The organism is Paraliobacillus zengyii (assembly GCF_003268595.1).
In the GTDB taxonomy this organism is placed as follows: Bacteria; Bacillota; Bacilli; order Bacillales; family Amphibacillaceae; genus Paraliobacillus_A; species Paraliobacillus_A zengyii.
Window position 1 is genome coordinate 1,704,165 of record NZ_CP029797.1, and the last position, 115,343, is coordinate 1,819,507.

The 115,343-nt window shown below is 35.0% G+C and carries 114 protein-coding genes (2 of these 114 cut by a window edge); 109 read left to right on the forward strand and 5 right to left on the reverse strand.

What is annotated here, in order from left to right; genetic code table 11:
• The 100 genes from xerC to glnA all read left to right on the forward strand — a co-directional run.
• Positions 1 to 360, forward strand: the 3' end of a protein-coding gene (gene xerC, locus DM447_RS08630) for a tyrosine recombinase XerC (RefSeq protein WP_112182701.1). It extends 561 nt beyond the left edge of the window; the window shows 360 of its 921 coding nt (coding positions 562-921); its start codon lies beyond the left edge, outside the window; the stop codon is at positions 358 to 360.
• Between the two features lie 13 nt (positions 361 to 373).
• Complete coding sequence (hslV, locus tag DM447_RS08635) at positions 374 to 919, forward strand: ATP-dependent protease subunit HslV (protein WP_112180834.1); 546 nt, start codon at positions 374 to 376, stop codon at positions 917 to 919.
• Between the two features lie 18 nt (positions 920 to 937).
• Complete coding sequence (gene hslU / locus DM447_RS08640) at positions 938 to 2,338, forward strand: ATP-dependent protease ATPase subunit HslU (protein WP_112180835.1); 1,401 nt, start codon at positions 938 to 940, stop codon at positions 2,336 to 2,338.
• 93 nt (positions 2,339 to 2,431) lie between these two features.
• Positions 2,432 to 3,211 (forward strand): GTP-sensing pleiotropic transcriptional regulator CodY, encoded by a 780-nt coding sequence (codY, locus tag DM447_RS08645; protein WP_112180836.1) that lies wholly within the window; start codon positions 2,432 to 2,434, stop codon positions 3,209 to 3,211.
• A 437-nt stretch (positions 3,212 to 3,648) separates the two neighbouring features.
• A complete protein-coding gene (gene flgB, locus DM447_RS08650) occupies positions 3,649 to 4,041 on the forward strand; it encodes a flagellar basal body rod protein FlgB (protein WP_112180837.1) in 393 nt (130 codons plus the stop codon).
• Positions 4,041 to 4,496 carry a flagellar basal body rod protein FlgC gene (gene flgC / locus DM447_RS08655; protein WP_112180838.1) on the forward strand — a complete coding sequence of 152 codons (456 nt, stop codon included), beginning with the start codon at positions 4,041 to 4,043 and terminating at the stop codon, positions 4,494 to 4,496. The genes flgB and flgC overlap by 1 nt, the downstream gene beginning before the upstream one ends.
• A 23-nt stretch (positions 4,497 to 4,519) precedes the next feature.
• Entirely contained in the window at positions 4,520 to 4,825 is a 306-nt protein-coding gene (gene fliE / locus DM447_RS08660) for a flagellar hook-basal body complex protein FliE (protein ID WP_112180839.1), read from the forward strand.
• A 36-nt stretch (positions 4,826 to 4,861) separates the two neighbouring features.
• Entirely contained in the window at positions 4,862 to 6,475 is a 1,614-nt protein-coding gene (fliF, locus tag DM447_RS08665; RefSeq protein ID WP_112180840.1) for a flagellar basal-body MS-ring/collar protein FliF, read from the forward strand.
• A gap of 12 nt (positions 6,476 to 6,487) precedes the next feature.
• Positions 6,488 to 7,498: a flagellar motor switch protein FliG gene (gene fliG / locus DM447_RS08670; protein ID WP_112180841.1), complete on the forward strand. Its 1,011-nt coding sequence runs from the start codon at positions 6,488 to 6,490 to the stop codon at positions 7,496 to 7,498.
• The gene (gene fliH / locus DM447_RS08675; protein WP_157967303.1) at positions 7,491 to 8,243 is read left to right on the forward strand and encodes a flagellar assembly protein FliH; all 753 of its coding nucleotides are present in this window, start codon (positions 7,491 to 7,493) and stop codon (positions 8,241 to 8,243) included. Before fliG ends, fliH begins: the two co-directional genes overlap by 8 nt.
• Entirely contained in the window at positions 8,233 to 9,549 is a 1,317-nt protein-coding gene (gene fliI / locus DM447_RS08680) for a flagellar protein export ATPase FliI (RefSeq protein ID WP_112180843.1), read from the forward strand. The genes fliH and fliI overlap by 11 nt, the downstream gene beginning before the upstream one ends.
• Positions 9,546 to 9,992: a flagellar export protein FliJ gene (fliJ, locus tag DM447_RS08685; protein ID WP_112180844.1), complete on the forward strand. Its 447-nt coding sequence runs from the start codon at positions 9,546 to 9,548 to the stop codon at positions 9,990 to 9,992. The genes fliI and fliJ overlap by 4 nt, the downstream gene beginning before the upstream one ends.
• 5 nt (positions 9,993 to 9,997) lie before the next feature.
• The gene (locus tag DM447_RS08690; protein ID WP_112180845.1) at positions 9,998 to 10,603 is read left to right on the forward strand and encodes a MotE family protein; all 606 of its coding nucleotides are present in this window, start codon (positions 9,998 to 10,000) and stop codon (positions 10,601 to 10,603) included.
• A gap of 36 nt (positions 10,604 to 10,639) precedes the next feature.
• Positions 10,640 to 12,193: a flagellar hook-length control protein FliK gene (locus tag DM447_RS08695; RefSeq protein WP_112180846.1), complete on the forward strand. Its 1,554-nt coding sequence runs from the start codon at positions 10,640 to 10,642 to the stop codon at positions 12,191 to 12,193.
• Between the two features lie 10 nt (positions 12,194 to 12,203).
• Positions 12,204 to 12,653, forward strand: a complete 450-nt coding sequence (flgD, locus tag DM447_RS08700) for a flagellar hook assembly protein FlgD (protein ID WP_112180847.1) — start codon at positions 12,204 to 12,206, stop codon at positions 12,651 to 12,653.
• A 14-nt stretch (positions 12,654 to 12,667) separates the two neighbouring features.
• Positions 12,668 to 13,036, forward strand: coding sequence for a TIGR02530 family flagellar biosynthesis protein (locus DM447_RS08705; protein WP_112180848.1), 369 nt, complete (start codon positions 12,668 to 12,670; stop codon positions 13,034 to 13,036).
• 77 nt (positions 13,037 to 13,113) lie between these two features.
• Positions 13,114 to 14,025, forward strand: a complete 912-nt coding sequence (flgG, locus tag DM447_RS08710; RefSeq protein WP_112180849.1) for a flagellar basal body rod protein FlgG — start codon at positions 13,114 to 13,116, stop codon at positions 14,023 to 14,025.
• 10 nt (positions 14,026 to 14,035) lie between these two features.
• Positions 14,036 to 14,293 carry a flagellar FlbD family protein gene (locus DM447_RS08715; RefSeq protein ID WP_332871722.1) on the forward strand — a complete coding sequence of 86 codons (258 nt, stop codon included), beginning with the start codon at positions 14,036 to 14,038 and terminating at the stop codon, positions 14,291 to 14,293.
• The gene (locus tag DM447_RS08720) at positions 14,283 to 14,699 is read left to right on the forward strand and encodes a flagellar basal body-associated FliL family protein (protein WP_112180850.1); all 417 of its coding nucleotides are present in this window, start codon (positions 14,283 to 14,285) and stop codon (positions 14,697 to 14,699) included. Before DM447_RS08715 ends, DM447_RS08720 begins: the two co-directional genes overlap by 11 nt.
• A gap of 29 nt (positions 14,700 to 14,728) precedes the next feature.
• Entirely contained in the window at positions 14,729 to 15,730 is a 1,002-nt protein-coding gene (gene fliM, locus DM447_RS08725) for a flagellar motor switch protein FliM (RefSeq protein ID WP_112180851.1), read from the forward strand.
• Entirely contained in the window at positions 15,720 to 16,886 is a 1,167-nt protein-coding gene (gene fliY, locus DM447_RS08730) for a flagellar motor switch phosphatase FliY (RefSeq protein ID WP_112180852.1), read from the forward strand. The genes fliM and fliY overlap by 11 nt, the downstream gene beginning before the upstream one ends.
• Positions 16,887 to 16,907: 21 nt before the next feature.
• A complete protein-coding gene (locus DM447_RS08735; protein ID WP_112180853.1) occupies positions 16,908 to 17,270 on the forward strand; it encodes a response regulator in 363 nt (120 codons plus the stop codon).
• On the forward strand, positions 17,270 to 17,968 hold the full coding sequence (locus DM447_RS08740) for a flagellar biosynthetic protein FliO (RefSeq protein ID WP_112180854.1): 699 nt from the start codon (positions 17,270 to 17,272) through the stop codon (positions 17,966 to 17,968). Before DM447_RS08735 ends, DM447_RS08740 begins: the two co-directional genes overlap by 1 nt.
• Positions 17,961 to 18,626, forward strand: a complete 666-nt coding sequence (gene fliP, locus DM447_RS08745) for a flagellar type III secretion system pore protein FliP (protein ID WP_112180855.1) — start codon at positions 17,961 to 17,963, stop codon at positions 18,624 to 18,626. Before DM447_RS08740 ends, fliP begins: the two co-directional genes overlap by 8 nt.
• Positions 18,627 to 18,654: 28 nt before the next feature.
• Positions 18,655 to 18,924: a flagellar biosynthesis protein FliQ gene (gene fliQ / locus DM447_RS08750; protein ID WP_112180856.1), complete on the forward strand. Its 270-nt coding sequence runs from the start codon at positions 18,655 to 18,657 to the stop codon at positions 18,922 to 18,924.
• Between the two features lie 4 nt (positions 18,925 to 18,928).
• Entirely contained in the window at positions 18,929 to 19,708 is a 780-nt protein-coding gene (gene fliR, locus DM447_RS08755; protein WP_112180857.1) for a flagellar biosynthetic protein FliR, read from the forward strand.
• Positions 19,709 to 19,711: 3 nt separating this feature from the next.
• Positions 19,712 to 20,791 (forward strand): flagellar biosynthesis protein FlhB, encoded by a 1,080-nt coding sequence (flhB, locus tag DM447_RS08760; RefSeq protein ID WP_112180858.1) that lies wholly within the window; start codon positions 19,712 to 19,714, stop codon positions 20,789 to 20,791.
• Between the two features lie 25 nt (positions 20,792 to 20,816).
• Positions 20,817 to 22,850 carry a flagellar biosynthesis protein FlhA gene (flhA, locus tag DM447_RS08765; protein ID WP_112180859.1) on the forward strand — a complete coding sequence of 678 codons (2,034 nt, stop codon included), beginning with the start codon at positions 20,817 to 20,819 and terminating at the stop codon, positions 22,848 to 22,850.
• A complete protein-coding gene (gene flhF, locus DM447_RS08770) occupies positions 22,847 to 23,959 on the forward strand; it encodes a flagellar biosynthesis GTPase FlhF (protein WP_112180860.1) in 1,113 nt (370 codons plus the stop codon). Before flhA ends, flhF begins: the two co-directional genes overlap by 4 nt.
• A complete protein-coding gene (locus tag DM447_RS08775; RefSeq protein WP_338418774.1) occupies positions 23,940 to 24,815 on the forward strand; it encodes a MinD/ParA family protein in 876 nt (291 codons plus the stop codon). The genes flhF and DM447_RS08775 overlap by 20 nt, the downstream gene beginning before the upstream one ends.
• Positions 24,816 to 24,821: 6 nt before the next feature.
• Positions 24,822 to 25,892 (forward strand): protein-glutamate methylesterase/protein-glutamine glutaminase, encoded by a 1,071-nt coding sequence (locus tag DM447_RS08780; protein ID WP_112180861.1) that lies wholly within the window; start codon positions 24,822 to 24,824, stop codon positions 25,890 to 25,892.
• A gap of 1 nt (position 25,893) precedes the next feature.
• Complete coding sequence (locus tag DM447_RS08785) at positions 25,894 to 27,915, forward strand: chemotaxis protein CheA (protein WP_112180862.1); 2,022 nt, start codon at positions 25,894 to 25,896, stop codon at positions 27,913 to 27,915.
• Positions 27,916 to 27,931: 16 nt separating this feature from the next.
• Positions 27,932 to 28,405, forward strand: a complete 474-nt coding sequence (locus DM447_RS08790; RefSeq protein ID WP_112180863.1) for a chemotaxis protein CheW — start codon at positions 27,932 to 27,934, stop codon at positions 28,403 to 28,405.
• An 11-nt stretch (positions 28,406 to 28,416) separates the two neighbouring features.
• A complete protein-coding gene (locus DM447_RS08795) occupies positions 28,417 to 29,049 on the forward strand; it encodes a chemotaxis protein CheC (RefSeq protein WP_112180864.1) in 633 nt (210 codons plus the stop codon).
• On the forward strand, positions 29,049 to 29,549 hold the full coding sequence (locus tag DM447_RS08800; RefSeq protein WP_112180865.1) for a chemotaxis protein CheD: 501 nt from the start codon (positions 29,049 to 29,051) through the stop codon (positions 29,547 to 29,549). Before DM447_RS08795 ends, DM447_RS08800 begins: the two co-directional genes overlap by 1 nt.
• A 43-nt stretch (positions 29,550 to 29,592) precedes the next feature.
• Positions 29,593 to 30,351 carry a FliA/WhiG family RNA polymerase sigma factor gene (locus tag DM447_RS08805; RefSeq protein ID WP_112180866.1) on the forward strand — a complete coding sequence of 253 codons (759 nt, stop codon included), beginning with the start codon at positions 29,593 to 29,595 and terminating at the stop codon, positions 30,349 to 30,351.
• Positions 30,352 to 30,396: 45 nt separating this feature from the next.
• Positions 30,397 to 31,767, forward strand: a complete 1,371-nt coding sequence (locus DM447_RS08810; protein WP_112180867.1) for a flagellar assembly protein A — start codon at positions 30,397 to 30,399, stop codon at positions 31,765 to 31,767.
• A 22-nt stretch (positions 31,768 to 31,789) separates the two neighbouring features.
• The gene (locus DM447_RS08815) at positions 31,790 to 32,098 is read left to right on the forward strand and encodes a hypothetical protein (RefSeq protein WP_112180868.1); all 309 of its coding nucleotides are present in this window, start codon (positions 31,790 to 31,792) and stop codon (positions 32,096 to 32,098) included.
• A gap of 10 nt (positions 32,099 to 32,108) precedes the next feature.
• Positions 32,109 to 32,615, forward strand: coding sequence for a DUF6115 domain-containing protein (locus tag DM447_RS08820; RefSeq protein WP_112180869.1), 507 nt, complete (start codon positions 32,109 to 32,111; stop codon positions 32,613 to 32,615).
• Positions 32,616 to 32,772: 157 nt separating this feature from the next.
• The gene (rpsB, locus tag DM447_RS08825; protein WP_112180870.1) at positions 32,773 to 33,540 is read left to right on the forward strand and encodes a 30S ribosomal protein S2; all 768 of its coding nucleotides are present in this window, start codon (positions 32,773 to 32,775) and stop codon (positions 33,538 to 33,540) included.
• A gap of 135 nt (positions 33,541 to 33,675) precedes the next feature.
• Positions 33,676 to 34,563 carry a translation elongation factor Ts gene (gene tsf / locus DM447_RS08830; protein WP_112180871.1) on the forward strand — a complete coding sequence of 296 codons (888 nt, stop codon included), beginning with the start codon at positions 33,676 to 33,678 and terminating at the stop codon, positions 34,561 to 34,563.
• Between the two features lie 138 nt (positions 34,564 to 34,701).
• On the forward strand, positions 34,702 to 35,424 hold the full coding sequence (pyrH, locus tag DM447_RS08835) for a UMP kinase (protein ID WP_112180872.1): 723 nt from the start codon (positions 34,702 to 34,704) through the stop codon (positions 35,422 to 35,424).
• A 3-nt stretch (positions 35,425 to 35,427) separates the two neighbouring features.
• Positions 35,428 to 35,985: a ribosome recycling factor gene (gene frr, locus DM447_RS08840; RefSeq protein WP_112180873.1), complete on the forward strand. Its 558-nt coding sequence runs from the start codon at positions 35,428 to 35,430 to the stop codon at positions 35,983 to 35,985.
• A gap of 230 nt (positions 35,986 to 36,215) precedes the next feature.
• On the forward strand, positions 36,216 to 36,998 hold the full coding sequence (locus tag DM447_RS08845) for an undecaprenyl pyrophosphate synthase (RefSeq protein WP_112180874.1): 783 nt from the start codon (positions 36,216 to 36,218) through the stop codon (positions 36,996 to 36,998).
• Between the two features lie 86 nt (positions 36,999 to 37,084).
• Entirely contained in the window at positions 37,085 to 37,849 is a 765-nt protein-coding gene (locus DM447_RS08850) for a phosphatidate cytidylyltransferase (RefSeq protein WP_112180875.1), read from the forward strand.
• 21 nt (positions 37,850 to 37,870) lie between these two features.
• The gene (gene dxr / locus DM447_RS08855; RefSeq protein WP_112180876.1) at positions 37,871 to 39,016 is read left to right on the forward strand and encodes a 1-deoxy-D-xylulose-5-phosphate reductoisomerase; all 1,146 of its coding nucleotides are present in this window, start codon (positions 37,871 to 37,873) and stop codon (positions 39,014 to 39,016) included.
• Positions 39,017 to 39,058: 42 nt separating this feature from the next.
• Entirely contained in the window at positions 39,059 to 40,318 is a 1,260-nt protein-coding gene (rseP, locus tag DM447_RS08860; protein WP_112180877.1) for an RIP metalloprotease RseP, read from the forward strand.
• 32 nt (positions 40,319 to 40,350) lie between these two features.
• A complete protein-coding gene (locus DM447_RS08865) occupies positions 40,351 to 42,054 on the forward strand; it encodes a proline--tRNA ligase (protein ID WP_112180878.1) in 1,704 nt (567 codons plus the stop codon).
• Between the two features lie 100 nt (positions 42,055 to 42,154).
• The gene (locus tag DM447_RS08870; protein WP_112180879.1) at positions 42,155 to 46,444 is read left to right on the forward strand and encodes a PolC-type DNA polymerase III; all 4,290 of its coding nucleotides are present in this window, start codon (positions 42,155 to 42,157) and stop codon (positions 46,442 to 46,444) included.
• Positions 46,445 to 47,678: 1,234 nt separating this feature from the next.
• The gene (gene rimP, locus DM447_RS08875) at positions 47,679 to 48,152 is read left to right on the forward strand and encodes a ribosome maturation factor RimP (protein ID WP_112180880.1); all 474 of its coding nucleotides are present in this window, start codon (positions 47,679 to 47,681) and stop codon (positions 48,150 to 48,152) included.
• 13 nt (positions 48,153 to 48,165) lie between these two features.
• Entirely contained in the window at positions 48,166 to 49,281 is a 1,116-nt protein-coding gene (gene nusA / locus DM447_RS08880) for a transcription termination factor NusA (RefSeq protein WP_112180881.1), read from the forward strand.
• Positions 49,282 to 49,297: 16 nt separating this feature from the next.
• Entirely contained in the window at positions 49,298 to 49,579 is a 282-nt protein-coding gene (rnpM, locus tag DM447_RS08885; RefSeq protein ID WP_112180882.1) for an RNase P modulator RnpM, read from the forward strand.
• Positions 49,572 to 49,892: a YlxQ family RNA-binding protein gene (locus DM447_RS08890; protein ID WP_112180883.1), complete on the forward strand. Its 321-nt coding sequence runs from the start codon at positions 49,572 to 49,574 to the stop codon at positions 49,890 to 49,892. The genes rnpM and DM447_RS08890 overlap by 8 nt, the downstream gene beginning before the upstream one ends.
• 4 nt (positions 49,893 to 49,896) lie before the next feature.
• Positions 49,897 to 51,915: a translation initiation factor IF-2 gene (infB, locus tag DM447_RS08895; protein ID WP_112180884.1), complete on the forward strand. Its 2,019-nt coding sequence runs from the start codon at positions 49,897 to 49,899 to the stop codon at positions 51,913 to 51,915.
• Entirely contained in the window at positions 51,912 to 52,190 is a 279-nt protein-coding gene (locus DM447_RS08900; RefSeq protein ID WP_112180885.1) for a DUF503 domain-containing protein, read from the forward strand. The genes infB and DM447_RS08900 overlap by 4 nt, the downstream gene beginning before the upstream one ends.
• Before the next feature lie 40 nt (positions 52,191 to 52,230).
• Positions 52,231 to 52,581: a 30S ribosome-binding factor RbfA gene (gene rbfA / locus DM447_RS08905; protein WP_112180886.1), complete on the forward strand. Its 351-nt coding sequence runs from the start codon at positions 52,231 to 52,233 to the stop codon at positions 52,579 to 52,581.
• A 103-nt stretch (positions 52,582 to 52,684) separates the two neighbouring features.
• A complete protein-coding gene (truB, locus tag DM447_RS08910) occupies positions 52,685 to 53,605 on the forward strand; it encodes a tRNA pseudouridine(55) synthase TruB (RefSeq protein ID WP_112180887.1) in 921 nt (306 codons plus the stop codon).
• Entirely contained in the window at positions 53,602 to 54,567 is a 966-nt protein-coding gene (locus DM447_RS08915) for a bifunctional riboflavin kinase/FAD synthetase (RefSeq protein WP_369974616.1), read from the forward strand. Before truB ends, DM447_RS08915 begins: the two co-directional genes overlap by 4 nt.
• A 122-nt stretch (positions 54,568 to 54,689) precedes the next feature.
• Positions 54,690 to 54,959, forward strand: a complete 270-nt coding sequence (gene rpsO / locus DM447_RS08920; protein ID WP_112180888.1) for a 30S ribosomal protein S15 — start codon at positions 54,690 to 54,692, stop codon at positions 54,957 to 54,959.
• A 300-nt stretch (positions 54,960 to 55,259) separates the two neighbouring features.
• Entirely contained in the window at positions 55,260 to 57,377 is a 2,118-nt protein-coding gene (gene pnp, locus DM447_RS08925) for a polyribonucleotide nucleotidyltransferase (protein ID WP_112180889.1), read from the forward strand.
• A 227-nt stretch (positions 57,378 to 57,604) separates the two neighbouring features.
• On the forward strand, positions 57,605 to 58,816 hold the full coding sequence (locus DM447_RS08930) for a M16 family metallopeptidase (protein WP_112180890.1): 1,212 nt from the start codon (positions 57,605 to 57,607) through the stop codon (positions 58,814 to 58,816).
• 61 nt (positions 58,817 to 58,877) lie between these two features.
• Positions 58,878 to 59,123 carry a YlmC/YmxH family sporulation protein gene (locus DM447_RS08935; protein WP_112180891.1) on the forward strand — a complete coding sequence of 82 codons (246 nt, stop codon included), beginning with the start codon at positions 58,878 to 58,880 and terminating at the stop codon, positions 59,121 to 59,123.
• Between the two features lie 214 nt (positions 59,124 to 59,337).
• Positions 59,338 to 60,246, forward strand: a complete 909-nt coding sequence (gene dpaA, locus DM447_RS08940; RefSeq protein ID WP_112180892.1) for a dipicolinic acid synthetase subunit A — start codon at positions 59,338 to 59,340, stop codon at positions 60,244 to 60,246.
• Positions 60,240 to 60,833, forward strand: coding sequence for a dipicolinate synthase subunit B (locus DM447_RS08945; RefSeq protein WP_112180893.1), 594 nt, complete (start codon positions 60,240 to 60,242; stop codon positions 60,831 to 60,833). Before dpaA ends, DM447_RS08945 begins: the two co-directional genes overlap by 7 nt.
• Before the next feature lie 94 nt (positions 60,834 to 60,927).
• On the forward strand, positions 60,928 to 61,974 hold the full coding sequence (gene asd, locus DM447_RS08950; RefSeq protein ID WP_112180894.1) for an aspartate-semialdehyde dehydrogenase: 1,047 nt from the start codon (positions 60,928 to 60,930) through the stop codon (positions 61,972 to 61,974).
• Positions 61,975 to 61,989: 15 nt separating this feature from the next.
• Complete coding sequence (gene dapG, locus DM447_RS08955; RefSeq protein ID WP_112180895.1) at positions 61,990 to 63,210, forward strand: aspartate kinase; 1,221 nt, start codon at positions 61,990 to 61,992, stop codon at positions 63,208 to 63,210.
• A gap of 48 nt (positions 63,211 to 63,258) precedes the next feature.
• Positions 63,259 to 64,128, forward strand: a complete 870-nt coding sequence (dapA, locus tag DM447_RS08960) for a 4-hydroxy-tetrahydrodipicolinate synthase (RefSeq protein WP_112180896.1) — start codon at positions 63,259 to 63,261, stop codon at positions 64,126 to 64,128.
• Between the two features lie 144 nt (positions 64,129 to 64,272).
• The gene (locus DM447_RS08965) at positions 64,273 to 64,989 is read left to right on the forward strand and encodes a ClpP family protease (protein ID WP_112180897.1); all 717 of its coding nucleotides are present in this window, start codon (positions 64,273 to 64,275) and stop codon (positions 64,987 to 64,989) included.
• Entirely contained in the window at positions 64,986 to 65,195 is a 210-nt protein-coding gene (locus DM447_RS08970) for a YlzJ-like family protein (RefSeq protein ID WP_112180898.1), read from the forward strand. The genes DM447_RS08965 and DM447_RS08970 overlap by 4 nt, the downstream gene beginning before the upstream one ends.
• 198 nt (positions 65,196 to 65,393) lie before the next feature.
• A complete protein-coding gene (locus DM447_RS08975) occupies positions 65,394 to 67,700 on the forward strand; it encodes an FtsK/SpoIIIE family DNA translocase (protein WP_112180899.1) in 2,307 nt (768 codons plus the stop codon).
• A 385-nt stretch (positions 67,701 to 68,085) separates the two neighbouring features.
• Positions 68,086 to 69,213: a BMP family lipoprotein gene (locus DM447_RS08980; RefSeq protein ID WP_112180900.1), complete on the forward strand. Its 1,128-nt coding sequence runs from the start codon at positions 68,086 to 68,088 to the stop codon at positions 69,211 to 69,213.
• A 216-nt stretch (positions 69,214 to 69,429) separates the two neighbouring features.
• On the forward strand, positions 69,430 to 70,938 hold the full coding sequence (locus tag DM447_RS08985) for an ABC transporter ATP-binding protein (protein WP_112182705.1): 1,509 nt from the start codon (positions 69,430 to 69,432) through the stop codon (positions 70,936 to 70,938).
• Complete coding sequence (locus tag DM447_RS08990) at positions 70,938 to 71,984, forward strand: ABC transporter permease (protein ID WP_112180901.1); 1,047 nt, start codon at positions 70,938 to 70,940, stop codon at positions 71,982 to 71,984. The genes DM447_RS08985 and DM447_RS08990 overlap by 1 nt, the downstream gene beginning before the upstream one ends.
• On the forward strand, positions 71,985 to 72,938 hold the full coding sequence (locus tag DM447_RS08995; RefSeq protein ID WP_112180902.1) for an ABC transporter permease: 954 nt from the start codon (positions 71,985 to 71,987) through the stop codon (positions 72,936 to 72,938).
• 176 nt (positions 72,939 to 73,114) lie between these two features.
• Positions 73,115 to 74,401 (forward strand): EF-P 5-aminopentanol modification-associated protein YfmF, encoded by a 1,287-nt coding sequence (gene yfmF, locus DM447_RS09000; RefSeq protein ID WP_112180903.1) that lies wholly within the window; start codon positions 73,115 to 73,117, stop codon positions 74,399 to 74,401.
• Positions 74,394 to 75,680, forward strand: coding sequence for an EF-P 5-aminopentanol modification-associated protein YfmH (gene yfmH, locus DM447_RS09005; protein WP_112180904.1), 1,287 nt, complete (start codon positions 74,394 to 74,396; stop codon positions 75,678 to 75,680). The genes yfmF and yfmH overlap by 8 nt, the downstream gene beginning before the upstream one ends.
• Positions 75,681 to 75,686: 6 nt before the next feature.
• Positions 75,687 to 76,406: an elongation factor P 5-aminopentanone reductase gene (gene ymfI / locus DM447_RS09010; protein WP_112180905.1), complete on the forward strand. Its 720-nt coding sequence runs from the start codon at positions 75,687 to 75,689 to the stop codon at positions 76,404 to 76,406.
• A gap of 69 nt (positions 76,407 to 76,475) precedes the next feature.
• Complete coding sequence (locus DM447_RS09015; RefSeq protein ID WP_112180906.1) at positions 76,476 to 76,736, forward strand: DUF3243 domain-containing protein; 261 nt, start codon at positions 76,476 to 76,478, stop codon at positions 76,734 to 76,736.
• A gap of 232 nt (positions 76,737 to 76,968) precedes the next feature.
• On the forward strand, positions 76,969 to 77,868 hold the full coding sequence (locus DM447_RS09020) for a helix-turn-helix domain-containing protein (protein ID WP_112180907.1): 900 nt from the start codon (positions 76,969 to 76,971) through the stop codon (positions 77,866 to 77,868).
• A gap of 80 nt (positions 77,869 to 77,948) precedes the next feature.
• The gene (gene pgsA / locus DM447_RS09025) at positions 77,949 to 78,527 is read left to right on the forward strand and encodes a CDP-diacylglycerol--glycerol-3-phosphate 3-phosphatidyltransferase (RefSeq protein ID WP_112180908.1); all 579 of its coding nucleotides are present in this window, start codon (positions 77,949 to 77,951) and stop codon (positions 78,525 to 78,527) included.
• Positions 78,527 to 79,774: a competence/damage-inducible protein A gene (locus tag DM447_RS09030; RefSeq protein ID WP_112180909.1), complete on the forward strand. Its 1,248-nt coding sequence runs from the start codon at positions 78,527 to 78,529 to the stop codon at positions 79,772 to 79,774. The genes pgsA and DM447_RS09030 overlap by 1 nt, the downstream gene beginning before the upstream one ends.
• A gap of 210 nt (positions 79,775 to 79,984) precedes the next feature.
• Positions 79,985 to 81,067, forward strand: coding sequence for a recombinase RecA (recA, locus tag DM447_RS09035; RefSeq protein ID WP_112180910.1), 1,083 nt, complete (start codon positions 79,985 to 79,987; stop codon positions 81,065 to 81,067).
• A gap of 318 nt (positions 81,068 to 81,385) precedes the next feature.
• Positions 81,386 to 82,948, forward strand: a complete 1,563-nt coding sequence (rny, locus tag DM447_RS09040) for a ribonuclease Y (RefSeq protein WP_198663115.1) — start codon at positions 81,386 to 81,388, stop codon at positions 82,946 to 82,948.
• 174 nt (positions 82,949 to 83,122) lie between these two features.
• Positions 83,123 to 83,920 carry a TIGR00282 family metallophosphoesterase gene (locus DM447_RS09045; protein ID WP_112180912.1) on the forward strand — a complete coding sequence of 266 codons (798 nt, stop codon included), beginning with the start codon at positions 83,123 to 83,125 and terminating at the stop codon, positions 83,918 to 83,920.
• 104 nt (positions 83,921 to 84,024) lie between these two features.
• Entirely contained in the window at positions 84,025 to 84,285 is a 261-nt protein-coding gene (locus DM447_RS09050) for a stage V sporulation protein S (RefSeq protein WP_112180913.1), read from the forward strand.
• Positions 84,286 to 84,368: 83 nt separating this feature from the next.
• Positions 84,369 to 85,295: a dipeptidase gene (locus DM447_RS09055; RefSeq protein WP_112180914.1), complete on the forward strand. Its 927-nt coding sequence runs from the start codon at positions 84,369 to 84,371 to the stop codon at positions 85,293 to 85,295.
• A 120-nt stretch (positions 85,296 to 85,415) separates the two neighbouring features.
• Positions 85,416 to 86,993 carry a tRNA (N6-isopentenyl adenosine(37)-C2)-methylthiotransferase MiaB gene (gene miaB / locus DM447_RS09060; RefSeq protein WP_112180915.1) on the forward strand — a complete coding sequence of 526 codons (1,578 nt, stop codon included), beginning with the start codon at positions 85,416 to 85,418 and terminating at the stop codon, positions 86,991 to 86,993.
• Position 86,994: 1 nt separating this feature from the next.
• Positions 86,995 to 87,372: a YlbF/YmcA family competence regulator gene (locus DM447_RS09065; RefSeq protein WP_112180916.1), complete on the forward strand. Its 378-nt coding sequence runs from the start codon at positions 86,995 to 86,997 to the stop codon at positions 87,370 to 87,372.
• A gap of 272 nt (positions 87,373 to 87,644) precedes the next feature.
• Complete coding sequence (cotE, locus tag DM447_RS09070) at positions 87,645 to 88,202, forward strand: outer spore coat protein CotE (RefSeq protein ID WP_112180917.1); 558 nt, start codon at positions 87,645 to 87,647, stop codon at positions 88,200 to 88,202.
• Positions 88,203 to 88,329: 127 nt separating this feature from the next.
• A complete protein-coding gene (gene mutS / locus DM447_RS09075) occupies positions 88,330 to 90,918 on the forward strand; it encodes a DNA mismatch repair protein MutS (protein WP_112180918.1) in 2,589 nt (862 codons plus the stop codon).
• A 2-nt stretch (positions 90,919 to 90,920) separates the two neighbouring features.
• Complete coding sequence (gene mutL, locus DM447_RS09080) at positions 90,921 to 92,765, forward strand: DNA mismatch repair endonuclease MutL (RefSeq protein WP_112180919.1); 1,845 nt, start codon at positions 90,921 to 90,923, stop codon at positions 92,763 to 92,765.
• A 66-nt stretch (positions 92,766 to 92,831) separates the two neighbouring features.
• Positions 92,832 to 93,281, forward strand: a complete 450-nt coding sequence (locus DM447_RS09085) for a Dps family protein (protein ID WP_112180920.1) — start codon at positions 92,832 to 92,834, stop codon at positions 93,279 to 93,281.
• 106 nt (positions 93,282 to 93,387) lie between these two features.
• Complete coding sequence (miaA, locus tag DM447_RS09090) at positions 93,388 to 94,323, forward strand: tRNA (adenosine(37)-N6)-dimethylallyltransferase MiaA (RefSeq protein WP_112180921.1); 936 nt, start codon at positions 93,388 to 93,390, stop codon at positions 94,321 to 94,323.
• Positions 94,324 to 94,361: 38 nt separating this feature from the next.
• The gene (gene hfq / locus DM447_RS09095; protein ID WP_112180922.1) at positions 94,362 to 94,586 is read left to right on the forward strand and encodes an RNA chaperone Hfq; all 225 of its coding nucleotides are present in this window, start codon (positions 94,362 to 94,364) and stop codon (positions 94,584 to 94,586) included.
• Positions 94,587 to 95,075: 489 nt separating this feature from the next.
• Complete coding sequence (locus DM447_RS09100) at positions 95,076 to 96,044, forward strand: DUF2268 domain-containing putative Zn-dependent protease (protein ID WP_112180923.1); 969 nt, start codon at positions 95,076 to 95,078, stop codon at positions 96,042 to 96,044.
• A 195-nt stretch (positions 96,045 to 96,239) separates the two neighbouring features.
• Entirely contained in the window at positions 96,240 to 97,151 is a 912-nt protein-coding gene (gene spoVK / locus DM447_RS09105) for a stage V sporulation protein K (protein WP_112180924.1), read from the forward strand.
• Between the two features lie 35 nt (positions 97,152 to 97,186).
• Positions 97,187 to 98,410, forward strand: coding sequence for a GTPase HflX (gene hflX / locus DM447_RS09110; RefSeq protein ID WP_112180925.1), 1,224 nt, complete (start codon positions 97,187 to 97,189; stop codon positions 98,408 to 98,410).
• Positions 98,411 to 98,431: 21 nt separating this feature from the next.
• Positions 98,432 to 99,670, forward strand: a complete 1,239-nt coding sequence (locus DM447_RS09115; protein ID WP_112180926.1) for a methionine gamma-lyase family protein — start codon at positions 98,432 to 98,434, stop codon at positions 99,668 to 99,670.
• A gap of 173 nt (positions 99,671 to 99,843) precedes the next feature.
• The gene (locus tag DM447_RS09120) at positions 99,844 to 100,236 is read left to right on the forward strand and encodes a MerR family transcriptional regulator (protein WP_112180927.1); all 393 of its coding nucleotides are present in this window, start codon (positions 99,844 to 99,846) and stop codon (positions 100,234 to 100,236) included.
• Between the two features lie 26 nt (positions 100,237 to 100,262).
• Positions 100,263 to 101,597: a type I glutamate--ammonia ligase gene (gene glnA / locus DM447_RS09125; RefSeq protein WP_112180928.1), complete on the forward strand. Its 1,335-nt coding sequence runs from the start codon at positions 100,263 to 100,265 to the stop codon at positions 101,595 to 101,597.
• 881 nt (positions 101,598 to 102,478) lie between these two features.
• Here glnA and ymzB read toward each other — a convergent pair.
• Complete coding sequence (ymzB, locus tag DM447_RS09130) at positions 102,479 to 102,835, reverse strand: protein YmzB (protein WP_112180929.1); 357 nt, start codon at positions 102,833 to 102,835, stop codon at positions 102,479 to 102,481.
• Between the two features lie 195 nt (positions 102,836 to 103,030).
• On the opposite strand from ymzB, the gene DM447_RS09135 reads away from it, so the two are divergent.
• Positions 103,031 to 103,750: a 3-ketoacyl-ACP reductase gene (locus tag DM447_RS09135; protein ID WP_112180930.1), complete on the forward strand. Its 720-nt coding sequence runs from the start codon at positions 103,031 to 103,033 to the stop codon at positions 103,748 to 103,750.
• Positions 103,751 to 103,871: 121 nt separating this feature from the next.
• On the forward strand, positions 103,872 to 105,545 hold the full coding sequence (locus DM447_RS09140) for a ribonuclease J (protein WP_112180931.1): 1,674 nt from the start codon (positions 103,872 to 103,874) through the stop codon (positions 105,543 to 105,545).
• A gap of 65 nt (positions 105,546 to 105,610) precedes the next feature.
• Here the strand turns inward: DM447_RS09140 and DM447_RS09145 are convergent, their stop codons facing one another.
• Positions 105,611 to 107,146 (reverse strand): C40 family peptidase, encoded by a 1,536-nt coding sequence (locus DM447_RS09145; protein WP_112180932.1) that lies wholly within the window; start codon positions 107,144 to 107,146, stop codon positions 105,611 to 105,613.
• Positions 107,147 to 107,349: 203 nt separating this feature from the next.
• Here DM447_RS09145 and DM447_RS09150 point away from each other — a divergent pair, with 203 nt between their 5' ends.
• Positions 107,350 to 107,601 carry a hypothetical protein gene (locus DM447_RS09150; protein ID WP_112180933.1) on the forward strand — a complete coding sequence of 84 codons (252 nt, stop codon included), beginning with the start codon at positions 107,350 to 107,352 and terminating at the stop codon, positions 107,599 to 107,601.
• 58 nt (positions 107,602 to 107,659) lie between these two features.
• On the opposite strand, the gene DM447_RS09155 is transcribed toward DM447_RS09150, so the two are convergent.
• Positions 107,660 to 108,325, reverse strand: coding sequence for a restriction endonuclease (locus DM447_RS09155; RefSeq protein WP_157967306.1), 666 nt, complete (start codon positions 108,323 to 108,325; stop codon positions 107,660 to 107,662).
• Between the two features lie 147 nt (positions 108,326 to 108,472).
• Between DM447_RS09155 and DM447_RS09160 the strand changes: the two genes are divergently transcribed.
• Positions 108,473 to 109,291, forward strand: coding sequence for a YitT family protein (locus tag DM447_RS09160; protein ID WP_112180935.1), 819 nt, complete (start codon positions 108,473 to 108,475; stop codon positions 109,289 to 109,291).
• 132 nt (positions 109,292 to 109,423) lie between these two features.
• On the opposite strand, the gene DM447_RS09165 is transcribed toward DM447_RS09160, so the two are convergent.
• Positions 109,424 to 109,780 (reverse strand): hypothetical protein, encoded by a 357-nt coding sequence (locus tag DM447_RS09165; protein WP_198663108.1) that lies wholly within the window; start codon positions 109,778 to 109,780, stop codon positions 109,424 to 109,426.
• 282 nt (positions 109,781 to 110,062) lie between these two features.
• On the opposite strand from DM447_RS09165, the gene DM447_RS09170 reads away from it, so the two are divergent.
• The 4 genes from DM447_RS09170 to DM447_RS09185 all read left to right on the forward strand — a co-directional run bounded on the left by DM447_RS09170 (position 110,063) and on the right by DM447_RS09185 (position 112,971).
• On the forward strand, positions 110,063 to 111,283 hold the full coding sequence (locus DM447_RS09170; RefSeq protein WP_112180936.1) for a Bcr/CflA family efflux MFS transporter: 1,221 nt from the start codon (positions 110,063 to 110,065) through the stop codon (positions 111,281 to 111,283).
• Positions 111,284 to 111,354: 71 nt separating this feature from the next.
• Positions 111,355 to 111,567 carry a hypothetical protein gene (locus DM447_RS09175; RefSeq protein WP_112180937.1) on the forward strand — a complete coding sequence of 71 codons (213 nt, stop codon included), beginning with the start codon at positions 111,355 to 111,357 and terminating at the stop codon, positions 111,565 to 111,567.
• An 88-nt stretch (positions 111,568 to 111,655) separates the two neighbouring features.
• Entirely contained in the window at positions 111,656 to 111,886 is a 231-nt protein-coding gene (locus DM447_RS09180) for a hypothetical protein (protein ID WP_112180938.1), read from the forward strand.
• An 83-nt stretch (positions 111,887 to 111,969) separates the two neighbouring features.
• Positions 111,970 to 112,971 (forward strand): LLM class flavin-dependent oxidoreductase, encoded by a 1,002-nt coding sequence (locus tag DM447_RS09185; protein ID WP_112180939.1) that lies wholly within the window; start codon positions 111,970 to 111,972, stop codon positions 112,969 to 112,971.
• 97 nt (positions 112,972 to 113,068) lie between these two features.
• Here DM447_RS09185 and DM447_RS09190 read toward each other — a convergent pair whose 3' ends face one another.
• Complete coding sequence (locus DM447_RS09190; protein WP_241964578.1) at positions 113,069 to 114,559, reverse strand: NarK family nitrate/nitrite MFS transporter; 1,491 nt, start codon at positions 114,557 to 114,559, stop codon at positions 113,069 to 113,071.
• A gap of 390 nt (positions 114,560 to 114,949) precedes the next feature.
• Here DM447_RS09190 and DM447_RS09195 point away from each other — a divergent pair, with 390 nt between their 5' ends.
• Positions 114,950 to 115,343, forward strand: the 5' end (the start) of a protein-coding gene (locus tag DM447_RS09195; RefSeq protein ID WP_112180940.1) for a squalene/phytoene synthase family protein. It continues 425 nt past the right edge of the window; the window shows 394 of its 819 coding nt (coding positions 1-394); its start codon is at positions 114,950 to 114,952; its stop codon lies beyond the right edge, outside the window.

Consider the following 115,343-nt stretch of genomic DNA (forward strand, 5'->3'; position numbering starts at 1 on the left):
ACAGCTTTACAACGTTATATAAATGATGGTCGAGAAATTCTGTTGAAAAAATCGAGTTCTTTTCCAACTAATACGATCTTTTTGAATGCCAAAGGTACACCACTTACGACGCGTGGGGTTCGATTGATTTTTAATAATTTAGTGAAGGATACAGCGTTAACAATTAACCTTCACCCGCATACGCTTCGGCACACTTTTGCTACCCATATGCTAAATGCAGGTGCTGATCTAAGAAGTGTGCAAGAATTATTAGGACATGAACATCTTTCGTCTACACAAATCTATACGCATGTAACGAAGGATCGACTGCGCCATATTTATATGGATAGTCACCCTCGTGCTATTAATAGAGACAAATGAAAGAGGTGGAATGATGAGTTCAGAATTTCATGCGACAACCATTTTTGCTATTCAACATAACGGCGAGTGTGCAATGAGTGGCGATGGTCAAGTAACAATGGGAAATGCAGTAGTAATGAAACATAAGGCCCGTAAAGTTCGTAAATTAGCTAAGGGTCAAGTTTTAGCTGGTTTTGCTGGCTCAGTTGCAGATGCGTTTACACTTTTTGAAAAGTTTGAAGCTAAACTTGAGGCGTTTAACGGAAATCTTCAACGTTCTTCGGTTGAATTAGCAAAGGAATGGCGAAGCGATAAAGTTTTACGTAAGCTAGAAGCGATGCTGATTGTAATGAACAAAGAAACATTATTACTCGTTTCAGGAACTGGTGAAGTAATCGAACCGGATGATGGCGTGTTAGCCATTGGTTCAGGTGGTAATTACGCGCTTGCTGCTGGTAGAGCGTTGAAATATCACAGTTCAGAATTATCCGCTAAAGATATTGCGCAAGCAGCTTTAGAAATAGCGGGAGATATTTGTGTGTATACAAATGATCAAATTACATTAGAAGTAATTGAGTAAAGTAGGGAGGCAATGTATATGGGAATGGATATGTCCCCGAAACAAATAGTTACGGAGTTGGATAAGTTCATTATTGGTCAAAAACAAGCGAAAAAATCGGTTGCTATTGCACTCAGAAATCGTTATCGTAGAATGCAATTAGATGATAAGATACGCGATGAGATTGTTCCGAAAAACATTATAATGATTGGTCCTACTGGTGTTGGTAAAACAGAAATTGCTAGAAGGTTGGCTAAACTAGTAGGTGCTCCTTTTGTAAAAGTAGAAGCGACAAAGTTCACAGAAGTTGGCTATGTTGGACGTGATGTGGAATCAATGGTGCGTGATCTTGTAGAAATGGCCATTCGAATGGTTAAAGAAGAGAAAATGGAACAAGTGCAAGATAAGGCGAAAGAGTTGGCTACTCAACGTTTAATTAAATTACTTGTACCTGTTGCGAAAAAACAACAGAATAATTTTAAAAATCCATTTGAAATGCTTTTCCAAGGTCAAGACACACAAGAAGAACAAACAGATGAAACCGATGAGAAAGATCAAGAAATCGAAACGAAACGCGAACGTATTGCCCGACAGTTAAACTTAGGTGAACTGGAAGACGTTATTGTTTCTGTTGAAGTGGAAGAGCAAACTCCTTCCATGTTTGATATGATGCAAGGTTCGGGTATGGAACAAATGGGAATGAATATGCAAGATGCATTTGGTCAACTAATGCCTAAGAAAAAGAAAAAAAGAAAATTATCGGTTAAAGATGCAAGAAACATTTTAACTCAACAAGAAGCAAATAAATTAATTGACATGGATGAAGTTACACAAATCGCAACGAATAAAGTAGAACAATCAGGTATTATATTCATTGATGAGATTGATAAAGTTGCTGCTAAAAATGACCAACAAGCAAATGTATCTAGAGAAGGCGTCCAACGTGATATTTTGCCAATTATTGAGGGTTCAACGGTAGTAACAAAATACGGAGCAGTAAAAACTGACCATATCTTATTTATTGCAGCTGGTGCTTTTCATATGGCTAAACCTTCTGATTTAATTCCTGAATTGCAAGGTCGATTTCCAATTCGTGTTGAATTAGAAAAACTGTCGATAGAAGATTTTAAGCGAATCTTAGTCGAACCTTCTAATGCGCTATTAAAACAATATCAAGCTTTATTAAAAACAGAAGGTATTGAGGTACTGTTCACAGATGAGGCGATTACGCGTTTAGCTGAAGTAGCATTTCAAGTTAATCAAGAAACCGATAACATTGGTGCTAGAAGACTGCATACTATTCTAGAAAAGTTATTAGAAGAATTATCGTATGAAGCATCAGATGTAACAATGCCGACAATTGAGATTACAGAAAGCTATGTTGATGATAAATTAAGCTCTATTGCTAAAAACAAAGATTTAAGTCAATATATATTATAAACTTGAAAATGTGTAATCCGATTAAAGGATATTATTTTCAGTTATCTTACAGTTCATATAACAGGATAACCAAAATTAGAGTGGAGGAACATCATGGAACTATTAGAAAGAGCACGAAAAATTAATTCTATTCTGCAAAAAACAACGAGTAAATCAGTGAATTTTAATGATATGGCAGGGGCATTACGTGATATTATTACGGCTAATATTTTTGTTGTTAGTAGAAGAGGAAAGTTATTAGGTTTTGCGATTAATCAACAAATTGAAAATGCTCGAATGAAATCAATGTTAGAGGAAAGACAGTTCCCTGAAGAATATACAGATAGCCTATTTAATATTAATGAGACGACTTCAAATATTGATATTGACAGTGCTTATACAGCATTTCCAGTTGAGAATCGTGAACTATTTAAAAGTGGTTTAACAACAATTGTCCCAATTATTGGTGGTGGAGATAGACTTGGTACACTAATATTAAGTCGTTTAACTAATAGCTTTAATGACGATGACTTACTACTAGCTGAGTATGGTGCCACAGTTGTTGGTATGGAAATCTTACATGAAAAAACAGAAGAAATTGAAACGGAAGCGCGTAGTAAAGCTGTTGTACAGATGGCAATTAGCTCCTTATCATACAGTGAATTAGAGGCAATTGAACATATATTTGAAGAATTAGATGGTACAGAGGGATTGCTAGTAGCAAGTAAGATCGCTGATCGAGTCGGAATTACTAGATCTGTAATTGTTAACGCATTACGCAAGCTAGAAAGTGCTGGTGTCATTGAATCTCGTTCATTAGGAATGAAGGGAACATATATTAAAGTTCTAAATAACAAATTCTTAATAGAACTACAAAAAATTAGATCGAATTAAAAAAGTAGCATTCTGATAAACTTCAGAATGCTACTTTTTTTATGAAAATATGCTAAAAAAGAAAATGAAACTATGTACCTAGTTTTAAATTATACTTTAGCATTATTTCAAGCATAGCAACGTATATCACAAAAAATGCATTACTTTTAATCCGAATATGAGCGTTTTTGTTGAAATTTGACCTAATTTGTTATTCCAATTTTTCAAAGGATATGCAATAATATAAACATAAATAACTGTTTTTCGACACAAATCGATAATATTACATTATTCTTATGGAAAAGTGGTTCTTTAGTCGCTATTGTCAAATTACGGCTAGCACTAAAGTCAGTTTGTGAAAAAAGAGCATAGACAGTTAGTCATATTTAAATTACAATATTCGATATCAAAGAACTTTTTTCGACGGTTCATTCATTAATTAGGGGGGTATAACTTCTATGTCACTTTTCGGTGGTGCTATTTCAAGTTTGCAAAATGGATTAGATTATGCAACAACTAAAAATCAAACAATTGCTAATAACATTGCAAATGTGGATACGCCTAATTATAAGGCTAAGGATGTTGTCTTCAAAAATGTACTTAATCAAGAGATGGATAGTGGATTTCAAGCGAAAAGAACTAACGAAAGACACTTGACATTTGGTAGTAGCGAAAGCTCATCTCGTATTGTTTCAAATAATAGTACCGAATACAATCACAATGGTAATAATGTAGATATTGATAAAGAAATGACAGAGCTAGCCAACAATCAAATTTATTATCAAGCTTTAGTTGAACGTATGAATGGTAAACTTAATAGTTTGCAAACTGTAATTAGAGGAGGGGCATAATGAGTATATTTAACTCGATTAATACAAGTGGTAGTGCATTAACTGCTCAACGATTAAGGATGGACACAATCTCCTCTAATATTGCAAATGCTGATACAACTAGGGCAACAATTAATGAAGATGGAGAATATGAAGCATATAGAAGAAAAACAGTTTCATTTGAAGCAAAGGATAATAGCTTTTCATCTTATTTAAACCGTGCTTCGAATTCCAACCAAGGGGCCGGATCTGGTGTTCGTGTTGACGAAATTACGGAAGATGATGAACCTTTCATAGAAGTTTATAATCCTACCCACCCAGATGCTGGTGAAGATGGATATGTTTCCATGCCAAATGTGGATCCATTAGAAGAAATGGTTGACTTAATGAGTGCAACACGTTCTTACGAAGCAAATGTAACATCCATAAATGCAACGAAAAGCATGTTGATGAAAGCGTTAGAAATTGGTAAGTAATTAAAGACCGGGGGAATAAATAAATGGCGATAAACATTCAAGCACTTCAAACACCTACCTTATTAAATCAAGAAACCACAGCTTCTAAACTTTCTGTTGGTGAAGCGCAAAATCAATTCTCAAATCAACTCAAAACCGCGATAGAACAATTAAATGCATCTCAAATTGAATCTGACATAAAGACAGAGGCGCTTGCAAATGGTGAAATAGATGATTTACATGATGTAATGATTACTGCACAAAAAGCTAGTGTCACATTAAACGCAGCTGTAGAAGTCCGTAGTAAAGCGCTTGATGCTTATAATGAAATTATGCGGATGCAAATATAAGAAACAATTGGCTGACTTGTTGTATGGAGGCAAATGATGAAACAGAACTTAATAACATATAAAAATAAAATCATAGAATTTTGGCAAAGTAAATCCAAGAAACAAAAAGGATTTGGACTTTCATTAATCTTTTTATTTCTTCTAATTGTAGTTGGTGGAAGCTTCTTTGCAACAAGGACTACAATGGTGCCATTGTATAGTAATCTATCAATTCAAGAGGTTGGGCAGATAAAAGCAGAGTTAGACACTAGAGGTGTGAAATATGAAGTGGAAGGTGCTGGAACGGTAATTAATGTGCCAAGTGAAGAAGCAGATACATTACTTGTTGATCTTGCGGCACAAGGTATACCAAACAGTGGAAATATTGATTATTCTTTTTTTAGTGAAAATACTTCTTGGGGAATGACAGATGGTGAATTTAATGTAATGAAACTTGATGCCTTGCAAACAGAATTGGCAAATTTAATGACTGGAATTTCAGGTATTGAAAATGCTACTGTCATGCTTAATATACCAGAGGATCAAGTTTTTGTGAGTGATGCAGTACAGCAGGCATCTGCATCAATTGTTCTGACAACCACACCTGGGTACCAGTTTGAGGAAAGTCAAATTAATTCACTTTATTTACTTGTTTCTAAAACGGTACCAAACCTCTCTACAGACAATATCGTCATTATGGATCAAAACTTTAATTACTATGATCAAAATAGTTCTACTACCGTAGCAAGTGGCGATGCTTATACCACACAGCAGACAATCAAAAAGGATATTGAACGAGATATTCAAAGACGTGTGCAGCAAATGCTAGGTACGATGGTTGGAGCAGATAAAGTTGTAGCATCTGTTACAGCAGATATAGATTTCACACAAGAAAATCGAATAGAAGAACTAGTAGAACCAGTAGAAGTAGATGGAGAAGAAGTAGAAGGTTTACCAGTTAGTGTTGAAACGATTACAGAGACATATACAGGAAATGGTGCAGCAGCTGCCGGTGAGGTTGGAGTGGGCGATGAAGATATAGCAAACTATGTTGCGGAAGATGGTGCTGACTATGGTGAATATGAAAAAGTTCAGGAATCTATTAATTATGAATTTAATCGAATACAACGTGAAATTATAGAAAGTCCATATAAAATTAGAGATTTAGGTATTCAAATAGCAGTAGATAATACAAAAGAAACAGTTGACGCAAATGGTGAACTAGAGCTTTTAACAGCACAAGAACAAGCCAATGTTGAAGAGAGTATCGCGTCGATACTAGATTCTATTATTTCTACTTCTATTGACGGAACGTATGGAGAAATTAACCCAGAAGATAAAACATCTATAGTATTTCAAGAATTCAATGGTATTCAAACAGCAAATACGCCTGTTGGAACCGGAATCCCCACATGGATTTATATAGTTGGAGGAACCTTACTTGTTCTAGTAATTGGCCTTATTATTATGTTGATAAGAAAACGAAGAGAACCAGAAGAAGAAATGGGATATAGTGAAGATGTAGTGTCACAAGAGACATTTGAAGTTCCTGATATGGAAACAGCAGCAGATACCGAATCATCAATCAGAAGAAAACAGCTTGAAAAAATGGCAAATGACAAACCAGAAGAATTTGCTAAGTTATTACGTAGCTGGATTTCTGAGGATTAGGGGGAAAGCTTCATGGCAAGAAAACAAACATTGACTGGTAAACAAAAAGCTGCGATTCTATTAATCTCATTAGGACCAGATGTTTCAGCACAATTATATAAACATTTAACAGAAGAGGAAATTGAAAAACTAACCTTAGAAATTTCCTCTGTTAAAAAGGTGGAAACGGAACAAAAAGAAGAAGTCTTAGATCAATTTCATCAGATAGCATTAGCGCAAGATTATATTGCGCAAGGTGGTATAAATTATGCAAAGACTGTTTTGGAAAAAGCCTTAGGAGCTGATGAGGCAGGTAATATTATCAATCGGTTAACATCATCTTTACAAGTTAAACCTTTTGACTTTGCTAGAAAAGCAGATCCTGGCCAAATTTTAAATTTTATACAAAATGAACACCCACAAACTATTGCTTTAGTTTTATCCTATTTGGAAAAAGAACAGGCTGGTCAAATATTATCAGAGTTGCCTCAAGAGATGCAGGCTGATATTGCGAAAAGAATTGCAATAATGGATTCAACATCTCCTGAGATAATTTATGAAGTAGAGCAAGTGTTAGAACGGAAATTGTCTGCAACAGTAACGCAAGATTACACACAAACAGGTGGGATTCAGGCAGTAGTAGAAGTTTTAAATGGCGTGGATAGAAGTACAGAAAGAACGATACTAGATGCATTAGAAATACAAGATCCAGAGTTAGCAGAAGAAATCAAGAAACGAATGTTCGTATTTGAAGATATTGTTACATTAGATAATCGTGCTATTCAGCGGATTATACGCGAAGTTGAAAATGATGATCTTCGTCTATCACTGAAAGTAGCAAGTGATGAAGTGAAAGAAGTTGTCTTTAGTAATATGTCGAATCGTATGGCTGAAACGTTCAAAGAAGAAATGGAATTTATGGGCCCTGTTCGTTTACGGGATGTCGAAGAATCACAAACACGAATTGTTTCTGCAATTCGTCGTTTAGAAGAAGTAGGTGAAATCGTTATTGCACGTGGTGGAGGAGATGATATTATTGTCTAACCAATTGGATCGAAAAATCACACCAAGTAAAGTAATCGGTATTAAACCACTAGAAGTTCGACAAGATTTTACAGAACAAGATTTACTAGATCAGAAAGCAATTCTTGAAATACAATTAGAACAAGCGAAGCAACAGTTGCAGCAAACAAGGGAACAAGCGGATCAATTACTTGCTGATACAAAGATGACAATAAAAGATAAAGAGAAAGAATGGCAAGAAGAGAAACTGAAGTGGATTGAAGAAGCAAAACAACATGGACATAATGAGGGTTTTCACGAAGGTAAAGAAGATAGTTTAAATGAATATCAAACATTACTCGATCAGGCTAGTGAAATTGTTCAACTAGCTAAAAAAGAAAAACAAACAATTTTAGCCCAATCGGAACCAACGATATTACGGTTAGGGATAGCAGCAGCGTCGAAGATCATACAACATGAATTAGTCGAAAGTGATGCTTATATCGAAATCACAAAAAAAGTTTTAAAAGAAGTTTTAGATCAGCCATCAATTCGTGTTTTTTCAAATCCAAGAGATTATCAAACACTGCAAAAGTATGAAGATGAACTTCGTTTAATAATTGATGCAAAAGCGGACCTACTATTCTATCCAGATGAATCATTATCCGAAGGCGCTTGTATTATTGAAACACCTTTTGGAAAAATAGATGCAAGTGTTGACAGTCAATTAGAAACTTTGCGTCATGCATTGTTAGACTTAGCGGAGGAGATAAATCGTGAATCTTGATACGTATGTAGAATCAATTGAAAATTCGGATTTATACAAACGATTTGGAAAGATTCAACGTGTTGTTGGACTAATGATTGAATCAAAAGGTCCGGCAGTTAGTATAGGGAATGTTTGTTATATTCATACTTCTGCAAAAACAAAGATTTATGCTGAAGTTGTAGGTTTTCATGATGAAAATGTACTTTTAATGCCCTATGCATCTATCAATGAAATTAGTCCTGGAAGTCTTGTTGAAGCGACTGATAAGCCACTTACGATAAAAGTTGGTCGAGGTTTAATTGGGAAAGTTGTAAACTCAATGGGACAGCCGTTAGATGATTCAACGTTACCGAAAGGTTTAATGTCCTATTTAACCGAGAGAACACCGCCAAATCCTCTATCTCGTCCAAGAATATTAGAACCAATTCAACTGGGTGTCAAAACAATTGATTCATTGTTAACAGTTGGAAAAGGGCAACGTGTCGGGATTTTTGCGGGGAGTGGTGTTGGTAAAAGTACACTACTAGGAATGATTGCCCGAAATAGTGATGCGGATATTAATGTTATTGCAATGATAGGGGAACGTGGCAGAGAAGTTAGAGAGTTTATTGAAAAAGACCTTGGTGAAGAAGGCCTAAAGAAATCAATTGTAGTTGTAGCAACATCAGATCAGCCTGCGCTAATGCGGATAAAAGGTGCATATACAGCAACGGCTATAAGTGAATATTTTCGTGATCAAGGTTTAAACGTAAATTTAATGATGGATTCTGTTACACGAGTTGCGATGGCACAACGGGAAGTTGGTCTAGCTACTGGAGAACCACCAACAACTAAAGGTTATCCACCTTCTGTGTTTTCTATTTTACCAAAATTATTGGAGAGAACAGGAACCAGTGATAAAGGAACGATTACAGCTTTTTATACTGTATTAGTAGATGGAGATGATCTAAACGATCCTATTGCAGATACGACAAGAGGAATACTAGATGGTCACTTTGTCTTAGATAGAAAGTTAGCAGAGCAAGGACAATTTCCAGCTTTAAATGTATTAAAATCCATTAGTCGTGTAATGCCACAGATAACATCAGAGAAAGATCAAAAAATAGCGCAAGAGGTCCGTAAGATTTTATCAACATTTGAAGAGAATTATGAATTAATACAAATAGGTGCATATAAACGTGGAACAAGTAGGGAAGTAGATCAAGCCATTCAGTTACATCCAAAGATTATTTCTTTTTTGAAACAGGGAATGGAGGAATCTTGGTCAAGGGATGAAGCAATGACGTTACTTGAGACTAGTTTATATGGAGGTAAAAAAGCATGACAAATATAAAAGCTTTTCAAAAAATACTGTCACATCAAGAGCGCTTAAAGAACGAGGCACAAATTAATTACCAAGAAGCAATGAATAATTTCGAGACTGTTGCAACAAAGTTATATCAGTTATTGCAGAAAAAAGAAGAAGTCGAAAAACAATATGCTTATTATCTAAAATCTAGTGGTACAGTCACTACATTAGCGACACATTATGCTTATATCGATGAAATAAAGAAAAAAATACAGCAAGTGGAATTAGAAGTAAGCAAGAAGCGCGTAATAATGGAAAAAAAACAAGTGTTATTAACACAATCACATATTGAAGTGAAAAAGTTCGAAATAATAATTGAGAAAAAAAACGAAAAAGAAAAATTGCGTGAAATATATACTGAGAATCAACAAATGGACGAAACGTCATTGAGACAGTTTTTAGCTAATGAAGATAGGTGATTAAAATGGTAGAAAAGACAAAACAAGAAAAAAAGGCAAAGAGCCCTGGCTTCATGCAATGGGTATTAGTAATTGGTATACCTTTAATATTTGCTATCATACTTGCTTTTATTATCTTTTCATTTATGGGTATTGATGTTATTGCTAAAACAAAAGACGCAGCTAATCAGATCCCCTTTCTTTCTTCGGTTGTCACAACAGATGAAGAACAAGAAGTCGAACGAGAAGAAGAAAAGGTTGAGACACAACTTTCTGAAAAAGATGCAGAAATTGAAACACTGCAAACAGAAGTCTCCAATCATGAACAAACAATTGATGAGTTAAATCAAGAAATTGTTAAACTTACGAACCAAACGGAAGATACTTCTGATGAAGAGGTAGAAACGGAAGGTGAAGTGCAAGAGAATGAGGAAGAGAGCGAAAATTTGGATAAGCTGACAAAGTCTTATGAAGAAATGGACCCCGAAAGCGCTGCTCCCATCTTGTCAAATGTTGAACGCGATTTAGCTACAGCGATCTTACAACAAATGAAGGATGAAGAAAGAGGGGAAGTACTTAGTGCAATGGATGCAGAAGTTGCTGCAGAACTTACACAACTATTACTAGAATAGTTTACGTTGAAATTATTTGAAGGGGGGTGAAAAAGTTTGAATGTAACGGGACTTTTAAATCAGCAAACAACCCAGTTAGGAAATACTTCTACGAAAAAAGGTAATGAAGGACAATCAGTCTTCGGTAGTCTATTAGAATCAATAGGTAGTAAAGTGAATAACAGTTTGATTGGTGGTCAGTCAAAATCAAGCACTAGAGAACAGCTAGAATCTTCTGAAGAGGCTAATTCAATTGAAACATTATTTTCATCGTATTTAGCGGGTGATAACGCTAGTTTAGAGCCATTACTAGAGCAGTTGAAGATTAAAAGTGATGAACTAACTACTTCAACTGATGAATCAATTCGTATTGCCGAATTAGCTGAGCAATTGATGTTATTAGAAAACGATACAGATATATCTAATCAGATGAAAAGTTTATGGGATCAACTTGAACCAGCTTTTGAGCAACTATCTACTGATCTAGCAGAAAGTACTTCTGAAGAAGATGTGTTGGAATTAGTAGAGCAATGGATTGCTGTTTCAGAGGAAGCGCCTGAGCAAAGTAGCAACTTCCTTAAACAACAAAATAACACTGAACTAGCAACATGGCTTGAAAATATAGTCTCTTCCAAAGCTATAGCAGAGGAGAATACCAAAACTAATCAGGCTAGCGTACAAATGGCGTCATTAGAACAATTATTTCAAAATAACACTTTACAAAATGTCGATGTTAATCAACAAAGTATAGAGAAGATAGCAAACTTATGGAAACAAGTAGAACAAGTAGCCGCACAAGTATCTTCTGGTAAGTTTGATCAAGAATCGAGTGTAAAAGTTCTGAAATTATTAGAACAATGGACATCTTTAGAGAAAAGCACACCGCTAGAAACAGCGAATTTGTTACAAGAGAAAAAAGGGACGAATGAAGGTCAGTTATGGTCTCGCTTATTAGGAACATACCAAAAAAGAACTGAAGGTCAGATGCAGGCTAAATACCAGTCTAGTGCAATGGTAACAACGACGGACGTTTCAAAGTGGATGAAGAATGCTGTTACAAGTCTATCATCTGAAACAAAGGCTACAGTAAATGCTGAAACTTTAGCAACAGGTCAACAAATTTCTAAGTTAGAACAATTTGTTGTACATGTAAAGCAGTCAACACAAACAAACCAAAAATCTACTTCTGATAATTTAATGGAAGAATTTCAAAAAGTTATTAAATCAAGTAAATTTATGTCAGGTCCAAATGGATCTAACGAGTTATTATTGAAATTAAAACCTAATCATCTAGGAGATATTTCAGTTAAATTAACCCAAATAAATGGGGAAATGATGGTGAAAATCACTGCCACAACACAAGCAGCTAAAGATGCGTTAGAAACAAATATTCAACAATTACGCCATATGTTTTCACCAAATCAAGTAGTGATTGAAAAACAAGATGCGCAAATGTTCCAGCAAACACAAGAAGAGTCCAATTCCTCATTTGATGAACAGATGTCAGAGTCGTCTCAACAAGAAGATGCTGAAGGAAAAGAGCAGAATGATGGAGAGCAGGATCAAAGTAGTATAAGTTTTGAAGAAGTATTAATGAATGAGAGAGTGTAGGTGAATTAATTTGACGACAATTGATAGTTCTTATTATTTGAGTAACCAATCTCGTGGCACGACTAGCTCTGCATTAGGTAAGGATGAATTCATGCGGATATTAATGGCACAATTACAAAACCAAGATCCTCTGAATCCAATGGAAGATAAAGAGTTCATTTCACAAATGGCTACTTTTACTTCATTAGAACAGATGATGGAAATGAATACATCGATTAGTAGTTTAGTTCAAAACCAAACAGTTTCACCAGTAATTCAATATAGTCATTTAATTGGTAAAGAAGTTTCATACTATAAACTTGATGAAGAGTCTGGTGAAGTGATTGAACCGAAGGAAACGGTTAAAAGTAACGTTATCGCTGTAAGTGAAAAAGAAGGTTATGCAGTTTTAGAATTAGAAAATGAAAGTAAGATCTATACGGATGAAGTTCTTAAGTTAAGCCAACCTTCAACGGATTAAGGAAGGTGAAAAATATGGATCATCGTATCCAACAAGTACATCAAGGGGCATTGCTTCCGAAAAACAGAAATAATATGCAGAAAAAGCAGGTTGGTACTTCTTTTCAAGATGTCTTATCTAGTGCACAAACATTAAAGATTAGCAAACATGCGCAAGCTAGATTAACTGAAAGAAATATTAAGATTGATGATGCGAAATGGCAACAAATTTCGGATAAAATTGTGGAAGCAAAACAAAAAGGAATAACAGATTCTTTAGTTGTTACAGATGAAGCAACCTTATTAGTTAGTACGAAAAACAACACGGTTGTGACAGCAATGGATCGAGCAGAAGCACAAAGTCGCATTTTCACAAATATTAATGGAACAATTGTTGTAGATTAGGCTGGTCCCGTTAAGGGAAGCCATTCAAGCTGTTGACTGATTGATACAGCTAATTAAACTAAAAGGGGAATGGTAATATGTTACGTTCAATGTATTCTGGTATATCAGGAATGAAAAATTTCCAAACAAAATTAGACACGATCGGTAATAATATAGCAAATGTTAACACATCGGGATTTAAAAAAGGACGTGTTACGTTTCAAGATATGATGAGTCAAACGTTGTCAAATGCACAAGGTTCAATAGAAGGTGTCCGTGGTGGGCTAAACGCCGCACAAGTTGGTCTTGGTTCTCAACTAGGTTCGATTGATAACATTCAAACGCAAGGAAATAGACAAACAACGGATCGTACATTAGATTTAGCGCTTGAAGGCGATGGTATGTTTGTATTAGGTAGTAATTTAGAAAATGGCGCAGCTGGTGATATTGATATGGAAGCATCAGATATTAACTTCACGCGTTCTGGTAATTTCTACTTAGATAATGAAGGGTATATAGTAAATCCAGATGGTTTATATTTATTGGGGGCTGGGAACCAAGCTGATGGCGATGATTTTGTCTTATCAGAAGAGCTAAGCCAAATTCAAATTCCTGCTAATGCAGCCAGCTTTAGTATTGCAGACAACGGAACAGTTAATTATGTTGATGGTGATGGCAACACACAAGTTGCTGGACAAATTAGATTAGCATCTTTCTCAAATCCTGGTGGTCTAGAGAGAAGTGGATCTAACTTGTATCGATTAACAGCTAATGCAGGGGCATTTGAGGATGCTGGCGATGATGACGGTTTTAATACATTAAACGATTTAGTTACCCCTGGTGCAAATGGTTCTGCTTCGGTAGTCTCGGGCGCTTTAGAAATGTCAAACGTTGATTTAGCAGAAGAATTCACCGAAATGATAACGGCGCAACGTGCATTTCAGTCAAATACCAAAATAATTACAACGTCAGATGAAATCTTACAAGAGTTAGTTAACTTGAAACGATAAGTAAGGAGGTGTGGAGCAAGTTTTCTTAACTTGCTCCAACCATAATATGATAGAAATCACGAAATTTAACGGGGATAGTTTTACCTTAAATGCTTTAATGATTGAACAAATTCAATCATTTCCTGATACTACTATTACTCTATCAAATGGGAAAATTATAGTAGTTAAAGAGACAGAGAATGAAGTAGTTACTTTGGTAAATAACTATTTTCAAATGATTGGCATACAAGGATGGATAAAAGAGGCTGGTGAACAAAATGAACTCTAAATTATTTAAAATAATGATAAGTTCAATAGCTGTCATTTTGATTGTTGGAGTCGGTGCACTAATTTATATTTTAAACAGTTCAGATAGTGAAAATGAAGAATTAAGTATCGAGAAAATGGTGGAATACTCCTATACAACAGATGAAATGAGCACAGATTTAAAAGATGGTAGTTTTGTTCGAATGCAATTCGATATTATTACAGATAGTAAAAAGGCGCGAACAGAAATTGAAAATAGGTCTTTTCAATTTAAGAACATCTTTATAAAAGAATCCGTTAACCTAACAGAAGCAGATGTGCAAGCAGGATTAACTGAATTAGAAACAAAGCTAAAAGATCAAATGAATGAGCTAATGGATGAGGGAAATATTATCGATGTATATATCATTAGTAAAGTCATACAGTGATAAAAGCTCCTTCCTAGGAGGTGAATGTTGTGGCCAATGAAGTTATGTCGCAAAATGAAATTGATGCATTATTATCCGCACTTTCATCCGGTGAGATGGATGCCAATCAATTAAAACAAGAAGAACAAGAGAAAAAAGTGCGTGTTTATGATTTTAAACGAGCATTACGATTCTCAAAAGACCAGATTCGAAGCATTTCTCGAATTCATGAGAACTTTGCACGATTATTAACAACATATTTTTCTGCACAGTTACGCACATATGTGCACATATCTGTTGCGTCTGTTGATCAAATCCCATATGAAGAATTTATTCGCTCGATCCCCACGATAACGATATTAAATATATATAGTATGCAACCATTACACGGTCGAATTATTTTTGAATTCAACCCGAATATTGCATACGCCATGTTAGATCGAATGTTAGGTGGTAAAGGAAAGAGTGTAAACAAAGTAGATAGTCTAACGGAAATTGAATCAACACTTATGACGCAACTATTTGAAAAAGGTTTAGATAATCTACAAGAAGCTTGGTCATCCGTGATAGATATTGATCCGATATTAGAGGAGTTTGAAGTAAATCCTCAATTCTTACAGCTTGTTTCTCCCAATGAAACAGTAGTAGTCGTTTCATTAAATACTACAATTGGTGAGAGTACTGGCATGATCAATATATGTATTCCTCATGTGGTTTTAGAACCTATTATTCCGAAATTATCTGTTCATTATTGGATGCAAACGGAGAAGCCAAAGGAAAGAAAACCAGAAGAATATGAAAACTTAACAAAGAATCTTGAAACAGCAGAATTAGATATGAGAGTTCTACTAGGAGAAACATCAATTACAATAGAAGATTTATTGAATTTGCAACAAGGTGATGTACTCCACTTGGACCAATCAATTGAAGATGAATTAGTGATGCAAATTGATCAAGAGGATTTATATTATGTACAACCAGGAAAGAGAAAGAATAAATTGGCCGTCCAAATTATGAAAGAAATAAAAGGGGGCGATTCAGATGATGAATGACGGTATGTTATCACAGGATGAGATTGATGCATTATTAAACAGTACAGATGATGATCAGCCTGAGACAAATAATGATAATGATGAGCAGGAAGAACAAGACATAGAAAATCTATTATCTGACATTGAAATTGATGCACTAGGAGAAATAGGTAATATTTCATTTGGTAGTTCGGCAACTACACTCTCAACATTGTTAAATCAAAAGGTCGATATTACAACACCAACTATTTCTACAATAAGTCGCAGTCGATTAGAAGAAGAATTTCCAAATCCTAATGTAGGTGTAGAAGTAAAATATACAGAAGGTTTCGAAGGCGCTAATCTATTTGTGTTAGATTCTAATGATGCAGCAATTATTGCGGATTTAATGTTGGGTGGCGATGGTAAAACCGATACTCAAGAATTAAATGACATCTCGTTAAGTGCTGTACAAGAAGCAATGAATCAAATGATGGGAACTGCTGCGACTAGTATGTCAACGATATTTAGTAAAAGAGTCGATATCTCCCCGCCAGCTATTATGCTGTTAGATGTGAATGACGAGAATAAAGCTGATTATATGCCAGAAGATAATATCTTTGTAAAAGTGTCATTTCAATTGAAAATTGGAGAGCTAATTGATTCAAATATTATGCAATTATTACCTTTATCATTTGCTAAAGATATGGTTGATGGTTTGTTGAATGGTGGTTCAGCTGATCCAATAGAAGAACAACCTGTAACAACTGAAACAGCTCCTGTACAAAAAGAACAAGAGCCTGCACAAGCGCAAAATCACAAGCCAACTTCCCAACCAGCAGAACCTAAAAATTTAGGGGAATTATCACAGGAAAATGCTTCTATTCAAAATGCATCTTTTTCTGCTTTTGAAAATGTCGATCTTCCGCAAAATGAAAAACGTAACTTAGGTATGTTGATGGATATTCCATTACAAGTTACCGTTGAATTAGGTAGGACTAAACGAACCGTAAAAGATATCTTAGAATTATCATCTGGCTCCATTATTGAATTAGATAAACTAGCAGGTGAACCAGTAGATATTCACGTAAACAATAAATTAATCGCACAGGGTGAAGTAGTAGTAATAGATGAGAACTTCGGTGTGCGTGTCACAGATATCGTAAGTCAATCAGATCGATTAAGGAAATTAAAGTAATTAACTAGGGGGATTTATATAATGGCTCAGAAAATATTAATAGTAGACGATGCAGCTTTCATGCGAATGATGATCAAAGATATCTTAAGTAAGAATGGTTTTGAAGTAGTAGGTGAGGCGCAAGATGGTGTACAGGCTGTTGAAAAATACAAGGAGCTTACGCCAGATCTAGTTACAATGGATATTACAATGCCTGAAAAAGACGGAATTGCAGCACTAAAAGAAATTAAAGAAATTAACCCTGATGCGGTTGTTCTTATGTGTTCGGCTATGGGACAGCAAGCAATGGTTATTGATGCAATTCAAGCAGGTGCAAAAGACTTTATTGTAAAACCATTTCAGGCAGATCGCGTCATTGAGGCCATTCAAAAAGCATTGAGCTGATGAAAAATATGCGAAAAATAAACTTCGTATGCTTACTGATCGCATTATTTACTTGGGCTAGTATTCCTAGCACAATGGAGGCGGCATCCAATGATGGATATGTAGACGACTTATTTAAAAATGAGGCTCCTAGTGATGAGACGGATTCACCTGAAGAAGAAAACGAAAATAGTGAATCAAACCCAAGTAGTGAGACATCTTTAAGTGAGAACTCAGTTGATAATCCAATCATTACTTTCTTAAAAATTGTTTTGTCATTAATTTTGATTTTAGGATTAATGTATTTGTTACTAAAATTATTTAATAAAAAAACCAAGCTATATAAACACGCGAATACTTTAGAAAATATTGGTGGTGTTCCACTTGGTTCTAACAAATCGATTCAAATGATTCGTATTGGTGACAGCATATTCGTGGTTGGTGTCGCAGATAACATTGAACTGCTAACTGAGATTACAGATGAAGAAACTAAAAAACAGTTATTGGAAAGTCAAACTGAACAAGCAAGTTCAAATCAAATTGCTAATGTAATTGGAAAAACGATTTCACGTGTCTCATCGAAGAAACAACAAGTTACATCAACTAAATCTCCTGCTGAATTTTCATCATTATTTAAAAATGAATTAAATGGTTTAGCAGATAAAAGAAAAAAAATAACAGAGCAATACAAACGTAAGGAAGAAGATAAACATGAATGAATTTGTTGATATATTTTCTAGTTCAGACCCGTCAAATGTTGCTACATCAGTGCAATTACTGTTATTGTTAACTGTTTTTTCATTAGCACCTAGTATTATTATATTACTAACATGCTTTACCAGAATTATTATAGTTTTATCTTTTACTAGAACTTCACTCGCAACACAGCAGATGCCTCCTAATCAAGTATTGATTGGGATAGCACTCTTTTTAACCTTCTTTATTATGGCACCAACGTTTCAACAAGTGAATGAAGATGCACTGACACCGTTATTTAATGAAGAAATAACATTGGATGAAGCCTATACAAATGCTAGTATTCCAATGAAGGAATTTATGTCTAAGCATACACGCCAAAAAGATTTGGCTTTATTTATGAATTATAGTGGATTGGAAAATCCTGAATCATTAGAAGACATTCCGTTAACAACATTAGTCCCCGCCTTCGCAATAAGTGAATTAAAGACAGCCTTTCAAATGGGCTTTATGATTTTTGTTCCATTTTTGGTTATTGATATGGCTGTTGCAAGTGTCTTAATGTCAATGGGAATGATGATGTTACCACCAGTAATGATTTCATTACCATTTAAAATTTTATTATTTGTGTTAGTTGATGGCTGGTATCTGATCACACAATCACTATTACAAGGGTTTTAGCAATACGAAATAAGAGGTGAAAGAGAAAATGAGTGGAGAATTCGTTATTAATTTAGCTGAGCAAGGGATATTTACAGTACTCATTGTAACAGGTCCTCTTTTAGTACTAGCCCTTGTAGTAGGATTATTAGTTAGTATTTTTCAAGCAACAACGCAGATTCAAGAGCAAACCCTAGCATTTGTACCTAAAATTGTCGCTGTTTTTTTAGGCTTAATTTTCTTCGGACCATGGATGCTTGTTCGGATTGTGGAATTTACGAGTAATATATTTCAAAATTTAAATCAGTTTGTAGGGTAGAGGTATGTTAGAGTCTATTGATATTAATAGTTTACCAGCGTTTTTGTTAATCCTCATACGATTTACAGCTTTTTTTGCAACAGTACCAATTTTTTCTTATCAAAATATTCCAATGCAATTTAAGATTGGACTAGCTGGTTCTTTATCTTGGATTATGCTGTATAGTATTGAGATTCCGACCATACCACTTGATTTAACGTTCTTTTTATTGGTTGGTAAGGAAGCAATTGCAGGGTTATTATTAGGCTTAATTGCTTATATGATATTAGCGGCAGTTCAAATTGCAGGTGGATTTATTGACTTTCAAATGGGTTTTGCGATCGCGAATGTTATTGACCCACAGACAGGTGCACAAAGTCCTTTAATGGGACAATACTTTTATACGATTGTGCTACTTTTTTTATTGAGTGTTGATGGTCATCATCTACTCATAAATGGTGCTTTCTATAGCTTTGAAACCATTCCATTAGATCAAATGATAAATTTTAACAATGAAAATATTGTGATGTTAGTCATCGATATCTTTAATCAATTATTCTTGGTTGCTTTTCAATTGGCAATACCTGTTGTAGGTTGTTTATTTCTAGTGGATGTTGCACTAGGTATTATTGCACGTACAGTTCCTCAATTAAATGTATTTGTCGTCGGTTTACCGTTAAAGATTTTTGTTGGGCTTTTTGTAGTAAGCATGTTTATTGTAATGTTTATATCAATTGTAAAGCAGTTGTTCTCTTATACATTAGAGATGATGCAGTTATTAATGCAGCTGTTTGGAGGTGCTTAAGTCATGCAGTTGAAATTAGATCTGCAATTCTTTGCAGGAGAAAAGACAGAAAAAGCAACTCCAAAAAAACGTCAAGATTCTCGAAAAAAAGGTCAGGTAGCTAAAAGCCAAGATATAAATACAGCACTTTTATTATTTTTAATTTTTATCCTTTTTACTGTTATTGGAACCTTTTGGAAAGAGAAAATGACCGGTTTATATATAAGGTCTTTTAGTGAATTTATTCATTGGGAAATTACTGTTCCTAATTTACAAACGATGTTTGCAGAAATCACCATATATATGGCACAGACGTTGGCTCCAGTAATGGCACTAGCAATTGTTGCGGGTCTTGCTTCAAATCTTATGCAAATTGGTTTTTTATTTACTACAGAACCATTACAAGCGAAATTTAATAAACTCGATCCTATTCAAGGTGCAAAACGTATTTTTTCAGCACGCGCTTTAGTAGAACTAGTCAAATCAATGTTAAAAATAAGTGTTATTACTACCATTACTTTTTCAATTTTATGGATGAATAAAGACGAGATGATGATGCTTGCAGGTAAAGACGTTAATGCAGCCTTGGCTTTTTTTGCGAATGTTACGATATTAATGGGAATATTTTCAGCAATTGCATTACTTGTTGTGTCAGTTATTGACTTTACTTATCAACGATATGACCATGAAAAGAATATGAAAATGTCTAAAAATGATATTAAAGATGAACATAAGAATATTGAAGGAAATCCTTTAATTAAATCTAAAATAAAAGAGCGTCAAAGACAGATGGCGATGCGACGTATGATGAGCGATGTGCCAGACGCAGATGTTGTAATCACAAACCCAACACACTATGCTATTGCGATTAAGTACGATGAGAATAAGTCTGATGCCCCTTATGTAGTTGCTAAAGGTGTTGATTTTGTAGCTTCAAAGATTAGAGAAGTTGCAGAAGCAAATCAGATTATAATGGTAGAAAATCGAACTTTAGCAAGAGCGTTATATGCTGAAGTTGAGATAGGTGGAGCAATTCAAGAAGAATTCTTTCAGGCTGTTGCGGAGATTTTAGCATATGTTTATCAAATAGAACAAAAAGCATAAGGATGTCTAGTAGGGAGAGTTAATAATGAAAATAAGAGATCTATCCGTTATAATCGGTGTTATTTTAATAATTGTTATGTTAGTTATTCCATTACCGGGTTGGTTATTAAGTATCCTTATTTTAATAAATATTTCATTAGCACTAATTGTTATTTTAGTCTCGATGAACACCACAGAACCGTTACAATTTTCAATATTCCCTTCGTTGTTATTACTCCTAACATTATTCCGCTTAGGACTTAATGTTTCCACAACACGCTCGATTCTATCTACTGGAGAAGCTGGTGGCGTGGTGGAAACGTTTGGTACTTTTGTTATCGGGGACAACGCGTTAGTTGGTTTTGTTGTCTTCTTGATTCTTGTTATTATCCAATTTTTAGTTATTACAAAAGGTAGTGAACGTGTATCTGAAGTTGCAGCACGTTTTACTTTAGACGCAATGCCTGGAAAACAAATGAGTATTGATGCAGATTTAAATGCAGGAATGATAAATGAACAACAAGCTAAAAAACGTCGTGAAAAAGTTGAGGGTGAAGCAGACTTTTACGGTGCAATGGACGGTGCGAGTAAGTTTGTTAAAGGTGACGCGATTGCCGGAATCGTTATCGTGTTAATCAATATTATTTTCGGTTTAATTATTGGTATGATGCAAATGGATATGACGTTTCCAGAAGCAATATCTACCTTTATGCAACTAACTGTTGGTGATGGACTAGTAAGTCAAATTCCTGCATTACTTATCTCAACAGCTACTGGTATTGTTGTTACACGTGTGGCTTCTGAAGGTAACCTTGGAAGCGATGTAACAGAACAATTGTTACGTTATCCAAAGATGCTGTATATTGCAGGTGGAACAATCTTTATGTTTGGTTTTACACCTATTAACTTTTTCTTAACAACTTCCATTGCAGGGGTACTCGTATTGGGTGGTTACTTGCTATCTAGACCAATTGTAGAACCAGAAGTAGATCAAAAAGGGGAAGAAGAAGCAGCAGATTCACAGCAGATGCAGTCTTCTAATAATGTGGTTGATCTTTTAAGTATGGACCCTATTGAATTTGAATTTGGTTATGCTCTAATTCCTTTAGTTGATACGAATCAAGGTGGGGATTTAATGGATCGTATCGTTATGATTCGCAGGCAGTTAGCAATTGAATTAGGAATTGTTATTCCAGTGGTTCGAATTCGTGATAATATCCAATTAAATCCAAATGAGTATCAATTAAAAATTAAAGGGAATGAAGTTGCACAAGGAGAGCTAATGTTAGATCATTATTTAGCGATGACACCTGGTTTGGATGAAGATGATCTAGAAGGAATAGATACAACAGAACCTGCTTTTGGGCTTCCTGCAAAATGGATAGGTGAAGACGTGAAAGATGAAGCAGAATTATCTGGTTATACAGTAGTTGATCCACCTTCTGTTGTTTCTACGCACATTACAGAAATAATAAAAAAACATGCACATTTATTATTAGGACGTCAAGAAACGAAGCAGTTAATTGATCACTTAAAGGAGTCATATCCTATATTAGTTGAAGAGGTAACGCCTGAGCCATTATCTATTGGTGATGTACAAAAGGTACTTGCGAAATTATTACGCGAACATGTTTCGATCCGAAACTTGCCGATTATCTTTGAAACATTAGCAGACTTCGGGAAAATGACCAATGATGCCGAGTTGCTAGGAGAGTACGCAAGACAGGCCTTATCTGCTCAAATTACCAAACAGTATGTACAAAATGAGCAGGGATTAAAAGTTATAACGGTTGCAGGTGAAGTTGAGCAAATGATTTCAGATCATATTCAACAAACTGAACATGGTAGTTACTTATCCTTAGATCCTGATTCACAGCAACGCATTATTCGCTCAGTTACGGAAAAGATAGAGAGTATATCATTACAAGAGGAAACGCCAATTATTCTCTGTTCACCAACTATACGTATGTATATGAAACAGTTACTTGATCGGTTTTTCCCACATGTTGTCGTGTTATCTTATAATGAATTAGAACCTAATTTAGATGTCAAAAGCGTCGGGGTGGTGAATGTTGCATGAAGGTAAAAAAGTATATCGCACCAACAATGCCTGAAGTAATGAAAAAAGTACGAAAAGAACTAGGTGCAGATGCCGTTATCCTTAATTCAAAGGTAATTTATACTGGTGGGTTTTTAGGATTATTTAAAAAAAGAAATATGGAAGTTGTTGCAGCATTAGACCCGCAACCAACTAAGCCTAAAATAGAAGAGCAATCAAAACCGTTTATACCTATGTCTTCAGATATACCAAGAACGGATGATAAACAACAAGTATTATTAGACGAAGTACGTGCGATGCGTAAATGGATGGAGAAAACAACAAGTAATGGGGAAGATATCTTCCCTCCTACATATCAAGCGGTTGTAGATCTCTTGTTGGAACAAGAAGTTGATCTTGATATTGCTCAAGAAGTTGTTGCGAATAGTATAGAAAACAATTCAACTGAGGACACAACATATGAATTAGCTAAAAAACAGGTGGAAGAAGCTGTTAACAAAAAGTTAGCGATCAATGATTTTGGTGGCGTTACTTACCATAAGAAATTCGTACATTTAGTTGGGCCAACAGGTGTTGGTAAAACAACGACGATAGCTAAAATAGCTGCGAAATGCATGTTAGTTGATGGTAAAAAGGTTGCGTTAATTACAACAGATACGTATCGCATTGCTGCAATTGAACAACTAAAAACATATTCTAAAATTCTTGATATTCCATTAGAAATTGCTTATACAATTGAAGATTATCGTAATGCTAGAGAAAAATTCAAATCCTATGATATTGTTTTAGTAGACACAGCGGGCCGCAATTTCCGTGATCCTAAGTATATTGCAGAGTTAGGAAAAGTAGTTGACCTTGAACATGATATTGATACGTATTTAGTCTTATCCTTAACTACTAAGTCATCCGATTTAGATGTGATTTATAATCAATTCGAAAACATTCCGATAAAAAAATTAATATTTACTAAAAAAGATGAGACGGGAACCTATGGTGCAATTTTAAACTTAACTCTCAAGTATCAAATAGGTGTTGCGTATTTAACAGATGGACAAGATGTACCAGATAATATTGAAGAGGCTTCAAGTGAAAAAATCAGTCATTTGATAGTTGGAAACTCAAATGAGTGATCAAGCAGCTAATTTAAGAAAAAAAATTGACAGACTTAACGCCAAAAGGCAAGCAAAAACGATTGCAGTTGTAAGTGGAAAAGGTGGCGTAGGTAAATCAAATTTTTCACTTAATTTCGCTTTAAATTTATCAAAAGCTGGAAAAAAAGTCCTTTTATTTGATTTAGATATTGGTATGGGTAATATCGATATTCTATTAGGTGTCCAAGCTAAACGGTCAATTGTGCAAATGTACGAGAATCAATTGTCGATTCATGATATTATAGAAACAGGACCTCATTCTTTGTCGTATATTGCTGCTGGTTCTGGATTAACTGATATGTTTAAAATGGATGAAACTAAATTTCATTATTTCTTGGAACAGCTAGACGAACTTATTACAGATTTCGACTATATTATTTTTGATATGGGTGCAGGAGCTTCTGATGACAGTATGTTTTATGTTTTAGCTGCTGATGAGTGTATTGTTGTTACAACACCTGAGCCTACATCAATGATGGATGCTTACGCTATGATGAAACATATTTGCAATCGAAATTTCACCATACCATTATATCTTTTAGTTAACCGAGCTGAAAATAATAAAGATGGTCGATCTATAATAAACCGTTTACAGAAGGTAATGCAAAGCTTTTTAAACAAAGAAATTGTTCCATTAGGTATCTTACCTAATGATAAATCAGTTTCTAAAGCAGTAATTAATCAAATACCATTTACGATGTATGATCCAAAATCAAAAGTTACGCTAGCAATGATCCAAATCGTGAAGCAATATGTAGGTAATAACATTAATATTGAGAAAAAAGTTCCTTCAACTTTTATAAAAAAGTTAAAACAATTTGTAAAAGAGAGGTAGATTGCCATGAACATAATTAACGTATTAGTTGTTGATGATTCAGCTTTCATGCGGAAAATGATTGCTGATATTCTTCAATCACATCCAAGAATAACTGTTATTGGCACAGCTAGAAATGGGCAAGATGCACTAGAGAAAATTGAACAATTAAATCCGGATGTCATCACATTAGATATAGAAATGCCTATTATGGATGGGATTACTACGCTTAAAAATATTATGAAAGACAAACCAAGACCGGTTATAATGCTTTCTAGTTTAACAAAAGAAGGAGCAAAAAAAACACTTGAATCGATGGAATTGGGTGCAATTGATTTTATTACAAAACCTTCTGGTTCTATTTCCCTAAACATTAGGGAGAAAGATGCCGAAATTAAAACTAAGGTGTTACAGGCAGTAGACGCTAAGATAGATAGGTTAGTTTATAAAGAGCCAAAGCAGTCGGTAATAGCTTCATTTTCGCCACGCTTATCTCGTCAACAAATTAACAGTGATCTAATTATTGGAATTGGGACATCAACAGGTGGACCAAGAGCACTACAGCAAGTAATTACTCGATTACCTAGAGATTTACCAGCATCAATAGCAATTGTTCAACATATGCCTGCTGGTTTTACAAAGTCATTAGCAAAGCGTTTGGATTCGATGTCAGAAATCAACGTTAAAGAAGCTGAAAATAAGGAGATTTTACAAAAGGGTACAGCCTATATTGCTCCGGGTGGATTCCAGTTCCGTGTTGAAAAAACAGCAAAAGGTTTGCAAGCTGTAATTTCAAAGGAAGAAACGCGCAATGGTCATCAACCTTCTGTTGAAGTATTATTTGAATCACTTGCACAGTTACAAACCGAGCAGGTTTTTGCAGTTATTATGACTGGAATGGGTGCAGATGGTGCCAATAGTTTAATCACCTTAAAAGAAGCAAAATCAAATACGGTTATTTTTTCTGAATCCAAAGAAACGTGTATTGTATATGGAATGCCTCAGGCAGCTGAAAAAACAAATGTAGTAGACCATGTTGTTAGATTACCAGAAATAAGTGAAGTACTAGTTAGTCAAATTAAAGCCAGAGGTGAATAAAATGGACATGAATGAATATCTTGATGTGTTTATTGAAGAAAGTAAAGAACATATCCAATCGTTGAATAACCGTCTACTTGAATTAGAAAACGATCCAACTAATATGGACACAGTAAATGAAATTTTTCGTTCTGCGCATACATTAAAAGGTATGTCCGCTACAATGGGTTATAAAGACTTAGCCGATTTAACACATAAAATGGAAAACGTTTTAGATGCTGTACGCAATGACAAGTTAAAAATGAATTCTGCTATTTTAGATGTTGTCTTCGATGCAGTGGATCACTTAGAAGGAATGGTTTTAGATATTGTTGATGGTGGTGAAGGTAAAAAAGATGTCTCTGCAACAGTAGCTAAGCTTGAAGCAATCGAACAGGGTGAGGCGATAGAAGAAGTTGCTGCTACAGCTGCTGTAGCAAATGTAGAATCAACTCCATCTAGTGTAAAAACAGCTGTTGGTGAATTGGATCAATTTGAAGTTGCGGTGTTGCAACAATCAGCAGAAAACAATTACTCTAATTTTCAAGTGAATGTTAGTCTGCAAGAAACCTGTATGTTAAAAGCTGCACGTGTTTATATGGTTTTTCAGATTTTAGAACAGGTTGGAGAAGTAATTAAGTCAAATCCAACTGTATCTGAATTAGAAGATGAGAATTTTGACTATAACTTTACTGTTATTCTAGTAACAAGTGAATCTGCAGAAGATGTCAAACAGAAAATCATGAAAGTATCAGAGGTAGCTGAAGTAGAAATAAGCCTATTTGATTATAACGTCAAAGTCGAAGATACTAGCGAAAAAATGAATCAAGTAGAAACAGCTACGGGAAAAACGACTGAAAAAAGTGAAGAAAAGACAGTACAAAAAGTTCAAGTAACGAGTAAAACAATTCGTGTTAATATTGAAAGATTAGATGCATTAATGAATTTGTTTGAAGAATTAGTTATTGATCGTGGTAGATTAGAACAAATATCAGCTACATTAAAAAACGCTGAGCTTCAAGAAACCGTTGAACGTATGACACGTATTTCCGGTGATTTACAAGGTATTATCTTGAATATGCGAATGGTTCCTATTGATCAAGTGTTTAATAGATTCCCTCGAATGGTTAGACAATTAGCAAAAGACCTAAATAAACAGATTAATTTAGAAATCACAGGTGCGGATACAGAGTTAGATCGTACAGTTATTGATGAAATAGGAGATCCGTTAGTACATTTAATTCGTAATGGATTAGACCATGGGATTGAAACACCGGCTATTAGAAAAGAAAAAGGAAAGCCTGAAGAGGGAACGTTAAAACTACATGCTTATCACAGTGGAAATCATGTCATTATTGAAATCAAAGATGATGGAGCAGGAATTAACAAAGAAAAAGTTTTAGAGAAGGCAATTTCAAACGGTGTTGTTTCTAAGGAAGAAGCAAGTAATTTAACAGATTCTCAAATACACCAGTTGATTCTTTCTAGCGGATTCTCGACAGCAGATAAGATTTCTGATATCTCTGGTCGTGGAGTTGGTTTGGATGTAGTGAAAAATACAATTGAATCGCTTGGAGGAAGTATTACAATCCAATCCGAATTCGGTAAAGGTTCACTGTTTTCTATTCAACTTCCATTAACATTATCGATTATATCGGTACTATTAGTTGAAGTGCACAAAGAAAAGTATGCTATACCACTATCATCAATTATTGAAACTGCAATTGTTAACAAATCAGAAATTATGCATGCACATAATAAACAAGTCATTGATTTCCGAGGTAAAGTAGTACCATTAATTTCTCTGAAACAAGTATTTAATGTACCTGGTGAAGTTGAAGAGGATCAGTTTTGTTCCATTATAATCATTAGACAAGGTGAAAAAATGGCTGGATTAATTGTCGATACATTCATTGGACAACAGGAAATCGTATTGAAGTCACTTGGCGATTACTTAGGTGATATATTTGCTATCTCTGGGGCAACTATTTTAGGTGATGGACAAGTAGCATTAATTGTTGATACGAATGCTTTAATTAAATAATAAGGAGGGATTAATCATGACAGAAGGATTAACAGCAAAAAAGCTTAAAACAATTGTTTTTGAATTAAACAAAGAAGAGTATGCACTGCCTGTTAAACAGGTTGGTTCCATTGAACGTGTTATGCATATTACAAGAATTCCACAGACCTCTCCATTTGTGAAGGGTGTGCTTAATTTACGAGGTGTAGTGACGCCAATTATCGATCTACGAGCTAGATTTGGTCTGGAGGATATTGGTTACACAGAAAGCACTCGTATTATTATAGTTAATTTAGAAGAGTTAGCAGTGGGTTTGATTGTTGATGCTGCCTATGATGTTATTGATATACCTACTGATGCAATTGAACCAGCGCCTGAGGTTATCGGTTCGGTTCAAGTAGATTATATTGAAGGTGTTGCAAAATTAGCTGATCGCTTATTAATTTTATTAGATATGGATAAAGTACTAGCTAAGGATGGATTGAAAGGGCTACACGAAATCGAAAGTTAGTAGGTGAGTATATGTCTTTTATTGAATCATTAACAGCTTATCAATTAGACACATTAAAAGAAGTAGGTAATATTGGATCTGGAAACGCGGCTACCTCTCTATCTACTTTATTAAATAGAAAAGTAGATATGACAGTACCAGCAGTTCGAGTCGTTGGTTTTGATGAGATGATGGACCTAGTTGGTGGTCCTGATAAAATTATTGTATCTGTCTATCTCCGCATTCAAGGAGAAGCTCCTGGTAACATGTTTTTCGTGCTTTCCCCCCCTGAGGCAGAAGTATTTGTTAAAGAGATGACAGGTATAGATAATTTTAATTTAGAAAACCCTCCATTTGACGAAATGGGTTTGTCAGCATTACAAGAATTAGGTAATATATTGGCAGGTTCTTATTTATCAGCATTATCGGATTTCATAAAAGTATTATTACAGCCATCAGTCCCACTCCTACACATTGATATGGCAGCTGCTATATTAACACAAGGATTGATGGAGTTATCACAAGAAAGTGACTATGCTATCATTATTGATACAATTATTAATGAAGAGGGTAATAATAGTGAACCTATTAAAGGGCATTTCTTTTTATTACCTGATCCGGAATCTTTTCCAAAAATATTTGATCGATTAGGTGTTACAAGTTAGTGTTAACAGAAACAAAAGAAATTATTAAAGTAGGCATTGCTGATTTGAAGTTCGCAAAATCTCCGGAAGTTTTGCGAACATCAGGTTTAGGTTCGTGTGTAGGGGTAGTTGTCTATGATCTTACGATGAAAATTGCTGGTATGTCACATGTAATGCTACCAAATTCATCCTTATCAAAACGAAGTGATTTGAATCAATTAAAATATGCAGATACGGCGTTACCAATTTTAATTGAACATTTACTAAAAGAAGGCGCTAGAAAATATGCATTGAAAGCTAAAATTGCTGGTGGTGCACAAATGTTTTCATTTAGTTCTTCTAATGATATGCTTCGAGTTGGAAAACGAAATGAGGAAGCAGTTAAGATGATGCTTGAACAATATCGCATTCCTCTCGTTTCAGAGGATGTTGGTGGTAGTAGTGGGCGAACAATTGAATTTTCTCTCGATACGGGTATGTTAAATATAAGAACAGTAAATTCGGGAGAAAAACAAATATAATTTTTCAACTAATGGGGGAACATGACAACTGTGAGGTGATTTAATGTCAGATTCTAGCCCAGCAATACAAGAGGTTTGGGATAAATGGTCAAATGATAGAGATAACGAATCAGCAAACCAACTGGTTGAGCATTATCTTTATCTTGTTCAATATCATGTGCAACGAATTGCAATCCATCTTCCGAAAAATGTAAGCAAAGATGACATGAAGAGCTTAGGATTAATGGGATTATATGATGCGCTTCATAAATTTGAACCAAAAAGAGATTTGAAATTTGATACATATGCCTCTTTTCGGATTCGTGGATCAATTATAGATGGGCTACGTAAGGAAGATTGGTTACCGCGTTCAACACGTGATAAGTCTAAAAAAATTGATAAAGCACTGCGAGATCTAGAGCAAAAATTGCATCGAGAACCTACGTTAACTGAAGTGGCTGAATTCTTGGGAATGCGTAAACAAGAAGTTGAAGAAATAGTGAAAGATTCACTATTTTCTAATCTTCTATCCATCGAAGAAAAGTCAAGTGAGCATCAAGATGATTATAAAGAAGGTATAGGCTATAATTTACCTGATGATAAGAATTTAACGCCTGAAGATAGCATGTTGACAGCAGAAAGTCATCATGAACTAGAGCAGAGTATTGGACAATTAAATAAAAACGAACAATTAGTCATTAGTTTATTTTACAAGGAAGAGCTTACATTCACAGAAATAGGAAATGTTTTAGAGTTGACTACATCACGAATATCACAAATCCATAAACAAGCTATTTTTAAATTAAAAAAACATTTGGCATGATCAGAAAACCGTATATAGTCGTGTCATAGTAAAGGGGATTATAATATGGAACCTCTTCAGGAAGTATTTGAGTTGAGTGTGTCAACCGATAAAATGCATGCCTCACTTCATGCGAAAGAGACTTTTGATCCAGAAGAACTAACTGTAGAACTAATTTTAAAGTGGTTAAAAGAGCAAAAAATAACAGTAGGTATTCAGGCAGAAGCGATAGAAAAATTAGTTGCGAATTTTCAAGAAGATTTGTTACCACTAAAAATTGCTTTAGGTACATATCCTGTTCATGGAATTAATGGCAAAATTGATTATGTCTGTGAACAGGATGACAATATTGAATTGGAAGAAAAAAGAAATTTCCGTGATGTTAGAAAAATTCCTTCTCTTAAAGAAAAGGAAAAAATTGCAATAGTATCGGATCCAGTGCCGGGAATTGTTGGACTGAATATTTACGGAAAAAAAGTACCTGCCAAATCTGGAAAGCCAATACGGATGCGTGCGGGTAAAAATGTTGAATTTAATGAAAGTGATCAGTCGTTTTATGCTACAGCTGACGGTCAATTGAGCATTGGAGCAAATGTCATCCAAGTATTTGATACATATGAAGTTAGTGGAGATTTGTCTTTAAAGACAGGCAATCTTAATTTTGTTGGGTCTATTATTATTCGAGGTAATGTTCCCTCAGGATATCGTGTAGAAGCAGAAGGAGATATACATATATATGGTTTAGTGGAATCTGCTTACATTCATGCGGGTGGTAACGTGTTTATTTCAGAAGGCATTGCCGGTCAGCGTAAAGGTACAATTATTGCAGGTGCAGATGTCACAGTTAATTACATTAATCAAGCTATTGTTGATGCGGGTAAAGATATCATCGTACATAATGCAATTATGCACAGCCATTGTGTTGCACAAGAGCATATTTATTGCCAAAATGGACATATCATTGGTGGTGTTTGTTCAGCAGGTAAAACGATAGAAGCAAGGGATATCGGTAATAAGATGGATACTAAAACAGAAATTGCTATCGGAATCAATCAGGAACATGCTGAAGAAGAAACAAAATTACTTAAAGAAAAAGAAAGTTTACATGAGAATAAAGAAAAGCTTCGGGTCTTAGGTGAAAGTTTACATAAAAAAGCCGAATCTAATGTTGGTTTAACCTCAAAAGAGCGCATATTTTTATTGAAGCAACGTAATTCAGTAAAACAGACGGATCTGAAATTGGATAAAATTGAGGAAGAACTTTCCTTGTTGCATGTGGAGCTAGGTGATGTAGAACAGGTTAGGTTAATTGTTAAAGGCATCTTACATGAAAATGTTGATTTATCTTTTGGTAAATATCAAATGACAACAAAAATCACCCAGAAGTTTACACAAGTATATTTAGACAATGGTGAAATAACCACGAAAGCACTATAACGCTTGAAAGGAAGCAATCTATATGAGTTGGAGAGCTGTAGAAATGCAAATAGCGCTACCACGTACGCAAGATGCTGGTAAAATACAAGAACAGCTCCAACAACGTGGTCAATTCATGCAAGATGTTATAGCTAATCAACAATTAGCCCAAGATGAGGTTAAACGAAAAACTGTGAATGATTTGAAGCAGAAGGCTGAACTTTCAAACAAAAAAGAAGAAAAGCATCCAACTAATAATGAAACATTGCATGATAATACAAGGAAAAATGAAATTGAATCGCACGCAATAGAACACCCGTATCTCGGTAAAAAAATCGATTTTAATGGTTAAGAGGGGTATTATGGTATATTTCTTATTATTAATAAGTTTTTTATTACATGTGTTCACATTTATTACGATTAAAGTTTTAAAAGATCGTATCATGGAACCCGATGATGTTATAGAAAAACAAGCCCAGCAACAAAAAGAAATGGAAGAACTACTTGCTGTTTATTTGTTAGAAATAAGAGAAGAAAACGAAAAAATAGTTAGCATGTTTGAAAAACAGAAAAGCAGCAGTAAGAAAAATAATGTATCTAGTCCTCCAAAAATAAATAATGAACAAGAGAAAAAGTATGAGAAAGCAGTTCAGATAAATGAGACGGTAACATCTAATGAACCTGAACCTATAACTGAGTATCAGCCACCGATAGGTGATGATTTTCAGGATACAGTAGAACAATCATTATCTGCACAAGTATTATCTTTGTATAATCAAGGTGAATCTATTGAGTCTATTGCAAGAAAATTAGATTCAGGTAAAACAGAGATTGAACTAATGATAAAATTCCATAAAAAAAACAGTTGAAATTGCTTGATTGCATGTTTTGGTTATGGTATAGTTACTTTTGGTGTCAATCACACACGCTTATGGATGATAGAGATGGTGCTAATCGAATGATTAGTTTTTCTATAAATATGAAATAAGCGGAGGCATAAAACCAAATTATTAGGAGGAAAAAATCATGGCAGTAATCTCAATGAAACAACTTCTTGAAGCTGGTGTACATTTCGGTCACCAAACTCGTCGTTGGAATCCAAAGATGAAGAAATACATCTTTACAGAAAGAAACGGTATTTATATCATCGATCTTCAAAAAACAGTTAAAAAGGTAGATGAAGCTTATAATTTTGTAAAACAAATTGGCGAAAATGGCGGTACTATTCTTTTTGTAGGTACTAAAAAACAAGCACAAGAGTCTGTTAGAGACGAAGCGATTCGTTCAGGTATGTTTTTTATTAACCAACGTTGGTTAGGTGGAACACTAACAAACTTCGGTACTATCCGTAAACGTATTAATCGTATGAAAGATATTGAACGTATGCAAGAAGACGGTACTTTTGAAGTACTTCCTAAAAAAGAAGTAGTAGGCTTAATGAAAGAAAGAGATCGTCTTGACAAATTCCTTGGTGGAATTAAAGAGATGAAGAAAGTTCCTGATGCTTTATTTATCATTGATCCACGTAAAGAGCGTATCGCTGTTGCAGAAGCACACAAATTGAACATCCCGATCGTTGGTATTGTAGATACTAACTGTGATCCTGATGAAATTGATTATGTAATTCCAGCAAATGATGATGCTATTCGTGCAGTAAAACTTCTTACTGGTAAAATGGCAGACGCTATTTTAGAATCAAAACAAGGTGAAGAACTAGAAGAAGTTGAAGCTCCTAATGCTACAGAAGCTGAGGCAACTGAGCAAAAAGAAGCGGAAGCTGCAGTAAAAGAATAAGTTTAATTTACATGGGGTGATAAGGGGGTAACCCTTTATCACCTTTTTTCAGAAATACTATCTTACATTTGAATGATTTTACTTATATAATTGATAGAAAACTATCAATTTGGATAATCTAAGGAGGAAAACATAATGGCAGTAACAGCACAAATGGTAAAAGAACTGCGCGAGCAAACTGGTGCGGGTATGATGGATTGTAAAAAGGCTTTAACAGAAACAAACGGTAATATGGAAGAAGCAATTGATTTTCTTAGAGAAAAGGGTATTTCAAGTGCAGCTAAAAAATCTGATCGTATTGCAGCAGAAGGTTCTGCATATGTAATGGTTGACGGTAATACTGCTGTATTATTAGAAGTTAATTGTGAAACAGATTTTGTTACAAAAAATGACCAATTCAAGTCAATCTTAGAAGAATTAGCAAAACACTTATTATCACAAAAACCAGCAAATGTTGAAGCAGCACTTCAACAGCCATTACATGGTGAAGGTGAAGTATTAGAGCAATTTATTCATGCTAACATTGCAAAAATTGGTGAAAAATTATCTTTACGTCGTTTCTCTATTTTCGAAAAGACAGATGCTGACGCTTTTGGTGCTTACATTCATATGGGTGGAAATATTGGTGTTGTAACTATACTTGAAGGCACAACAGATGAAGCTTTCGCTAAAGATGTTGCGATGCATATTGCTGCAGTAAATCCTCGTTATGTGACACGTGATGCTGTTGCAACTGAAGAAGTAGACAAAGAGCGTGAAGTACTTAAGACACAAGCTTTAAATGAAGGTAAGCCAGAGAAAATTGTTGAAAAAATGGTAGAAGGTCGCTTAAGTAAATTCTTTGAAGAAATTTGTTTGCTTGAACAGAGTTTTGTTAAAGATCCAGATCAAAAAGTTAAAAAACTAGTTGCAGATAAAGGAGCAACTGTTAAAGGCTTTGTTCGTTATCAAGTCGGTGAAGGTATGGAAAAACGTGAAGATAACTTTGCTGAAGAAGTAATGAACCAAGTAAACAAAAAATAACGTTATATCTCATTTTATATCGTGGGATAAAATCGATTTAAACAGTTAGGGGACACGTGGTGTTCCCTTTTGTTTAGAAACAAGACAAGAAATATGAAAATAGAAGAAAACAATAAAATTACATATATGGAGGTTATTATGACTACTGCCCACTATCAAAGAATTGTGTTAAAATTAAGTGGAGAAGCGCTAAGTGGAGAAAAAGGTTATGGACTTGAACCAAGTGTAATTAAATCGATAGCTACGCAAGTAAAAGAAATTGCAGAGTTAGGTGTTGAAATTGCAATTGTAGTAGGCGGCGGTAATATATGGCGCGGTAAAGTTGGAAGTGAAATGGGAATGGATCGTGCAAACGCTGATTACATGGGTATGTTAGCAACAGTAATGAACTCCTTAGCTTTGCAAGATAGCTTGGAAAACCAAGGAATTCAAACGCGTGTTCAATCATCGATTGAAATGCGCCAAGTTGCCGAGCCATATATTAGAAGAAAAGCAATTCGTCACTTAGAAAAAAAACGGGTTGTTATATTCGCGGCTGGTACAGGTAATCCATACTTTTCTACTGATACAACGGCGGCACTACGAGCTGCTGAAGTAGATGCTGAAGTAATCTTAATGGCAAAAAATAATGTAGACGGTGTGTATACATCAGATCCTAAATTAAACAAAGATGCAGTTAAATATGAAGAACTTACTTACTTACAAATGTTAAATGATGGACTTGGTGTAATGGATTCTACAGCTTCATCGTTATGTATGGATAATGATATTCCGCTTCTCGTTTTTTCAGTTATGGAAGAAGGAAATATTAAGCGCGCCGTACTTGGTGAAAAAATCGGTACAATTATAAGGGGGAGATAAGTTATGTCACAAGCAGTAATTAATGATCTAAAGTCAAAAATGGCTCAAGCAGTGCAATCTTTTTCTAAACAATTATCGACGGTAAGAGCAGGCCGTGCTAATCCTGCATTATTGAATAATGTGTTTGTTGATTATTACGGTGCCCCAACACCTTTAAATCAACTTGCAACGATATCGGTACCAGAAGCACGTTTATTACTAATTGCACCTTTTGATAAAACATCTATACCGGATATTGAAAAAGGAATTCAAAAAGCGGATTTGGGATTAGCGCCTTCTAGTGACGGAAATGTTGTACGTATTAGCATTCCAGCACTTACAGAAGAACGTAGAAAAGAATTGGTAAAAGTTGTTGGCAAATATGCCGAAGAATCTAAAGTTCAAATTCGTAATATTCGTCGTGATTCAAATGATCAATTAAAAAAAGATGAAAAAAATGGCGATATAACAGAGGATGAATTAAGAGGTTTCCAGGATGATGTTCAAAAAGAAACCAATAACTATATTTCTGAAATTGATGAAATAGTAAAATCAAAAGAAAAAGAAATATTGGAAGTCTAATCGTAAATAATTAATTGAAGATGTATAATAGACGAAGGCCCTCTGAATAAAGGGGGTCTTTCCTTTTTATAACAATATTACTACTGAACAGTTAGAAAGCTAGCTGAAGTGAAAGTGTTTTTCATTTGCTAGTGATTCGAGTGCCATTACGTGGTAAACTGATTAAAGGTATGATATCTTATAATGAATTCATCATAGCGTTAAGTTTTACACACGATGGGGGACAGACAATGTCGATTTTTAGATTTCCTTTCTTTAAAAATAAAAACTCTAAAAAGCAGTTAATTGAAGAAAATGATAGAATAAATGATGCTTTTGCACTACCTGAACATGTTGCAATCATAATGGATGGAAATGGTCGTTGGGCTAAAAAACGTGGACTTCCAAGGTTTGCTGGTCATAAGGAAGGTATGGATAATGTAAAAGATATTGTACGTGTAGCAAACAAGCACCATATTAAAGTACTTACTTTATATGCTTTTTCGACAGAAAACTGGAAAAGACCTAAATCAGAAGTAGAATATTTACTTAAATTACCTAAAGAATTTATACATACATATTTACCAGAGCTAATTAGAGAAAATGTTCAAATTAAAACAATTGGAGCATTTGATTTACTACCAGAACATACGAAAAAAGCTGTACAAGCTGCGAAAGACAAAACGAGTGAAAATGACGGACTCATTCTAAACATTGCGTTAAATTATGGTAGTAGATACGAAATAATACAAGCGATAAAACATATTGCGAAAGATGTAGAAACAAATCAGTTGGATATGGATCAGCTTGATGAATCTGTATTCTCCAATTATTTATTCACAAGTGATCTAAAAGATCCAGATTTAATTATTCGAACAAGTGGAGAGCAACGTTTAAGTAACTTTTTATTGTGGCAAGCAGCCTATTCAGAATTTTGGTTTACTGATGTGTATTGGCCTGATTTCAATGAGAAAGTATTTGAGCAAGCGTTAGTGGATTATCAAAACCGTAAGCGTCGCTTTGGTGGTTTATAGTCACTATATATTTTAAAGTGTAAATGAGCAGATATAAAATATACTAAATCAAAACTAGTAGATTTAGGACATGAAGGTGAACAAATATGATGCAAAGAGTAATCACAGCAATTATAGCAATACTGCTTTTCTTCCCGTTTGTTTTTATAGGCGGATGGCCCTTTTATATAGTAATGTTCTTAATTGGTTCAATTGGTCTGTTAGAACTATTGTACATGAAGAAGATGACGCAATATCCAATTCCAACTGCTTTTACACTTCTTTTATTATGGACGTTATTATTCGATTTTAAGATTGATAAATCAGAAATAATGTTGATTATTGTTTTATTGTTATTAAGTTATACTGTACTTGTTAAAAATAAGTTTACATTTGAAGATGCTGGTTTTCTGTTATTATCAGCTATGTATATTGGTTTAGGTTTTTATTACTTTATTGAGACACAGCAAGCTGGATTAGAATTTATTTTTTACGGGATAGTTATTATTTTAGCCACTGATACAGGTGCATACTTTTTTGGGAAAGCATTTGGTAAGCGAAAACTGTGGCCAGAAATTAGCCCGAATAAAACAATTGAAGGTGCATTGGGTGGAATCTTTTTAGCTTGTGTTGTTGCGGTTATTTTTCAACTAATTGCACCAGTACATTCCTCTATACTGATCGTATTACTTGTAACTATTTTTGCAAGTATATTTGGGCAAGTGGGCGATTTAGTGGAATCTGCTTTTAAACGATACTATAATGTAAAAGACTCCGGAAAAATACTACCTGGTCATGGTGGGATTTTAGATCGATTTGATAGTTGGTTATTTGTCTTTCCATTTCTGCATTTTATTCAATTTGTTTCATAGAATCAGATAGGAGTGTTTGAAATGAAACATATCACTTTACTCGGTGCCACTGGTTCAATAGGGCTGCAGACCTTAGATGTGATTCGACATCATCCAACTGATTTTTCGATCCATGCATTGGCTTTTGGCAAAAATGTTAAACAAGCCGTTCCTTTAATAAATGAATTCAAACCAACTAAAGTTGTTGTTTTCGATAATGAGACAAGGCAGTTATTAAAGAAAGAAGTTTCATCTGTTCAGATATTAATAGGAAATGAAGGCCTGGTAGAAGTTAGTGTGGATATAGAAACAGATGTTTTAGTAAATGCTGTAGTAGGTAGTGTGGGACTAGATGCGACAATGCATGCCATACAAGCGAATAAAACAATTGCGATTGCGAATAAAGAAACATTAGTAATGGCAGGGCATTTAGTAATGGAGAAGGCGAGAAAGCATCAGGTAACCCTATTACCGATTGACAGCGAGCATTCTGCTATTTTTCAATGCCTACAAGGCGAGAACAGTAAAGAAGTGAACCGCCTTATATTAACTGCATCTGGTGGTAGTTTTAGAGACAAAACAAGAAAAGAATTAGAAGATGTTACGGTTGATGATGCGTTAAAGCACCCAAACTGGAAAATGGGTAAAAAAATAACAATTGACTCAGCGACTATGATGAATAAGGGATTAGAAGTGATAGAAGCACATTGGTTATTTGATATCCAATATGATGCAATCGATGTTATATTACATAAAGAGAGCATTATTCATTCCATGGTAGAATTTCATGATAAAAGCGTAATCGCGCAATTAGGTACAGCTGATATGCGTACACCAATCCAATATGCATTAACATATCCATCACGTTTAGCATTACCACAAACAAAGCGATTAGATTTATTAGAAATAGCAGAACTACATTTTGCTAAATTAGATTTTGAACGTTTTCCATGTTTGCATATGGCTTATCAAGCTGGTAAAGTTGGCGGAACAATGCCAACGGTGTTAAATGCTGCAAACGAAATCGCTGTTCAATTATTTTTACAAGATAAGATAAATTTTTTACAAATCGAATCTATTATTGAACGCGTTATGAATGAACACGAAGTTATCACTTATCCAGATCTAGAAGTAATTCAGGCAATAGATAAAGAAACAAGAATAAAAGTTGCTTCTTTTCTAAAGTGATGTAAGTTAAGTAGTAGGTAAAAATAAAGGAGAGTGTTGTTGTTGAACACAATTATTGCATTTATTTTAATGTTCGGCTTACTTGTGTTCGTTCATGAGTTTGGACATTTTATCTTTGCTAAAAAAGCAGGGATGTTAGTAAGAGAACTTGCAATTGGATTTGGTCCAAAAGTCTTTTCGATAAAGAAAAAAGAAACACTATATACGATTCGATTGTTACCTATGGGTGGATATGTTCGTGTGGCTGGTGAAGATCCAGAAATAACGGAATTAAAACCAGGACAGCAAATTGCACTTGAATTTAATCAAGCAGGTTCTGTCGATAAAATTATTATTAATAAAAAATCGAAACATCCAACTGCTCGTGTTATTGAAGTGGAAAAGGCAGATTTAGAACATGAATTATTTATCGAAGGTTATGATGTAGGAGAAGAGGAGAAGTTACGATTTACTGTTGATCCGAAAGCAGATTTTATTATGGATGAAGTCGAGACGCAAATTGCTCCTTTTGATCGTCAATTTGCTTCCAAAACAAAAAGACAACGTTTCATGCAATTATTTGCTGGCCCGATGATGAACTTCCTTCTTACAATTGTAATCTTCGCTATATTAGGGTTTACACAAGGTGTTCCAACAGATGAAGCTAAATTAGGAACTATTCAAGAAGACAGTCCAGCTGAGGAAGCAGGATTTGAAGCTGGTGATGAAGTAATTGCAATTGATGGCACGCAGGTGACAATGTGGACGGAATTTCAAACGACAGTTAGAGATAATCCGGAGACAACGTTAACCATGACGATTTTACGAGAGAATGGTGAAGAACAGGAACTTGTCGTAACACCACGATTGGTAGAATCACAAGATCAACAATTCGGGCAATTGGGAGTTAGGCAGTATATGGAGAAATCAATTGCAAAAGCAATTCCATATAGTATAGAGGAAACATACGCGACTTCCATCTTAATTCTCACTAGTTTGAGCCAACTTGTAACAGGTGATTTTTCAATTGATATGCTTGCTGGACCGGTTGGGATTTATGACGCAACTGATCAGGTTGTACAAAATGGGTTTGCAACCTTCTTAATGTGGACGGCTATGTTAAGTGTTAATCTAGGTATTATCAACTTACTTCCGTTACCAGCATTAGATGGGGGAAGATTATTGTTTGTTGGTATCGAAGCTGTTCGAGGTAAACCAATTTCTCCAGAAAAAGAAGGGTTTGTTCATTTTGTCGGATTTGCTTTACTGATGTTATTAATGATTGTCGTAACATGGAACGATATTCAACGCTTATTTTTATAAGAAATGAACTATTACAAGAGGTGTAAAATAAAATGAAACAAAGTAAAACACTAATACCTACATTAAAAGAAATACCAGCAGACGCAGATGTAACAAGTCATCAATTATTATTGCGAGCAGGCTTTATTCGACAGACTGCATCGGGAATCTATAGTTTTTTACCATTGGGAAAGCGAGTACTTCGAAAGGTAGAAGATATAGTTCGTGAAGAGATGGATAATATTGGGGCAAATGAAATGTTAATGCCAGCTTTACAACCAGCTGAATTATGGAAAGATACTGGCAGATGGCAAACTTTTGGTCTAGAGCTGATGCGAATTAATGATAGACATGAGCGAGAATTTGCATTAGGAGCTACACACGAAGAAGTAGTGACAAGTTTGATTAAAGATGAAGTGAAAAGTTATAAAAAACTGCCACTTACTGTTTATCAAATTCAATCAAAGTTTCGTGATGAAAAAAGACCTCGTTTTGGCTTATTAAGAGGTCGAGAATTTATTATGAAAGATGCTTATTCGTTTCATGATTCATATGATAGTTTAGCTGATATGTATGATAACATGTACCAAGCCTATTCAACTATATTTACAAGATTAGGTTTGAATTTCCGAGCAGTTATAGCAGATTCAGGTGCAATGGGTGGAAAAGATACACATGAGTTTATGGCGTTATCTGAAGTTGGTGAGGATATTATCGCATTCTCAGATACATCTGATTATGCCGCCAATATCGAAATGGCTGAAGTGGTTGATCAATACGAGAAGTCGAATGAGCAAGCTTTAGCATTAGATAAAGTTGCCACACCTAATCAAAAAACAATGCAAGATGTAGCTGATTACCTTGAACATTCATTGGACAAGGGGTTAAAAGCCTTATTTTTCAAAGTTGATGAATCTTTTGTTTTAGTTGTTACAAGAGGGGATCATGAAGTTAATACAATAAAGCTTAAAAATCTTTATCAAGCTGCAACTGTAGAATTAGCAACAGAAACAGAAGCAAAAGAAATATTAGGTGCAGGTTTTGATTCTTTAGGTCCAATAAAAGTTGAAAATGATGACGTGGATATTGTGGCGGATTATGCGGTTCGTCATGCTGTAAATGTGACATGTGGTGCGAATGAAGAAGGCTATCACTATGTGAATGTAAATCCAGAGCGTGACTTTTCTGTAACTAAATATGCAGATATTCGTTTTGTAACAGAAGGGGATCCTTCTCCAGATGGACAAGGTGTAATTAAATTTGCTAGAGGTATTGAAATTGGTCAAGTTTTCAAATTAGGTGAATTTTATGCAGAGAAGCTAGGGGCTAGCTTCTTAAATGAGCAAGGAAGAGCAACTACGATGATTATGGGCTGTTATGGAATTGGTGTTTCTAGAACGTTAGCAGCAATTGTGGAGCAATACCATGATGAAAAAGGGATAACATGGCCAAAACAGCTTACACCTTTTCAAGTACATTTACTTGTCCTAAATAGTAAAAAAGAAGAACAAGTAACGCTTGCTGATGAATTGTATGCTGATTTAAAAGCTAAAGGTATTGAAGTACTTTACGATGACAGAGCTGAACGTGCTGGTGTTAAATTCGCTGACAGTGACCTTATCGGAATCCCTTATCGAATTTCTGTTGGTAAGCGTGCAGATGAAGGTATCGTAGAATGTAAAACACGTGTTAATGGGGAACAGTCAGATCAGCATAAAGATGATGTAATTGCTTATATACAAAGTTTATTAGCATAAGAATTTAAAAGCCCTTGTCCTAAAGAATAGGTGACAAGGGTTTTTATGCGTAGTAGAATAAGATAGAAAGATTATTTGTTCAGATGCTAGGGGGATTAAATTGAGTATATCGAGTAACGATAAAATGAAAGTATTATTAGAACAAATAAATTTGACAGATCCTGAAGACACTTATTTTTCGGAAAGTCAATTAACGAAATTAGAAGTATTCAAAGCAGAAAAACGTTGGCATTTTCATATTCAGATCAAACAAATCTTACCTGCTAAAACGTATCGACTTTTCTGTTTGAAACTACAAGAAACCTTCTCGCATATTGCCTCTGTAGATTGGACACTTTATGCTGAAAATAAAAATATGATTAACGAAGAGGTTAGTGCCTATTGGCAGGATTTCATTGGATCAGTCGGGGATCTTTCACCTGCATATAAAGATCTTGTTGAGAAGCAACAGCCACAAATAAATGGTAATAAGATTATTGTAACCGCCCGAAATGATGCGGAAGCAAATGCCCTTAGAAAAAGGTTAGAACCAGCATTTCGAACATATTGTAATAAGATCGGTGCAATGGCTTATACATTATTAGTTGATGCGAAGACTGAAATAGAAGATATAAAGAAGTTTAGAGAGCAAAAAGCCCTGGAAGATAAAGAATTAGTCCAAAAAGCAGTAATGGATAAAGAAGTTCGCGCTAAAGAGAAACAGGCAGGCGTTTCGAATGAACCAGTAATGATTGGATATAAAATTAATGATGAACCAGTACCAATGAAAGAAATAATAGAAGAGGAAAGACGTATTGTTGTACAAGGGTATGTTTTTGCTGTTGATATTAGAGAATTACGTTCAGGAAGACATTTGTTAATCATTAAAGTAACAGACTATACAGACTCTTTCTCCTTAAAAATGTTCTCAAAAGGTGATCAAGATGCTGATAAATTTAAAACAGTTAAAGAAGGCATGTGGATTAAAGCAAGAGGTAGTGTACAAACGGATACATTTACCAATGAATTAACGATGATGCTTAATGATATTAATGAAATAAAAGTTAAGAAAAAAGAAGATAAAGCTCCTGAAGATGAGAAGCGTGTTGAATTACATGCGCATACCACAATGAGTCAAATGGATGCTGTTGTAACAGCATCAAAATTAATTGAACAAGCTAGTAAATGGGGACACAAAGCATTTGCCATTACGGACCATGCAGTAGCACAATCTTATCCGGAAGCTTATGCAGCAGGTCAAAAGCATGGTGTTAAAATACTCTATGGCCTAGAAGCTAATATAGTAGATGATGGTGTACCAATTGCTTATAATGAACAAGATATTGATCTCGAGTCAGCAACTTATGTTGTTTTTGATGTTGAAACAACTGGTTTATCTGCAGTCTACGATACGATTATTGAGTTGGCGGCAGTGAAAATTAAAGATGGAGATATCGTGGACCGGTTTGAATCGTTTGCAAATCCACATCATCCGTTATCAGAGACGACAAATGATTTAACTGGTATTACAGATGATATGGTGAAGGATGCTCCTGATATTGAACAGGTACTAGAAGATTTTAAAAAATGGGCAGGAGAAGATATTTTAGTTGCACATAATGCAAGCTTTGATATGGGTTTCTTAAACCAAGGAAACGAAAAGGCTGGATTAGATAAAGCAATTAATCCTGTCATTGATACGTTAGAATTAGCTCGGTTTTTGTTACCGACTTTAAAAAGTCATCGCTTAAACACATTGTGTAAGAAGTTTGATATCGAATTAACCCAACATCACCGTGCGATTTATGATGCGGAAGCAACAGGTTATTTAATGTGGAAATTGTTAAAAGAAGCAAGAGAAAAAGAAATCACCAATCATAACCATTTTAATATTCATATGGGTGAGGGAAATGCCTATCAACGCGCACGTCCACATCATGCAACAATACTTGCACAAAACGAAATTGGACTAAAAAACATTTATAAGTTAGTTTCTCTTGCACATATAGATTATTTCTATCGCATACCGCGAATACCACGTTCTAAATTACAAGCACACCGTGAAGGTATTTTAGTTGGTTCTGGTTGTGAAAAAGGTGAAGTTTTTGAAACAATGATGCAAAAGTCGCAGGAAGAAGCTGAAAAAGTTGCTGCTTTTTATGATTATATTGAAGTGCATCCACCGGCAAACTATTATCCGTTGATCAGTAGAGAGCTTGTTCAAAATGAAGCGCAAATTTTAGATATATTACGAAACCTCGTTGCACTTGCGGACCGGTTAAAGAAACCTTGTGTTGCAACAGGAAATGTACATTATTTAGAAGATCGAGATAAGTTATATCGTCAAATTCTTATTTCATCTCAAAGCGGAAACCCGTTGAGTCGACAAACACTTCCAGATGTACATTTCCGAACAACAGATGAAATGCTTGCGAGTTTTGACTTTTTAGGTCAAGAAAAGGCAAAAGAAATAGTTGTTGAAAACACACAAAAAATTGCGGATCAATTAGAATCAATTAAACCGATAAAAGAAGATCTATATACACCAAACATTGATGGAGCAGAAGACGAAATACGAGAAATGAGTTATAATTTCGCTAAAAACATTTATGGTAATGATTTACCTGAAATAGTTGAAAAGCGTATTGAAAAAGAACTGAAAAGTATTATTGGGCACGGTTTTGCTGTTATTTACCTTATCTCACATAAACTTGTAAAAAAATCATTAGATGATGGTTATTTAGTTGGTTCTCGTGGTTCAGTTGGTTCGTCATTGATTGCAACATTAACAGAAATAACAGAGGTAAATCCTTTACCACCACACTATGTGTGTGCAACCTGTCAACACCATGAGTTTTTTACAGATGGTTCTGTTGGTAGTGGCTTTGATTTACCAGATAAGAATTGTCCGTCTTGTGAAACAAGTATGCGTAAAGATGGTCAGGATATACCATTTGAAACCTTCCTAGGATTTAAAGGGGATAAAGTTCCCGATATTGATTTGAACTTCTCAGGTGAGTACCAACCAGTAGCACATAACTATACTAAATTGCTGTTTGGTGAAGATAAAGTATTTCGAGCCGGTACAATCGGTACTGTGGCAGAGAAGACTGCATATGGTTATGTAAAAGGATATGCAAGTGATAATCAATTACAAATGAAAGCTGTAGAAACCGATCGCTTAGTTCAAGGCTGTACGGGAGTAAAACGTACTTCTGGACAGCACCCTGGTGGAATTATTGTTGTACCTGATGATATGGAAATCTATGATTTCACACCTATCCAGTTTCCTGCCGATGATCGTAATTCAGAATGGAAAACAACGCATTTTGATTTCCACTCGATTCATGATAATTTATTGAAATTAGATATACTTGGACACGATGATCCTACCGTGATACGAATGCTACAAGATTTAAGTGGTATTGATCCAAAAACAATCCCAACAGATGACGAAGAAGTAATGAAAATTTTCTCAGGCCCTGAAGTATTAGGTGTAACGAAAGAGCAAATCATGTGTAAAACAGGTACATTAGGTGTTCCGGAGTTTGGTACGAAATTTGTTAGACAAATGTTAGAAGATACAAAACCAAAAACATTCGCAGAGCTCGTAATTATCTCTGGTTTATCCCATGGAACTGATGTGTGGCTTGGGAATGCACAAGAACTAATTAATAAGGGGATTTGTAAATTACCAGATGTAATTGGTTGCCGTGATGATATTATGGTTTATCTAATGCATAAAGGGCTAGATGCCTCATTAGCTTTTAAAATTATGGAATTCGTTCGTAAAGGAAAAGGTCTACAAGACGAATGGATTGTAGAAATGAAGAAAAATAATGTTCCTGAATGGTACATTGATTCGTGTAAGAAAATTAAGTACATGTTTCCAAAAGCACACGCTGCAGCATATGTTTTAATGGCGGTTCGAATTGCTTACTTTAAAGTACATCATCCGATTCTTTTTTACGCAGCTTACTTCTCTGTGCGTGCAGATGATTTTGATTTAGATCTTATGGTGAAAGGTTCATCTGCGATGCGTAAACGAATCGAAGAAATTTTGGCTAAAGGTAATGACGCTTCACCAAAAGAGAAAAACGTTTTAACAGTATTGGAATTGGCGCTTGAAATGAATGAAAGAGGATTTACTTTCCAAAGCGTTGATTTATACAAATCAAGTGCAACAGATTTTCTAGTTGATGAAAATAGTTTGATTCCGCCGTTTAATGCTGTTGATGGTTTAGGAACAAACGCAGCATTAAATATTGTAAAAGCACGTGAAGAAGGCGAGTTTTTGTCAAAAGAAGACTTACGAGAAAGAAGTAGAATTTCTAAAACAGTTATAGAATATTTAGAGAATCATGGTAGCCTAAAAGGAATGGAAGATAAAAATCAATTATCGTTATTTTAGATAAAGATTTTTTTATGAAAAAATGTTTAATTACTCAACTTTCACAATGAAAAACAGGCGCTTAAGTCTTGGTATAACAATATAGTCTAACAATAGAAGTTGACTTCACACTTCTTTAGTAATCATCCGTGCGTGTGATCTTAAGCACTTGAGAGAGAAACGCTGTCATAAGTGTCTTACAACTTTAGACACGCTACGGTAGCCAATGGTCTCCCTTTCCGTAGCACAAAACGTTTGCTATTTCCACAGGACAAGGAATGCTTCTAAGAATTTACATCGCACGAAGGAAATCGATTTGTATTTTCGAGGAGTCTCAACCATTTGCTACCTTCGCTGGATAGCGTATCTTTGTTTTAAACTTTTGAAAATATTACTCTTATTGAACCTAACGCTTATCTTGCTATGCTTTAATTACAAATAATTGAGCATTTTACACAATTTTTAATTCGCGGACTAAAACTAGCGGATCAAGCGAAATGGCCGAGACTCCTGCAGGAACAGCACGGGCTGAAGATCCACTTAGTAAAGCGATTTTCGCTTTACTAAGTTAGCTGAAGCCGTACCTGCGGAAAGGGAGGCTATTTCGCTTGAGGAGCGGGGAATAAGTTCTGTTATATTTCCATATAAATCAAACACGTTACCGCAGAGTCTATGTTAACTCAACTTTATCACCCAGTGAATACGGATTGATGATTGACTGGGCCTAGTTGGTGGAAAGCTTTATAGTACTTGACTGTCTTTTAAATGCCTGCTCCCTTAGAGGTTTCCGTTTATTACGAAACAAACCTCTAAGTCGCATTTTACATCAATTGTGACATTTTAATTGTAATAAAGCATACGAGCGAGCATGAAAAGGGTGTATTTAACTTGTTGTTTTGCGTTTCCTTGCATGAAATTAAGGAATATGGTATAGTAATTTATGGTACGAATTGATACGTTAGTAAGAAAGAGTGGGGGAACCCACTCTTTCTTCACACCTATCATTCTTTTTGATAAATAGAACCTTATTGTTAAAGAGGATGGTATACGTTTTGCATGTATTCTATGTGCAGACATCTTTTGATTTTAGTATGAAGCGTAGTATTCCCTTGCCGTTTTTTGGCAAGGGTTTTATGTTTCTTATATAAGATGCTAATGAAAAAAGACTAAAATGTGTAAACTTTAAAAGTATAACTAAAAACGTAGTAACCTAATGTAATACAGTTTATTTAAAGTGATAAAGGAGGCGAAATGAATGGGAATGAAAGTAACGGAAAAAGCAGAACAACTTCTTGAACCTATCTTAGAAGAAATGAATTTACAACTTGTAGATATTGAGTTTGAAAAAGAAGGAAAAAACTGGTTTCTTCGTATTTTTATTGACAAGCAAGGTGGTATCGACATAGAAGAATGCGGCATCGTATCCGAGAAATTAAGTGAGCAATTAGACGCTGATGATCCAGTTTCAGTACCTTATTATCTAGAGGTTTCATCACCAGGTGCAGAGCGCCCATTGAAAAAACCAAAAGATTACATTGATCATATAGGTCATAACGTATTTCTTACGTTATATGAACCTATCCAAGGCGCTAAATCATTTGAAGGATTGTTAAAAGCTTTTGAAGAGGATATCATTACATTAGAAGTATTAAACAAAACAAGGAAACAAGAAGTGACTATTCCTTATCAAAAAATAGCAAAAGCCCGATTAGCAGTTACATTTAATTAAAGGGGGAGACATAGTGAGTAGTGAGCTTTTTGATGCCATTGATTATTTAGAAAAAGAAAAAGGTATTAATAAAGAAATATTAATGGAAGCGTTAGAGGCGGCGCTTATATCTGCTTATAAGAAGAATTTCAAATCCGCAACAAATGTACGAATCGATTTGAATGAAGACACTGGGAGCATGCATGTTCTTTCTAGAAAAGAAGTTGTCGAAGAAGTAGAGGATAACAACCAAGAAATTAGTCTGGACGAAGCAAAAGGAATTAAACCAGATTATGAAATAGGCGATATAGTAGAACTAGAGGTTACTCCAAGAGATTTTGGACGTATCGCAGCACAAGCAGCGAAACAAGTGGTTACACAGCGTGTTCGTGAAGCGGAACGAGGCGTTATATTTAATGAGTATATTGACCGTGAAGAAGATATTATGAATGGGATTATACAACGCATTGATCCACGTTTTGTTTATGTTAACCTTGGTAAAGTAGAGGCGAAACTGCCTGAGGGCGAACAAATGCCGACAGAGGATTACCATGTGCATGATCGACTTAAAGTGTTTGTAACGAAGGTTGAAAATACGAATAAAGGACCACAAATCTTTGTTTCTAGAACACATCCAGGTCTATTAAAGCGTTTATTTGAAATGGAAGTTCCAGAAATTTACGATGGAACTGTAGAAATACGTTCTGTAGCAAGAGAAGCAGGTGACCGTTCTAAAATATCTGTTTATGCGGCAGATTCTGATATTGATCCTGTTGGCTCTTGTGTTGGTCAACGAGGTCAACGTGTTCAAACAATTGTCAATGAGCTTAAGGGTGAGAAGATTGATATAGTAGAATGGTCAGAAGACCCAATTGTTTATGTGTCTAACGCTTTAAGTCCATCAAAAGTCGTTGATGTTCTTGTGAATGAAAAAGATAAAGCAACGACTGTAATCGTTCCTGATAATCAATTATCGTTAGCTATTGGTAAACGTGGTCAAAATGCACGATTAGCAGCCAAATTGACTGGTTGGAAAATTGATATTAAAAACGAATCAGAAGCGCGTGAAGCAGGTTTAATAACAGAACCTGTTCGAGTACTTGATGAAGAAGCATCATCATTTGATGGAGACGGCGATTTATTTGATTAAGGAGGAGAAATAAGTCATGCCTAAAAAGAATAAAAAGGTTCCTCTTCGCAAATGTATTGTTACACAAGAAATGAAGCCAAAACAAGCATTAATTCGAATTGTTCATAATAAAGATGGTGAAGTGTTTGTTGATCCTTCAGGTAAAAAGAATGGACGAGGAGCATACATTTCTAATAGTTTAGAAGTAGTAGAAAAAGCTGAAAAGTCTAAAGTTTTAGATCGTCATCTACAAACACATGTAGATGAAACGGTGTATCAACAATTAAAGCAAGTGATAGAAGGTAAAGACATTGAGTAAGGGGAAAGAATATCTCAACTTAATTGGTTTAGCTTATCGCGCACGTAAATTGACGTTAGGTGAAGAATTAATTATTAAAGATATCCAAAAACAAAAAGCGAAGCTAGTACTGCTTGCAAGTGATACTGGTCCACAGACAACAAAGAAAATTACGGATAAATGTAATTTTTATGATATTCCAATACGAGTTGTTGATGATCGGGATACCATATCGCATGCAATAGGTAAGTCTGGAAGAGTAGCAATTGCTATTTTAGATGAAGGTTTCGCTTCGAAAATAACCTCGTTACTCGATAAATCTATTCGGGGGTGAATGTATGAGTAAATTACGCGTATATGAATATGCAAAACAAAAGAATGTATCAAGTAAAGAAATTATAAATAAATTAAAAGAAATTGATGTGGAAGTTTCCAATCATATGTCAACTATTTCTGATGATACAACTAAAAAGTTGGATGAAATATTTACAGAAAATGCTATACCAGAAGTTGCTGTAAAAGGTAAAGAGAAAGCAACTAATACTACTAAAAAGGATTCAGGTAATACACAATCTAAGTCAGCTCGTGAGTCCGAAGAAAAGTCTTCTACAAAAATAACGTATACAGATTCATTAACTGTAGGTGAGCTAGCTGAAAAATTAGGTAAGGATGCAACAGATCTAATTAAGAGCCTAATGGCTGCTGGAGTTATGGCTACTAAAAATCAAAGTTTAGATGATGAGACTATAACTATGATGGCTGAAGAGTATGGCGTTGAAGTTGAGAAAGAGACAGAAGTTGATGAAATGGATTTAGATAACTTTATTCAAGAAATCAATCAAGGTGAAGCAATTGAACGTCCAGCTGTAGTTACGATTATGGGACACGTTGATCACGGTAAAACAACTTTACTTGATTCTATTCGCCATACCAAAGTAACAGAAGGAGAAGCTGGCGGTATCACTCAACATATTGGTGCATACCAAATCGAAAGTAATGGTAAATATATTACTTTCTTAGATACACCAGGGCACGCTGCCTTCACAAGTATGCGTTCACGTGGTGCTCAAATAACAGATATTGCGATTCTTGTTGTTGCTGCAGACGATGGTGTTATGCCACAAACAGTTGAAGCAATTAATCATGCAAAGGCTGCTGAGGTTCCAATCATTATTGCAGTAAATAAGATGGATAAAGAAGGCGCTAATCCTGACCGTGTTATGCAAGAATTAACTGAATATGAATTAATCCCTGAAGACTGGGGTGGAAATACAATATTCGTTCAATTATCTGCATTAAAAGGAGAAGGTATTGACGATTTAATCGAAATGATTCAACTAGTTGCAGAAGTTGAAGAATTAAGAGCGAACCCTGATAATCGTGCAATTGGTACTGTTATTGAATCACAATTAGATAAAGGCCGTGGACCGGTAGCAACATTACTTGTGCAAAATGGTACGTTACACGTAGGAGATCCAATAGTTGTTGGAAATACGTTTGGCCGTATTCGCGCAATGGTAAATGATGTAGGTCGTCGTGTTAAAACTGTTGGTCCATCAGCTCCAGTTGAAATAACTGGATTAAATGAGGTGCCATCGGCGGGAGATCATTTTGTTGTCTTTGCAGATGAGAAAAAGGCACGTCAAATTGGTGAAGCACGTCAGCAGAAACAAATTGAAGTAAACCGTGGTGGTGGCGTTAAAGTTAGCTTAGATGATTTATTTGAACAAATTAAGCAAGGCGATATTAAAGATATTAACTTAATTATAAAAGCTGATGTACAAGGTTCACTAGGTGCTTTATCATCTTCTCTAGAAAAGATTGATGTAGAAGGCGTTAAGGTTCACATCATTCATACCGGTGTTGGTGCAATTACAGAATCAGACGTTATTTTAGCATCTGCATCAAATGCTATTGTGATTGGCTTTAATGTACGTCCAGATGTTAATGCTAAAAAAGCAGCCGAATCAGAAAAAGTAGATGTTCGCCTATATCGTGTTATCTATAAAGTTATAGAAGAAATTGAATCTGCAATGAAAGGGATGCTTGATCCAGAATTCGAAGAGAAGGTAATTGGACAAGCGGAAGTTCGTGAAATTTTCAAAGTATCTAAAATTGGTACGATTGCAGGTAGTTACGTAACTGATGGTAAAATCACGCGTGATGCAGGCGTACGCGTAATCCGTGATGGCATTGTTATTTATGAAGGTGAAATTGACACATTGAAAAGATTTAAGGATGATGTCAAGGAAGTTGCGCAAAACTATGAGTGCGGGATAACCGTAGAAAAGTTTAATGATATTAAAGAAGGCGACGTTTTTGAAGCGTATGTCATGGAAGAAATTAAACGCACATGATTCTTTATGCTGAAGTAGAATGTTATATCTATCATGCACATTCATTGAAAGAAAAACGTTCTGTTATTAAAAAGATAACAAAACGGATTCATAATGAGTATAATATTGCAATTAGTGAGATAGATTTTCAAGATCTTTGGCAACGTACTATGTTTGGTTTAGTAACGATCTCTAATGAGAGAGTACAGGCGGAAAGGGTAATCGATCAGGCTTTTAAGTTGATTGATTCTTTTCCGGAAATCGAACGCACAAAAACGCAAAAGGAATGGTTATAAGTTACTGTACACCATTGCTGAATTCTAAGAGGTGAACTTCATGAATCAAATGAGAGCAAATCGCGTAGCAGAACAAATGAAAAAAGAGTTAGGTGACATCCTTAGCAGAAAAATTAAAGACCCACGCGTTGGTTTTGTAACAATAACTGATGTGGAAGTTACTGGTGACCTGCAACAAGCAAAGGTTTATATTTCTGTTCTAGGTGAAGAGAAACAAAAACAAGATACATTAATTGGTTTAGCGAAAGCAAAAGGATTTATTCGTTCTGAAATAGGTACGCGCATTCGTTTACGTAAAACACCAGAATTGTTTTTTGAATTCGATGAAGCTATTGAAAAAGGTAATCGAATTGAACACATCCTACGCGATATAAATGATTCTAATACGTGATATTTACTTCCTAAAACCCTTGTTCTATAATAGTACAAGGGTTTTAGTTTATTTTTAATTACCCCGCTTAAACAAAAAATTAAAGAGATGGTGAATAAAGATTATGAATGGTATTCTGCCACTTTGGAAACCAATAGGGCCTACATCCCATGATTGTGTTATCCAAATGAGAAAGTTATGTCATACCAAAAAAGTTGGTCATACTGGAACGTTGGATCCAGCTGTAGAAGGTGTATTGCCAATTTGTATTGGAGAAGCGACGAAAATTGTTCCATATCTAACGGATACAACAAAGACTTATATTGGTGAAGTAACACTCGGTTACGCAACAGATACAGAAGATCAAACCGGAACTGTTACGGAGGAAAAGTCAGTAGGTGAAACGTTTGATATAAGTACATTAGAAGCTGTTTTAGCAACATTTACAGGTGAAATAAGCCAAGTGGTTCCTTTGTATTCTGCTGTTAGGGTTGATGGTAAGAAATTGTATGAATATGCTAGAATGAATGAACCTGTTATCAGACCAGAACGTGAGGTTACGATTAAATCCATTAAATTATTGGAAGATACAATAAAGGTTGAAGAGAATCTCTTTAGGTTTTCATTTGAAGCAACCTGTTCTAAGGGAACGTATATGCGAACGCTATGTGTAGACATTGGTAAAAAGTTAGGTTATCCTGCTCATATGTCTCGTTTAGTACGTACAGAAACAGGCAATATTACTGCTGCACAGACTTTCACTTTTGAACAACTAAAAGAAAAAAGTGAGCTAGGACAATTAGAAGAAATTTTACTTCCGATGCAGCAAGGTATCCAACACTTAGATGTTTATCACGTAGAAGAGCATTTAGCTAAAAGAGTTTGGCAAGGCCAGAAGTTAGCGTTACCTGATCAAGAAATTAAAACAGACCCGTTTAGAGTGGAATATCAAGATGAACTCTTAGCCATCTATCAGATCTATCCATCAAAAGTAGAAGAAATAAAGCCAGTTCGTGTATTCCGTTACAATCAGGAAAGTAGGTGAAAACCTTGGAAATCATATCGTTACAATATCCACACCAATTTATTCGAACAGAAATGGAAGAAACCGTAGCAGCTATTGGATTCTTCGATGGTATACATAAAGGGCATCAAAATGTTATTGAAACTGCAAAAGAAATTGCAAAAAGGGAAAATAGGAAGAGTGCTGTTATTACATTCTCTCCTCATCCTTCAGTTGTACTAAAAAAACAAAAAAAGCCTATTCACTATCTAACACCATTTACTGAAAAAAAAGCGATTTTAGAAGATATGGGTATTGATGTTTTATATATCATTACCTTTAATAAGGTTTTGTCGCAATTGTCCGCAAGTGAATTTGTTTCAGATTTTATTGTTGGTCTTCATATTAAACACCTTGTAGCTGGGTTTGATTTCACCTATGGTTATATGGGTAAAGGAACAATAACCACATTAAAAGAAGATGCAAAAGGTAAATTTGCTGTTACGACAATTGATAAATTAGAAGATGAAGGCGAGAAAGTTAGCTCAACTTGGATTCGTCAATTGTTAATTGATGGAGAAGTGAAAAAAATAAATGATTTATTAAATAGACCATATCAAACGAGTGGAATAGTCGTACAAGGCGAAAAACGCGGAAGAACAATTGGTTTTCCTACTGCTAATATAGCAGTCGAAGCGGATTATGCACTTCCTAAAGTCGGTGTTTACGCAATACGCGCTTCAATTTCCAATCAGGAAAAAGTTACTGGAATGGCTAATGTAGGATATAAACCAACGTTTCATGAAGACAATCAAATAGACCATCCTACCATTGAAGTACATCTATTTGATTTTGAACAAGATATCTATGGCAAATCAGTGCGTATAGAGTGGATTGACTTTATTAGAGATGAAGTGAAATTTAATGGTGTCGATCAATTGATCGACCAATTAAAGAAAGACGAGCAACAGATTCGACATTTGTTTACTACAATTGATGATTAATACTTGCAATTTATGATAAAAGGATGTAATCTAAATAACGGAAACCTTCCACTTGGCAAATCGATTCTCCGACGTTTGCTAGGGGACAGGGGTTTTACAATTTTTCACAGGAGGTGAACAGGATGGCTATAACACAAGAACGCAAAAATGAACTTATGAATGAGTTCAAAACGCATGATAACGATACCGGATCTCCAGAGGTTCAGATCGCTGTCCTAACAGAAGAAATTACGAACTTGAATGAGCATCTTCGTTTCCACAAGAAAGATCATCACTCACGTCGTGGTTTATTGAAAATGGTTGGTAAGCGTCGTAACTTACTAAATTACTTACGTAATAAAGATGTTGCACGTTACCGTGATTTAATTCAAAAACTTGGATTACGCCGATAATATACGTAAAAGCGGGATTATTCCCGCTTTTTCTGTATGTTTAAAATAATTCGGTTGATCCGATAATGTTTGTAGGAAGTATTTGTTTTGGGTGTATATGTCCTATTATAATCCTTTCGCTCGATTCTGATCAAACAGTTGAAACTATTTTTTCAACTGTTTGATCAGGATGGAGCAACATAATGTAAATGATGCAAAAGGATAGTAAAACAAGAAGTGATACGGATTTATATAGCCCTAATGATGGATATACTACTACAAAGCGTTTTTTTGGTAAATAAGAGAGGGGTACATAAGTAAATGGTAGCAAATAAAAAAGTGTTTTCAACAGAAATATCAGGTAACACGTTCTCTGTAGAAATTGGAGAATTAGCAAAACAGGCAAATGGTGCATGTATGATTCAATATGGAGATACTTCTGTATTATCAACAGCAACTGGTTCTAAAGAGCCAAAAGACTTACCGTTTTTCCCGCTAACTGTAAACTATGAAGAACGTTTATACGCAGTAGGTAAAATTCCTGGAGGTTTTATTAAAAGAGAAGGTAGACCGTCTGAAACAGCTGTTCTTACCTCTCGTTTAATTGACCGTCCAATACGTCCACTATTCCCGGATGGATATCGTAACGATGTTCAAGTAATAAGTATGGTAATGAGTCTAGATCAAAACTGTCCGTCAGATATTGCTGCAATGATTGGTTCATCCATCGCGCTATCTATCTCAGATATACCATTTGATGGTCCAATTGCTGGTGTTATTGTTGGAAGAGTAGACGGTGAATTTGTTATTAATCCTACTACTGAACAACGCGATAAGAGTGACATTGATCTTACGGTTGCTGGAACAAAAGACGCTATTAACATGGTAGAAGCGGGTGCAGATGAAGTACCAGAAGATGTTATGCTTGAGGCTATAATGTTTGGACATGAAGAGATTAAGCGTTTAGTTGCTTTTCAAGAAGAAATTATTGCTGAAGTCTCTAAAGAAAAAATGAATATTACATTATTCGAACTAGATAAAGAATTGACTGTTGAAGTGGAAGAAAAAGTTAAAACGACTTTAGTAACAGCAATTCAAGTACAGGAAAAGCATGCGCGTGAAGATGCAATTGAAAAAGTAAAGAAAGATTTGCTTGCAGAATATGAAGAAAAAGAAGCAGATGATAAAACAATTAAACATGTAAAAGGAATTCTAGATAAGATTGTTAAGGAAGAAGTTCGTCGTTTAATTACGAAAGAAAAAGTTAGACCAGATGGTCGTAAAATTGATGAAATACGTTCTTTATCATCTCGTATTAGTGTGCTTCCAAGAACACACGGATCTGGTTTGTTCACACGTGGACAAACACAAGCGTTAAGCATATGTACGCTTGGTGCTCTAGGTGATGTGCAAATTTTAGATGGTATTGGATTAGAAGAATCAAAACGCTTCATGCATCATTATAACTTCCCATTGTTTAGTGTCGGGGAGACTGGTCCAATTAGAGGACCAGGTCGTCGTGAAATTGGACATGGTGCATTAGGAGAGCGCGCACTAGAAAAAGTGTTGCCTACTGAGAAAGACTTCCCGTATACTATTCGTCTTGTATCAGAAGTGTTAGAATCAAACGGATCGACTTCGCAAGCAAGTATTTGTGCTAGTACTTTAGCAATGATGGATGCAGGTGTGCCAATTAAAGCACCAGTTGCTGGTATTGCTATGGGACTAATTAAATCAGGTGATGATTATACGATTTTAAGTGATATTCAAGGTATGGAAGATCACTTAGGAGATATGGACTTTAAAGTTGCAGGAACTGCTAAAGGTGTTACTGCTCTTCAAATGGATATAAAAATTGATGGTTTATCACGTGATATTTTAGAAGAAGCACTTACGCAAGCCAAAAAAGGTCGTATGCATATTTTAGAGCATATGCTTGAAACGATTAACGAACCAAAAGAAGAACTATCCACATATGCTCCGAAAATCTTAACGATGTCAATTCATCCTGATAAGATTCGCGATGTAATTGGACCAAGTGGTAAACAAATCAATAAAATCATTGAAGAAACAGGCGTAAAAATAGATATTGAGCAAGATGGTGGAGTATTCATTTCATCTATCAATAATGAAATGAATCAAAAAGCGAAACAAATTATTGAAGATATTGTACGTGAAGTGCAAGTTGGTGAAATGTATCTTGCTACAGTTAAACGAATTGAAAAATTTGGTGCGTTTGTTGAATTGTTCAAAGGTAAAGAAGGACTTGTACACATTTCAGAAATGGCAGCTGAACGTATTAATAAAGTAGAAGATGTTGCTTCTATAGGGGATCAAATGATGGTTAAAGTAAAAGAAGTTGATCGTCAAGGTCGTATTAATTTGTCACGCAAAGCCGTTTTAGCTGAAGAAAAAGAGAAAGAAGCAGAAAGTAAATAAACTTACCACTGAAAAGAAACTGGTTTACCAGTTTCTTTTTCTTACATATATAGTCGTTTCATAATAAACGATAATCTTATAGTAAACTGGCTTTTTAAAAGACTGTCGAGTAATATGATAGAAATACTTCAAACTTAAAACAGTCAACGAATTGCACTTATTTTTTGTGCGAAAGTTGCGTTATATATTAGTAGAAACTAATGGTTAAAAAATAGGAGGGCATCCAGATGCTTCAGAAACATACTTCCAGAAATGGATTACGTATTGTATTGGAAAATATACCGAGTGTTAGATCAGTAACAATAGGAGTTTGGGTTCGTACGGGTTCAAGAGATGAAACGCTAGACAATAATGGGATTTCACACTTTTTAGAGCATATGTTTTTTAAGGGAACAAAAAAGAGAACTGCCAAAGAGATTGCTGAAGAGTTTGATGCGATTGGTGGTCAAGTAAATGCTTTTACTTCAAAAGAGTATACTTGTTACTATGCTAAAGTCCTTGATACACATAAAGACTTCGCCTTAGAGATGCTAACAGATATGTTCTTTAATTCAAAATTTGCTCAAGAAGAAATCGATAAAGAAAAAAATGTAGTATTAGAAGAAATAAAGATGTCAGAGGATACACCAGATGACATTGTTCATGACTTATTAGCAGAAGCCTCTTATGGGGGACATCCATTAGGATTTCCAATCTTAGGAATAGAGGAAAGGTTAAATGCTTTTACATCTGAGGATTTACACCAGTACAAACTGGAACATTATCGACCAGATAATATAGTAGTATCTGTAGCAGGAAATGTCGACACATCTTTTATTGATAAAATTGAAACGTCTTTTGATCAATTTACACAAACTAGCAAAGTTAGTACTTTTGAGAAATCAATTTTCACTCCAAAACAATTAACACGTCAAAAAGAAACAGAACAAGCACATCTATGCTTAGGATATCAAGGGTTGCCAATTGATGCTGCGAATATATTTAGCTTAGTCATTGTTAATAATGTACTTGGTGGTAGCATGAGTTCAAGACTGTTTCAAGAAATTAGAGAAAACCGTGGATTAGCCTATTCTGTATTTTCTTATCACAGTTCGTTTCTTGATGATGGATTATTAACAATCTATGCGGGAACAGGTGCAGAATATCTTCCCGTTCTTAAAGAGACAATACATCAAACAATTGCAGAATTAATGGAGCACGGATTAACAGATAAAGAATTACGTAATAGTAAAGAACAATTAAAAGGGAATCTTGTACTAGGTCTAGAAAGTACGAATAGTCGCATGAGTCGTAATGGTAAAAACGAGTTACTTATGGGTAGGCATCGTAGTTTGGATGAATTAATTACTGAAATCGATGCGGTAAGTATGGAGTCAACGAATGAATTAATTCAACAAATATTTAAGCAAGATTATGCAAGTGCATTAATTTCTTCGTAAAAAGAGAATAGACTTGTTCACCTTCTCATACTTTTTATAAAGATGAGAAGGAGGAAGTAGAATGCGTTATAAGACATTAAGCGGCAAAGAAATTGTTGATCTTTATAGTGGCTCGAGATTAGGTGTTCTAGGCCAAACAGATATTGAATTAGATGAAAAAACTGGTCAAATTACGGCCTTCATCATTCCAAATTATAGTTGGTTAGGTATGAAAAAAGAAGGGGAAAATTTGCGGATAAATTGGTCGGATATTCAGAAAATAGGCGAGGATATGATAATGGTTAATCGCCTTCCTCCTACTAAATAGTAGAGCCACCCTATAACTATCATGATTTTAAAATTGAGCTAATTGACAAGATGTAAGTAGAATCTGTCGATTAGCTTTTTTTATCTAGATTATTGTCTTATTTAATCTGCATCGTAGTTAAAACCTTCACTTTACTCCCATAAATTCATATGATATTAAGAAAATTTATAAAACAGAATAGAAGTGCAATACAGTTTGTGAAAGAGGTGGAAGTATGGATTCAACCATCCGTATAGCAATCTTAGGTGGAGATGCCCGTTATCTTGAAATGATTAAAAAACTTTCTGAAAATGACAACTTAAAAATGGAGTTAGTTGGCTTTGATCAATTGAATCAAGGTTTTACAGGTATTAAACAAACAGACTTTGATGAATTAGAAGTAAGTTCACTTGATGTGATTATCTTGCCGATACCTGGTATTGATGAAGAAGGTAATATAGACGCTATATTTTCAAACAAAAAAATACAGCTCACAGAAGAATGGTTTGGTACAGTAGCAAAAGACTGTTTACTATTCACCGGCATAACAACACCTTATTTAAGTAAATGTGTTAAAAACGCAGGTCTAACACTTATTCCGTTAATGGATCGAGATGATGTTGCAATTTATAATTCTATCCCAACTACAGAAGGTACAATTATGCTCGCCATTCAGCATACGAACTTTACGATTCATAGTGCTCGGATCGTAGTTTTAGGAATGGGAAGAGTTGGATTAAGTGTAGCAAGTAAATTTGCTGGATTAGGAGCAAATGTAGTGGTTGGTACGAGAAAAGATGTAGATGTAGCGCGAGCTTTTGAGATGGGGATGCAAGGTTTTCACATGGAAGAGTTACCTGCATATACTGGGCAGTGTGATATTTTAATCAACACGATTCCAAGTAAAGTTGTTACTGAATCAGCGTTAAAATTAATGAAATCAAATGCATTAATCATTGATTTAGCGTCTAAGCCAGGTGGAGTTGATTTTGTTTATGCAAAAAAGAGAGGGATTACAGCTATACATGCACTTGGGTTACCGGGGATGGTGGCGCCAAAAACAGCGGGAGAAATTTTAGGAAATGTTATTAATCAACTCATCTGTACACAGATGAAAGAAAGCGGGGAGAAGCGACAGTGTTAAAAGGGAAAAAAATCGGTTTTGGTATAACAGGCTCACATTGTACGTACGCAGCGGTATTTCCAGAAATGCAAAAACTAATGGATTTAGGTGCAGAGTTGGTTCCGGTCATTTCGAATACCGTTCAACAAACAGATACAAGATTTGGTAAGGCGGAAGATCATATTAAGACAATCACAGAAATAACAGGTCGAAAACCAATTGGTTCAATTGTCGATGCTGAACCACTTGGACCAGTTGAACCACTAGACTGCATGGTGATAGCGCCTTTAACTGGTAATTCAATGAGTCGATTAGCAAACGGTATTTCGGACTCGGCTGTACTAATGGCAGCAAAAGCAACGATGCGCAACGGTAATCCAGTTGTTTTAGGAATTGCGACAAACGATGCATTAGGATTAAATGGCGTGAATTTGATGCGTTTAATGGCCACTAAATTAATCTATTTTGTTCCTTATGGTCAAGATGATTATATTAAAAAACCAAATTCACTAGTTGCAGATATGACTCTATTATCCCCTACTATATCAAGTGCTTTATCCCACGAACAAATACAGCCGATTTTAATTCCAAAGATGGATAAAGAATAATATAGCGTTGAAATACCCTTTCCTTAACAGAGTATGTTAAAATAGAGATTACAAATTTAATCAATTCATTGATAATTAAGGAAGGGGATTTATTATGTCAGAAATTAGAGGTTACCATGTTGCAGTTGTTGGTGCTACTGGAGCTGTAGGACAAAAAATACTAGAAACACTAGAGAAAAAGAATTTTCCAATTGGACAGTTAACATTATTATCTTCTCCACGTTCAGCTGGAACTAAAATAAAATTCAAGAATGAAACGTTTACTGTTCAAGAAGCTACACCTGAAAGCTTTGAAGGAGTTAACATTGCATTATTCTCTGCTGGTGGTTCTGTATCTAAAGCTTTAGCACATGAAGCGGTAGCTCGTGGTGCAGTAGTAGTAGACAATACAAGCGCTTTTAGAATGGATGAAAATGTTCCTTTAGTTGTACCAGAAGTAAATGAATCTGATATCGAAAAACATAATGGCATTATTGCCAATCCAAACTGTTCAACGATTCAAATGGTTGCTGCGCTTAAACCAATAGAAGACGCATTTGGACTAAATCGTGTAATAGTATCTACTTATCAAGCTGTTTCAGGTGCAGGTGCAAAAGCGGTTGAAGAATTAAGAGAGCAATCGCAAGCCTTTTTGAATGGAGAAGAACTTTCTCCTGAATTATTACCTGTTAAAGGTGAAAAAAAGCATTATCCAATAGCTTTTAATGCATTACCACAAATTGATGTTTTTCAAGAAAATGGCTATACTTTTGAAGAAATGAAAATGATTAATGAAACGAAAAAAATCCTACACGCTTCGGATTTAGCTGTTGCAGCTACTTGTGTACGTTTACCATTTTTTACATCACATGCAGAAAGTGTATATGTTGAAATTAATGATGAGAACGTATCAGTTCAAGCTATTCAAGAAGTTTTAGCAAATGCACCTGGTATTGTTTTAGAAGATGATCCATCAAATCAGGTCTATCCAACACCACTAAATGCAGTAGGTAAAGGCGACGTTTTTGTAGGTAGAGTAAGAAAAGACCTCGACGAACCTAAAGGCTTCCACTTATGGGTTGTCTCAGATAATTTACTAAAGGGTGCTGCATGGAATTCTGTGCAAATCGCTGAATCATTAATTAAAAATAATTGGCTATAATTTAGAGGTGTCAACATGGAGATTTTAGTGCAAAAATTTGGCGGGACTTCTGTACAAAGTAAGACCACACGAAGTAACGCGATTAAGCATATAAAAACAGCTATTGATGAGGGGTACAAAGTGGTTGTTGTAGTTTCTGCAATAGGCCGCTATCCTGATCCATATGCAACAGATTCATTATTGGGATTAGTTGGTTTTCCTAATATGCATATTAGTAATAGAGAACAAGATTTACTCATGTCTTGTGGTGAAATAATCTCTTCTGTCGTTTTCTCTAATGAATTAAAAGAAAATGGCGTAACTTCGACTGCATTAACAGGAGGGCAAGCTGGTTTTATAACGAATCAAGACTTTACGTCTGCAAAAATAAAGGCAATGGAAGTAGAACGGATTCATCATGAATTAAAAGAACATCAAGTTGTTGTCGTCGCAGGTTTTCAAGGGAAGTCAGCTACTAATGAAATAACTACACTAGGACGCGGTGGAAGCGATACGTCAGCTGCTGCATTAGGTGCAGCGTTAGACGCCACATATATTGATATTTTTACTGATGTAGATGGCATAATGACAGCTGATCCAAGGTTAGTTAAAAATGCCCGAACATTAGACGTGGTCACATATAATGAAATTTGTAATTTAGCTTATCAAGGTGCAAAGGTCATTCATCCACGAGCAGTTGAAATAGCTATGCAAGCGAAAATCCCAATGCGAGTAAGATCAACAGCTTCTACTGAAATCGGTACATTAGTTACTGATTCAATCGATTCAGTAAAGGGTAAAGATATACCAGATCGCATTGTTACTGGAATTGCGAATATGTCTAATATTACGCAAATAAAGGTATTAACGAATGAAAATGTGGATCAATTACATTCAGATGTTTTTAAAGCAATGGCGGAAGCGGGTATTTCGGTTGATTTTATAAATATTTCACCAAATGGTGTTGTCTATACAATTCCAGAGGTGTTTACTGCAAAAGCAATAGATATATTACAAGCACTACATTATCAACCTGAAACAGTTTCTAACTGTGCAAAAGTCTCATTAGTTGGGGCTGGTATGACTGGAGTTCCAGGGGTAACGGCCAAAATAGTGCAAACACTAACAAATGAAGGGATTCAAATCCTTCAATCTGCAGACAGTCATACAACGATATGGGTGCTGATTCACCATGATGATCTTATCCCAGCTGTAAATGCATTGCATGAAACGTTTGAATTAAATAGAAAAATCTAAACATCTAGGGAATGGATGGATCAAGATGGATGAAGGGAGACGCAACCTATCGTGAACTTTGGAAAATTATTGACAGCAATGGTTACGCCATTTGACTCTTTAGATCGAGTGGATATGAATAAAGTGGAGCATTTAATTGAACATTTAATTACGCATCAAACAGATGGTTTAGTTGTGGCAGGTACTACAGGAGAATCACCTACACTTTCCACGAAGGAAAAAATCGGGCTATTTGAACAGACAGTTAAAGTAGTAAACGGTCGAATACCTATTATTGCTGGAACCGGTTCGAATAATACAAAAGAGACAATAGAATTAACAAAGCATGCAGAAAAGGCGAATGTTGATGCAATTTTGCTCGTAACACCTTATTATAATAAGCCGAATCAAGCAGGATTATATGAACATTTTCGAACAGTTGCAGAGTCTACGAGTCTCCCGGTGATGTTATATAATATTCCCGGTAGAACAATGGTTCATTTAACTGTCGACACAATTGTTGCGCTATCGCAAATTGATAATATTGTAGCGGTTAAAGAATCAAGTGGTAATTTAGATGCAATTTCTCAAATTATTGAACAAACCGATGATCAATTCTTTGTATACAGTGGCGATGATAGTTTAACGCTACCATTACAAGCAATTGGTGCTGACGGGGTGGTTTCCGTTGCATCTCATATTATTGGAGATGAAATGAAACAAATGCTTAATTATTTTGAACAGGGAAATGTTAAAGAAGCGGCCAGGATTCACCGTCAGTTATTACCTATTATGAGAGGGTTGTTTATGGCGCCATCTCCAGCTCCTGTTAAAGCAGCCTTACGTTTAAAGGGGATAGATACAGGTGATGTTCGTTTGCCGTTAGTAAATTTATCTGAAATTGAAGAGCAACTAGTGTATGATCTAATCAAAAACTAATTAAAGTCATGTGTAGTTTAAACAACCTCTGCTTAAATAAGCAGAGGTTGTTTTTTGTTTGCACTCCTTTTTAATCTAAAAATGGTATGTTCTTTTTTTGATTCGTTCATACTAATGAAGATAGATTCGAAAGGAGATTTTTTGATGTCTAAAGACGGGAATGAACAAGAAGAAGGAAAACACTCATCATCATTAGTCGATAAAATTCAGCAATTAGGTCAATCCACTGTTCCAACGGCACCTGATTCTAATATTCATGTTTTGTCGATTATCGGTCAAGTTGAGGGGCATGTACAGTTACCTCCACAAAACAAGACGACTAAATATGAACATTTATTGCCGCAGCTTATTGCTATTGAACAGAATCCGAAAATTGAAGGGCTTATTATCTTATTGAATACGGTAGGTGGAGATGTTGAAGCAGGATTAGCTCTCTCAGAAATGATTGCCTCTTTGTCTAAACCAACTGTATCCATTATTCTAGGCGGCGGTCACTCTATTGGTGTACCTATTGCTGTTGCAACAGATTACACGTATGTCGTTCCTTCTGCAACAATGACAATCCATCCAATTAGGTTAAATGGCTTGGTTATCGGTGTGCCACAAACTTTTGAATATATGGATAAGATGCAAGAGCGTGTTATTCATTTTGTAACGTCTCATTCCAACATATCAGAGGAAAAGTTCAAATCTTTAATGTTTGAAAAGGGTAATTTAACACGAGATATTGGTACAAATGTTGTAGGTGCTGACGCAGTAGAATATGGATTAATTGATGCCGTTGGTGGTGTAAAGGAAGCAATGCAAACATTAAATAAGATGATTGATGATAGAAAGGAAAGTGGGGGTGTGATGCAATGACCTTATATACGCCACTAAGTGATCACGACATATTTCCCACAGACCAATCATTATTTCAAATACGTCAAGTTGTAACTAGTAATAATCAAATGATGCTAGTTGATAGTTTGGATAACGGTAAATATCGTATTGTTCAGCTACTGTCGACAGATCCACAAGATTATTTATCCCCTTCACTTACTCCAGGGGAGATTATTGGTGAATAATAAATATAAATGATGAGTTATATAAGATTTTCACGAAGGAAAAGTCTACAGATAAAAATAGATATGCTATAATAGTGATAGCGAAGAATAGGATTTGTATGAAGAATAAATAAAGATAAACCCTTGTCAAACGGACAAGGGTTTATCTCATCATAATAGTGGGAGAAAGAATTTTGATAGAATACAGGGGTGGGGAATTTGGCTAAGGCTAAAAAGAAAAAGAGAGGGAATCAAAAAAAAGTACAACAACAATTAAAATATGAACTATTAGGCATTCTATTTATTTTTCTAGCTGTTTTTGGAAGTGGTGCAAGTGCGATTAGTGAAGGAGCAATACCAACTGGATTAAAGAACTTTTTTCGTTTATTATTCGGTGTGTGGTATATGATCGCCTCACTTGTATTGTTGAGTGTCGGTATTTATATGATTATAAAAAGACAATTACCAAATTTAATTAATCGACGCATGGTAGGTTTAGGGATTATTTTTTTAGGTGTTTTATTACTAACACATATTGATTCATTTGAAAGCTTGTTACAACAACAACCAGGTGGGTCTGTGTTGGCAATGACATGGTCAAACTACTTTTCATACTTAGACGGGAATCTTACTTCTTATTATTTAGGTGGCGGAATGATAGGGGCAATTTTATTTGCTTTTTGTTATGTACTATTTTCAGCTACAGGTGCACAAATTGTTGCGGTCTTTTCCATTATTATTGGTATCGTTTTTGTTACAGACTTTTCAATCGGCAACTTTTTGGCTGTTAATGGTAGTAAAATAAAAGCTGTAACACAAAGTGGACGAAAAAACTGGACAGAAAAGCGTCAAGCTAAAAAAGATAGTAAAAAAATGGAGCAAGAATACGATCGAGAAGAACTACTAACGAATACATCTGATACAGTAGTAGATGAGGTAACAGATTATCCGGTAATTGAAGAATTTACAGATATCTCATATGCTACTAAAAATGTGTCAAATGAGATGGATACAAAAGATCAACCAGAGAATAAAAAAGAAGAAAAAGAAACAGAGATTGAAATAATCGAACCATTACCAATGACAGAAATGGAAAATGCGTCCTATTTATTGCCACCTTTAAAATTGTTAAAAGAACCTGTTAAACATCAACAACAAGCAGAAAAAGGTGCAATTCAGGCAACTGTTCGTAAATTAGAGAGTACATTTGTTAGCTTTGGTGTAAAAGCAAAAGTTACCAAAGTTCATGTTGGACCTGCTGTTACAAAGTATGAAGTCTATCCAGAGGCTGGTGTGAAGGTGAGTAAAATTGTAAATCTTCATGATGATCTTGCGCTTGCATTAGCCGCAAAGGATATTCGAATAGAAGCACCAATTCCAGGAAAATCTGCAGTTGGAATTGAAGTTCCAAATAAGGAAGTCGCTGCTGTATCTCTTCGTGAGGTTTTAGATACGAAACAAGCAATGAATGGGAATATTCTATCTTTTGTACTTGGACGAGATATTTCAGGCGAAGCAATTGTTGCTGAATTGAATCGTATGCCGCACTTACTAGTTGCAGGTGCAACCGGAAGTGGTAAAAGTGTCTGTATCAACGGTATTATAACTAGTATATTGATGCGAGCTAAACCACATGAAGTGAAAATGATGATGATTGATCCTAAGAAAGTAGAATTAAATATTTATAATGGAATTCCTCATTTGCTTGCACCTGTAGTTACGGATCCAAAGAAGGCATCTAGAGCACTTAAGAAGGTTGTAGCTGAAATGGAGCGCCGCTATGAATTGTTTTCAGATACTGGAAGCCGTAATATTGAAGGGTATAATGAGTACGTTAAACGATATAATAGCGAAGAAGAAGATCAACAACCTTTGTTACCTTATATTGTTGTTATCGTTGATGAATTAGCTGACTTGATGATGGTTGCTTCAAGTGATGTTGAAGATGCAATTACAAGATTAGCACAAATGGCCCGAGCAGCTGGTATACATTTAATAATAGCGACACAGCGTCCTTCTGTTGATGTTATAACTGGCGTAATAAAAGCGAACATTCCTTCTCGAATAGCTTTTAGTGTGTCATCTTCAACCGATTCAAGAACTATTTTAGATTCTGGGGGAGCGGAAAAATTATTAGGCCGAGGAGATATGTTGTTTACACCAGTAGGATCATCTAAACCTACCCGAATTCAAGGGGCATTCTTATCTGATGAGGAAGTGGAAAGTATCGTTGACCATTGTATTGAACAACAAAAAGCACAATATCAAGATGAAATGATTCCAGAGGAGGAATCTGAGGTAAAACATGACGAAAAGCAAGATGATTTGTTTGATGATGCCGTTAAATTAATTGTGGAAATGCAGAGTGCTAGTGTTTCCATGTTGCAAAGAAGATTTAGAGTAGGCTATACACGCGCAGCTAGATTAATAGATGCAATGGAAGCAAGGGGAATTGTTGGTCCTTATGAAGGATCAAAACCTAGAACTGTATTAATTTCAGAATATCCAGAACAAAAAACTTCTTAATAAATACAAAAATAGGTATATTTTAAACAAATTGGTTATTAAGTAAATTATTAGACCAAACATTGTTAGATAATCTAACAATGTTTGGGAACTTTTTGATATTTTCACTCTTTTTTGTAGGAATAAGTATTTATTTCTCGAATTAAAAGTGTTATATTATTCTTTGACTATATTATTAGTATTTTTCATATGAACTGATAGGTAGGACAACCATTTACTTTCACAAAAGTTAAGTATACATAATGTGGATTAGTTTTTAAAAGTTAATTTTTAAGTTGTATTGTTAGAAAAAGAATGTTAAATTCCATACTTTTAGGAGGTGGTGCGCAACATCGGGTTTTAGCAAAGTTTAAGGGTTAACATAAAAATTATTGGGGGTATTTCGTTGAGAAAAAATCGTTTATTACTTATTTTAGGTTTATTATTAGCAGCTGTTTTAATTTTAGGGGCTTGTGGTACTTCTGATGAAGAGGATACTTCAAGTGAAGATACAAGTTCAGAAGATACTACAGAAGATGCAACAGAGGACACAGAAGAGGAAGTTGATTATAAAGTTGCAATGGTTACTGATGTTGGTGGAGTAGATGACAAATCATTTAACCAATCAGCATGGGAAGGTTTAGGTGCATTTGGTGCAGATAATGGCTTAGTAGAAGACGAAGGTTATACGTATGCACAATCTGATCAAGATGCAGACTTTTTACCAAACTTAAACCGCTTAGTACAACAAGATTTTAATTTGATCTTTGGTGTAGGCTATAAATTAGCTGAAGCACTTGGAGAAGTTGCAGGTCAAAATCCTGATACGAATTTCGCTATTATTGACTCAGTTGTAGAAGGTGATAACGTTGCGAGTATTACATTTGCTGAACAAGAAGGATCTTTCTTAGTAGGTGTTGCTGCAGCAATGAAGTCTGAATCAGGTAAAGTAGGTTTTATTGGTGGAGAAGAAAGTGATTTAATTAAACGTTTTGAAACTGGTTTTGTTGCTGGTGTTGCTTCAGTAGATCCAGAAATTGAAGTGGTAAGAGAATATGCCGCATCATTTGCTGATGCAGCTAAAGGTAAAGCAATTGCAGCTAGTATGTATAACGATGGTGTAGATGTAATTTATCACTCATCAGGTGCAACTGGTAATGGTGTATTTGCTCAAGCAAAAGATATTAAAAATAGTGATCCAGATGCTAATGTTTGGGTTATCGGTGTAGACCGTGATCAATATGATGAAGGTGCAATCAATGATACAAATGTTACGCTTACTTCTATGCTAAAACGTGTAGATGTTGCAGTTAACGATTTAGCAACACAAGGTTTAAATGGTGAATTCCCAGGTGGGGAAGTTCTTACATTTGGTCTTGCTGAAGATGGTGTTGGTGTCGCTACTACTAACGAAGAAGCGTTCACTGAAGATATAGCAACAGCTGTTGAGGAATCCAAGCAACAGGTTCTTGATGGAACAATTGAAGTTCCAACAACAGATGACGAATTAGACGCGTATCTAGAATCTCTTTAAAAAGTAAGAAAAGGCTAGAATTTTCTAGCCTTTTTCTTACTATAAATACTTAATTGTTAACTAATAATAAATTACAGAATAGGTGCACATAAATAAGTGTGCGTTAAAGTCATTAAATGAAGAGCTAACTCGCCCCTTTTCATTTGACGATTTTATTTTAATTCTCAAGAGAGAACCGTATAAGGAGTGGGGATTTTGGATAACTATGTAGTCGAAATGCTTCGAATACGAAAAGAATTTCCGGGTATCGTTGCAAATAATAATATTACGTTACAAGTAAAGCAAGGAGAGATTCATGCTCTTCTAGGCGAAAATGGTGCTGGAAAGTCAACGTTAATGAATGTTTTATTTGGTTTGTATCAACCAGAAAAAGGTGAAATAAAAGTAAAGGGGAAAAGTGTTAAAATAACTGATCCCAATGTTTCAAACAAACTAGGAATTGGAATGGTGCATCAACATTTCATGTTAGTTGATACATTTACTGTTACGCAAAATATTATACTAGGTAAAGAACCGCGAAAAAATGGACAAATAGATATCAAAAAAGCTGAGAAAGATATTGTTGAACTTTCCCAAAAATACGGTTTACATGTTGATCCAAACGCAAAGATTCGTGATATTTCGGTTGGAATGCAACAACGTGTTGAGATATTGAAAACACTTTATCGTGGTGCTGAGGTACTCATTCTGGATGAACCTACAGCGGTATTAACACCACAAGAAATAAAAGAGTTAATGGCAATAATGAAATCATTAATTAGTGAAGGGATTTCTATTATCTTAATTACACATAAACTAAAAGAAATTTTAGATGTATGTGATCGTTGTACAGTTATTCGTAAGGGAGAAGGTATTGGTACAGTAACGGTTAAAGACACCAATGCGAATGAACTTGCTTCTTTAATGGTTGGTAGAGACATTAGTTTCTCAACAGATAAAACACCTGCACAACCAAAAGAAAAGGTATTGACGATCAATAATTTGTTTGTAAAAGATCTTCGAAATGCCATGATGGTAAAAGATTTGAATTTAGATGTAAAAGCTGGCGAGATTGTTGGTATTGCAGGTATTGATGGAAATGGACAGACTGAATTAATTGAAGCAATAACAGGTTTAAGACCTTCTGAATCTGGTGAAATTTTAGTGCATGATAAGGTAATAACGAATATGTCACCGAGAAAAGTTACTGAATCAGGTGTCGCACATATTCCACAGGATCGTCATAAATTTGGTTTGGTTCTAGATTTTCCAATTGGAGAAAATATGATATTACAAACTTATTATCAGAAGCCATATGCTAATAAAGGTGTCTTATCATTTAAACGTATATATGAATATGCTAAAGGACTAATTAGTGAGTATGATGTGCGTACGCCTAGTGTCTATACAAAAGCAAGAGCGTTATCTGGTGGAAATCAGCAAAAAGCAATTATTGCACGTGAAGTTGATCGTTCGCCTGATTTATTAATAGCTGCTCAACCAACCCGTGGTTTAGATGTGGGTGCAATTGAATTTATTCATAAAAAGTTAATAGAAGAACGCGATAAAGGGCGGGCTGTTTTACTATTATCATTTGAATTAGATGAAATTATGAATGTAAGTGACAGAATTGCAGTTATGTTTGATGGTAATATTGTTGCAAATCTTAAACCTGAAGAAACAAATGAACAAGAATTAGGCTTATTGATGGCTGGTAGTAGTAAGCAGAAAGCAGGTGAACATTAATGTTTTCTAATCGCCTATTTAACATATTAATACCAACAATTTCTGTCTTTTTAGGTCTTTTAGCAGGTGCCATTATTATGCTTGCTTTTGGCTATAATCCTATCGAGGGATACATCGCATTATGGAATGGGGCTTTTGGAAGCAGTTATTTCTTTGGAGAAACAATTCGACAGGTTACACCATACATATTTACAGGTCTAGCAGTAGCATTTGCTTTTCGTAGTGGGCTGTTTAATATTGGTGCAGAAGGTCAAGTAATTGTTGGTTGGCTTGTGGCAGTTTGGATTGGTTCAAGTTTTGAAGCGCCAATGATTATACATTTACCACTTACCATCTTAGGTGCAGCTTTAGCGGGAGCCTTTTGGGGATTTATACCTGGTTTGTTAAAAGCAACAAAGGGTGTACATGAAGTTATTATTACAATTATGATGAATTATATTGCGTTACACTTATCTAATTATATGATCCGAAATGTATTGACAGATAATCAAGATTCATCAAATCGAATTGCAGATAGTGCGTCTCTTTCTTCAACTTGGTTAATGGAATTGACCGATTATTCACGTATACATTGGGGAATACTCATCGCTCTTTTCGCTGCATTTATCATGTGGTTTTTAATAGAAAAAACAACTGCTGGATATGAATTTAGAGCTGTTGGTTTTAATCCTAATGCTTCAAAGTATGCAGGAATTAACGTGAAGAAAAATATTATACTATCAATGGTCATTTCGGGTGCATTTGCTGGTTTGGCTGGTGCTATGGAAGGCCTTGGAACATTCGGTTACATGCCTTCACACTCAGCATTTACTAACTTAGGATTTGATGGTATCGCTGTCGCATTATTAGGTGGTAATGCTGCTTTAGGTACTGTAATTGCCGCTTTCTTATTTGGAAGTCTAAAGGTCGGTGCATTAAACATGCCAACTTCAGCAGGTGTTCCTTCTGAATTAGTTGAAATTGTTATTGCATTAATCATCTTTTTTGTAGCTTCAAGCTACTTTATTCGTTGGATTTTACTTCGATTTAAAAAGGAGGGGAAGTAAATGGCATTTATTGATTCGCTACAATCAATTATACCAATCGCCTTGTTTTATTCTGCTCCTCTTATCTTCACTGCACTTGGTGGTGTCGTTAGTGAACGTTCAGGTGTTGTAAACATTGGTTTAGAAGGTCTAATGGTAATGGGTGCGTTTGTTGGAATTGTATTCAACTTAACCTTTGCAGATGTATTTGGTGCTGCTACACCTTGGATTTCGATTATTGCTGCGGCTGTAGTCGGAGGGATTTTCGCTTTATTACATGCTGTAGCTTCTATTACATTCCGTGCTGATCAAGTTGTTAGTGGTGTTGCAATTAACTTTTTAGCAGTTGGACTTGGTGTATTTTTAACGAAACAGTGGTATGGAAAAGGACAAACGGATATGGTACAACAACCATTTTATTCTAAATCCGTTCCGATCCTTTCAGAAATTCCAGTTATAGGAGAAATGTTTTTTGCTAGAGCATATTACACTTCTTACTTAGCTATTTTCCTTGCCTTTGTTGGCTGGTTTGTTTTGTATAAAACAACGTTTGGATTACGCCTTCGGTCAGTTGGAGAGCATCCGATGGCAGCTGATACAAATGGAATAAACGTTTATAAAATGCGGTATATTGCTGTTATCTTATCAGGTGCATTAGGTGGTCTAGGTGGGGCTGTATTCGCACTCACTATTGCGTTAAATTTCTCTGGATCAACGATTGTAGGTCAAGGGTTTATGGCGTTAGCAGCTGTTATTTTTGGGAAATGGCACCCACTTGGTGCTTTAGGTGCAGCTTTATTCTTCGGTTTTGCACAAAGTTTAAGTGTCTCAGGTCTTCCAATATTAGATAATGTACCTGATGTTTATTTAACTATTGCACCATACTTATTAACTATTCTCGCGTTAGCTGGATTTATTGGTAGGGCAGAGGCACCAAAAGCAAGTGGTGACCCATATATTAAAGGTAGCCGTTAATTAGATAGTTTTCATTCGTAAACATAGTATAGATAAGAACACAAAAGAGCCTGGTAATTGTTACCGGGCTCTTTTTCTAGTAAAATGTATTTTAGGGTTATATTAATGGATAGGAAAGATATATATTAACAATGCTATGTACATCAATGTACATTAGATTTAGAGGAGGAAATGTAATGACTTTTGTCACAGAAGATGTAACAGAGCAACAAGGTTACAACTTACATGTTTTACAAAGTAAAAAATTTAAAACAATTCACCTTACAGTGAAATTAAAATCACCATTAAATCGTGAAAATATCACAGAAAGAGCTTTGCTTCCTTTTGTATTGCAACAAGGAACGAATAAGTATCCAACATCAAGTCTATTTCGTAGGGCATTAGATGACCTATTTGGCGCAACCTTGTCTATTGATAGTGCCAAAAAAGGAAATGATCATGTTATGAGTTTCAGGATGGAGATAGCAAATCAAACATACTTATCGACGGAGCAAAACATTCTTGAGGAAGCGTTACAGTTCTTAAGTGATGTCATTTATGATTCCAAAATGATAAAGGAAGCATTCGATCAAACAATTGTCAGTAGAGAAAAACAAACATTGAAACAAAAAATAAATGCAGTAGTTGATAATAAAATGAGCTATGCGAACATGCGTTTAATTGATAAAATGTGTGAGGGAGAAGCTTATAGTCTACATGTGCATGGTTATCAGGAGGATTTAAATCGGATAGATGAAAAAAGTTTATATACTTACTATCAACAACTACTACAAGAAGATCAAATGGATGTTTATGTGTTGGGTGACTTAGAAAATATTGATGTAAATAAATTAATTCCGTCTTATTTCAATAAAAAAAGAAATCCAAAGCTTATTGAAATTGAGCACGATCAAAAAGAACAAAGTGAGCCTAAGGAAATTATTGAAGAGCAAGCGATGCAACAAGGCAAATTACATTTAGGATATAGAACAAACATAACCTTTCGTGATGATGCGTACCCTGCACTCCAAATATTCAATGCTATTTTTGGAGGTTTTCCAAGTTCGAAGTTATTTATTAATGTGCGCGAGAAAAATAGCTTAGCTTACTATGCATCCTCTCGTTTTGAAAGTCATAAAGGTTTATTATTTGTTTTTAGTGGAATTGATCCAAAAGACTACGCAAAAGCAAAAGGGATTATAGTGGAACAAATGGATGCAATGGTTAATGGTGATTTTACTGAAGAACAGATAGAGGAAGCAAAAAAATTAGTTGTTAACCAGTGGAAAGAAACGTTAGATCATCCAGATGGTTTAGTAGAAATATTATATCATCAAGTGTTGGCAGGAGCGGAACGATCACCAGATCAATTTGTTAAAGAGATTAACCAAGTTTCTAAGGATAACCTTTTGGAAGTTGGCCAAAAGATCCAGTTAGATACCGTCTACTTTCTAACAGCACAAGGGGGTAACGAAAATGCATAAACAAACATATGACCAATTAAAAGAAACGGTATATACAGAAACACTCAATAATGGTTTACGTGTCTTTTTATTACCTAAACCTGAAATGACCAAAACATTTGGTATTTTCACCACGGACTATGGATCAATTGATCAATCTTTTACACCGATTAATCAAAAGGAGCATGTAACGGTTCCAGATGGCATTGCTCATTTCTTAGAACATAAATTATTTGAAAAAGAAGATCGTGATGTTTTCCAAGATTTCACCAAACGTGGAGCATCCGCTAATGCATTTACTTCCTTTACAAAAACAGCTTATTTATTCTCTTCTACAACAGAAGTTGAAAATAATATAGAAACGTTATTGGACTTTGTTCAAGATCCTTATTTTTCAGATCAGTCAGTTGAAAAAGAAAAAGGAATTATTGCACAAGAAATTCAAATGTATGATGATCAACCAGATTGGCGTTCGTTTTTTGGAACACTAAAAAGTATGTATCATCATCATCCAGTTCAAACTGATATTGCTGGTACGGTTGCTTCGATACAAGATATTACAAAAGAAGATTTATATACCTGTTACCAGACGTTTTATCATCCAGCAAATATGGTTATATCGGTAGCAGGAAATTTTGACCCTGATCAAATGATGGAACTTATCCGTTCAAATCAACAGGCTAAAACATTTAGCCCATTAGAAAAGATTGAACGCTCATTTCCAGATGAACCTGATACAGTTGCTAATTCGAAGGAAGTATTGGAAATGCCTGTGTCAATCTCAAAATGTATGGTCGGTATTAAAGAGAACGCCCAAAAAATTGATGAGTCCTTTATGGAGAAAGACTTATTAGCTGACATGCTTTTAGAACATTTTTACTCGAAAAGTGGTCCTTTCTACCAAGAATTATATGAAAAGAATTTAATTGACGATAGTTTTTCTTTTGAATCTAGTCGAGAGAAGAATTTTGCATTCTCAATTATTGGAGGAAATACAGAAAATCCAGATGAATTAGCTGAAGCGTTGAAAGAGCAATTAATGAGTTGGAATGATATAAAGATAACGGAAGAAGATTTTGTTCGAATGAAGCGTAAAAAAACTGGTGAGTTGTTACGTGGTATGAATAGTTTGGAAAATATGGCGAACCAATTTACACATTATCAATTACTTGGTTTTGATTATTTTAATTTACTCCCTACTACGGAAAAGCTAACTTTAGAAGCAGCTAATACATTTCTAAATAATTGGGTACATGAAATGAATGTTTCTGTTTTTCAAATTGTCCCAGAAAAAGGTTGAGAGTAAATGAAAAAGCATTGCCTTATTCTAGGCGCTAGTGGATCAATTGGATCTGCGATTGCGATGCGTTTAGTTAAAGAAGGGTATACATTATCCTTACATTTTAACCAAGATCATCAGTCCATCAGAAAAATGGTTCAAGCGTTTCCAGATGAAGTAGTATTAGAAGTAATTCAAGCTGACTTAAGTAATAAAGAGGGAATTGACATGTTTCTTGAAAAATTAACTCTATCGCCTACACATATTGCTTTTGCCAGTGGTCAAGCGCATTACGGGTTACTGCAAGATACACCATCTGATGTGATGGATAGCTTATACCATGTACATGTGAAAGCAATGTGGAAGATTACGCAAGCATGCTTACCTTCGATGATTGAGAAGCGAAATGGTAACATTATTGTCATTTCATCCATTTGGGCAGAGATGGGTGCAAGTTTTGAAGTGATTTATTCATCTGTTAAAGGTGCACAGAACAGTTTTGTTAAGGCGGTTGCACAAGAAATTGCAGGGACTGCTATTCGAATTAATGCAGTTAGTCCTGGGTTTATTGATACAAAGATGAATCAACAACTTACAGAAGTTGAGAAACAATCGGTCATTGACAACATTCCAGCAAATAGAGCAGGAAAGCCAGAAGAGGTAGCTGAACTTGTTTGTTTTTTATTTGACGATCAAAAGTCTTCCTACATTAATGGTGAAAACATAAAAATATCTGGTGGCTGGTAAAAATGATGTATATTTTTTATTCCAAATTCAAAAGCTACACGCGTAAGCAAAAAGAAGGAGGAATAAAATATGTCAGTTCTAGATAATTTTGAAACATGGAAAGATTTTCTAGGTGATCGTTTACACCAAGCAGAGGGGCAAGGAATAAGCCAGAACGCCATCTCAGATCTGGCTTATGATATAGGTGATTATTTAACGAATCATGTAGAGCCTAAAAATGATCAAGAAGCTGTAATCAAAGAACTTTGGAATGCAGCAGATCAAAAAGAACAACATGCTATTGCAAATACAATGGTTAAGCTTGTGCAAAGTGAAGGTACAGATCGTTAATGTAACATGAAAGAAATGAAAGTCCTTGCTATTGTTAGCAAGGACTTTTTATTGAAAATTGACTGATTTGTCTTTATTCTTGTATGGTTGAAATTATAAAAATTGTTTAACATATAAAAATTCCCTTTTATAAATCTTGAAAATCATTTATCATAAGAAGATAGTGTATAGAAGATGTGGATTTAATATATAAAGATACTTAGTGATAATAAAGATGGATGGTGTTATATAAATGGAAATTGGATTGAAATTAAAGGAAGCAAGAGAAGCGAAGGGTTTATCGTTAGATGACTTACAAAAAAAGACAAAGATTCAACCGCGGTATTTAAAAGCAATAGAAAAAGGCGACTTTTCTGTCATGCCTGGCAACTTTTATATTCGTGCGTTTATAAAGGAATATGCTGTTGCTGTTGATTTAAATCCTGACGAAGTACTGACTGAGTTTAAACATGAGCTACCTTCTGCTGAAGAGGATACAGTTGAATACACCCGTATTCAGCGTAGTCGAAAAAACACACCATCAACCAAAACACCGGCTGTCTTTTCATTATTGCCAACGGTGATTGCTGTATTGTTAATTATCGGTGTAGCTTTTGTAATTTGGTTATTCACCTCTGATTACTTTTCAGAAGATAGTTCACCAACAACAGAGAATGAAACAAGTGAGCAGAATGGTGGGGATGAGGTGCAATTACCTGCTGAAACAGAAGAAGAGGAGCCAGTAGAGGAAGAAACCGATGAAAATGCGGAAGAGGACGAAAATGCTAGTGAAGCGGAAGATGAAGAAACGGTAGACGAAACAACATTAGAGTTAACTGAGTATGCAAATAACGAATCTACTTATACCCTGACAAATGCGGGGGATAGTTTAGAATTAGTATTTGAAACAGATACAGCGAATTGGTTGGAAGTTGAAAATGATTCAGGTGAAAACTTTTATGAAAGTACATTCCAAGCAACAGAATCACCATTGGAACTGGATCTATCTGGAACAGAACAAATCTATTTGCGTTTTGGTGAACCAACAGAATTATCTATAATGGTTAATGGCGTCACATTAGAATTGTCAGAAGATATTGGTCCAGCTCAAATACAAAGAGTTTGGATTAATGTAGAACAGGATACAGAATAAGTAGAAGCAAACCCTTTTCATCAAACGGTGGGAAGGGTTTATAATTGTGTTAGATATGAACAGGGAGGATTTACTTTATTATGAACATTCCAAATCGCATTACATTGTCACGTATTTTTCTAATTCCGGTATTTATTATTTTATTAACCGTTCCTTTTGAGTGGGGAAGTTGGACGATTGGTAATCAAATCTTACCAGTTGTTGATTTTGTTGCAGCAATGCTATTTATTCTGGCTTCCGCTACAGATTGGGTGGATGGTTACTATGCTAGAAAACATAATCTTATTACAAACTTAGGAAAGTTTTTAGACCCTATGGCAGATAAATTATTAGTAACTGCCGCATTTATTTTATTAATAGAAATGGAAATGGTTCCGGCGTGGATTGTTATTATTATTATTAGTCGTGAGTTTGCTGTGACAGGATTGCGTTTGGTAGCAGCTGGGGAAGGACTTGTTTTAGCAGCAGGGCAAATGGGTAAATTAAAAACGGTATTTCAATTGGCAGCTATTTCCGTGTTATTGTTACATAACTTTCCTTTTTCTTATATAGGTTTTCCTTTTGGTTCCATTCTACTTTATGTAGCTTTAGCATTAACGGTAGTATCTGGCGTTGATTATTTCATTAAAAATTGGCATGTAATGAAAGGATCGAAGTAATGCAAACATACAATGCAGAAATTATAGGAGTAGGAACAGAACTATTATTAGGTCAAATTTCAAATACGAATGGACAGTGGATTTCTAGTCAACTAGCAGACAAGGGTATTAGTGTATTTTATCATCAGGTGGTTGGTGATAATTTAGAACGTGTTAAGACGACTTTTTCAGCTGCGGCTGACCGGTCTGATCTGGTTCTAATTACTGGTGGTCTTGGTCCAACGGATGATGATTTAACACGGGAAGCTTTTCAGGCATTAACAGGAAAATCGCTTGAAGAAAATGAAGAGATTATCGAAAAAATTTCCGGTTATTTCAATAGAACAAATAAACAAATGTCAGTTAATAACCGTAAACAAGCACAAGTGTTTACAGATGCGGTTATTATACCCAACCAGGAGGGAACTGCACCTGGAATGATTGTTAGGTATAATAAGGCACTGTTCATATTTATGCCTGGTGTACCAAGAGAAATGAAAGCGATGATGACTAATTTTGTTTTACCATATTTAAAAGAAAATTTAGGTTTGAAAACAATTATTAAATCTAGAATGCTAAAATTTATCGGTATTAGTGAATCACAATTAGAAACAGATGTGAAGCAAGTAATAGATAAACAAGACAATCCAACAATTGCCCCCTTAGCAACAGATGGTGAGGTAGCACTTCGGATTACAGCTAAAGCTGATACGGAATCAAATGCTGATCGAATGATCGAAAAAACGGAAGCAGAAATAAAGGCTACAGTCGGTCACTACTTTTATGGTTATGATAATACAACGATCAATCATACTGTTTTACGTCTATTATTAGAAAAGAAGTTAACGATCGCAGCAGCGGAAAGTTTAACAGGTGGTCGGTTTGCTGACGCGCTTGTTTCAATACCCGGGGCAGGAGACGTATTTCAAGGTAGTATTGTTAGTTATGCCGCGTCATCCAAGGTAGATGTATTAAACATACCTGAGCACGTAATAGAGAAAGAGGGCGTCGTAAGTGAAGCATGTTCTTATGAGATGGCCATGCGTGTTCGCGAGAAATTTGATGCATCAATTGGTATCAGTTTTACAGGCGTAGCTGGACCAGATCCTTCAGAAGGAAAAGAAGTAGGAACGGTGTTCATTAGTATTGTGGAGAAAGGTAAAGAAGTACTAACGAGATCGTACTATTTTCCTGGAGAAAGAAATACCATTCGAAATAGATCAGTAAAAAAAGGTATGGAATTATTATATAAGTGGTTAGTCAGTTAATATTATTTTAGTTTAAATTTTTTGTGGAATATGATGTAATGTGATTTTATCTGTGGTAAATTAGCTTAAAATTGAAAATCACACTAAATAAATAACAAAATTGGAAATAAAAAAGTTCTGAATTTTTGGGAACATTTATTCGCTTTTTGCTTGTTAAATCTCATAAAACAAGTTATGATAGATATAGTTAAATGACGAGGGGGAAATAATGTGAGCGATCGTAAACAAGCCTTAGATATGGCGTTAAAACAAATAGAAAAGCAATTTGGTAAAGGTTCCGTTATGAAATTAGGAGAACGTCCGGAACAAAAAGTTGCTACTGTGTCAAGTGGTTCTTTAGCTTTAGATGTAGCGTTAGGTGTTGGTGGATACCCAAGAGGAAGAGTTATTGAGATTTATGGACCAGAATCTTCAGGTAAAACAACTGTTTCCTTACATGCAATAGCTGAAGCACAACGAGAAGGCGGAACAGCTGCTTTTATTGATGCTGAGCATGCGTTAGATCCTATTTACGCTAAAAATTTAGGTGTTAACATAGATGAACTTCTTTTATCACAACCTGATACTGGTGAGCAAGCATTAGAAATTGCTGAGGCACTAGTTCGCAGTGGCGCTGTTGATATGGTAGTTGTTGATTCTGTAGCAGCGCTTGTACCAAAGGCTGAAATTGAAGGTGAAATGGGTGACGCACACGTTGGTTTACAAGCTCGTTTAATGTCTCAAGCATTACGTAAATTATCTGGTGCGATTAACAAATCAAGAACAACAGCTATTTTCATTAACCAAATCCGTGAAAAGGTTGGCGTTATGTTCGGTAGTCCTGAAGTAACACCAGGTGGTCGTGCCTTGAAGTTTTATGCATCGATTCGTTTAGATGTTCGTCGTGCTGAAACATTGAAACAAGGTAATGATATGGTTGGTAATAGAACAAGAATAAAGGTGGTAAAAAACAAAGTTGCTCCTCCGTTTAAACAAGCAGAAGTAGATATCATGTATGGAGAAGGTATCTCAAGAGAAGGTGAAATGCTTGATATGGCTTCAGAAGTAGATATCGTGCTAAAAAGTGGTGCATGGTACTCATATAATGAAGAGCGTCTTGGACAAGGTCGTGAGAATGCGAAACTATTTCTTAAAGAGAATCGCGCTTTAGCAGATGAAATCTATCAAAAAGCTAGAAATCATTATGGTTTAGGTGAAAAAGTAGAAGAAGTAGTAGCGCCTGTTAAAGAAGAAAAGGCTAAGAAAGACGAAAAAGCTAAAAAAGAAGAGAAAAAAGAAGAAAATAAAGTTTAATGCTTTGTTTAACTTATAAAGCTGTTGATGAGACATGAAGTCATGTTTTATCAACAGCTTTTTTATAAATAAGTCTAGAAAGGTGTAATTTTTATCCAAATAGGTATTGACTTTAACGACAATATAATAAATTGTCGTCAGAATATGACGTTTCCTTGACAATACATATATGCAAGATTAGAATTAAAATGTATAATTTTATTAGTAAACAATTATACATTTTGATTAATTATGCATTCATAATGGTAAAACTGTACATGCCGACCTGAAATTGTTTTGTACAAATTTATAGCAAGAGGAGGTGAAACCATGGATTTCATGGATATATTACTAGTAGTCATCTCCAGTTTGCTTACCCTTATCGTCGGTATTGTTGTTGGTTATCTTGTTCGTAAATCTATTGCAGAAAAGAAGATTTCTAGTGCAGAAGAATTAGCGAAACAGATTGTTGAAGAAGGACATCGCAACGCGGAAGTAGCCAAGAAAGAGGCGCTTTTAGAAGCGAAAGATGAAAATCATAAAATTCGTCAACAAGCGGATCAAGATCTTCGTGAGAGAAGAGCTGATTTACAAAAACAAGAGAATCGTCTTATGCAAAAAGAAGAGAATTTGAACAGAAAAGATGAGACGCTTGATAAGCGTGAACTCATGTTAGAGAGAAAAGAAAGTTCGCTAGCAGAAAAACAACAACAAATTGAAGTAATGGAAAGCAAAGTGGGAGCTATGTTAAGCGAGCAACAAACAGAACTTGAAAGAATTTCTGGTTATACAACTGATCAGGCTAGACAAGTTATTCTAGAACGAGTAGAAAAAGAGCTAAGTCATGAATCAGCGGTCATGATTAAAGAATCTGAGAATCGTGTCAAAGAGGAATCGGATAAAAAAGCAAAAGAGATATTATCACTCGCTATGCAACGTTGTGCGGCAGATCATGTGGCTGAAACAACTGTGTCTGTTGTTAATCTTCCAAATGATGAAATGAAAGGTCGAATAATAGGACGTGAAGGACGTAATATTCGTACACTTGAAACATTAACTGGTATTGATTTAATTATAGATGACACACCTGAGGCTGTTATTTTATCTGGTTTTGATCCAATTAGAAGAGAAACGGCACGAATTGCTTTAGAAAAACTAGTACAAGATGGGCGTATTCACCCAGCACGTATTGAAGAAATGGTTGATAAATCAAGACGTGAGGTAGATGAATATATTCGCGAAGTTGGCGAACAATCTACTTTTGAAGTTGGCGTACATGGTCTACACCCTGATTTAGTTAAAATTATTGGTAGATTGAAATATCGTACGAGTTATGGTCAGAATGTATTGAAACACTCTATGGAAGTGGCGCACCTTTCTGGTCTGCTTGCTGCGGAACTTGGAGAAGATGTAACACTTGCAAAAAGAGCTGGTCTACTTCATGATATCGGAAAAGCGATTGACCATGAAGTTGAAGGAAGCCACGTAGAAATAGGTAAAGAATTAGCTATGAAATATAAAGAAAATGAAGTTGTTATTAATTCAATTGCTTCTCACCATGGTGATGAAGAAGCAACTTCTGTTATTTCAGTACTTGTAGCTGCAGCAGATTCTTTATCTGCCGCTAGACCTGGTGCACGTAGCGAAACATTAGAGAATTACATTAAGCGCTTAGAAAAACTAGAAGAGATTTCAGAATCTTATGCTGGGGTAGAAAAATCGTTTGCTATTCAAGCAGGGCGAGAAGTGAGAATCATGGTGAAGCCTGATGAAATTGATGATTTAGAATCATTGCGCATTGCGAGAGAGATTCGTAAACGTATAGAGAATGAACTCAATTATCCAGGACACATAAAAGTAACCGTAATTCGAGAAACAAGAGCAGTAGAATATGCAAAATAAAGCGACCATTGGTCGCTTTATTTTTTTAGATACACTTTTGTCACTTTAAGCGGGTATGTTATGTCGTAGTTTATTAAGAAAATGAATATGATTCTAGTATTTCTATGTTTTGACTTTTTATTATGGATATGTGACACTAAATGTAATTTAAGAGCGAGGAAGGTTCAACTTATAATGAAAATATTATTTATTGGTGATGTAGTAGGCTCACCTGGAAGAAATCAATTGCAACATTACTTACCAAAACTAAAACAAAAATATCAACCACAACTTACAATTGTAAATGGAGAAAATGCTGCAGCTGGAAAAGGAATAACGGAAAAAATATATAAGCAATTCTTAGAGTGGGGCGCTCAAATTATTACAATGGGCAATCATACATGGAATAAGAAAGAAATATTTGAATTTATTGACAGTGCAAAGTATATGATTCGACCAGCCAACTTTCCGGAAGGGACTCCTGGACAGGGCATGCAATATATTAATTGGAACGGAATTAAGATTGCTGTCATTAATTTACAAGGTAGAACATTTTTAGACCCAATTGATGATCCGTTTCGAAAAGCAGATGAACTTGTCGATGAAGCAAGAAAACATACGAATATTATTTTTGTTGATTTCCATGCAGAAGCAACAAGTGAAAAGCAAGCTATGGCGTGGTATTTAGATGGACGTGTTAGCGCTGTCGTAGGGACGCATACGCACACACAGACAGCCGATGAACGTATTTTAGATAGTGGAACTGCCTATATCACTGATGTAGGTATGACAGGGCCATATAACGGTATTTTAGGTACAGATCGGGAAGCTGTAATGAAACGGTTCTTAACAAGCTTGCCCGTTCGTTTTGAAGTAACAGATGAAGGTAAAGATCAACTAAATGGTGTCATCATTGATATTGATGATAAAACAGGAAAAGCAAAGAATATCAAACGAATTTTAATTAATGATGATCATCCATTCTTTTCTTAATAGTTGATTTATTTGGAATACAGTTCATAATAAAAGTAATAACTATCATCTCCAAGAATATAGTAAAAGTGGAACTACTATAGTTAATGAAGGAGGTAGCAGGAATGGACGTATTAAAAGTTTCAGCAAAATCAAATCCTAATTCAGTAGCAGGAGCACTTGCGAATGTTCTAAGAGAACGCGGTACAGCAGAGCTTCAGGCAATTGGCGCCGGTGCAATAAATCAAGGCGTTAAAGCAGTAGCAATCGCAAGAGGGTTCGTTGCACCCAGTGGTGTTGATCTAATTTGTATTCCGGCTTTTACCGATATTATGATTGATAATGAGGAACGAACAGCAATTAAGCTGATCGTAGAACCTAGGTAATACAAAGACAACCTGTTTGCATTCCGCGCAAACAGGATTTTTTTGTTAACCATTAATTTTTCAAAAGAAAAGAGTGAAGATTTATGATTATTGATGCGCATTGTGATGTGTTGTTGAAGCTTTGGGAAGAAGACATATCATTTAAATCAAGCGATAAATTACAAATAAATGAGAGAAAATGGAAGGAAAGTCCAGTTAAGGTACAATGTTTTGCGATTTTTGTTCCACCAGAAGTTCCAGATGATATACAATTTCAAGTTGCATTAGAAATGATTACAATTTTCTTTGAAAAAATCATTCAACCATATGACGATATAAAATTTATATCAAATAAACAAGATTTACAAACGTTAAAACCGAATGAACGTGGTGCGATCTTGACACTTGAAGGCTGTCAAGTTATCGGGCGTGACTTGAATAAATTGAAAACATTAATTCGATTAGGTGTTCGAGCGGTAGGTTTGACTTGGAATGAAGCAAATGCTGTTAGTGATGGAATTGGGGAAAAACGTGGAGCAGGTTTAAGTAGTTTTGGTGAACAAGTGATTAATATATTGAATGAAGAACAAATTTGGACCGATGTTTCACATATTTCTTATCAAGGATTTTTTGACGTTATCAAACGTGCTGACTATGTGATGGCATCTCATTCTAATGTTTCACAACTATGTGATCATAGGAGAAATCTGGATGATAAGCAAATTCAATTATTAATAAAGAAAAAGGGCTGGATCGGCGTTACATTTGTTCCATATTTCACACGGAGAAAAGAACCTGTTAGCTACGAACATGTAATCGAACATATCTTATATTATGTAGAACAAGGTGCAGAAGATTGTTTGGGCTTCGGTTCTGATTTTGATGGAATAGAAACTTATATTAATGGTTTGGAATATATTACTGGTTATCAGGAGTTTCAGAATGCTTTGAGAGCACAATTATCTACTGATCAGTTTATAAAAATAACATATCAAAACTTCATCAATAAATTTCCAAGAGTAAAAGAATAGCTGAAAAAGTTTTGTTTTTACTCAGAATTCTTGCTATAATAGTACAATTGGATTGATTGGTATGAATCGACTTGAACTAGGTATTTTACTAGTCAACTTTGAAAGGAGTTTTACATTGAAATGAATGAGCAACAGCGAAAAGAAACAAATCAAATTAAACAAGTAGATTCAACAGACGTAAAATCTGGACTGGATTCTAACTTAGATAGACTCAAAAACATGGACTCTGATGAATTAATTGGTAAATATTTTCAAGCGACTTATGAACCACCTAATTTAAAGCAAGCTAAAAAAAGAAGACGTGAAGACGTTCAAATACATTATGATTATTCAATTTCTCATGAAATGAAAAATATTGGGCAAGGAAAGAAATTTTTGATTCGCACGTATGGTTGTCAAATGAATGAGCACGATACGGAAGTAATGGCTGGGTTATTAACGGACATGGGGTATGAATCAACAGATAATACAAATGATGCAGATATTATTTTACTAAATACATGTGCAATTCGTGAAAATGCTGAAAATAAAGTATTTGGTGAAATCGGACATTTGAAACCACTTAAATTGGAAAAACCTGATTTAATTGTTGGTGTGTGTGGCTGTATGTCACAAGAAGAATCAGTAGTAAACAAAATACTTAAGGTACATCCGTTTATTGATATGATTTTTGGTACACATAATATTCATCGCTTACCAGAGTTATTAAAAGAAGCGATCTTTAGCAAAGAAATGGTCTTAGAAGTTTGGTCAAAAGAAGGCGATATCATTGAGAACTTACCTAAAGTACGTAAAGGGAAAATCAAAGGATGGGTAAATATTATGTATGGCTGTGATAAGTTCTGTACATATTGTATCGTTCCATACACACGTGGAAAAGAACGAAGTCGTATGCCAAAAGATATTATCCATGAAGTACGTCAACTGGCTGCACAAGGTTATAAAGAAATTACGTTACTTGGTCAAAATGTCAATGCGTATGGAAAAGATTTAGATATTGACTATGGTTTAGGTGAACTAATGAATGAGATTAGTAAAATTGATATACCGCGTGTACGCTTTACAACTTCACATCCGCGTGATTTTGATGATCGTTTAATTGAAGTACTTGCACAAGGTGGAAATCTTTTAGACCATATTCATTTACCGGTTCAGTCAGGTAGCTCAGAAGTATTACGCGTAATGGCGCGTCGTTATACACGAGAAAGCTATTTAGAACTAGTTAATAAAATTCGCAAGGCAATGCCAAATGCTACACTTACAACAGATATTATTGTTGGTTTCCCTAATGAAACAGATGAGCAGTTTGAAGAAACAATGACACTAGTACGTGAAGTTGGTTTTGATGGTGCATATACATTTATCTACTCTCCAAGAGAAGGTACACCAGCTGCCAAATGGGAAGATAATATTCCAATGGAAGTGAAGAAGGAACGTCTCCAGCGTTTAAACGCATTAATTAATGAACAAGCGAAAAATGCGATGTTAAAATACGAAGGAGAAACGGTTAAAGTATTAGTTGAAGGTGAAAGTAAAAAGAATCCAGATGTACTTTCAGGTTATACAGAAAGAAATAAACTTGTTAATTTTAAAGCTCCAAAATCAACAATTGGTAAAATAGTTGATGTAAAAATTATCGAAGCGAGAACATGGTCACTTAATGGTGAACTAGCCGAGCAACCAGTTGAGGTATATTAATATGGCATATTCTAAAGAAGATGTCATTTCAAAAGCTGATGAGCTAGCTGCACAAATTGCAAATATTGAAGAAGTAGACCGTTTCAAACAAGTTGAAGAACGATTAAATAATAATCAAAAAATAAAAAAACTAATTAACCAAATGAAAGCTTTACAAAAACAAGCGGTAAACTTTCAAGCATATGGCAAGACAGAAGCACTAAAAAAAGTGGAGAAAGAAATCGACCTTCTCCAAGAAGAAATTGATGAGATTCCAATCGTGCAGGAATTCAGGGAATCGCAAGTAATGATTAATGACATTTTGCAAGTGGTAACAGAAACAATCACAGATGAAGTTACAAAAGAAATGAAAGATGCATCCTCTTTTACAGATAAGTAAAACAAATAGAAATGGCTAACAGTGCGTTTAACGACATGTTAGTCATTTTTTTGTGTTTATGGAGAGTTTTGTTTATAACAACTAATTACGTCATTGAATAGCACTTTCTAAAAAATATTAGAAATCATTTGTACCGTTTTATAGGCAAATGCATACGATGAATTAGAAACGCATGCAGATCGCCTTATTTAAAAAAGGGCAAGTGTATCATATGCACTTTAGGTAGATGTCCTGCATAAACTGACAATGAATAAAGAGGAGGTTATATATTTATGTCTTTCCTTGATCATGAATACCGCGAGATCATCACAAGGGCTGTTATCGGAAAAGGGCGTAAATTCGTTCAAGATACCAACACAATTACACCAACGCATAAGCCGTCTAGTATTTTAGGTTGTTGGATCATCAATCATTTATACAATGCCAAGAAAAAAGGAGATGGCTTGGTAGAGGTAAGTGGTAGTTATGATGTAAACGTTTGGTATTCCTATAACGATAACACTAAAACAGAGGTTGTAACAGAACGTGTCGTGTACTCTGATGTCATTAAATTATCTGTAAAAGATAAACAGACATTAGGCGACAAAGCAGAAGTTTTTGCTAAAGTATTACAACAACCAAACTGCTTGGAATGTACGATTGCAAGCCACGACCACAAAATCGTAGCAGAAGTTGAGCGCGAATTTTTAGTCGAAGTAATTGGCGATACAAAAGTGACTGTTAAAGTTGATCCAAGTGGAATTGTGGCAGATGATGAAGATTGGGATATTGAATTAAGAGACGATGAATTTGAAAGTCTTGATCCTGATTTTCTAACAAATGAAAAATAAACTGTCTGAAGAGCGTGATGCAACAATCACGCTCTTTTTCTGTATTGTATATGTTACAAGTACAAAAATCATTCATAGATATGCTATAATATAAGAATGAAATTTTGTACGTGTGGGGGATATAAAGATGGCAGAATTCACGCCAATGATACAGCAATATTTAAAGGTAAAAGCAGACTATAAAGATAGTTTCCTATTCTTCCGACTTGGGGATTTTTATGAAATGTTTTTTGATGATGCACTTAAAGCTTCTAAAGAATTAGAGATAACATTAACAAGCAGAGATGGTGGTGGAGAAGACCGGATTCCGATGTGCGGTATTCCATATCATGCAGCCGCTAATTATATTAAAAATTTAGTAGAAAAAGGTTATAAAATAGCAATCTGTGAGCAAGTGGAAGATCCAAAGGTAGCTAAAGGCGTAGTCAAACGTGAAGTTGTCCAGCTTATTACACCAGGAACGATTATGGAAGGTAATATGTTAAATGAAAAGGAAAACAATTATTTGGCTAGTATTAGTCAGTTTGATACAGATACATTTGTGATTACTTACAATGATTTGTCAACTGGTGAAAATAGTGTTGCTTTAATTGACACTGGTTGGGATCAATTGATGAGTGAACTTTTCAATAGACCGATTAAAGAAGTAGTTATTTCAAAGGAATTAGAGAAACGTTATCAAAATGATTTAACAGAGCGCTTACTCGTTACGTTATCATTTGCTGAATCAACAACAATTGATAGCTCTTTCACTCCACTAGTAAAGGAATTAGCGGATGAACGATTAAAAGTGGCCTTTGGTCGAATGCTTTGTTATATTCAATCAACCCAACAACGATCGTTGGACCACCTTAAACCTGTTCAACTAATTGAATTAAAACAATATATGACATTAGATATGTATTCAAAACGTAATTTAGAATTGACCGAAACAATCATGCGTAAAGGAAAACAAGGTAGCCTGTTATGGGTATTAGATAAAACTGTAACAGCAATGGGAGCACGTAAATTAAAAAAATGGTTAGAACGTCCATTGTTGCAAAAGTCTTTACTTGAACATCGTTATCATTTAGTTGAAGGATTAATCGCACAATTTTTAGAACGAGAGGCACTACGAGACACATTAGAATCAATCTATGATATGGAACGCTTATGTGGACGAGTTGCTTTTGGGAATGTAAATGGTCGTGATCTTCAACAACTCAAACTTTCATTAGGGAAAGTTCCAGATTTAAAAGCTATTTTAGATCAATTTGAGAACAAAGAAGTACAAGCATTAGGAAATGGTGTAAACACGATAGATGCGCTTTATGATCTACTTGAAAGTAGTATTGTGTTAGACCCACCAATGACGATTAAAGAAGGTGGCGTTATTAAAGACGGCTATCATGAGCAACTTGACCAATACCGTTATGCTTCAAAAAACGGCAAGCAATGGATAGCTGAGCTTGAACAAAAAGAAAAGAAAGCAACGAATATAAAATCCTTGAAGATCGGCTATAATCGTGTCTTTGGTTATTATATTGAAGTGACAAAAGCGAACTTGCACCTATTACCTGAAGGGAAATATGAGCGTAAGCAAACGTTAACGAATGCGGAGCGTTATATTACACCAGAATTAAAAGAAAAAGAAACGTTAATTTTAGAAGCAGAAGAGAAAAGTGTTGATCTAGAACATCAATTATTCACTGAACTTCGCGAGCAAGTAAAAACATTTATTCCACAACTACAAACACTAGCTGACAAAATAAGTGAAATTGATGTTTTACAAGGATTTGCTACAGTAAGTGAACTAAATGATTATCATCGTCCAACTTTTAATGAAGATCGTCAAATTAATATCGAAAAAGGACGCCATCCAGTTGTTGAAAAAGTAATGAAAGATGATATGTATGTGCCGAACGATGTTGATATGAAAGATGTGACAGACATTTTATTAATTACTGGGCCAAATATGTCTGGTAAAAGTACGTATATGCGCCAATTAGCCCTAATTACGATCATGGCCCAAATTGGTTGTTTTGTACCATGTGAAAATGCATCACTCCCAATATTTGATAAGATATTTACTCGAATAGGTGCAGCTGATGACTTAGTTGCCGGTCAAAGTACATTTATGGTCGAAATGCTTGAAGCAAAACATGCGATCACAAATGCAACAGAAAACAGTTTAATTTTATTAGATGAGATTGGTCGTGGGACAAGTACTTATGATGGAATGGCACTCGCACAAGCAATTATTGAATATGTACATGATCATGTAGGTGCCAAGACATTATTCTCTACCCATTATCACGAATTGACAACATTAGAGGAAACACTAGAACAATTGAAAAATGTGCATGTTAGGGCCGAAGAATTTGAGGGGAAAGTTGTTTTCTTACATCAAATTCAAGATGGCGCAGCTGATAAGAGTTATGGTATTCACGTAGCCAAGTTAGCAGCCTTACCAGATCAACTGATTGACCGTGCTACAGTTATCCTAGAACAACTAGAGACAACAGATGTAAAGGGTAAACAGAAGGAAGCTGCGGATGATGCACAGTTAAGTTTTTTTGTTGCGGAACAAAAGGCAAGTAGTCAAACAGTAACAAAATCAAAAGCTGATAAAGCACTACAAAAGTCACTTAAAAAGATTAATATAATGGAAATGACCCCAATGCAAGCAATGAATGAGTTATATCGCTTACAACGCCTAGCGAACGAGGAGGAGTAATGGTGAAGATATTACCGATGCCAGATGGACTTGCTAATAAGATCGCAGCTGGAGAGGTAGTAGAACGTCCAGCATCTGTTGTAAAAGAATTACTAGAAAATAGTATTGATGCAAATAGTACATCGATTAAGATTGAAGTGGAAGAAGCTGGACTCCAGCAAATTAAAATAACCGATAATGGAGAGGGCATGGATCCAGTAGATGCTGAACATTCCTTTGCACGTCATGCAACAAGTAAAATTCGTAGTGAAAATGACTTGTTTCATGTCAAAACATTAGGATTTAGAGGTGAGGCACTTGCTTCTATTGCAGCGGTTAGTAAACTTACACTAAAGACTTCAACTGGTGGTGAAGCGGGTACAGTCTTAAAACTTGATGGTGGTAAGATTGTTGAACGAAATAAAGGGGATGCCAGACAAGGAACTGAAATGACCATAGATGCATTATTTTTTAACACACCAGCCAGGTTGAAGTACATGAAGACAATCCATACGGAACTTGGTCATATTACGGATGTTGTCAATCGAATAGCGCTTTCTAATCCGACGATTCGATTTGAACTGTACCATAATGGGAAAAATATTTTCCAAACAACAGGTCGGGGAGATGTCATTCAGGTCATTTCACAGGTTTATGGAATTAATGTGGCAAAGAAAATGCTTCCAGTATCTATAGAAACGTTAGATTTTTCAATTACAGGCTACATTGCAAAACCAGAAGTAACACGTGCATCACGAAGTTATATTTCAACGATTATTAATGGACGTTATATTCGTAGCATTCCGTTAAATAAAGCGATAGCAAGCGGCTATCATACGTTATTGCCAATTGGTCGTAGCCCGATTGTTATATTGAAAATTGAGATGGATCCAATCTTAGTAGATGTGAATGTACATCCTGCTAAATTAGAAGTTCGTTTTAGTAAAGAAAAGGAATTGTTTTACGCGGTGGAAGAAACTATTCGCAAAGCTTTTCGTAAGGAAACACTTATTCCTGATAACAAACAGGAAGAGCCAAAACCTGAGAAAGTCAAGAGTACACAGCACACTTTTGCATTTGATTATAACAAGAGAGCTGATTTGGAACAAAATCATTACCCAAAATCATATACACCTCCTCGTGATGATCAGGATACGTTTGAGTCAGCACAAGCAGCCGCGTTAGAATCGATGGCAACATATGATTTGGAAGCTATTCCCCGAGTAGCAGAAGAGGTTAATGATACACATGAAAATAATATATCAGCTCAAGAAGTGAAATCAGATCGAATTCCTGTGATGTATCCAATTGGACAACATCATGGTACGTATATTATGGCAGAGAATGAAGAAGGCTTATATATGATTGATCAGCATGCTGCACAAGAACGAATTAAATATGAATATTTTCGTGATAAAATTGGTGATGTTCCAAATGAACTACAAGAACTTTTGTTACCGTTAACGTTCGATTTTTCTAAACAAGAGGCATTATTAATAGAACAACATCAAGAAGAATTAAAAAAGGTCGGTTTATTTTTTGAACACTTTGGTCAACAAACATATATCGTTCGGGCTCATCCGCAATGGTTTCCACAAGGATTCGAGGAAGAGGTTATTCGTGATATAGTTGAACAAGTAATAGAAGAAGACAAAGTGGATATTGCTAAATTGCGTGAGGATGCTGCTATCTTAATGTCTTGTAAACGGTCGATCAAAGCAAATCATTACTTAAATAAAGACGATATGTTTCAGCTATTACAAGATCTTAGAAAATCAACTGATCCATTTACATGTCCGCATGGTCGACCTATTATTATTCATTTCACGGGATACGAGATGGAGAAGATGTTTAAACGAGTAATGTAAAATACTTGTATAAAAGAGGCACCTAGTTAAAGACTAGAAGTAAAAGTAAAAAGGTTAGGTGCCAATATGCAAGAAAATAAAGACTTGATTCACTATTTAAATCTTGAGTTATCGAACGTTGCAGTACTTTATGTAAAACTTCATCGGTATCATTGGTATATCCAAGGAAGTCAGTTTTTCACATTACATGCTATTTTTGAGGAGCATTATAAGGAATTAGCTACCGATTTTGATCAAATTGCAGAACGTATATTAGCGATTGGTGGCAGGCCGTTTGCAATAATGGAAAAGTATTTGCAAACAACGAGTTTGAAAGAAGCACAAGCTGATGATGAACCATCAGAAATAATGAGACAACTGATAGAAGACTATCAGCAAATTTGCGATGAAATAAACGAAAATGCTTTGCCAAAAGCGAGAGATTATCCAGATAAACCGACTGAGGATCTCTTAATTGGCTTACAAGCAAAGTTAGAAAAATATATTTGGATGCTAAAAGCACACCAAAAACTATAATGAATGAGGGGCTATCATGATGGAAGATTCATGAGCCTTTTTTTTTATTTATTTTAATGTATAATTAGTCCAAGAAGAATGGAAAGCGATGATAAGGGGAATACCGATGAAACAAATTGTAATTGCTATTGTTGGTCCCACAGCGGTTGGGAAAACTAACCTTAGTATAGAAATTGCGAAAAAATTTGATGGAGAGATCATTAGTGGTGATTCCATGCAAATCTATAAAGGAATGGATATTGGCACTGCAAAAGTAACCAAAGAAGAACAACAAGGAATTAAGCACCATATGCTAGATATTAAATCACCAGACCAAGACTTTTCCGTTGCAGATTTTCAATATGAAGTAAAGCGACATATTGAAGAAATTAAAGAGCGAGGAAAACTTCCGATTATCGTCGGCGGTACAGGGTTATACATAAAAGCTGCCTTATATGACTATCAATTTACAGACGAAAAAAGAGATGACACGTTTCATGAAAGAATAGAAGAAGAAATAGAAGTACAAGGCATGACTTCAGTCTATCAAAGATTGCAAGCCATAGACCCCGCGCAAGCAGAGAAGATTCACCCGAACAACGTAAGAAGAGTAATTCGTGCGCTTGAAGTGTTTGATCGAACAGGAATAACCATGACGGAACACCATGCAAACCAAAGTGAATCATCACCGTACAATCCTATTTTAATTGGATTGGAAATGGACCGGGAAATATTGTATAATCGAATCAACCAACGAGTTGATCTCATGATAGAAAAAGGATTACTAGACGAAGTAGAATATTTCTATACGAAAGGATTAGAAAAGGTCCAAGCAATGCAGGCAATTGGATATAAGGAGTTTATTCCATACTTTAAAAGGGAACAATCTTTAGAAGAAGTAATCATGCTATTAAAACAAAATTCAAGAAGATACGCAAAACGCCAATATACATGGTTTAAAAATAAGATGGATGTACATTGGTATCAGATCACTCCTGATGAGCAATTAAAAATAGTTGAAAGAATTTTAGATGATTTAGCAGGAATGATTGAAAAGAAGTAGAAATAATATAATAGAGATAGAAAAGAGGAGGAAACTATATGTCACAATCTGTTAATATTCAAGATCAATTCCTAAATCAAATACGTAAAGACCATATCCAAGCTACTATATTTCTAACAAATGGTTTTCAATTAAGAGGTACTATTAAAGCATTTGATAATTTCACCGTATTATTAGACACGGATGGAAAGCAACAATTAATTTTTAAACATGCAATCTCTACTTTCGCGCCAGTTAAAAATGTTACATTAGAAAAAGAGTAAGTTAAGTAGAAATACTATATTCTACCATGGCTCCCTTTCCAAATAATTAATAATTGGAAAGGGAGTTATTTTTTGAAAAATTCTTCTTTATAATTTAATTAATAGTTATTGGAAAAGTAACTTTGCTAGAAACGTGCCCAAACTGTATTGGTTACTAAATTAATAAAGGTATTTTTCAAAGGTTATTTATAAGAGTGAATTACTTATCTAAGAATGTTAACGAGACGGATAGATTCAGGAGGGATGACTTTGGAGAAGAAAAAACGGGGGGAGAAAAAGTGATATCTTAGAAATAATGACTTATTGGATACCAGAAATTATTTTATTACCATTCAGGCTAATTGGATCGATACTAAGAGGTTTCGGTAGGTTGATACGAATTATATGGGAAGGATTTTAATTTATTTAGAAGTAACGCTAAATTAAAATTAACTCTATCTAATACTGTTACTAGAAGGTGATTAAAATTAAAAAATATGTTGTTTCATTATGTTAATAAGTAGCTTAATTCTTATGATTGGTTGTTCTAATGTCACTACAGAAAGTGATACACCCTCAAATTCAACAAATAATTTAGAACCAATAACATTTACGTATAATGAGAATGAGTATAAAATTGTGAATTTTTATCAGGAGTTTTCACAATATATTAAAGAGGCTGAAAAACATCCTGACAATTTAGATACATTATATATTGACACGGTTCTAGAACCATTTACAAAAAGTGTGTTCGGTGAAGATTATGGAGAATTCATTTCCAAGCAATGGGGGTTTGGGACGCCTACTCGCCCAAAGATCCTTGAGGAATATCTTCTTTATCTGAATGAAAATAATAATAAAATCAATGACTTAATAATTGATGCTTTAAAAAAATCAACTGATGAACTTTCTTCTGAAGATGATAAAGTAGTATACATACTCCTTGCAAGTCCAGATGATGTGACTAAGATGAAGTGGTTGAAAGGTGTTACGGGTATGACGTGGGATCAAAACGTTATCACCATTCAAATTGCTCCACCATTTCTTGATGAGGATATTTTAAAGTTTGTTGTTGCCCACGAATATCAGCATGCTGTTTTCTTTGAGAAAAACGAGATTGGGACAAATGCAACAGTTTTGGAAGAGGTTATGTTGGAAGGTAAAGCGGATACGTTTGCACAAATTATGTATCCAGAAGTTGTGACACCATGGAATGATTTTTCAACGAAAAGTCAGGAAGAAAACACTTGGAGTTATTTAGAAAAGAACTTAAATTCTATTAATGCTTCTATAAAAGATGACTTATTTTACGGGAATTCTAGCAAAGGGATTCCAGATACCTCTAATTATAAAATGGGTAACAAAATTATGGATAGTTTTATTCAAGAAAATCCAAGTATTTCTATTGAAGAGTGGACGGAGATGTCAGCAGATGAAATACTCGAAAAAAGTAAATATGAAGCAAAGAACCAAGAATAATAAATCGTAAAGTATGGGATACCCTTAATTGACTTTGCCACACGATTTTAGATATGTATAATATGTGTAGCTTCTTTTAAATCAAGTTGTTTATCTATTCAATTTAAATATTATAGACTCCAATACTTTTTTATATAGGCATGTGTCACACACTAGGCTTATACCACGTATAATGTGGATGGTAAGGGGTGATTGATGGTGGAATCGCAAGTATCTTTTCCTAAACAAAATCAAATAAATATTGTCTTGCAAGATCAACGCGAGCGATTAGGGAGTAGTGACGAGAAAATTTATGACCCTTTTCAACAGTTAGACCAAGCATTTTCAAGTTTTGTTGGTCTTGATTTATTAAAAGATAACATCAAAGAAATATATGCAAATGTACAAATTAATCAACAAAGAGAAAAAGCTGGGATGAAAACACAACCACAAGTATTACACATGTTATTTAAAGGGAATCCTGGTACGGGAAAGACTACCGTTGCACGTAAATTATCCGTATTATTTCGCGAGTTAAATATGTTGTCAAAAGGTCATTTTATTGAAGCAGAGCGAGCTGATTTAGTTGGAGAGTACATTGGTCATACGGCTAAGAAAACACGTGATTTAGTAACTAAAGCACTTGGAGGTATACTATTTATAGATGAAGCTTATGCTTTAGCTAGAGGTGGCGATAAAGATTTCGGTAAGGAAGCGATTGATACACTAGTGAAACAAATGGAGGATCATCATGGGGAGTTTATTTTAATATTGGCGGGGTATCCGTTAGAAATGGAATATTTTTTATCTATGAATCCAGGTCTTGGTTCACGTTTTCCGATTGTTTTAGACTTTGATGATTATTCTATTGATGAGTTAATTAATATAGCGCATAAAATGACTGCCGAAAGAGAATATCAATTAACAAAAGAAGCAGAATGGAAGTTAAGAACACATCTAACTAAAGCAAAGCGTGACAGTAATCACGCCAATTTTGCTAATGCACGTTTAGTGCGAAATATGATTGAAAAGGCAATTCGGAAACAAGCTGTTCGTTTATTAAAAAAACGACATTATAGTACAGATGATTTAATGTTGATTACAGTTAAAGATATTGTGTTAGAATAGAAGTATTGCTTCATAGAAGAAAAGAGGATTAAGATATGGTAGAAAATGTACTAGTAATTGCAGTTCATAAAAAAATGAGTGATGAAGAAAGACTATATTATTCACTTGAAGAGTTAAAATCATTAACAGAGTCAGCTAAAGGTAAAGTTATTGAAACGCTTATTCAAAAGCGGGATCGTATTCATCCCGCTACATATATAGGATCTGGTAAGCTAACTGAATTAATGGAATTAATTGAAGAGCATGAAATTGATTTAATTATTGCGAATGACGAATTATCATCTAGTCAAATGCGAAATTTAAATGAAAAATTAGAAATACCCATTATTGACCGTAGTCAATTGATTCTAGATATTTTTGCGCAACGTGCCCATACAAGAGAGGGTAAATTACAAGTAGAGTTAGCACAGTATAAATACATGCTTCCAAGGTTACATGGTCAAGGTGCATCATTATCGCGATTAGGTGGAGGAATTGGTACACGTGGACCAGGTGAAACGAAACTTGAAACAGATCGACGTCATATTAATCGTCGAATTGATGAAGTGAAAGAAAAACTTGAAACTGTTGTGAACCAACGTGCACAATACCGTAAACGTCGTAAAACAAATAAAGCTTTTCAAATTGCGATTGTAGGCTACACGAATGCTGGTAAATCCACCTTATTTAATCGCTTAACAAAAAGTGAGTCAATGGAAGAAAATCAATTATTCGCAACGTTAGATCCGATGTCTAGACAAATGCAATTTCCAGTTGGCTTGCAATCAATTGTGACTGACACAGTTGGATTCATGCAGGATTTACCAACTGCATTGATTGCTGCTTTTCGTTCTACGTTAGAAGAGGTAAGAGAAGCGGATTTTATTTATCACGTAATTGATGTAAACCATCCTGATTACCCACAGCACTATGAGACAGTACAAAAACTGTTGAAGGATTTAGACGCAGACACAATTCCTTCTTTAATGATCTATAACAAAAAGGATTTGTTAACAACAGGTTTTATTCCGTCTGTACATCCATCAATTTTAATTAGTGCTCTAAGCCAAGAAGATCGAAATCAAACATTGTTAAAGACAGAAGAAATATTAAAAGAGCAATGGGTGTTTTATGAAAAGATCATCTCAGCTACAGAAGGTAAAAAATTGTTGTCCTTTCGAAATCATACGCTAATGACAAAACAAGAATTTAATGAAGATGAAGAAACGTATCTAGTACAAGGTTATATGCCTGATGGTCATCCATTACAGTATAGCTAGAAGGAGCAAAGGACCAAGCAAATGTTAGATGAAAAGATTATCCAAGTGGAGAAAGATATTGAGATAGAACGCAGGAAAATTCAACAAACTGCAGAGCGCAATCAGCTACGGGTATTAAATGCATTTCGCAATCAAAAGATTAGTGAGAGTCATTTTAACCCTACAACTGGTTACGGATACGATGATGCAGGTAGAGACGGACTAGAACGAGTTTATGCTTCGGTATTTAATACAGAAGACGCACTCGTTCGTTTGCAGTTAATTTCTGGTACGCATGCGATTACGACAGCGCTTTTTGGTATATTACGACCTGGAGATGGACTAGTATATATTACAGGTTCTCCCTATGACACTTTAGAAGAAGTGGTCGGGGTTCGTGGTAAAAATAATGGCTCCTTAATTGATTTTGGGATTGAGTACCAAGCTGTTTCATTAACAAATCAAGGTCAGATAGATTGGCAAGGAGTAAAAAGCCAAATAAATAAACATACAAAGGTAATTGGTATCCAACGTTCTAAAGGATATGCCGATCGTCCATCATTTACAATTGATGAAATAGAAGAAATGATTACATATGTAAAATCAATTAAAGAAGATGTGATTGTATTTGTTGATAATTGCTATGGTGAATTTGTCGAAGAAAGAGAACCAACAGATGTAGGAGCAGATTTAATAGCAGGTTCTTTAATCAAGAATCCAGGTGGTGGAATTGCACGTACTGGTGGTTATATCGCGGGAAAGAAAGACTTGATAGAATTAGCGGCTAATCGACTAACAGCACCGGGTTTAGGTAAAGAAACTGGAGCAAGTTTAGGGATTTCACAAGAACTGTTTCAAGGTTTATTTCTAGCGCCTCATGTTGTAAGTGAAGCATTACAAGGAGCTGTATTCACTTCAAGGATGTTAGACGTAGTTGGTTTTAAGACTACACCTGCTTATAATGCCAAAAGAACAGATCTGATTCAATCTGTTACTTTTGACACAGCTGAACAAATGATTGCTTTTTGTCAATCTATCCAAAAATCGTCACCAATTAATGCACATGTAATACCATATCCAGCTGCTATGCCTGGGTATGAGGATGATGTAATCATGGCCGCAGGGACATTCATTCAAGGTGCAAGTCTTGAATTAACAGCTGATGGACCAATTCGTCCACCATATACAGCTTATGTTCAAGGTGGTTTAGTATATGCACATGTAAAAATAGCAATAATAGAAGCAATTGAAAGTTTTCTTAAAAAGGGCTTTCTCAAGTAAACAACAAAGATTAAACCAATAAGTGGAAAAATAGGGTTAAAATTATGCGAATTCGTGTAATAATACAAATTTTTTGAATATTTTTATGTAAAGAAAGCTCACACGTATTGACAATTATATTGGCGAATGTATAATAGAAATATGGAAAGGCAAGTAAGGAAGGGGTTGAGGTTATGAGCGAGATTGATAGACGTTCAATGCCCTTATTTTCCATTGGTATAGTCAAATCTTTGGCTGATTTAACAGCAAGACAAATTCGGTATTACGAAGAACACAATTTAATTCATCCTGCTCGTACTGATGGTAATCAGCGCTTGTTTTCTTTTAATGATGTAGATCGTCTTTTAGAAATAAAGGAACTAATCGATAAAGGAATTAACTTGGCTGGAATTAAACAAGTCTTATCTGTTAAAGACTTGCCCAAAACACAAGTAGTAGATGAACAAAACCCACCTGAATTAACAGAAAAGGAACTCAGAAAAATACTCCAAAAAGAGTTGCTAGATTCAGGTAGGTTAGGCAAGGCTTCGTTGAGGCAGGGAGAGCTATCACGGTTTTTCCATTAAAAAGATTATCTAAAGGAGAGGAAAGCATGTCAAAATTCACTAAAGAATCAATCAAGCAACAGATTAAAGAGGAAAACGTTAAGTTTATCCGTCTTCAGTTCACGGATTTACTAGGAACAATTAAAAACGTTGAGATTCCTTTAAGCCAATTAGACAAAGCATTCGACAATGAAATGGTATTTGATGGTTCATCAATTGAAGGTTTTGTTCGTATTGAAGAATCAGATATGAAATTATATCCAGACTTAGATACTTTCGTAGTATTTCCTTGGACATCTGAAAAAGGTAAAGTCGCTCGTTTTATTTGTGACATCTATAATCCAGATGGTACGCCTTTTGAAGGTTGCCCACGTTATAACTTAAAACGTAATATTAAGAAAATGGAAGAACTAGGATTTTCTAAATTTAATATTGGTACAGAACCAGAATTTTTCTTATTCGAACTAGATGCAAATGGTAACCCAACACTAGACTTGAATGACCATGGTGGTTATTTTGATTTAGCACCAACAGATCTTGGTGAAAATTGCCGTCGTGATATCGTTCTTGAACTTGAAGAAATGGGTTTTGAAATGGAAGCTTCTCACCACGAAGTTGCTCCAGGACAACATGAAATTGACTTTAAATATGCAGATGCAGTAAAACATGCTGACGATATTCAAACGTTCAAATTAGTTGTTAAAACAATTGCACGTCAACACGGATTACATGCTACTTTCATGCCTAAACCATTGTTCGGTGTAAACGGTTCTGGTATGCACTGTAATATGTCATTATTCAAAGATGGCAAGAATACATTCTTGGATGAAAATGGTCCATTACAATTAAGTGAAACTGCTTATCAGTTTATCGCTGGTATCATTAAGCATGCATTAAGCTTTACTGCAGTTACAAACCCTACAGTGAACTCTTATAAGCGTTTAGTACCTGGTTACGAAGCACCTTGTTATGTTGCTTGGTCTGGTTCTAATAGAAGTCCACTTATTCGTGTACCATCTTCAAGAGGATTGAGCACACGTATTGAGGTTCGTAGCGTAGATCCAGCTGCTAATCCATACCTTGCAATGGCAGTATTATTAGCTTCTGGTCTAGACGGTATCGAAAACAAACTAGACGCTCCAAAAGCTATCAACCGCAACATCTATGTAATGGACAAAGAGGAAAGAGAAGCAAATGGCGTTCAAGATCTGCCAGCTACTCTATATGATGCAGTACAATTACTTAAAGGTGATGATGTATTAGTTTCAGCTCTTGGTGACCACTTATTCGAACATTTCGTTGAATCTAAAGAAATCGAATGGGACATGTTCCGTACGCAAGTACACCCTTGGGAAAGAGAACAATACATGCAAACATATTAATAGGCAAAACCCCTTGATGCTTAAAGCATCAAGGGGTTTTTGTTTGTTTTGATTTTACTAGAGTAATTACACCAGCCGCGAACGCACTCACAAAACACCCACGAACTAAGTATCTTAATTAAGTTTTCGGAGATTTTAAAATAAATATGTACGATACACACTAAAAATTTCTCTATTTGATAAATTTGTTATAAGTGGATTTTTATTATTGTGTTTTTTTGTTAAATAATCTAGAATAAAAAGAAATTTATTTCAATTTTGACGATCATTTTATAGAGAGGTGATAACATTAGAATCTTTTATTTAATTTATATAGCGTACATTTTAGTTATTTTGTTATTAAACAGTATTTTTAATTTAGAGAACTCTATTTTGACATGGTTTTTTGCTGTGTTTTTGTTATTTGTTATTTTTTCCAGCTTTATTAGCAAAGTGAAAAGAATAAATGAACAGAAGGATGAATGAATTTTTCAGTTACGATTATATAAATAACTTGCTATTTTATGTTTTTATTTTTTAATGATTTTTAAAATGAACCAGCCTACTAAAACTATAAGTATAAGCAAAATTAAAGCATTATTAAAATTGAATGTATGCATGTAAAATCTCCTTTAATTATAAAATTTCATTATTATAATCAATAGTTGCAACAGTTTTAATTAGAATTATAAGTGCAACCATAGATCCAAATAAAATTAGAATACTTATTTACCATGAATTATATTTTAAGGTAAAATTTACTGTTTAGAATAAAATAAATTAACCTAATGCATTTAGCAAGTAATTATAAGGTTATTTTATTAAAATAATAAATTTAACGTCAAAACCCCCCTTAGCACATCTCTTAGTGCTTTAGAGGGTCAGGTATATTTAATGTAATATTATTTATCTGTTGCAAGTTTAATGGTATAGGTTCCTCTGTCCGTGATCAATGTAAATGTTGAATCTTCAAATTTGTAAATGGTTGTGTCTTCAATTGGTATTTCATATAAAGATGATGGAAGGGCCTGTCGTGTATCTTCATCTGTTTTGATGTCACCTGAACCATTCAATTGTAATGTATGCATTGGTTCGTATTCATCGAGCCTTCTTGTATCCTTTGAATAAGAAATAGATGTTAACTCCAAGATCGTGTTATCATCATCTTCAAGTTCGTGTTTCGATATTTCAATTGTTTTGCCTGTCCACTCTTTAAGTGTTTCATTAAAATCTTCAATAGACATGTATTTTTGTGTCATCGTTATCACTCCTATCCATTATATTTCCGAATTAACTCAAAAAAATACGATAGTGTGTAGAAAAGATAATGTTTATTTCCTCGCCTAATTGAAATTATAAAAAATCACTTTATTGTGATAAAATCAATTAATGTAAATTAGTTTTTATCGCTGAACGAATCGAATCAAATATTTTAAGAAGAGGGGTCATTTTATATGGGACAATCAATTAAAGGTAAAGTAGCGCTCGTTACTGGTTCAGGTAAAGGTATTGGAAAAGCAACAGCCATTGCATTAGCGAAAGAAGGTGTCCACGTTGGATTGCTTGCCCGAACTGAAAAGGATCTTAAAAATGTCGCAGCAGAGATTGAAGCGTTTGGAGTGAAAGTTGCTTATGCAACAGTTGATGTAGCGTCACTTGAGCAAGTCGAAGCGGCTGTTAAAAAGCTAACGGATGAACTAGGATCGACGGACATTTTAATTAATAATGCTGGTACAGCTAAGTTTGGTGGGTTTCTTGACTTAGATCCAGAAGATTGGAAAAATATTATTGATGTGAATCTAATGGGCGTATATTATGTAACAAGAGCTGTATTACCACAATTAATAGAAAAAAACGGTGGAGATATTATCAATATCGCCTCAACTGCAGGACAAAAGGGTGCTCCTGTAACAAGTGCATATAGTGCCTCGAAATTTGGCTTGCTTGGTTTAACGGAGTCGTTAGCAATGGAAGTTCGGAAACATAATATTCGCGTAAGTGGATTAACACCAAGTACAGTTGCCACGGAGCTTGCGGTTTCCAATAATTTGACTGATGGTAATCCTGAAAAAGTTATGCAGCCAGAAGATTTAGCAGAATTTATTATTGGACAATTAAAATTACACCCACGTGCATTTATCAAAACTGCAGGTTTATGGTCAACTAATCCATAAGAAGGTAGACTAAAGAAGGATTCCATAACTATTGTTATGGGTCTTTTTTTATGGAAATCATTCATAATTGTCCACTTATTGGGGCATACTAAAGTATTATTTACGATGGGAGGACATTTATTTGAGTGAGACTAATAAAACAATATCCGTTTTCGGACTAGGTGGTTTGAGTGAGATTGGGAAAAACATGTACGCTATTGAATATGGTGAAGCTATTTTTGTAATTGATTGCGGAAATAAATTTCCTGATGAAAGTTTATTAGGGATTGATTTAATCATTCCAGATATTACGTACTTAGTAGATAATAAAGATAAAGTGAAAGCACTAATTGTTACACATGGACATGAAGATCATATTGGGGCTATTCCCTTTTTTCTAAAAAAACTACAGGTACCTGTTTATGCAACCAGTTTCACATTAGGGTTAATTGAAATTAAATTAAAGGAGCACAAATTATTAAGAGAAACAGACTTGGTTGAGATTGATTCACACACCGAGTTGGAGTTTGATCAAATGGAAGTAAGCTTTTTTAAAGTTAGTCATAGTATTCCAGATTGTCTGGGTATTGTGTTCAAAACACCAGAGGGAAATATTGTGCATACTGGTGACTTTAAGTTTGATTTAACGCCTGCAAATGATCGGAAATCAGATATTCACAAGATGGCTGAGATTGGTAGAGAGGGAGTACTACTTCTTTTATCAGAAAGCACTAATGCTGAACGTTCTGGTTTAACACCATCTGAACAACTAGTTGGTGAGCACGTTATTGAAGCTTTTGAAAAAGCAGAGCGTAAAGTTATTATTTCAACTTTTGCATCAAATATTTATCGCGTACAACAGGTTGTAGATGCGGCACAAGTAACAGGTCGTAAACTTGCACTTCTTGGTCGGAGTATGTTGAATGTTGTAGAAGTCGCAACCCAGCGTGGTTATTTAGATATTCCAGATGATATGTTGATCGATCAAGCTGAAATTAATGATCTGCCTCCCGAGAAAGTAGCGATTCTTTGTACGGGAAGTCAGGGTGAACCACTTGCAGCACTATCACGTTTATCTACTGGTAACTTTAGAGGTGTTGATATTCTTGCTGATGATACAGTGATTTTTGCTGCTGGACCAATACCAGGCAACGAAACTAATGTTACACGAATTGTAGATAATTTATTTTTGATTGGTGCTAAAGTGATTTATGGTGCTGAGAGTTCATCTGGTTTACATGTATCGGGACATGGTTATCAAGAGGATTTAAAATTGATGCTTACATTTATGCAACCAAAATATTTCATTCCAATCCACGGTGAATATCGCATGCTATATAAACATCGATTATTAGCAGAATCAGTTGGAGTAGAGAAGAGCAACACATTTATTCTTAATAACGGCGATGTTGTTGATCTTGATGACTCTATTGCACGACAAACGAGAACAATACCAGTGGGAAATACATACGTCGATGGGATTGGAATCGGTGGTGTAGGAGAAGTGGTTTTGCGTGATCGCAAACAGCTGTCTGAAGATGGTATGTTAGTTATTGTCTTAACGATGAGTAAGAATGATAAGAAACTCATTTCATCACCAGATACTATTTCTCGTGGATTTGTTTATATGAGAGATTCAGAAGAACTACTGGGAGAAGTGAATAATTTAATAACACAAACGGTTAAGGATTTTGAAAAGTCATCTAAAAGTCAGTGGAGTGCAATTAAACAAGATGTTAGGAAATCTGTAGGGAAATATATATTTAATCAAACAAAGAAAAAACCAATGATCCTACCGATTATTATTGAAGTTTAACTAAAAAAGATGGTACGCGTTATAAAGCGTAGCATCTTTTTGTTTGTATGACTTTTTAAGGTGGATTAAAAAACGCGCTTTGCTCCTTCGTAATAGTTAGACCAGTAAGCGTTATCCATGTCGTATTCCCAGATACCTTTAGAAGAAGTTGCAGAAACAAAACTATTTTCTCCTGTATAGAAACCAACGTGCGATATCGTACCTGGTTGATTTACTGCGAAAAACACTAAATCACCGGGTTGTAAATTATTTTTACTAATGGAGGTTCCTGTATGGTAAAGCGAACTTGATGTCGATCTGGTCATCTCCACATCATGCTGGTTAAACATGAAGTATACGAATCCACTACAATCAAATCCAGAGGGGTTAGTGCCTCCCCAAACGTACGGAACACCTGTATAATTTGACATATCATTCACTAAATCTTGTTTTATGACCGCATTCTCTAATTCTTGTTGTGTACTAGAATTTACTTTTCCGGTAATGGGTAGTTGATATGCTTGTTGGAATGCTGTAATTGCTCGTACTGTATTTGTGTCATCAACTCCTGTAACATCTCCATTGTAAAATCCTAGTATCTTTAAATTTGCTTGTACCGATTCTAATTGCGTATTGATTTGTTCTAGATTAGGTGGGGAAGAGATTCCGTCGACACCACCCATTGGTAGTTGAATTTGTTGACCGATATAAATTGTATCGCTTATCAAATTGTTCGTAAGCTTTAATTCGGCAACCGATATGTTGTATTGTTTCGCAATTCCAGACAGTGTATCTCCGGAAACTACAGTATAATTGCTTTGAACGGTGGGTATTTGGTTTGATGACACACGTGGCATTTTTAATGATTGTCCTGTATATATCAGGTCCGATAAAAGGTTATTTAGTTGCTTTATTTGAGAAACTGTTGCATGGTATTGTTTTGCTAATCCTGATAATGTATCCCCTGCTGTTACTTGATGTGTACTGGATAAATCAGGCGACGATTGTTGACCTGTAGAAGATGGTATTTGTAACATTTGCGTAACATATATCATATCCGAAGATAACTGATTAATTTGTTTTATTTCATCTGTTGTTGTGCGATGTCTTTTGGCAATTTGAGATAATGTATCTCCTGGTTTTACTTGATAAGAAATGGTTTCTATTTCGATGTTTTTTTGAGTTGGAATGGATAAAACTTGTCCAATATAAATCGTGTTAGCTGATAAATTATTTTTTTGCTTAATCAAGTCGACAGATGTATTATATGTTTGCGCAATTTTGAACAAGGAATCGCCACTTTTTACGCTGTAAGTACTAGGGTCTTCTATAGCTGTCAGTTTATTAGGTAGAGGAGCTTTTGTACTTGCAGATACTTCCGTTTCATTTGCAAACGCAAGTGTCATTACTAAAATAGAACCTAAAAAAACTTTAATTGTATTTACCTTTTTATTGGGATAACGATCTGCTACATAATCCTTCATGTTCTCATTTGTTTTAGAAGAATTCATATTGTCTGTTCCAAGTTCACTAGAAAATTCAGTGAAGTTCTGATCTAAAAAGAGAATGACTGTATATCCTTCCTGATCTTTTTCTAATCTATGACTTCTTATAAAGTCCATTCTAAAAATCACCACCTATTCTTTTAGAATGCCAATAAAGTTAGGAGAATATCAGAGGAAAATTTATCAATTTTCACAGTAGTGTGTTACATACAACAGGAAAAAATATAAGTGTTATATTAGAATAAAGAGGTTATCGCGTAGTATAGTGGATACAAAAGAATAGTTAGCTGAAGTAACTAAATTTAAAGGAGAAGCGAATAATGGATGAATCAAATTCACAATATAAAGAAGAACTTTTATTACAGGCGGTAAAGACACAATATTCTATCTTACGCTTATTGGATAATACTTTATACGAAACGTATCAATCAGAAAAACGACTACCGGAAGATCAGCAAAATACAGATTTAATAAATCTAGCTTATCAAATTAGAAACATTGTCGGTAAAAAACCAAAGTTGAAGGAAGTATATAAAAAGTTAGAAGATGAGTATGGTATTCATTTAAATTAATTAATTAGAAGGGGAATTAGGACCAAGCATAATATATGCTTGGTCCTAATTTGATCTTTCAGCTTTCTTTTGTAAGTTTCTTTTTCTGTCTCTTCTGTGGTGTATTATATGCTTTGAGCATTTGCAATAAGTCATCACGATTCAATAATGTAACGCTTTTTAAGTGTGCTTGTAGGATTGCGTCACTTGTGTAATCTCTATTTGTAACGATCCATTTCTTGTTAGCGTTATAATTCTCTGCAGCAAGAACAAGTTCCTTAACTGCTGAAGCACCGATTTCAATTGATCTTCGTTTAGCTTGAACAACTATTACATCTTTTTCCTTTTTTAAAAGTAAGTCGGCACCAATTCCATCTGACTTTGGTATTTGTTTCACCTGATAGCCTTGCTGCTTGAATAAATGTGATAATAACTCCTCAAATTCGTCACTACTCATTTGATTAATTTCGTTAATCAGAAATTTTTTATTCTTAAAGTAGGCTGGCTTAGAAGAAAATACCATTATTCTTCTAAGCATTTGCTTTCCAATTAAATAAATGAAGTAAGAAATGGAAGTCAAGAAGAAAACTGTGAAAAAAGTATTTAAGATGTCACTTTCATTAAATGAGATTGCTAAAGTCAACATAAGCAGATTTGTTATTGAAAAGAATTTTACTTTGTCATTAAAATCCCAGTGTCTAAACATTTTTACCTTCAAAAATTGTTTTATGTAATATTTGAACATACTCATCACCTTCTATTGTTTAAGTGTTTTTATGTTCTCCATAATTTAATGAAATATACATAATAGATAGTTACCTCTTTACTTTCTTTGAAAATACCATTAAAATGCACGATAAGTTTCATTTATTAAATGATCGGAGTGAGCAAGATGTTTCAACTATATAAATATAGTATTCTTTTCGTATTTTCTATTGTTTTAGGCTTTGCTTTTAATATGTTCTTACTTCCTCATGAAATACTATCTGGTGGTGTAACGGGTCTTGCAATGATTTTTGGTTTATTAACCCCGATAAACAGTGGTATTTGGCTTGTGGTATTAAATGTACCTATTTTCATCATAGGTTGGTTGAAGTTAGGTAAGCAATTTATTATGAATAGTGTATTTTGTGTCTTTGTGACATCTATGTCGATGCAGTATATTCCTGTCGTAGAGATAACCGACGATGTATTATTATCCTCGGTGTTCGGAGGGGTTATTATAGGTATTGCAGTTGGCCTAATCGTACGTTTTTATGCTTCATCTGGTGGTGCTGATATTATTGGACTCGTTATCACGCAAAAACATGATATTCCACTTGGCGGAATGATATTCGGTTTAAATAGTATTGTCGTCTTTATTTCTGGATTTATTTTTTCTTGGGATCTTGCCTTATATACAATGGCATCCATTTATATTAGTGGAATTGTAGTTGATCGAGTGCATACACGTCATATTAAATTAAGTTTAATGGTCGTATCAAGTAAAGGTGATGTGTTAAAAGATGAGTTAATAAAAAATTTGATAAGAGGTATTACAGTTATGAACGGTGAAGGGGGTTATTCTAATTCTCAAAGAAAAGTATTATACACTGTGATTTCTCGCTACGAACTAGCATTAGTTAAGTCTTTAATTAAGAAAGTAGATGACACTGCTTTTGTGAGTATTACTGAAACGGTTGAGGTAATGGGTAACTTTAGGCGAAATTAATAAAAAAAAACATACTAAATTAAATATAAAAGGGATCAGGACTACAAGTCGAAGTGTTTTGGTTGCAGTTCCTGACCCCTTTATAGAAATTGGACTTTGTTATTTTTGAATCAATATACCTACCATTTCTACTTACCAGTAAGGATATGGATAATATCCTGGATAGACTGGGGATACATAAGGTAATAAGGACAGGGCGGCTAAACTTGCCAATGGAAACCTTCTAGGTCTGTAACGTCTATATCTTCTTGATGGGTGACCATAGCCATAGCTACCATATCTGTTATTTTCTGCGTCATCTTCGAGCATATCTTCACCAACCAATACCGTAACATTACTAAGATCTACATTAACAATTATCCCGTCAAAAGAACTTCCATCTTGATGGTTAAGAAGAACATGGTGATGCATAAAATTTTCACAGGAATCATGCATATTTCTATATTGGTATTGTTCAGCGTTGTTCAGATCTTGGTGTTCAACATTCACTTCTTCTTCAACTCCTTTCAAAATATAGGATATTCATCTAGTGGATGTAAGTGCCTGTTCTTGATCAGAAAGATGTAAAAGCATTGCGTGCAATATGTCAAAAGATAGAATAATAAGATTTAAAAATCCTAAATATTTACTAATATAGTTTAAAATCAGACAGATACGCTATTCCTTTATACCTATTGCTATCTAAATCCGATCATTTACTGGACAAGATTAGCCGTCTGTCATAGACTATATAGTTGTCTATTAAAAAGTAGAAGAGGTGCGTTTAAATTCATGTTACATAACCCAACAGGAAAAGAGCGGTTAGCATTAGCTTTTCTGCTCAGTATGCTCGGGATACTAGGTCCGCTTAATATTGATATGTATTTGCCTAGTTTTCCAGATATAGCAAGTGATTTAAATGCCAGTGCTCCACTTGTTCAATTAAGTTTAACAACATGTTTAATCGGTCTTGCAGTTGGTCAAATAATTGTAGGACCAATTAGTGATGCACAGGGGAGAAGGAAACCTTTATTAATATCGATTTCCTTATTTGCATTAGCATCGGTACTATGTGCAATTGCGCCGAATATAACTACCTTAATACTAGCTCGATTTTTACAAGGACTTACTGCTTCTGCTGGAATTGTTCTATCGCGTGCTGTCGTCCGTGATGTCTTTACTGGAAGAGAATTCACGAAATTTTTTGCGCTATTAATGGTCATTAATGCAGCAGCACCAATGATTGCCCCAATGACGGGTGGTGCCATCTTATTACTACCGTTTGCAAGTTGGAATACAATATTTTTCTTTTTAGGTTTATTAGGTTTCATTATCGTGGTCACAGTAGCAATTCGGTTAAAAGAAACCCTTTCAGTTGAGAAAAGAATTCCAAGTTCATTAGGACATTCTATTCGTACAATGGGTAATTTAATGAAGGATCGTTCCTTTATCGGGTATGCATTAGTTGTAGGTTTTGTTCATGGAGGCAGTTTTGCTTACGTATCAGGAACGCCGTTTGTTTATCAGGGAATCTATGATGTATCGCCACAAGTTTTCAGCGTTTTATTTGGTATAAATGGTTTAGCAATTATAACAGGTAGTTTTACTATTGGACGTTTAGGTGGCATTATTCATGAAAGGAAATTGTTGCGAATTGCGGTTATTATTGCTGTCAGTGCGACTTCATTGTTGCTTATTATGACAATCATTCAAGGTCCATTAGCAATGCTTGTCCTATCAATTTTCATTTACATGACCGCAATGGGCATGGTATTGACAAGTTCATTTACACTCGCAATGGAAAAGCAAGGGCACCGCGCAGGTAGTGCAAGTGCTGTATTAGGTATGTTCCCTTTATTGCTTGGTTCTTTTGTTTCCCCACTTGTGGGTATTAATGAAACGACAGCCATACCAATGGGCGTGATATTATTTATTACATCTTCTATTGGCGCAGTTGCATTCTTTACTTTAACTAAAAATCAAACAGTTCAAGAAGTAGAAATAGGGGGTTAACTCCTATTTTTTTTGGATAATTTGTTGATCAAGTACATATCCTAAACCTGTTGATCGGGGAGGTGAACGATATGGAAAACCAATACAACAACAATCAAAAAGGTGGAGCGAAGAAAGCTGCAAAGGCTGTTAAAAATACGGCTGGTGTTGCTTTTGAAGCTGCTGAAAATACAATCCAAGCAACAGAAAACATTGCAATGAATGCTGTTGACCAAACCGCTAACCTTGTAGATAAAACAACGAATTCAATGAAAAAAGATTCTAACCAACAAAACAATAAATAATTGATAGTATTTTTACGTAATACCCTTCACTCCATTAATAGAGTGAAGGGTATTACATACATAGTAAAATTATCTAGGAGAGTAAATCATGGACTTATATCAAATCAAGAATATGATTATTGATGATGAACAATATAGCGAAGAATCCATAACAGTGGATTTCACTAATAATAATAAACGCTACAGTATCACGTTAAATAAAGCAGATTTGGAGGTTGTTAATACTTGGGTATTTGAGAATAACACATCTATTCCTGCAAGTTTGCCAGATGAGATTATTAAATCAATAAAAGAAGATGTGAAAAAACAGATTAACTAACCTAAGCCTTTCTGTTTGTTTCCTTGTTTTTAAGGTGCTACTATTATAAGGGAATAATCAAGAGAAAGAAGGGACAGAGCTAAATGTCACATACAAATATACCTGTATCTGTCTTAAACTTAGCGCCTATTAGAGAAGGTCAGGGAGCTAAAGATGCAATAGATGATATGGTTCAACTGGCACAAGCAACAGAGAAAATGGGCTATAAACGCTATTGGATAGCAGAACACCACAATACACCAACATTAGTAAGTTCAGCTACTTCCATTTTAATTAAACATACTTTGGAACATACAGAACACATTCGTGTTGGTTCTGGTGGCGTCATGCTTCCTAACCATGCACCACTAGTAGTAGCTGAGCAATTTGGTACGATGGCTACCATCTATCCAAATCGTTTAGACTTAGGTTTAGGTCGCGCACCTGGAACTGATATGATGACCGCTAACGCGTTGAGGCGATCGGGTAATGATACCGTCAATACTTTTCCAAATGATATTAAAGATTTACTTACTTATTTTGGACCAGAAGAAGGACAAGGATATATTAAAGCACATCCAGGGGTAGGTACACGTATTCCGCTTTATATTCTTGGATCATCAACAGATTCAGCTGTATTAGCAGCCAAATTAGGTTTACCATATGTATTTGCTTCACACTTTGCGCCAAAACATATGGAAGAAGCGATTGCTATTTATCGTGACCGTTTCGAGCCTTCCGAATACCTTGATGCTCCTTATATGACTGTCTGTCTAAATGTAATTGCAGCTAAAAGTGATGCAGAGGCAGAATTTCAATTAACAACCATGCAACAATTTTTCTTGAATATTGTACGAGGTACTAAAAATCCATTAAGCCCTCCTGTTAAAGATATGGATCAGATATGGGGACCGCAAGAGAAAGCAATGTCAAGTTCAATGTCAAGTGTAGCTTTAATTGGTGGAAAAGACACAATAAGAAAACAATTGACGAATTTTCAGGAGAAATATAATGTAGATGAAATAATGGCTGTATCTTATATATATGATCCAGAAGTACAAAAGCGGTCGTATGAAATCTTTAAAGATGTAGTAGATGGTAATTAAGGATTGCGGTCTTAGTTTAAGTTAAATAAATTTATTTTTTATAAAAAGAGGTCAGAAACTAGGGGCGAATGTCTCGCTAGTTTCTGACCTCTTTACATTATATTATATTAGTTGAAACTTTCGCATTACTCTTTTTATCTTTTTCAAATGTCTGTTCTTGAATTGCTTCCATATCTGGTTCTTTTAAGAATAGTGTACAAAAGAAACAAATAACTGCAGCACAAGCTATTGTTACAAAAAAGAATCTAGGACTTACAAAACTAAAGATAGTTAAAAATACTGTACCACCAATATTTCCATAAGCGCCGACCATACCGGAAACTTGTCCTGTTACACGTTTCTTAACAAGTGGAACCATGGCATATACAGCACCCTCACCTGCTTGAACAAAAAACGAGCAACACATTGTGATAGCAATGGCAAGACCTATTGGCCAACCTGATTCAATTTGAGACATACCGATGTAACCTAGAGCTAGTCCAAGCATTAAGATATTTAGGGTCTTTTTTCGTCCGAATTTATCACTTAACCAGCCACCACCGGGACGTGACATGAGATTCATAAAGGCAAAACTACTGGCAATTAAACCAGCCTGTGCGATACTTAGTGTAAATGTTTGTTCAAAGAAAAATGGTAACATCGATACAACAGCAAGTTCCGATCCAAATGTGCAAAAGTAAGAAAAGTCTAAAATAGCTACTTGTTTAAATGCGTATTTTTCCTTCTCTGGTACACCATTCTTTAGTGTTTCTTTATTTACATCCCAAATTTTATAAACATTTAATAATAGGAAAAATAATAAAACTCCTAGAACAGTAAATGCAATACCATCACTAATAAAATTTAATTGCCAGCCTAGTCTATAAGTTAGAAAACCAAGAATACCGTATACTGGAATTGTCATTATAATGAGACCGACCATATCTTTATGACTGGTAATCTCTAATGCGCCACTTTTCTTGGGTCGTTTGTATTCTATGCCTTCTGGCGTATCACTGACTATTCGCTTAAATATAAATCCGTAGCCAAGTGCAATAAGCCCTGTTAAAGCAATTGCAATTCTCCAACCATTGTCACCACCGAAAATGACTGCTAATGTTGGTAAAATAATTGCGGCTGCAGCAGAACCGAAATTCCCCCAACCACCATAGATTCCTTCTGCTAAGCCTACTTGTTTTGAAGGGAACCATTCAGAAACAAGTCGAATACCAACAACGAAACCTGCTCCGATAATTGCTAGAAACATTCGAGAGATCATTAATTGAATAAAGGAATCTGATAGAGCGAAAGCGAAACAAGGAATACTCAATATCATTAATAAGTTAGAAAATACTTTTTTTGGACCAAACTTGTCAACTAACATACCAATTAATACTCGAGCAGGTATTGTTAGTGCAAGGTTTGCTATACCTAAAATAGCTACTTGATCATTTGTTAAATTAAATGTTTCTTTTAAGGTAGAGATGAATGGAGCCATGTTGAACCAGACAACAAACGTAATGAAAAATGCTAACGTAGTAAAACTTAATACTTTTCGATTTCCTTTGTAAATGTTTTTATCCATATTTGCTTCCAATTTGAAATCCACCTTTCAATTACTTTCTGTTGCTCTTATTCTAATGGATTAAAAGAGGTATTCAATAAACATGTTATATTATCTTACAGACAAAAGCAGAAATGAAAGTTGTTTTGTCAGAGTTTGTAAACACTTACACCGTTGACTTGTATGTAAAAATCAGTGTCTATAATTCGGAATATTTAGATTTAACGAAAAACTGTTAATTTACCAAATATAATTGTATTTCATTATTTCGATTTTTGTTAAAAACTATTTCTTTGTGATGCATGCGTTTATTTACTATATTATGAATAAAAATTTCATGGTACAATAAATATGTACTAAACTGCATGAGATAGACTCATCTTAATAATGGGAGTTGTACCTATTTGACCTCATGGTTTAAAGGAGGAAAAAGAATTGAATGATGAAAAGAGACTACAAAAAGAAGCTATGAACGTACTCAAACAAACAAGTCGGACGTTTTACATACCAATTACTTTATTGGAATCTACATTAAAAAGAACCGTAGCTTCTGCATATCTTTGTATGCGTGCAATTGATGAAATTGAGGATCATGAAATGCTTGAACCTGAAATAAAACAATATTTATTGAATTCTATTAGTATGCTATTAAAGAATGAATTTGATAATGAGAGATATGAGCAACTACTAGAGGAATATAAAGCTTTATTACCTGAGGTTACCTTACGTCTTGGAGATTGGCTTCATATATGCCCCCAAGGTATAGTTGATCAAGTAAAAGAGTCGACTAGTATAATGGCCGCTGGTATGGGCAAATGGGCGATGAAAG

Bases quoted from the DNA above. Each gene is read 5' to 3' on its own strand.
- infB (WP_112180884.1), top strand. From the start codon at position 49,897: ATGAGTAAATTACGCGTATATGAATATGCAAAACAAAAGAATGTATCA.
- fliF (WP_112180840.1), top strand. From the start codon at position 4,862: ATGAAACAGAACTTAATAACATATAAAAATAAAATCATAGAATTTTGG.
- DM447_RS09170 (WP_112180936.1), top strand. From the start codon at position 110,063: ATGTTACATAACCCAACAGGAAAAGAGCGGTTAGCATTAGCTTTTCTG.
- DM447_RS08785 (WP_112180862.1), top strand. From the start codon at position 25,894: ATGGACATGAATGAATATCTTGATGTGTTTATTGAAGAAAGTAAAGAA.
- fliQ (WP_112180856.1), top strand. From the start codon at position 18,655: ATGAGTGGAGAATTCGTTATTAATTTAGCTGAGCAAGGGATATTTACA.
- flgC (WP_112180838.1), top strand. From the start codon at position 4,041: ATGAGTATATTTAACTCGATTAATACAAGTGGTAGTGCATTAACTGCT.
- flhB (WP_112180858.1), top strand. From the start codon at position 19,712: ATGCAGTTGAAATTAGATCTGCAATTCTTTGCAGGAGAAAAGACAGAA.
- DM447_RS09160 (WP_112180935.1), top strand. From the start codon at position 108,473: ATGTTTCAACTATATAAATATAGTATTCTTTTCGTATTTTCTATTGTT.
- rnpM (WP_112180882.1), top strand. From the start codon at position 49,298: ATGCCTAAAAAGAATAAAAAGGTTCCTCTTCGCAAATGTATTGTTACA.
- dxr (WP_112180876.1), top strand. From the start codon at position 37,871: ATGAAACATATCACTTTACTCGGTGCCACTGGTTCAATAGGGCTGCAG.
- DM447_RS09100 (WP_112180923.1), top strand. From the start codon at position 95,076: ATGTTAATAAGTAGCTTAATTCTTATGATTGGTTGTTCTAATGTCACT.
- DM447_RS08780 (WP_112180861.1), top strand. From the start codon at position 24,822: ATGAACATAATTAACGTATTAGTTGTTGATGATTCAGCTTTCATGCGG.
- spoVK (WP_112180924.1), top strand. From the start codon at position 96,240: ATGGTGGAATCGCAAGTATCTTTTCCTAAACAAAATCAAATAAATATT.
- cotE (WP_112180917.1), top strand. From the start codon at position 87,645: ATGTCTTTCCTTGATCATGAATACCGCGAGATCATCACAAGGGCTGTT.
- pgsA (WP_112180908.1), top strand. From the start codon at position 77,949: ATGAACATTCCAAATCGCATTACATTGTCACGTATTTTTCTAATTCCG.
- DM447_RS09120 (WP_112180927.1), top strand. From the start codon at position 99,844: ATGAGCGAGATTGATAGACGTTCAATGCCCTTATTTTCCATTGGTATA.
- DM447_RS08990 (WP_112180901.1), top strand. From the start codon at position 70,938: ATGTTTTCTAATCGCCTATTTAACATATTAATACCAACAATTTCTGTC.
- fliJ (WP_112180844.1), top strand. From the start codon at position 9,546: ATGACAAATATAAAAGCTTTTCAAAAAATACTGTCACATCAAGAGCGC.
- DM447_RS08720 (WP_112180850.1), top strand. From the start codon at position 14,283: ATGAACTCTAAATTATTTAAAATAATGATAAGTTCAATAGCTGTCATT.
- yfmF (WP_112180903.1), top strand. From the start codon at position 73,115: ATGACTTTTGTCACAGAAGATGTAACAGAGCAACAAGGTTACAACTTA.
- flhF (WP_112180860.1), top strand. From the start codon at position 22,847: ATGAAGGTAAAAAAGTATATCGCACCAACAATGCCTGAAGTAATGAAA.
- DM447_RS09155 (WP_157967306.1), bottom strand. From the start codon at position 108,325: ATGTTCAAATATTACATAAAACAATTTTTGAAGGTAAAAATGTTTAGA.
- DM447_RS09150 (WP_112180933.1), top strand. From the start codon at position 107,350: ATGGATGAATCAAATTCACAATATAAAGAAGAACTTTTATTACAGGCG.
- rbfA (WP_112180886.1), top strand. From the start codon at position 52,231: ATGAATCAAATGAGAGCAAATCGCGTAGCAGAACAAATGAAAAAAGAG.
- DM447_RS08930 (WP_112180890.1), top strand. From the start codon at position 57,605: ATGCTTCAGAAACATACTTCCAGAAATGGATTACGTATTGTATTGGAA.
- DM447_RS08705 (WP_112180848.1), top strand. From the start codon at position 12,668: ATGGATCATCGTATCCAACAAGTACATCAAGGGGCATTGCTTCCGAAA.
- flgB (WP_112180837.1), top strand. From the start codon at position 3,649: ATGTCACTTTTCGGTGGTGCTATTTCAAGTTTGCAAAATGGATTAGAT.
- rny (WP_198663115.1), top strand. From the start codon at position 81,386: ATGGATATATTACTAGTAGTCATCTCCAGTTTGCTTACCCTTATCGTC.
- fliY (WP_112180852.1), top strand. From the start codon at position 15,720: ATGATGAATGACGGTATGTTATCACAGGATGAGATTGATGCATTATTA.
- DM447_RS08805 (WP_112180866.1), top strand. From the start codon at position 29,593: ATGTCAGATTCTAGCCCAGCAATACAAGAGGTTTGGGATAAATGGTCA.
- DM447_RS09015 (WP_112180906.1), top strand. From the start codon at position 76,476: ATGTCAGTTCTAGATAATTTTGAAACATGGAAAGATTTTCTAGGTGAT.
- DM447_RS08995 (WP_112180902.1), top strand. From the start codon at position 71,985: ATGGCATTTATTGATTCGCTACAATCAATTATACCAATCGCCTTGTTT.
- ymzB (WP_112180929.1), bottom strand. From the start codon at position 102,835: ATGACACAAAAATACATGTCTATTGAAGATTTTAATGAAACACTTAAA.
- pyrH (WP_112180872.1), top strand. From the start codon at position 34,702: ATGACTACTGCCCACTATCAAAGAATTGTGTTAAAATTAAGTGGAGAA.
- DM447_RS09135 (WP_112180930.1), top strand. From the start codon at position 103,031: ATGGGACAATCAATTAAAGGTAAAGTAGCGCTCGTTACTGGTTCAGGT.
- DM447_RS09180 (WP_112180938.1), top strand. From the start codon at position 111,656: ATGGACTTATATCAAATCAAGAATATGATTATTGATGATGAACAATAT.
- tsf (WP_112180871.1), top strand. From the start codon at position 33,676: ATGGCAGTAACAGCACAAATGGTAAAAGAACTGCGCGAGCAAACTGGT.
- DM447_RS08985 (WP_112182705.1), top strand. From the start codon at position 69,430: ATGCTTCGAATACGAAAAGAATTTCCGGGTATCGTTGCAAATAATAAT.
- hslU (WP_112180835.1), top strand. From the start codon at position 938: ATGGGAATGGATATGTCCCCGAAACAAATAGTTACGGAGTTGGATAAG.
- dapG (WP_112180895.1), top strand. From the start codon at position 61,990: ATGGAGATTTTAGTGCAAAAATTTGGCGGGACTTCTGTACAAAGTAAG.
- DM447_RS08820 (WP_112180869.1), top strand. From the start codon at position 32,109: ATGGTATATTTCTTATTATTAATAAGTTTTTTATTACATGTGTTCACA.
- DM447_RS09065 (WP_112180916.1), top strand. From the start codon at position 86,995: ATGGCATATTCTAAAGAAGATGTCATTTCAAAAGCTGATGAGCTAGCT.
- DM447_RS08790 (WP_112180863.1), top strand. From the start codon at position 27,932: ATGACAGAAGGATTAACAGCAAAAAAGCTTAAAACAATTGTTTTTGAA.
- DM447_RS09020 (WP_112180907.1), top strand. From the start codon at position 76,969: ATGGAAATTGGATTGAAATTAAAGGAAGCAAGAGAAGCGAAGGGTTTA.
- DM447_RS09085 (WP_112180920.1), top strand. From the start codon at position 92,832: ATGCAAGAAAATAAAGACTTGATTCACTATTTAAATCTTGAGTTATCG.
- DM447_RS09185 (WP_112180939.1), top strand. From the start codon at position 111,970: ATGTCACATACAAATATACCTGTATCTGTCTTAAACTTAGCGCCTATT.
- DM447_RS08845 (WP_112180874.1), top strand. From the start codon at position 36,216: ATGTCGATTTTTAGATTTCCTTTCTTTAAAAATAAAAACTCTAAAAAG.
- flhA (WP_112180859.1), top strand. From the start codon at position 20,817: ATGAAAATAAGAGATCTATCCGTTATAATCGGTGTTATTTTAATAATT.
- rpsB (WP_112180870.1), top strand. From the start codon at position 32,773: ATGGCAGTAATCTCAATGAAACAACTTCTTGAAGCTGGTGTACATTTC.
- DM447_RS08935 (WP_112180891.1), top strand. From the start codon at position 58,878: ATGCGTTATAAGACATTAAGCGGCAAAGAAATTGTTGATCTTTATAGT.
- DM447_RS08970 (WP_112180898.1), top strand. From the start codon at position 64,986: ATGACCTTATATACGCCACTAAGTGATCACGACATATTTCCCACAGAC.
- codY (WP_112180836.1), top strand. From the start codon at position 2,432: ATGGAACTATTAGAAAGAGCACGAAAAATTAATTCTATTCTGCAAAAA.
- DM447_RS09055 (WP_112180914.1), top strand. From the start codon at position 84,369: ATGATTATTGATGCGCATTGTGATGTGTTGTTGAAGCTTTGGGAAGAA.
- truB (WP_112180887.1), top strand. From the start codon at position 52,685: ATGAATGGTATTCTGCCACTTTGGAAACCAATAGGGCCTACATCCCAT.
- DM447_RS08810 (WP_112180867.1), top strand. From the start codon at position 30,397: ATGGAACCTCTTCAGGAAGTATTTGAGTTGAGTGTGTCAACCGATAAA.
- fliG (WP_112180841.1), top strand. From the start codon at position 6,488: ATGGCAAGAAAACAAACATTGACTGGTAAACAAAAAGCTGCGATTCTA.
- DM447_RS08690 (WP_112180845.1), top strand. From the start codon at position 9,998: ATGGTAGAAAAGACAAAACAAGAAAAAAAGGCAAAGAGCCCTGGCTTC.
- mutS (WP_112180918.1), top strand. From the start codon at position 88,330: ATGGCAGAATTCACGCCAATGATACAGCAATATTTAAAGGTAAAAGCA.
- hslV (WP_112180834.1), top strand. From the start codon at position 374: ATGAGTTCAGAATTTCATGCGACAACCATTTTTGCTATTCAACATAAC.
- rimP (WP_112180880.1), top strand. From the start codon at position 47,679: ATGGGAATGAAAGTAACGGAAAAAGCAGAACAACTTCTTGAACCTATC.
- DM447_RS08900 (WP_112180885.1), top strand. From the start codon at position 51,912: ATGATTCTTTATGCTGAAGTAGAATGTTATATCTATCATGCACATTCA.
- flgG (WP_112180849.1), top strand. From the start codon at position 13,114: ATGTTACGTTCAATGTATTCTGGTATATCAGGAATGAAAAATTTCCAA.
- rpsO (WP_112180888.1), top strand. From the start codon at position 54,690: ATGGCTATAACACAAGAACGCAAAAATGAACTTATGAATGAGTTCAAA.
- DM447_RS08865 (WP_112180878.1), top strand. From the start codon at position 40,351: ATGAAACAAAGTAAAACACTAATACCTACATTAAAAGAAATACCAGCA.
- DM447_RS08740 (WP_112180854.1), top strand. From the start codon at position 17,270: ATGAAAAATATGCGAAAAATAAACTTCGTATGCTTACTGATCGCATTA.
- hfq (WP_112180922.1), top strand. From the start codon at position 94,362: ATGTCACAATCTGTTAATATTCAAGATCAATTCCTAAATCAAATACGT.
- asd (WP_112180894.1), top strand. From the start codon at position 60,928: ATGTCAGAAATTAGAGGTTACCATGTTGCAGTTGTTGGTGCTACTGGA.
- DM447_RS09175 (WP_112180937.1), top strand. From the start codon at position 111,355: ATGGAAAACCAATACAACAACAATCAAAAAGGTGGAGCGAAGAAAGCT.
- fliP (WP_112180855.1), top strand. From the start codon at position 17,961: ATGAATGAATTTGTTGATATATTTTCTAGTTCAGACCCGTCAAATGTT.
- yfmH (WP_112180904.1), top strand. From the start codon at position 74,394: ATGCATAAACAAACATATGACCAATTAAAAGAAACGGTATATACAGAA.
- DM447_RS09115 (WP_112180926.1), top strand. From the start codon at position 98,432: ATGTTAGATGAAAAGATTATCCAAGTGGAGAAAGATATTGAGATAGAA.
- fliR (WP_112180857.1), top strand. From the start codon at position 18,929: ATGTTAGAGTCTATTGATATTAATAGTTTACCAGCGTTTTTGTTAATC.
- DM447_RS09045 (WP_112180912.1), top strand. From the start codon at position 83,123: ATGAAAATATTATTTATTGGTGATGTAGTAGGCTCACCTGGAAGAAAT.
- frr (WP_112180873.1), top strand. From the start codon at position 35,428: ATGTCACAAGCAGTAATTAATGATCTAAAGTCAAAAATGGCTCAAGCA.
- dpaA (WP_112180892.1), top strand. From the start codon at position 59,338: ATGGATTCAACCATCCGTATAGCAATCTTAGGTGGAGATGCCCGTTAT.
- pnp (WP_112180889.1), top strand. From the start codon at position 55,260: ATGGTAGCAAATAAAAAAGTGTTTTCAACAGAAATATCAGGTAACACG.
- DM447_RS08815 (WP_112180868.1), top strand. From the start codon at position 31,790: ATGAGTTGGAGAGCTGTAGAAATGCAAATAGCGCTACCACGTACGCAA.
- miaA (WP_112180921.1), top strand. From the start codon at position 93,388: ATGAAACAAATTGTAATTGCTATTGTTGGTCCCACAGCGGTTGGGAAA.
- DM447_RS08795 (WP_112180864.1), top strand. From the start codon at position 28,417: ATGTCTTTTATTGAATCATTAACAGCTTATCAATTAGACACATTAAAA.
- DM447_RS08850 (WP_112180875.1), top strand. From the start codon at position 37,085: ATGATGCAAAGAGTAATCACAGCAATTATAGCAATACTGCTTTTCTTC.
- DM447_RS08965 (WP_112180897.1), top strand. From the start codon at position 64,273: ATGTCTAAAGACGGGAATGAACAAGAAGAAGGAAAACACTCATCATCA.
- miaB (WP_112180915.1), top strand. From the start codon at position 85,416: ATGAATGAGCAACAGCGAAAAGAAACAAATCAAATTAAACAAGTAGAT.
- hflX (WP_112180925.1), top strand. From the start codon at position 97,187: ATGGTAGAAAATGTACTAGTAATTGCAGTTCATAAAAAAATGAGTGAT.
- glnA (WP_112180928.1), top strand. From the start codon at position 100,263: ATGTCAAAATTCACTAAAGAATCAATCAAGCAACAGATTAAAGAGGAA.
- ymfI (WP_112180905.1), top strand. From the start codon at position 75,687: ATGAAAAAGCATTGCCTTATTCTAGGCGCTAGTGGATCAATTGGATCT.
- DM447_RS09050 (WP_112180913.1), top strand. From the start codon at position 84,025: ATGGACGTATTAAAAGTTTCAGCAAAATCAAATCCTAATTCAGTAGCA.
- fliE (WP_112180839.1), top strand. From the start codon at position 4,520: ATGGCGATAAACATTCAAGCACTTCAAACACCTACCTTATTAAATCAA.
- DM447_RS09145 (WP_112180932.1), bottom strand. From the start codon at position 107,146: ATGGACTTTATAAGAAGTCATAGATTAGAAAAAGATCAGGAAGGATAT.
- DM447_RS09030 (WP_112180909.1), top strand. From the start codon at position 78,527: ATGCAAACATACAATGCAGAAATTATAGGAGTAGGAACAGAACTATTA.
- DM447_RS08735 (WP_112180853.1), top strand. From the start codon at position 16,908: ATGGCTCAGAAAATATTAATAGTAGACGATGCAGCTTTCATGCGAATG.